Origin of the sequence: Gardnerella vaginalis ATCC 14018 = JCM 11026, assembly GCF_001042655.1 — a bacterium.
Lineage (GTDB): Bacteria > Actinomycetota > Actinomycetes > Actinomycetales > Bifidobacteriaceae > Bifidobacterium > Bifidobacterium vaginale.
The window spans coordinates 230,687-346,029 of record NZ_AP012332.1; the positions used below are offsets into that span (position 1 = coordinate 230,687).

Here is a 115,343-nt window from a genome sequence, read left to right on the forward strand (position 1 = left end):
GAATCTGAAGACAACGAAGATGAAGATGGTGAAGATTCTTCCACTTCGATTGTCATAAACGGAAACAACAACAGAGTTTACGTAACCCCATGGCCTGGTGCCAAGCCAAATGGCGGACTAGCTAACCAAAGTTCCGACGAGGAAGATGGCAATGGGAAAAGTGAAGGCGGTAACGGATCTGAAGGCGAATCTGGATCTGAAGCCGAATCTAAAGGCAAAAACAAAAAGCAAAAAACCGTCAAAAAATGCTCAAAATTTAAGGATTTACAAGGCGATAAGCTAGTTATTAAACATGGCCACGTTGATTTAGCAACCTATTCAACTGGTAACGGAATAGGATTTGCTGTACAAGAAGACGTGACTGGAAGCCACGTAAAGCGTGACCCGAGCAAAGTTGTGTTTTATGCTGGAAAATCAGCTAAAGACGGTAGCGTGTGGCGACTTCCACAAACGCAAAAAAATAGCGTACCGTGGGTTGGCTGGAGTAACCAGAATTTAAGCCCACACAAGCCGAGCAAGATCAGCCTTAAATCCGTAAAAGGACCAGGAAGTGTGCGAATTTGGTTGCAAGGCGGACTTGGTGTAAAAGCTAAAACACTCATGTCTAGCAGTGGAAACAGTACGTATACAATCCCAGCAAACACGCATATGCATTTAAACTGGGACTTCTCAAAGTCTGGATATTATACGATTACTTTTGCTGTAAGCGCAAATGGAAAAACAGTTACAAAAGACTTCCACTTTGCAATTGGTGTAGACCCAATGGAAAAGCCAATGAGCTGCTCTATGACAAAGGTTGATGATGAAGACGGAGATTCAGACGATAAGTCAAATGAAACTGATGAAAATGGTGATGACTCTGAGAATAACTCCGACGACGAAGACAAACAAAACAACAATAAAAATAACAAAGATAACAATAATAACAGCGACAATTCTGGCAATAATAGTGGCGTTACTCCATTAGCAGCTGCAGCTAGAGGAAACTCTGGTTCAGGAGCGTCATTCTTTGGTGGTGGAATTGTAGCATCGAAAAGCGCTAATCGAGGCAAAACTGGCAGGTCTGTAAGTCTTTCTGGCGGAATTGGAAATCATGCAAACAAAGGCATCCAATCAAAATACAATTCCAAACGAGTTAAAGGTCTAAGAAAAAGTTTGCAAAGCGGCGTTAAAAGCGAAGAGCCTAGAGGAATAGTAGGATTGTTCAAACACAAGCCAGTAGTTGCATACACGGCTTTAAGCCTTGGTATTACAGCAATTTCTGGAACTTGCGCAGCTGGATTGTTTATTCTACGCAAACGTGGACTAATACCTGCAGGAGGCTTATTTAGAGCACTTATGAATTTGAAATAAAGCGTAGAAAACGTTGGTAAAATTAATGAAAATCGTTGATTTACTAGGTAAAAAAAGTGTGAAGCGCGCGGTTTCTGCTGCTCTAGCAGTTTTAACCGCGCTGCCGCTGGGCGCGTGCGGTGCGCCTAACAACGCGCTTCGTGCAAATAGCGCGAATAACGCAAAATCTGGGAAAATTAACGTTGTAACAACAACGGGCGTTTTGCGAGACATGGTGGCGAATGTTGCAGGAGACGCAGCAAATGTAAGTGCGATTGTGCCAGATAACGCGGATCCGCATTCGTACGAGCCGCGTTTGCGTTCAATTCGAGATGTTGTGTACGCGGATGTAGCTTTTAGCAACTACATGATGCTGGAAGAGCACGGCGTAATTACAGCTTTGGACGCGAATTTGCGAAAAGGCGTGCCAAATGTGCAACTTGCAGAAGAAAGTGTGAAGCACGCTGCAGATATTATTCCGATGGTAGAAGACGTGTCTTTAGACACGATTTGGCTAGGTCTTGCTACAGAACGCATGGCTGCGCAACCGAGCGAGGAAGCGCATAGTGCGCAAGACGGTGCAAGCACAAATACGCAAAAGCGTGCGGAAGAATCGCCCTCGGCGGCGGCTGGTGAGTTAGCATCGCTAAACAATCTCAATAAAACAAAAACAAATTCACAGCATGCTAGCCAACTAGAAAAGTCAGGTCAATCTTTGCAATCAAATGCGCCTTCAACTGCAACAAAAGAAGGCCGCGCAACTGTAATAAAGCCGAACGCATACGACATGAAGCGCTCCGATAGAATACGCTTAACGGCAACGAAAGTAAGCGGACCAGGTGCGCTATTCGCATACTTGACTGGCACTTTTGGAAGCGTAGAAACATACTTTAACAGCGCAAACGGCATAAGCGCAGAAGACCACGTAGACTTGCCAGCAGACGCGCACACGCATTTAAGCTGGGCGTTTAGCAAGCCAGGCGAATACACGCTTGAATTGCACGCCGACATGCTAAACGCGCAAAACGAGGTAGTGTCTAGCCTTGGAAACACCAAAATGCGATTTGCTGTAGGCGTAAATGCCCAAAAAATAGCCAAAAAGCGTGGAGCTAGCGTAGTGCTGAACAAAGGTCATGCAGATTTAGCTTACGACTTAGCAAAACGTGGATTTGTGTACCGCGTAGATACTTTGCAAGAAAAACGCTTCACTACGCCAAAACGCGTGTATTATGCGCCTCGCGATGTGGTTGTAGAAGTTCCAACTAACGCGCTAAAAGAGATACCAGCCGAACAAGGATACAGGTTTTTGGGAGCTGCAAGGCAAAAGATTTATCAGCTGCCGCAAGCAGTTTTAGGAAAGCACGTTCACGGAGATATTGACCCGCATTTGTGGCAATCCGTAAAAAATGGCATAGCATACGTGCGCACAATCGCAGATCGCCTTTGCGAAGTGGACCCTAAAAATGCTCGTAAATATCGCGAAAATGCGGATCGATACATTAACAAGTTGTTAGACGTAGATGCGTATATGCGCAAAAAAGTGGCGTCAATACCAAAAGAGAAGCGCAATTTAGTTACAACGCACGACGCTTTTGCGTACTTAGGTAAAACTTACGGCGTGAATATTGCAGGATTTGTAACGATTAATCCTTCGAGCGAGCCGAGCGTGCAAGATAGGCGTAGATTGCAGCAGATTTTGCGCGATTTAGAGATTCCAGCTGTGTTTTTGGAGCCAAATTTAATATCGCGTTCGTCTGTGCTTAAAGAGCTTGCGGCGCAAGCACACGTAAAAGTGTGCCAGATTTATGGAGATGCTTTCGATTCTAAAGTGCGAACTTATGCGGATATGATGCGAGCGAACGCAGATTCTTTAGCGAAGTGCTTGAAGTGAGATTTATGTGAGATTGATGTTGGATTAAGTGAGATTTAAGCGATGAGGATTGACGAGGGAAATATGGATACAATTATGGACGCGAATACTGTTATAAGCGCGCAAAACTTAAGAGTAAGTTACGGCAGTCGCACTGTTGTAAAAGACGTTTCGTTTACGATTAAAAGCGGCGAATTTGTGGGACTTCTTGGTGCAAATGGAGCGGGTAAAACAACGCTTTTTCGTGCGATTATGGGGCTAATACCGCATTCTGGAAAGCTTGAAGTACACGCTAATAAAAGCGGTGAGTCTTCGATTAATACGCGAGTAAGTAACGTTGGATACGTGCCACAACGCCACGATATTGCGTGGGATTTCCCACTTTCCGTATTAGACGTAGTAATGATGGGCCGCATTCGTCACATTGGCTACGTGCGTCGCGCAAAAAAAGAAGACTACGAGATAGCGCTCGCTTCTCTTGAGCGCACAGGAATGGCGGATTTTAGAGATCGCACAATCGGAGAGCTTTCAGGAGGACAAAGGCAGCGCGTACTCGTTGCGCGCGCTCTCGCAGGACAGCCGCGATTGATGCTTTTAGACGAGCCATTTACAGGCTTAGATATGCCTACTCAAGAGCTACTCACGAGTCTTTTTTTGGACTTAGCAAAGTCGGGAGAAGCAATTTTGATGAGCTCGCACGACATAATCGGATCCATAAACTCGTGTTCTAGAATCATGCTTTTTGACGGAAGCATAGTAGGAGACGGCGTTCCAGAATCGTTAAACGCAAATCAATGGGTGCAAACTTTCCATGTGGATGCGCAAAATCCACTAATCAAAGCAGTAGAGCGCGTCATGGCGCATGAAAGTGTGGTAGAAAAATAATGCTATCTCCAATCGACTTTATACAAGACCTTACAAACCCAGACCTTTGGTTCTTACTAAAAGCGCTTATAGTAGCGTGCCTTTCTAGCGTAATATGCGGAGTTGTAGGATGCTACGTAGTGCTGCGCGGAATGGCGTTTATTGGAGATGCAGTAGCTCACTCCGTTTTTCCAGGACTCGCAATCGCATTTGTGTTGCAAGGAAACTTGCTATTTGGTGGCGCGCTAGCAGGAGTTGCAACCGCACTAATCGTATCAATCTTTAGCCAAAATCGAAGACTTCGCGAAGACTCATTTATCGGCGTATTTTTTGTGTCTGCATTTGCGCTCGGAATCGTAGTAATATCAAAAGCTTCAGGCTATGCGGGATCCCTGGAATCGTTCCTATTCGGCTCCATTACAGGAATCCCAGACTCCGACATTGCTGTAGTAGCAATAACAGGGCTAATAATCGTAACGCTTCTAATGATGTTCCACAAAGAGCTAGTATGCGTTTCAATGGATCGAGAAACAAGCCGCGCAATGGGATTGCCAGTAGCGTGGTTAGATGGAATGCTATACGTTTTAGTTGCGATTGCTGTAGTAGTATCTGTGCAAATAATCGGAAACGTGCTTGTTTTAGCGCTTTTGATCACGCCTGCAGCGACTGCGCGATTGCTCACCGACCGACTTGGAAAGATGATGATTTTAGCGCCTGCTATTGGGTGCGCTTCTTCGATTCTTGGAATGTACCTGTCTTGGAGTTTAGACACTGCCACTGGCGGAACAATCGTTTTGGTTGCGACTTTTATGTTTGTTCTAGCGTGGGTGTGCTCGCCTAAACACGGGTTGGTAGCGAGGATTGTGCCAAAACTGCGATCAGTCGTTGCGTAAAATCGCGGTTTATAGTTTGCGGCACAATAGACGTATGGTATCTAAAGGAAAACCTTCGCCTAGAAGCGCAGTTAAGCCGCTCAGCGATGAGCAAGTAGAACGCTTAGCGCGTGCACACAAATTAGTTGACCCTACTTATTACTATCCAACGGGCGCGCGCACGCCAAACACCGCAGAAATCAACGCGCAAAATCCAAAGGCAACTGAACGCCTCCTCGAAGGAACGTCTAGAGTTCTTAGATCTCGGTGCAAAGTGCGCGCTTGGGGATTAGAAAATGTGCCAGAAGAAGGCGTGTTTATAACCGCTTGCACGCACGTTACAATGTTCGACGTTTTTGTGCCAATGACGTCGCTATTCCACCAAGGCCGCAGGCCGCGATACATGGCAAAAGCAGAACTCGCGCATTGGCCAATCATGGGAAAATGGTTCCAGCTTGTTGGAATGCAACCAGTACCTCGTAGAAGCGGAAAAGCGCGTGAAATCGAGGAAGAATCGATTAAAATCCTAACAAATGGTAGACCTCTTAGCGTATGGCCAGAAGGAACGGTTACGCGAGACCCACAAAAATGGCCTATGAGTATGAAGCCAGGAGTGGGTGTGATTGCACTAGAAGCATCGCGTAGGCTGGGGCATCAAATTCCGCTATTTTGCGCCGTTGTCTGGGGTGCTGCAAGTATCAATCATTGGTGGCCATGGCCAAAGAAGAATGTAGTAATGTGCTACGATGCGCGTCTTGATTATTCGGATCTTCTTAAAGATATGGAAAATTGGGGTGATTTGCCTCCTATGGACTCTGCTGCTGAATTAGCTCGTCGTATTCGCGTGCGAATGACGGAAATTATGGAAGAGATTCGCGGCGAAAAAGCACCAGAAGGATATTTTGACTATAGACTTATGAAGAGAGTCAAAGAATAGAGTCAAAGAATAGTGGCTGTAAATTTGCGGTTCATTAAGCCGTAAAACTTTTGTGAATCATCCGTAAAGCGCACTGTGTAGAATTATGTAATAGTGTGATTAAAAGTTGACTAAGTTGACTATAACTTGACTAGATGTAAATCGCTACAAATGGCTTACGACCAAAGTAATTTACAAACTCATAAATCGAAAGGCAAGGCGTAAACATGAATGTTACGGTGTTGGGTGCTGGAGCTTGGGGTACTGCGTTTGGGCAAGTGCTTGCAGATGCAGGAAATCAAGTGACAATGTGGGCAATAGAGCCACAGATTGTTGAAGGCATTCGAGATAATCACCGCAACGAAGTGAGGCTGCCAATCGTAGAGCGATTGCCAGAAAACATGACAGCTACTGGGGATCGCGAAGAAGCCGTAGCAAACGCGGATATTGTAGTCGTGGCGATTGCAGCACAATTTGCGCGCGTTGCGCTCGAAGAATTTGCTGGCAAAATTCCGCAAAATGCGATTGTTGTTTCGCTTATGAAAGGCATTGAGCGCACAACAGGAAAGCGTATGGACGAAGTTGTGTGCGAAGCTTTAAGCTTACCTCGAAGCCGCTTCGCAGCACTATCGGGTCCAAACTTAAGCAAAGAAGTGGCATTAAGGCAGCATGCGGCGGCGGTTGTTGCGTGTGAAAATCGCGCAAATGCCGAAGTCGTTGCAAAAGCATGCTCAAACAGCTACTTTAAGGCGTTTGTTTCAACCGACGTAATCGGTGTAGAAATGTGCGGATCGCTTAAAAACGTGGTTGCGCTCGCAGTCGGCATGGCTCGAGGCGCAGGATACGGAGAAAACACGGCTGCGATGATTGAAACGCGCGGTCTTGCAGAGTTGACGGCATTGGGCGTTGCGGAAGGCGCAGATTCTCGCACTTTTGCAGGTCTTGCAGGCTTTGGTGATTTAGTCGCAACTTGCGGATCTCCTCTAAGCCGCAACTACACTTTCGGATCAAATCTTGGAAAAGGCATGAGCGTTGAGGAAGCAACTGCCGTAAGCAATGGTGTGGCTGAAGGTGTGCCAACAACTGGCGCGGTTGTAGCGATGGGTAAGCGTTTAGGCGTTGAAACTCCGCTTGCAAGCGCAATGGCTCGCGTGCTTGAAGAAGGAATCTCTTGCCAAGAAATGCTTGCAATGCTTTTTAAGGAAGATGTTTGCGAAGAATAGTGAAGCGCCTGATAAGCAGTGCGCGTAGATAATTCAAGATAACTAAAATAACTAAATAACTAAGATAATTAAAATAATTTTCAAAGGAAAAAAATGACTAAAAAGCGTGTAGTGTTCTTGTATGGCGGTAAAGCAGACGAACATTCGATTTCTTGCATATCTGCTGCTGGAGTGCTCAGTGCTGTAGACGAAAGTCGATTTGAAATCGTGCGCATTGCAATCACAAAGCAAGGCGAGTGGATTGTTGGCGGCGAAGATCCGCGAAACTTCCGCATGGAAGAAGGAGAGCTTCCGGTAATAACAAAAACCGCGGAAACGCGCGATGTTGTACTAGACCCTGCAAAGGGAGCAGATGGATTTTTGGTGCGAGAGGCGGATGGCACGCTTACAAGCTTAGGTCATATTGACGCAGTTTTCCCAGTTCTTCACGGTCCAAACGGCGAAGATGGCACTTTGCAAGGCTTGCTAGAAATGATGCAAGTTCCATACGTTGGTTGCGGAGTTTTGGCATCCGCCGCGTGCATGGATAAGTATTACGCTAAGCAACTTTTTAAGGCAGCAGGAATTGATGTTGCTCCAGGAATCGCGCTGGATGTGCGAAAGTTCGCTAGCGACGCGGCAAATCACTTTGATGCGTACGCAAACGAAATTCTTGAGCAAGTTGAAGAAGCAAAACTCGAGTATCCGCTTTTTGTAAAGCCAAGCCGAGCAGGATCTAGCTTTGGCGTAACAAAAGTTGAATCGCGCGATGCTAAAGCTTTAGCAGATGCCGTTTATGAGGCTTCAAAGCACGATTGGCGAGTATTGGTAGAGCAGGGAATTGACGCGCGCGAAATCGAGTGCGCTGTTCTTGCGGCGCGCGACGGCGACGAGCCTCAGGCAAGCTGGCCTGGAGAAGTTGTGCTTGACAAGCGCGAGGCTGGAGAAGACCAGTTCTACGATTTTGACAGCAAATACATGGATTCTGCAGCTTCACACGTGGAAGTTCCAGCAAATCTGCCAGAAGAAACTTTGCAGCGCGTTCGCAATACTGCGCTCGCAGCGTTCAAAGCGGCAGATGGCAGAGGACTTAGTCGCGTGGATTCATTCGTTACTCCAGAAGGACATGTAATGATTAACGAAATCAACACAATGCCTGGATTTACGCCAATCTCCATGTATCCAAAAGCTTGGGAAGCAACCGGAATAAGCTACAGTGATTTAATCACAAAGCTTATTGAAGGCGTGATTTTAGACTGAAACAATCTTAGAAATCATAGTTTTTTAAGGATTAGTCGCCAGCAACCGAAGAATTTGTGCAATTCGCGCAAATATCAAATCTTAAAGTCTGTATAAAATCAGATTTAAAAGAAAACTTAAAACACAAACGAAGAGGTAAAAATGCGGAAAACTCAGCATAACGACATGTACCATCTAGCGCGAAAACGTCAAGGAGATGTTGGTATATCGCTATGCTTATTCCTATTTGTTTGGATTATTGCAACTATTTTAATAGGTGAACTTATAGGCTTGTTCGTTCCAAAAGGTGTTCTAAGTCCTTCGCTAAGCTCCTTCGTTTCGTCAGACATTGCGCAATACTTAATAGCGTTGCCGATAGCGATGCTTGTTTTAAGACGAGTGCCAGCGGTAGAAACACGCAAATTCACAATGACGTTCAGACAGTTTGGTGGATTTTTCGCAGTGAGCGTACCGATAATGTACGCAGGAAGCTACCTAGGTTTGGCGATTTCTGCGCTTATATCTGGCGGCAAAGCTGAAAACAGGATTGCAGACATAGTGGCAGGCGGAAACGTATGGGAAACCATAATTTTCGTTGTTTTCCTTGCTCCAGTTGTGGAAGAATGGCTGTTTAGAAAGCAGATTATAGACAGACTGCGAGTGTATGGCGAAAAGCGCGCAATTGTGTTCTCGGCGTTGGCGTTTGCGCTGTTCCATATGAACATGTTCCAGTTCTTCTACGCTTTTGGGCTGGGGCTTGTGTTCGGCTACATGTATGCGCGCACATCGCAGCTTAGATACAGCGTATTTTTGCACATGATTGTGAATTTCCAAGGAAGCGTTATAGCGATGTGGATTTCCGACAATATGATGGATTCAAACGGGAACTTAATTAAAGTGGAGAATCTTACACCGCAAGAAATAGCGGATCTGGCTCCTGGATTCATGTTCATCGGTCTTTACGCGATGTTCATTATTGTTATGTTTGTGTTTGGAATTGTGTTGTTAGCAAGGAGCAAAAAATATCTTGAATTCTACGAATCGCCGCTTGAAATTCGCGGAAGTACTGGAATAAAGGCGCTTTACGGAACAGTAGGCATTATGGGTTTCCTTGTGGTTTCAGTGCTTATGAATATGATAATGCTTTTTGTGTGAGCGAGAACGCGTTTAGTGTGATTTCGGATTACGGGATTATTTGGGATTGATTCTGGATTTATTCCAGATTAATTTGGGATCGTTTGGGGTATTGGAGGCGATTTTATGGTTACGGTAAATGCAGAAAATGCAGAAAATAGTGATGGATTGGTTGCTGGCGACTTTTCTGCTGAGCCAATCCGCGTGGGTCTTTTAGGAGCCGGAACAGTAGGATCGCAAACAGCGCGTCTAATAGTGGAAGAAAACTCTGACTTATCGTCGAGAATCGGCGCCCCGCTAGAGCTTGCAGGAGTAGCATGCTTGCATCCAGAAGATGTGGATGCTCCATGGATTGCCAAAAATCTTCTAAGCGCAGACGCTCTAGCATTATGTGAACGCGAAGATATAGACATAATCGTTGAGCTAATTGGCGGTTTGGAACCAGCGCACACATTTGTAAAAACCGCTCTAGAATGCGGAAAGTCGGTTGTAACAGCAAACAAAGCATTACTTGCAAAGTTTGGTCCAGAACTCTACGATTGCGCGCAAAAAAACGGAGTGGATTTAAGTTTCGAGGCGTCTGTTGCAGGTGCAATCCCAATTTTGCGTCCGCTTAGAGAGTCGCTTGTAGGCGACAAAATCACGCAAATTTTTGGAATCGTAAACGGAACTACAAACTATATTCTTGACGAGATGACGGTTCGCGGTCTTGATTTTGATTCGGCTTTACGCGCGGCTCAAGAAAAGGGGTACGCGGAGGCGGATCCTACAGGAGACGTTGAAGGATTTGATGCAGCAAACAAGGCTGCTATTCTTGCAACACTTGCATTCCAAATGCCAATAAGCATTGATGACGTCAGCGTTGAAGGAATTAGCGCGATTACGGCTGAAGACATTGCTGCGGCAAGTGCAGAAAATCGCGTGATTAAGCTGCTTGCAGCGGTTGCTTGCGATTCGAATGGATTGGTGAGCGCAAGCGTTTACCCAGCGTTGGTTAGCAAAGAGCATCCGCTGGCTTCCGTTCATGGCAGCTTTAACGCCGTTTTTGTTAAAGCGCAAGCGGCGGATGATCTTATGTTCTACGGCCGCGGCGCTGGTGGTGCGCCAACAGCCAGCGCGGTTGTTGGAGATATTGTTGGAGCTGCTAGAAATATAGCGCGCGGTTTCAGCGATGCCAGCGTGCCAATGTATAACGCAAAATCTTTGGCTTCCACGCGCTCGATTCGTGCGGATTTTGTTGTGCGATGCAGCATGGAGGATACTTCACTTGCTCTTTGCAGCGAAGTGATGGATGTGTTTGATGCGCATGGAGCTAACGCGGAACGATTGCCTATGCTTTGCCAAACTCAATATGAGGGCGAGGGTGATTGCCCAGCTTGCGGAATCGGCGGTCCTGGTGATTTGCGTGTGCTTGTAAAAGATTGCACAGAGGCTGATTTGCGCGCAATTCTTGCTGATTTGCAAAAAGTGGATGTTGTGTGTGCAAAGCCTCTTGCTTTGCGAATTATTGAGTAATCGCGTAATTGAGTAATTAAGTAATTGAGTATTAAGTAGGCTGCTCGAACGGAAAAGGTGCGAAATGAAACCAGTATGCAACAGTGTGTCAGTTTGCGTGCCAGCAACCAGCGCAAATCTTGGGTCGGGATTTGACGTTGCAGGAATTGCGCTTGATTATGCGGATTCGCTAGTTTTTACGCTTAATGATACGCTTGACGATTCACAAGATGTTCGCGTGATTATTCATGGCGAAGGCGAAGATACGTTGCCCAAAGACGAGACTCATCTTGTTGTTCGCGCATTTCGCAAAGCGTGCGAAGCGTTTGGCTTGCCGCATTTGCGCTTTACTCTAGAAGCGCATAATCGCATTCCGCAAGCGCGAGGAATGGGATCTTCCGCCAGTGCGATTGTTTCGGGCGTGGCTGCAGCTTGGGCTTTTGCGCATAATGGAAATCTTAATAAGCAGGCGATTTTTGAGCTTGCAGCTGCGATTGAAGGACACCCAGATAATGTTGCTCCAGCGGTTTTTGGCGGATTAACAACCAGTTGGAAGAATGGCGATGAGTTCCACACAGTTCGATACGGCGTTTCTAAGCAAATTCGTGCAACGATTTTTGTGCCAAACTTTACTCTTTCAACGCAAATGGCTCGTAAAGCTCTTCCAGAAAAAGTGCCATATGCAGATGCCGTATTTAACGTTTCGCGCGCTTGCTTATTGCCGATTGCGTTTGGCGATTTTGGTGATTTTGGTGATTCTCGCGATTCTGCCAACTCTTGCGATTTTTGCGTAAAAACAACTCTTTCAAGAAACGATTTGCTTTTTACAGCTACTCAAGACGCTATTCACCAGCCATACCGAGCAAGTCTTATGCAACCAACTTGGTATTTAGTAAAAGCTTTGCGAGATAAGGGGTTTGCAGCTGCTATTTCTGGAGCTGGATCTTGCGCGGCGGTGTTCTATGAGGAAAAGTCGCAAGCAACCGTAGATGAAAATAACGCTACTAATATAAGCGAAAAAATAGAAAAAATTGCAGAACCGCTTTTAAATGGCTGCGATTGGAAAGTTTTGCACGTGCATGTTGATTCTATTGGCGTTGCAATAACTCGCGAATAATTTGTGCGAAGTTGTAAAAAGGAAGAGTAAGGTATGACAGTTTCGTTGATTTTGGCTTCTCAATCGCCATCGCGTAGAGCAGTGCTGGCTGCTGCAGGCGTGATTCCTGTGATTCATGTGAGCGAGGTGGATGAGCCAGCGGCGTTGCGTAATGCTGCAAATGCGCAAGGTGTTAGCGTGGAGCAGATGAGCGCCGAGGAGCGCGTTTCGATTTTGGCGCAAGCAAAGGCTCAAGCTGTGTACAATGCGTGGAAACTGGTGGCAGATACGGCGGCGAGCGCTAGTGGCGATTTAGTTGTGGGGTATCCGCTGGAGGCTGAGGCTGAGTCTGCAGAATCTGAATCTTCTGAAACTGCTAGTAGCGCTTTAGCAAGTGATTCGCAATCGCATATAACGCATAACGTAGATACTGCACAGACTCGCGATTTTTCGGGCGTAAAAGTTCCTACTAAGACTTTTGATATTCACGATTTTGCGTACGTGAATAAGTCTTCCGCTGATTCCAATAGTGTGCTTATTGTTGGCTGCGACTCCATGTTTTTGCTAGACGGCGAATGCTACGGCAAGTCGCATACTCCTGAAGTGGCATTTGAGCGGATTAAGCGAATGAGCGGAAAAACTGGAGAATTGTTTACTGGCCATTGCTTAATCGACACGAAAAGTGGCAAAACAGTGTGCAAAGTGAGCCGCGCAAGCGTGACTTTTGCGCATATGAGCGATGAGGAGATCCGCGCATACGTAGAAACTGGCGAGCCATTGGAAGTTGCAGGATCCTTTACGCTAGAAGGCTTTGGCGGGGCATTTATTGAGGGAATTCAGGGCGATCCGCATGGAGTTCTTGGGATTAGCTTGCCGCTACTAAGGCAGATGGTTTGCGATTTTGGGTACGCTTGGCCAGATTTGTGGAATAGTCGCAAGTTAGAGGGAGAGGCGATTAAGGACGATCCTGCTTCCGCGCAAGTGCCTAAAGAAAACGTGCACCAGCCTGGAGACGGATGGGTTATGTGCGATTGCGGGCGCAAGCATTGGGGCCATAATGGCGCGGCTGGCGTGTTGCTCGCTAGGCGAGATGAGACCACTGGGCGCGTGACTCATGTTGTTATGCAACATCGCGCGCTTTGGAGCGCGGAAGGTGGAACGTGGGGGATTCCTGGTGGCGCAATATCTGATGGCGAAACTGCGATTGAGGGTGCGTTGCGCGAGTCGTTTGAAGAAGCTAACATAACGTCTCAAGACATTGATGTTGTTGGAGCGTATTGCGAAAATCACGGGAATTGGCGTTATACAACGGTTTTTGCGTTTGAAAAGCCGGGGCATAGTGTGAATCCGTGCGCGCACGACGACGAGAGTATGGAAATCAAGTGGGTGCCGATTGATGATGTTCCGAAGCTAAAGCTGCTTACGGCAATGCGTACGGATTGGCCGTCTTTCCGCGCTCGCCTTGATTCTCTTGCCTCGATTCGTTAGCTGCGCGAAGGCAGTTCTCGCGCCCGTGTTTGTAGTCAGATTTGCTTAAAAGGGAACAAATGCGGGAATTTAGTTGTGTGTGATTTTTTGTAGCGTGGCATTTCGTTTGACGTTGGTGTGACGTTGGTGTGGCGCTGGTGTGGTGTTGGTTTGTGTCGGCGTGTTGCGTGTGTGGTGTGTGTGGAATGTTGATTTTTCAATGGTTTTATAGTGTTAGTGTTCTTGCTCGAGTAGTTTCCTGAGAAAAGTCTGGGAAAATTCTTTAAAAACCTTGAAATAATGTGTTTTTACGGTTTTATTAGTGTTAATCCGCAAATATTATGGTGAAAATAGTTTTTATTGTGGATTAGTTTGTGTGTAACATTATTTTTTTCTGTTTGTTTTATGTGGGTGCCTCTTGACTTTTTTAAACGGGGGGGGGGTATGTTAATAAAAGCTGCTAGCTAGATGCTCTAGATGGTGGTTATCCACAATGTTTTGAATATTGTTGGATGTTTAAGATTTTTCTTCGTGTACCTGCACGGAGGAGAAGAAGAAAGGAAATTAAAATGATGAATAAGAAGGCTATCGCTGCTTTCGCTGCTGGCGCTACTTTGCTTGCCGGCTTCGCAATGGCAACCCCAGCAATGGCTGCAAAAGTTCCTGCTACTGATACTGAGCGTACTCAGTTAGCTCAAGAGGCAGAACAGCGTGGACTTGGTTTTGTAGCAAATAGTATTCGCACCTCTAAAACAAGCTCTTACCAAGAGCTTAAAGCCATGTTGCAAAAAGCTGAGGATGAACAAGACGCTGCAGAATCTCACCGTCTTCTTGATTATCCAAACGGTACATTGAATAATTCTTCTGCTGAGGGCGTTGCTGCTGAAGCTCGTAAGCGTGGTATTGCGAATCCTACGGTAGATGAGTTCCAGCCTGATTTGCTTGCTCAGTATGCTGGTACTCGTGCTGAGAAGCTTGGTAAGGCATACAATGATTTGCTTGATGGCAAGATTACTGAGGCTCAGTATCAGGCTGTGAAGAAGGCTGTGTTTGGTAGCAGCGAGTACACTGAGGATTCATTGGATTCAAAGCAGGACGACAAGCAGGCTCCTAAGAAGGATGACAAGAAGGACGATACTACCACTCCTGATCAGAAGATCAAGGATCTTGGTAAGTTGAACTTGTCTGATGCTGCTAAGAAGAAGCTTGCTGTTCATTACGTGTATAAGGCTAAGCTTGCTTTGGATGAGGCTGATAATAATCTTGCTGAGAAGAAGGCTGATTATGCTGCTAAGAGGAAGACTCTTGTTGAGACTATGACTGAGCTTGCTGCTCGTAAGGCTGCTGCTGAGAAGGCTAACCAGGATTTGACTGATTTCTTGGCTTCTGGTGAGAATAATTCTGCTAAGGAAACTGCTCTTCGTGATGCTTTGAACCGTGCTCATGCTCATGAGCAGCGTGCGTTTGATGCTGAGCAGAAGGCTGAAGCTGAGTTTAATGCTGCTCGTGATGCTGCTTTCGCTGCTGTTGCTGCTTATAACAAGGCTTTGGCTGAGTATAAGGATGCTTATAACGATGCAGTTCGTTTGGGTGTGAATCCTGCTGCTCTTCCTCCTGTTGTGACTTCTGATCCTTTGGCTGCTGATTTCCCAGCTGTTCCTGGTACGAAGCAGATTTATGCTGATGCTTTGAATGGTAAGTTTGGTCCTGCTGCTCAGGCTTCTGCTAAGAAGACTGAGGCTGCTAAGGCTCAGGCTACTGCTCCAGCCGCTGCTGGTAAGGCTGCTGCTAAGGGTGAGCTTGCTGCTAAGGGTGCTAAGGGTCATGGTAAGGCTGGCGAGAAGCTTGGTAATGCTGGTGTTGGTGTTGCTTTGACTGCTTTGGCTGCTTCTATGCTTGCTGGTATGGGTGCTGCTGTTCGCAAGATGCGTCACTAAGCATTATTTACCACCTTATTTAGGGTTTGCGCTCAACGACTGGTGTGGTGTTTTGTAGGGAAGCATCACACTGGTTTATTCCCAGTCCTCTTTGGTTTTATTGTTTTAACATTGGTTTGCTATTGTTTTTCTTTTCTTCCCAGTGTTGATTCGTTTAGCTTGTTGGGTTTTGGGTGTTGAGTGTTGTTGCTTTCGGTTTTGTTTGCTACTAGGGGCTTGCAAAACCGGAAGCATTTTTGTGTTTGAGGGCTTATTGTGTTGTTTTGTGGATATTGTGTTTGGTGTAGAGTGCGCTCACGTTTTTGCCCGTGTTTGTTTCCAAAATCTCCAAATACGTAAACAATCTCGGGAAAATCGCTCGCGCGTTACAGCGCGCTCACGTTTTCGCCGCGCGTAAAGTCCACTGGACTTTACGTTTGAGCGGCTCAGCGCTCCGAATTGCCTTCGCGCGCTACGCTTTGAGCGCGAAGGCAGGTCTCGCGCTCATGTTTGTAGTCAGATTTGCTTAAATATGGAACAAATGCGGGAGGATTAGTCACCCTAAAACTGCTGCGATTAACGCAATACAAATCGGACTCGTAACCGTAGAAAACAGGATTCCATCGCGCGCAAAACTCAAGCCAACATTGTATCTTGCAGCGTAATTGTACACGTTTTGGCCAGTCGGAAGAGCTGCCAGCACAACACACGCGTAAAGAGTGGCACCTCGGAAACCCATAACAAAATAAGCCAATAAAAACGCAATAATTGGCATAATCAAGTTTTTCAGAATAGCAACAGTCGCAATAGCAGCACGATTAGAATCTTTTTGTAGCGGCTTGCTGCCGTAAAGTGACATTCCAAAAGCCATTAAAATCATAGGAACCGCTGAATCGCCAATCATTTTAATCGGGTCATAAAGAAAATTCGGAACAGGAAAATAGCCAATTTTTGCGGAAATTGCCGAAATAATAATTCCTCCAAGTGAACCAATTAAAAGTGGTTGTTTAAGCGGCTGTTGAGCAATGCGTTTAAGCGAGCACTTTCCAGTAGTTGTAACGTCTAAAACCGTTAGTCCAACAGGCGTAAAAACAGCTTGCTGCATAACTAAAATCGGTGCAACAAGTGCAGGGTTTCCAAGAATATAAGTTGCAACAGGCAAGCCAATGTTGTTTGAGTTTAAGTAAAGCGAGTTAAGCGCGCCAATTGTGCAATCTGCCGCAGGAAGGTGGAAAAACAGGCGATTAAGCAGAATAAATGCAACGCCAACAATCATTGCGGAGAAAAACGCAACAAAAATTGACGAGTGGAAAATCTCAAAAATTGGCTCTTTTGCAAGTATTGCAAACATTAAACAAGGACTTGAAACAAAAAAGCTTACGCGATTAAGCACCATTTGTGCTTGCGATCCGCCGATGCGAAGACGCGCGGTTACGTACCCTGCGGCAATGACGATGCCGATTACGCAAAAGCCCTGCATAGCGCTGATTAAACCCATGAAAACGATTTTAGCGCTGATTTTTGGATTGTGGGTAATGCGCAATCGACTTTTATTGGCGTATGTTACTTTTATTGGCGCATGTTATTTGACGTTGCAATATGGCATACTAGAAAACGGTGGCGCTGCAAGCCGCCAGAGCATTCGACGGCGTCGATCCCCTCACGTGATTTTCACGCATGATTTTGGGCGAGGCTGGTGTCCGCTGTCGTGCAGCTAGACTTTATTGATAGCCTTAGGGGTGGCTCGCATAAGCGTGTGCATTCTTCAGGCTAAGAGCGCGAAACTATTGCAGAGTTTCGCTAGGAGCATAGTGCCCAGAGTAACACGAGAAGGCTTCACCGTGCCCGAAGCCAATAATGATAAAAATGAAGATAAAAATCTTTCATTCGTAGCAGCAAATTCAAGCGCGAACGAATCTACTAACGCAGCTGACGAGCAAAGATCAGCAGCTGCTTCAACTGTTACATCACCCGTTACAGCAGGTGTTGTCAATGTGGTTTCAGGTTCGCAAGACGCAGCGTCAAGCACAAGACGCAGGCGTGCTGGAAGACGCGTTGTAAGAGTTGCAGGAGCAGCTGGCGAATCGATGAAACTACACGTACAAGGCGGAAACGATTACGATACACGCTCTGAGGAAACTGAATCTGAAAGTGTTGTTGAGCACCAAACTCCTGTAAGGCCGATAACATCGCTACTTTTTCAGGAGCCTGTTTTACCTCATCGTTTGCCTGAAAACAATAGTCGTATGCGCGATTTAGATTACGACGATGATGCAAATGAAAGCGATAGAGAAAACAGTCGAGATGATTTAGACAAAGACAATAGTCGCAGTTCACGAAAGTTGCGTAAAACGCGTTCTGGCAGGAATGACAGGAAGAATCGCAATGAAGACGAGGATTTAAGTAGAGTACGTAGTCGCAAAAATCGCAATAATCGTAACAATTTTGACGATAACTATGATTCTGAATCTGACGATGATACACGTGTTATTCGTGTGCGTTCCAGAGTAAATCGTGCAGATCGTACAGATCGATCCAATCGTGCAAATCCTGAAGATTTAAACGAAATTGATAATAGAAGCGATAGCAGAATAAGTAGAAATAATCGAGATTATCTAGATAAGGATAGCTTGGATAAGTCTAATTTTGATAAAGCTAACCTTGACAAAGATAATGGTGACAAATATAGCGAGAATAACAATAATGGTCGTAAGAATCGTGACAATCAGGATAATTACGATGATCAAAATCATAGAAAGTCACGCAAGAATCGCAGACTAAACGCTGCCGAAAGACGCGCCGCCGCAGAAGTCGAGCAAATAGAAGAAGACCTTGAATACGACGACATAGTTTATTCTCCAATCGATGATGTAATTGACGAAAGAATTGAAAATAGTGTTGAGTCAGATAATGATGTAGATTCTGAATCAACCCGCAAGTATACAAAAACTTCTGATTTAGAAAATAATGATGATGAAGACGGAGAAATGATAACCCGTCGTCGCCGTCGTCGCAGACCGTCTCGCGCAGATAAGGAAGATAGGACAGATAAGTCTGATAGATCAAGCCGTAGAACAACATCCGACCTATCTTCGGATGATTCTTCATACGCCGACGATTATGACATAAACGAAATAGAAGTTTCTCAAGAAGACCGCGATTTAATTCCAGATCCAGACGAGTTGCGATCTCAAGATGACGAGGAAGTGTACACTCGTCGTCGCCGTCGTCGCAGGTCGAAATCTTCTGACGATTCGTCTCAAAGTTCCTCAAGTTCGCAAAGTTCGCAAAATTCACAAAGCACACAATCGCGTTTTGTGTCAATAGACTCCGATTCATCTAGTCGAAGATCTAGAAAACAGCAGTATATTGATGAGATTACGGATATTGAAGGTTCTACGCGACTTGAAGCCAAAAAGCAGCGTCGTCGTGACAATCGCAGGGAGCGTAATCGCCAAAACTTGCTTATGGAGCAAGACTTTTTGGCAAGGCGTGAAAACGTTGACCGACTTATGGTTGTGCGTGAACGCGATCGTCACACGCAAATTTCTGTAATCGAAGACAATATTCTTGTAGAACACTATGTTTCTGATATTCAAGAAGTTGCAACAGTAGGAAATATTTACCTTGGTCGTGTACAAAATGTGCTGCCAAGCATGGAGGCTGCATTCGTAGACATTGGTCAAGCCCGAAACGGCGTGCTTTACGCTGGCGAAGTCAACTGGGATACAACACGATTAGAAGGACAGCCGCGAAGAATGGAGCTTGCGTTTAAGGCAGGAGACCCTGTTTTAGTGCAGGTTACTAAGGACCCTATAGGCCATAAGGGTGCGCGACTAACATCTCAAGTAACGCTTGCTGGTAGGTTCCTTGTGCTTGTTCCGTCTGGAGCTATGACGGGCGTAAGTCGCAAGCTATCCGACCGTGAACGCAGCCGACTTCGCGCAATCGTAAGCAAAATCGCGCCTAAAGACATGGGCATAATCATTAGAACCGCCGCAGATGGTGCTAGTGAAGATGCGATTGAAAAAGACCTTGAATCGCTTGTAAAACAGTGGGAACGAATCGAAGCGAAGCGAGAAGAGTTCTTGCATGGCAAGCGGCCAAAGCTTTTGCAAGGCGAGCCAGATGTGGCAATTCGTGTTGTTCGAGACATATTTAACGATGACTTCCAAAAGATGATTGTGGAAGGCAAGGGCGCGTATGACCGCATCTGTGAATACTTGGAGATGATGGCTCCTGATTTGCGCAGCAAGATTGAGTATTGGGATCCTGCTGAGCATGAAGGCAAAGACGTATTCGATAAGTGGCAAATCGACAGCCAGCTTAGAAAGGGCATGGAGCGCCAGGTTTATCTTCCTGCAGGCGGTTCGATTGTTATTGACCGCACGGAGGCAATGACAACGATTGACGTAAATACGGGTCGTTTTATTGGTCGCGGTAAGTCTTTGGAAGAGACTGTGACTCGCTGCAATTTGGAAGCTTCCGAGGAGATTGCGCGTCAGCTGCGACTTCGCGATATTGGCGGCATGGTTATGATTGATTACGTTGACATGGTTATGCCAGCGAACCGCGATCTTGTTTTGCGCCGTCTTGTTGAGTGTCTTGCGCGCGACCGCACAAAGCATCAGGTTGCAGAGGTTACATCTCTTGGCCTTGTCCAAATGACTCGTAAGCGCGTTGGACAGGGTTTGGTCGAGGCGTTTTCGGAGGAGTGCCCGACTTGCAAGGGTCGTGGGTTTATTCTTCACGACGAGCCGACTGTGTCTTCGGAGTATGCGGATCCTTACGCGCTTAAGGGCGGTGATCCGTTTATTAAAACCAATAAGCACGGTCATGGAAGTATTGCGGACCCTATGCCTGTGGTTAAGCAGGAGTCCAGTGCGGATGTTCGCGCCAAATTAGCGCGTATTGCTGCCGCTGCAGCGTCGTCGGCTTTCTTGGAGGAGTCTTTGCGCAAAAGTGACGAAAAAGACTATAACGATAATAAAGACGATAACAATAATGATGTGAATGCTGTATCTGCAGATGACGTTAATAATGGAGACGATGCAGACGATAGTGTTGTTGACGGTGTTGACGGTGTTGACAGTGTTGACAGTGTTGACAGTGTTGACAGTGTTGATGAATCTTCGGTTGCTGGCGACTTTTCTGCAGTAGATGCGAGTAGTGAATCTGCAGAAAGCAGTGAAGAATCGCAAGTAGTCGGGAAAATTGAGGAATCTGAGGATTCGCAAGAATCTCAAGAATCTACAGAAAGCTCTCAAGAATCTAGTGAAAACTAAAAAATAGACGCAAAGTATACGGCTCGAGTACAATAATGTCTATTGCTTATTTCGACTTTATGAATTAAGACTTGACGTTAGTACAGGGGTCGGTGTAATTTTGATAGTCGGTGTCTTGCCGCAGGTTCAACGCTGCGCGTGAGGCAATAGTAAAGCTTTCAATTTAGCTAAGGAACGAATTATGTACGCGATTGTGAAGGCCGGTGGCCATCAAGAGAAGGTTGAGGTTGGAGACGCCATCCTCGTAAACCGTCTCGATGCAAAGAAGGGCGATACCGTGGAATTCCCGGTCGCGCTCGTTGTTGACGGTGCTAAGGTGACCTTAAGCGCTAAGGATCTTGCAAAGATCACAGTTAAGGCAGAAGTTCTTAACGACGAAGCTAAGGGTCCAAAGATTAGCATTATGAAGTATAAGAACAAGACTGGCGTGGCTCGCCGCAAGGGTCATCGTCAGAAGTTGACTCTCGTCAAGATCACGGCCATCGCCTGATTGACGGTGTTATAAACCTGAAAGGACAGCAAGATGGCACATAAGAAGGGTGCGTCTAGCTCGCGCAACGGTCGCGACTCACAGGCGCAATATCTTGGCGTTAAGAAGTTCGGTGGAGAAGCTGTTGTGGCTGGAAACATTATTGTTCGCCAGCGCGGCACCAAGTTCCATGCAGGACAGAACGTTGCTTTGGGTAAGGATCACACGCTGTACGCTTTGGTGGACGGCAATGTGAAGTTCGGCATTCGTCGTGATCGCAAGGTTGTAGACGTAGTTACCGCCTGAGTAACCCATTAATCTTCTAGCCGCACCCCGTTCGGTGCGGCTTTTTTGTTTGTTTGCGCGACGACCTGCCTTTTCGCTTAAAGCGTAGCGCGAAAAGGCAATTCGGAGCGCTGAGCCGCTCAAACGTAAAGTCCAGTGGACTTTACGTGCGGCGAAGACGTTCGCGCGCTGTAACGCGCGAACGACACGACCTGCCTGAGTTTTATCCCGCGTTTGTTTCCCAAATCGGTCAAAACGTAAACAAATGTGGGGAAATGTGCCCGAGTTTGTTTCCCAAATCGGGCAAAACGTAAACAAATGCGGGAAAAAAGAAACAAACGCAGGCAAATCTGGCGAGTATTGAGCATCAAGTAAGGTAAAAGTTATGAGCGATTTTGTAGATCGAGTAACGGTACATGTTAAAGGCGGCGACGGCGGCAATGGATCCGCAGGCGTGCGCAGAGAAAAATACAAGCCACTTGCAGGTCCAAATGGCGGCAATGGTGGAAACGGCGGAAGCGTTATATTCGTAGCCGATCGCAACGCGAACAGCCTACTCGACTACCGATTCATGCCACATCGTGTAGCGCAGAGTGGCACAATGGGTCTAGGTGATACAAAGGACGGCTCCAAAGGAGAAGACCTTATGTTGCCAGTGCCAGTCGGAACCGTAGTTTTTGAGGCGAAGGGCGCTGCAGGAGCGCAGAAAAAACCAGGCAACGTTTTGGCGGATTTGCAACACGTAGGCGATACATTCGTAGTCGCAGTAGGAGGCGCAGGTGGACTTGGAAACGCTGCTCTTGCCAATAAAACTCGCCGCGCTCCAGGTTTTGCACTACTAGGCGAACCTGGTGAAGAAAGAGACGTAATCCTAGAACTAAAGTCGATAGCAGACGTGGCGCTAGTGGGCTTCCCGTCTGCAGGAAAGTCAAGTCTTGTAGCATCAATTAGCGCTGCAAAACCAAAAATAGCGGACTATCCATTTACAACACTTGTGCCAAACCTTGGTGTAGTCAGCTTTGGTGAATATCGCTACACAATCGCAGACGTGCCAGGATTAATCCCAGGAGCTTCCGAAGGAAAAGGGCTTGGTCTAGAATTTTTGCGCCACATTGAGCGCACGGAAATAATCGCCCACGTAATCGACTGTGCAACGCTTGGACCAAATCGCGACCCAATCAGCGATTATAAGGCTTTGGAACATGAGCTTTCACAATACGCAGACAAGCTGGATTTGCCGCTTGGAGCGATTCCGATTCCAGAGCGTCCGCGAATTATCGTGCTAAACAAGATTGATGTGCCAGAAGCAAAAGAGTTGGCAGAATTTGTGCGAAGCGACTTTGAAAAAATGGGCTTTCCAGTTTTTGAGATTTCTACTGCGTCTCACGAAGGCTTGAAAGAGCTTGGTTTTGCGCTTGGAAAAATGGTGGCTAGTATGCGAGAAAAGCTTGCTGAGCAAGAGGCAGCGCGTGAAGAAGAGCGCGTTGTTATTCAGCCGCTTGAACAGCCAGCATTGAGACGACGCAGAGATGATGGTCGCGGAAGTGCTAGCGACTTTACAATCGAGCGCGAAGAAGACAAAAATGGCGACTTCTGGTTTACCGTTACGGGCGCTAAGCCAGAGCGTTGGGTTGTGCAAACAAACTTCGACAACGACGAGGCAGTTGGCTATTTGGCGGATCGCTTAGCAAAACTTGGTGTAGAAGACGAGTTGCGCAAGAAGGGTGCGCGACCAGGAGACGAGATTAGGATTGGTCGCGGAAACCGCATGGTTTGCTTCGACTGGGATCCAAGCATTGCAGCAGGTGCGGAAGGCTTGGACGGTGCTAGCCTGGGTGCGCGTGGAAAAGACTTGCGACTTGAAGCAAATGACCCTAGAGGTGCAAGACGCACAAACGCTGAACGCAGACGCGATTATCACATGATGATGGATGCAAAGAGCGCTGTGCGAGATGCGATGATGGCGGAGCGAAAGCAAGGGCATTGGGCAGATCCATCGGTAGATGACGATAAACACGATGAGCAGAGTTTATTTGGACGTGGTGAGTAAATGATTAATAAGGCAGTTGAGCCTACCGAAGATGAGATTCGGCGTTCAATTAGCAATGCGAACACAATAGTCGTAAAAGTTGGCTCTAGCTCGCTTACAGACTTATCTGGTCATTTAGACGTGCAAAAATTACGTGCTCTTGTTACGGCTATTAGCCGTGCTCAAATGTCTGGAGCTAATGTAGTTTTAGTATCTTCTGGTGCTATCGCAGCGGGATTTGGACTACTTGGTTTTAATGAACGTCCTAAAGATGTGCCTACTCAGCAAGCAACAGCATCAGTTGGACAAGGCTTGCTCATGTACCAATATGAGTCAGCATTTGCGGAATTCGGCATAAGAGTAGGGCAAATGCTACTAACGGCAGACGTTACTATAAGTCCTTCGCGTTACCGTAATGCCCAACGCACAATGCTTAGGCTGCTGGAATTAGGCGTTGTGCCAATCGTAAACGAAAACGACGCTCTGTCTAGCAACGAAATACGTTTTGGTGATAACGATAGGCTTGCGGCGCTTGTGGCGAACATTGTGCGAGCAGATGCGCTGGTTCTTTTAACAGATGTTGACGCGCTTTACACGGCTCCGCCTAGCGAACCAGATGCTAAGCGGATTAGTTTTGTTCCCGATGTTACGCGCGCGCTAGACGATGTTAAAGTTGGCTCCAGCATTTCGGGTGTAGGCACAGGCGGAATGATAACCAAAATGGATGCGGCGCACGTTGCTGCTGTTTCTGGAATCCCAACGCTTTTGACATGTGCTAGTAACGCGGAGGGCGCACTATCGGGGAAAGCAGTTGGAACCGTGTTCGCGCCACTAAATTCGCGCGCGTCTTCCAGAAGACTTTGGATTGGTTTTGCGTCTAATCCGCATGGCTCGATTATTGTAGATTCTGGTGCAGCTGCAGCCGTTCGAGGAGGGAAAGCAAGCCTGCTGGCTGCTGGAATAGTAGGAGTTGCTGGCGACTTTTCTGCAAGCGATCCAGTGTGGATTGATGACGAGCATGGCAATCATTTAGCCAAAGGGCTAGTTGCATTTGATTCAGATGAGATACCGCAGGTAATGGGTCTTACTACGGACGATTTAGAGGCGACTTTGGGGCGGCAATACGCACATCCTGTGGTGCATCGCGATAATCTTGTGCTTTTATAATCTTCTACTTGCTAATCGATTTGCATGTGCGCTTAAAGCTTCGCCAAGCGAGGTGGAGATTCGAGATTTTTCGCAGCGAAAGAGGCGAGCCTCAGCGCCGAAAGGTGGTGACTCGCCGAGAGAGCAAGAAAAATCGAGAATCTCGGCGATGAAAATCACGCAAAAGTCCTAGATATTCAGAAGGTTTGATGTATTTCTATACGAGCAATAAAAGAGGAGCGTAGCGACGGGACTTGCGAGGAGAGAAATACTCAAACTTCGCGCAATACCAAGTAAGGAGCACACAACTTCAAATAGGAAGCAGTTCTGGTCGAAAAAGAAACAAAATCGGGAAATAACGTGTAATGGTTAAACTGTAAGTATGGCAGAAAATATCGCAGCAAATATGGCAGAAAACGAGTTGCAAATCGCAGCAAACGTATCAAACTCTCAATGGCGCTCTATGAGCAATCGCATTAACAAAGTGGCACCGAGTGCAACGCTTGCTGTAGATGGCAAAGCAAAAGCAATGAAAGCCGCAGGAATCGACGTTATTAGCTTCGGCGCAGGCGAACCTGATTTTCCAACGCCGCTCTACATTGTTGAAGCCGCAGCCGCCGCATGCAAAGACCCAAAAAACTACAAGTACACGGCTACAGCTGGTCTTCCAGAGCTTCGCGAGGCGATTGCGCGCAAAGTCAAGCGCGATTCTGGCTACGATGTTTCCCCAAATCAAGTTGTTGTAACGAATGGCGGCAAACAAGCTGTTTACGAAGCATGCCAGATTTTGTTAAACGATGGCGATGAAGTTATAATCCCAGCGCCATATTGGACAAGCTACCCAGAGGCAGTAAAACTTGCAGGTGGCGTGCCTGTGCCTGTTATGTCTGGCGCGGATCGCGGTTTTGAGCCAGATATTGAGGCGATTGAGGCGGCTCGTACCCCACGCACGTGTGCGATTATTGTAACTTCGCCTTCTAATCCAACAGGCGCTATTTGGAGCGCACAAACGATTCGCGCGATTGGCGAATGGGCTGTAAAACACCATATTTGGGTGCTTTCCGACGAGATTTACGAGCACTTGCATTACGATGGCGTAAAAACGTCGTATATTGGCGTAGAAGTGCCAGAAGTGCGCGACCAGCTGCTTGTTTTGAACGGTGTTGCTAAAACGTACGCAATGCCAGGTTGGCGTGTTGGCTGGATGGTTGCGCCGCTTGATGTCGCAAAAGCTGCGATTAAGCTTCAAAGCCACATGACGTCTAACGTTTCCAATATTTCACAGCGAGCAGCTCTTGCAGCGGTTGGTGGGCCCTTAGATGAAGTTGCAAAAATGCGTGATTCCTTCGATGCTCGTCGCAAGGCTATTGTGCAGGCGTTAAACGATATTGATGGCGTGACTTGCCCTCTTTCGCACGGAGCTTTCTACGCGTTTGCAAACGTTGAGGCACTACTTGATCGCCCGATGGGCAAGGATTCTAAGATTCCAGGCACGTCGTCTGTGCTTGCGCAAATGCTTCTTGATGAAGCGCATGTTGCCGCTGTTCCTGGAGAGGCTTTTGGTGCGCCTGGCCACTTGCGATTCTCGTGTGCTTTAGCAGACAGTCAGCTTGCCGAAGGTATGAGGCGTATGAAGCAGTGGATTGAAGGCGGCAGCGCGTTTTAAAGGCGCCAGCGCGTTGTTTACGCGCGCAAAAGTCGCCAGCAACCGCGCGTTTAGCGACACTCGCTAATCATAATAAAACCCTTAAATCTTGCCCTTCCGCTAACATATCTATTTGGCGGTTTTGCCAAGTCAATCTTTTTAAGGTATGATTAGCAAGTTCACCTAGGGATGTGGCGCAATTGGTAGCGCAACGGTCTCCAAAACCGTAGGTTGTGGGTTCGAGTCCCGCCGTCCCTGCCAGTTTTATTGTTAACAATTTTCAAACGAAGGATTCAAGCATGGCCAAGGCAAAAGAGAAGAAGCCGAATTTGTTCATGCGTATTGGCATGTTCATTAAGCAAACTATTGATGAGACTCGCAAAGTCGTTGCTCCTCACGGCAAGGAATTGTTTGCTTGGTCAGCTTCCGTGTTTATTTTTGTTATTTTCTTGATGGTTTTCGTCACTGTTATGGACTTCGGTTTGGGTAAGTCTGTTATGTGGCTGTTTGGCTGATTTCAACGAATTTTGAGGGTGTGCGAATATGACTGACGAGTTGAATCTCGAAAATGTTGATTCTGTGAATGATCTTGCGGATTTTGACGCAGCTGATATTTCGGTTGATGCTGCAAATGTTGAGAACGCAGATGCTGCAGATACTGTTGTCGTAGAAGATGCTTCTGAAAATAGTGAAAACGTAGCTGGTGAGACCGAGTCTCCTGCTGAGCCTGCTGAAACGGTTGCTGGCGATTCTTCCGCTGCGCAAGAAGTTGATCCTACAGATGCTGGTGCTGCCGCTGTTGCGGAATTCTCTAAGACTTTGCGCACTCTTGAAGGCAAGTGGTACGTTCTCCACACCTATTCTGGCTACGAGAAGCGCGTTAAAACTAACGTTGAATCTCGTGTACAAAGCTTTGGTTTGGAAGACAAGATTTTCCAGATTGAAGTGCCAATGGAAGAGGTTGAAAAGCACACCGACAAGGGTAAGAAGGTTATTACCCGCGTTCGCGTCCCGGGATATGTGCTTATTCGTATGTGGCCAGATGAGAATGCTCGTCGTATTGTGCGCGAAACTGAAGGCGTTACTGGTTTTGTTGGCCCATCTAAGGAGCCTGCTCCTCTTAGCCGTAAGGAAGTTATCGATATGATGGCTCCTATGATTGCGTCTGAGGCTTTGAAGAAGGCTGGAGATAAGCCTGCTGCGGCTCGTAAGCGTACCGTTGAGGTGGCTTACAAGGTTGGCGATCAGGTTACAGTTACCGATGGTCCATTTGCGACTATGGCTGCCGTGGTGTCGGATGTGGATCCTACAACGCAGAAGCTTACGGTTCTTGTTTCTATCTTCGGTCGCGAAACTCCTGTGGAGCTTGGATTTAACCAGGTAGAGCCTATTGTTTGATTTTTAATGCGCGTTTTGTGATTGTTGCGCGTATCTGATTTTATCAGTGCATAAGTCGGGGTGTGGTGTTTGCTGCATCCCGACTTTTGTTTTGTTTTTTTTTGGGGGGGGGGGAAATAATCCGTAATTTTGTAATGTAATTTTTTATAATGTAATCAAAAACCCCGAGCTATTAACCCGGGGTTATGAAAGAGAAGAGAAGAAGAGAGGTTCAGTTATTGGTTCTTGCAAATCATTCGTTATGTTGATTTGCTTTTTCCTTGATGTCTCTATAATAGGCATCCTTTACTTAAGACAAAGATGTTATCGCCTGTGAATTACCTGAAAATCTTGTAAAAAATCCCTACGTTTCGCCATTTTTGTGTATATTTCTTTATTTTTCTGTAGTTCGAGTGCAGTCTTAATAATTTAGCGTTAAATTCTTTGAATTTTGTTAAATCTTTTGTTGATACTGTTCTCTGATGTGCCGTATGCTTGAATCATGTCAGAAATTGCAGAATCTACGAATAGCGATGAGTCTAAAGTTTTACCCACTTCTGAATCGGCTAATTCTTCTGAATCGGCTAATTTGCCGATGTCTATTTCTGCACGATTAGGTAAATTGCAATTCCATCTTTCTGGCAAATTTCGTGTTTTGCAGTTTGCAGATGTTCAGGATGCTCCAAAAATTAGCAAAGATACAATTAGGCTTATAGAGTCCGCTTGTGATGCTGTTAAGCCAGATATTGTGATTTTTACGGGTAATCAAATTGCTGGATATGTTAAAGATTTTGCGGATACATTTGTACGCAGACGCTGGTCTTCGGAGGCTTTCGACTCTTCCTCAGGACGATTTTCTGATAATTACTCGCCTAAGGATGAGTCGTATGCAGAAAAACTAGATGCAACGCGAAAAAAAGTTATTGAGCACATTAAGCGTATGGTGCAGCCTTTGGAAGATCGTTCAATTCCATGGGCGCTGACTTACGGAAACCATGATTTTCAATGTGGGTTAAGCAATGAAGAATTGGATTCTTTGTATCAAGAGTTTAAGGGTTGCATGAACCGTTCTTCGCAAAACAAGTCGAATAATTATGATTCTTCTAGTTGCAATGTTGCAGCTTTGCAATCCACTAAATGCATATTGCCAAATCAAATCATTTTTCCTTGTGAAGCTGGTACGTTTGCGCTTCCAGTTATGGATGTGAATCAGGAAAATGTTGTATTTTCATTAGTTTTGGTTAATTCTGGAGACTATGAGAAGAGTGGAGGTTATGGGAAACCTTCGGATAAGGCACTTGATTTTTTGAGAAATTTGCCAAAGTTATCGCCTCCAAAATTCTGTGTTTTCCAGCATTTTCCTCTTCCTCAATACTATGGTTTAATGCGTGAAGTTTCTAAAGATTATGCGTCTCAGGAACATGCGATCGAGGGGTACAGGCGTTTTGCTGGGAGATATTATGCTTTAGACGATAATCGCGTTTTGCCAGATGGTTATCTTGGAGAAGGTGTGAGTTGCCCAGATAAAGACAGTGGGGAATATGATATTTTGCAAAAGATTGGCACTTTCGCTTTCTGCGCAGGGCATGATCACAGAAACGCGTTTGCTGGACGTTGTAAAGATTCGGATATGCTACTTATGTCTACTGCAACGTGTGGTTTTGGATCTTATGGGCCAGCTGCATCTAAATGTGGTGCAAGACTTATCGAATTTGACATACGTCACCCATACGAGCCTAGAACGCAAATGCTTGAATTTGGTGATTTAGTTGGAAAACCTTCGTCTAAAAAGGCGTATACTTATGGTCTAAACGCGGATTGCGATCACGATTTGCCAGAAGTAGATTTATTGCAAAAACCTTCGCTTTTTGCAAGGCTATTGAGAAGATGGCGGTCTCGCGCAGCAAAGTAGCTTGGTTAATGCTCGAATTGGTATGTGTTATTGGCACGCATGTCGGTATTATAGTGATTAGTTTTAGTTGCAAACGAAAGAGGTAAATGTGTCTGCGCATAATACGGCTGAACAGAACGAAAGTGGCATTGACGCTGCAGACGTTTTGCATGTAGAAGGTGGCAAGCCGCTTAACGGAGCTATTAAAGTTCGTGGTGCAAAAAACTTTGTTAGTAAAGCAATGGTTGCAGCTTTGCTTGCTCCTGGGAAATCCGTGTTAAAGAATGTTCCAGAAATCAGAGATGTTCACGTTGTTTCTGATTTGCTGCGTTTGCATGGAGTAAACGTAGATGTTGATGGCGCTGCAGGCGTTGTTAGTATTGACGCAAGCAACGTTCAGCTTGCTGATGTTGCAGACGTAGATACATTATCAGGATCTTCGAGAATACCTATTCTCTTCTCTGGTCCGCTTCTTCACAGACTTGGTGAGGCTTTTATCCCAGCTTTAGGTGGGTGCAATATTGGAGGGCGTCCAATAGATTTCCATCTTGAAACTTTGCGTAAACTTGGTGCGAATGTAGATAAAGATCATGAGGATGGTATTCATATTACTGCTCCTAACGGCTTGCATGGCACTAAAATTCATCTACCTTATCCATCGGTTGGTGCCACTGAGCAAACTCTTCTTGCAGCCGTGCTTGCAGAAGGTAAAACAGAGCTTTCGGGTGCTGCAATTGAGCCAGAAATTATGGATTTGGTGGCTGTTTTGCAAAAAATGGGCGCTATTATTTCTGTAGACGTTGATCGAACATTTAGGATTGAGGGCGTTGATAAGCTTCAAGGCTACAATCATACGGCTTTAACAGATAGGATTGAGGCAGCATCTTGGGCTTCTGCTGCGCTCGCAACTCATGGTGACGTGTTTATTAAAGGGGCTACTCAGCCAGAGATGATGACCTTCTTAAACGTGTTCCGTAAAGTTGGTGGTCAGTTTGACGTTACTGATAACGGTATTCGATTCTGGCATCCGGGTGGTGATTTGCATCCTGTTGCTATTGAAACCGATGTCCATCCTGGTTTTATGACTGATTGGCAGCAGCCTCTTGTTGTTGCTTTAACTCAAGCTAAAGGTTTGAGTATTGTTCACGAAACTGTTTATGAGAATCGTTTTGGGTTTACAAAACCACTTGTTCAAATGGGCGCTATGATTCAGTTGTACCGCGAGTGCTTAGGTTCTCTTCCTTGCCGATTCCAGCAGCGAAATTACAAGCATTCTGCTGTGATTTTTGGTCCAACACCTCTTACTGGTCAAGATATTGATGTTCCTGATTTGCGAGGCGGTTTTAGTCATCTTATTGCGGCTCTTGCAGCTAAAGGTCCATCTAACGTTAAGGGTATTTCGCTTATTGACCGCGGTTATGCAGATTTCCGTGGTAAGTTGACTGCTCTTGGCGCGGATATTGATTGAGTTATTTGAGTAATTTGTGCAATTTGAGCAATGTGGATAACTTTTCCCTTATTTTTCTAGGGTTTTGATGGCTTTGGTACACATTGTTCTGTAAGTATTTTCAATACGCAAATTAGTCTATAAAGTTTGCAGCACAGGATTATTGTCATTTTGATTTTATGAAAGTGCGGCAAATATGGTTTGTGTGGGTGGAAGATATCAGATTCTCGGAAAACTGGGAGCTGGAGGAACATCTACTGTTTATCTTGCGGTAGATAATGTTCTTCATAAGCAGTGGGCTGTAAAAGAAACTGCTACTGATTCTGATGACGATAAAAAAGCCTTGATTTTGCAATCTTTGCGTGCAGAAGTTGAGGTTTTAAATCATTGCAATCATCCTTCTATACCTAGAATTGTTGATTTTTTTGAGGAGAATGGCAGAGCATACGCTGTTCGCGACTATGTTGACGGATTTTCTTTAAAATCAATGATTTTACAAGAAGGTGTTATGAATCCTGCCGAAGTGTGTAATTTAGGCATACGATTATGCGGCTTGTTGCAATATCTTCATTCACTTAATCCTTCTATTGTTTATTGTGATTTAAAACCATCTAACATTATGCTTGGTGCAGATTCAAAGGTTTATTTAATTGATTTCGGATCTGCATTAGAAATTAAAAATAAAGATGGTGTATTGGTGCAACCAAGCAGATTTAAACAAGATGCGCGTTTTGCCACTCGTGGATTTGCTGCTCCAGAACTTTTTAAGACTGAATCTAAAATAGGCGTTTTTACTGATGTTTATTCTCTTGGTGCTACATTGTGGTTTGCTCTTACGGGTAAATGTTTTTCTGATAATAACGAGACTATAAACTCAGGAAACTCAGAAAACTCAGGGCATTATGATGCTACAAAGCACTTTACTAACTTCGACTTAGCAGATGGTGGTTTTGCTAACAATCTTCAAGCTGTTTTAATGCGCGCCATGTTAGAAAATCCTTTGGAGCGTTATGCGGATTGTAAAGAATTTGCTCAGTCGTTAGAGGATTGCTTAGAAAATTATTTAGGTGACAATTTAGATTCCGACGTAGAGGGTATAGAAAATATCAGGTCGCGTGTAAATCATTATAAGAATAATCGTCGCGATAGGCGTAAGAGTAGCCGTAGGAGTATCCGTAAAAATAGTCATAAAAAGAGTAGTGGAAATACTCATCGAAATATTGTAATCAAAATTATTTGCTGCATACTAATGGTGATTATTGGCTGCTTTTTGATAGGAACATCGTTGCATTCTTTAACATCAAATAGTCAAATAAATAGTCGAAAAAATGATTATGCGCGAGTGGCTCGTGACAATCGTGAAAAAAGAAACAAGAATGCTATAGAGAAAATAAGTGATGTTGAAAAATATAAAAACTACATGAGAACAGCGGCAAAATCAATGGATTCTAAGCAGGTGATTCAAAATGTTAAGCAAGCCATGCGATTGCAAATAAAACTTTTTAATGCCAATATTCAGCCGCTTTCCATTCAACCAATACTCAGACTTTTAGTGCATCAAATTGAAGATTTTCGGTGGACTCTTGATGAAAGAGAAGATTTTACAGCATTGATCAATGAGTATAAAAACATGCTTAAAAAATCTGAAGATTGGTATGAGTTGTGCTTATCCGTGGGCAAAGCATATTGGTACTATAGCGTTGAAAACGGGGAAGAAGTTAGTGATTCAAATAGAAAAACTCGCATAACAGCAGCGTCTGAATGGTTTAAAGAAGCGTTAAAAGGTGTTAAATCAAAAGACTATGAGTTGGCATCAATGTATTATTCGATTGGAAGTGAGTATTTAAGCTTTGCATCTTATGCGGAAGGAAAATCCAAGCCGCAAAATGTTGATTATATTACGAAGTTGCATAATTTTATTGAAAATGCTAAGAAAAATCAGAACGAGATTGTAAAAATAGATGCGTGTGAACTTGTTTTTAATTCGCTAAAATCGTGGATTAGTTTATTTAAGTCTTATGCTGTTAGTCAAGATAGTATTGAAAATATTTTTGACGACGCGTTAGATTTAGCGCGATCTATAAAGTCGCAAAATAAAAACGTTGACAATAGAGTTAAGCAGATAATGAGCCAAGCAGATCCGTTAATTGATTCAATTGAAAATATATTTGACAATGGCGATATTTGATGTTTAAGGATTCACTAGGTGCGGTGGAGATTCGAGATTTTTTGCAGCGGATGAAGCGAACCTCAGCATGAAATGGTGATTCGCTGAAGAAGCAAGAAAAATCGAGAATCTCGGTGATGAAAGATACGCAAAAGTTTTAGATATTCAGAAGGTTTGATGTATTTCTATACGAGCAATAAAAGAGGAGCGTAGCGACGGGACTTGCGAGGAGAGAAATACTCAAACTTCGCGCAACAGCAAACAAGGAATCGCGCAATAGTAAGTAAGAAAAGAAAAAGCCCACTGCGGTGGAATGAATGCAGTGGGCTTCGTGGAGCTAATGGTAATCGAAACCACGACCTCTTCGATGCGAACGAAGCGCTCTACCAACTGAGCTATAGCCCCATTGTTCTACAACAACTCTGCACACTGTACTACAAGGTGCGTAAAAGTACAATGCTAAACCGGTATGGAGTGTTGCAAAAAACGTTTAAATATCAATAATAATGCGCCTAATACTTATTTGTATTTTCATATAGTGCACACATTTAGTATGCATATGTGGAAGCTACATTGCTGTCATAAATCCGCCAAAAATCACCACAAGAATCGCTAAGACTTCAATAGTATAGAACATTATAAATGATGCCCAGCTGCAAGTCAGCACATTTAAGCGTGATGTTTTAGGCACTATTACAAGTAGTCCTACGAATAAAACAGCGTATACAGCAACGCCAAATCCTGCAGATATTATTCCAAGGTTTGCTGCATTAGCTAGTCCAGCTGCAGACCCATAAACGACGTATGTTGAGTACCAAAAGCTTAGTCTTAGCAAGCATAAGCCGCTTATAAATTGTTCAATCGTTAGAAAAATAACGAATAAAAATCTCCACAGCCATTTTTTAGACTCTATTAATGCCATTGCTAGTGTTGTAGCTGTTGCAACGGTTGTAACCCATGCTATAAACACAACGCCTTGTGGTGTTAAACCAGAATAATGTTGAACAACCCATGAAGTGTGTTGTACTGCTAATGTTCTACCTATCCAATATGGAATGACTATTGCTGCTAGAAGCACTGCAAAGTAGAGTATCCAGCGTTTAGGATTAGAGTGACGTTTGGAAATATCTGCTATCGATAGCTCAGATTCCAATTCGTTAGGTGATTCAAGTGTTTTATCTGCGTTAGCATCAGTGTTTGCTTTACGCTGATCCATCTTTTGCCACTCTCCTTTAAACGCGTTAAACACTTTAAAGCTAGATCAAATTTGTAATATCAAATTCTCAATGACTACATTACCAGCAAAATAAAATATACGCGAAAAACGCCTGATTGTCTGTAAAAAATCTCGAATCGTTAGCTTGTTAATCATCTTGTTAATCAGCATGTTTAATCGTTAGTCTGTGTTGCGTGTGCACGGTAAGTGCGCTAGCGTTCTTGGTTTTGTAGTCAAATATCGGTTTTAAGGAAACAAATTCAGGATTCAAATCATAATCTCATAATCTAAAGCGTGCAATATAATTGTTAATCCGCGCAAAATGCGTGCATAAAAAGTGCAACACGGCACTACAAAACAGGATTTTAGGTATTCTTATGGGATTTATTCATTTTATTCTTAATCTTCTTAAAGACCCGCGTTCAGCTATAGCTGGTTGGATTGCTATAGGTACAGCTCCTGCTTTGGGATTGATATTCTTAATCGTTTTTATTGAAACAGGCGTTGTGTTTTTCCCATTTTTGCCTGGAGATTCTTTGCTTTTTGCAGCAGGATTCTTTGCTGCTCCAGATTCGCAAACTGGTAAAAGTTCTCTTCCGCTTATGCTTTTGCTCGCGGTTGTGTGGATAGCACCTATTGTTGGCGACCAGTGCAATTATTTCATCGGACACTTTTTCGGCAGAAGAATTGTTGAATCTGGTAAAGTTAAGGCATTGACTCCAGAACGCGTTGCTAAAACAGAGAAGATGATTGATAAATGGGGTCCTCTTGCTGTGTTTTTAGGTAGGTTTTTCCCGTTTATACGAACTTTTATGCCTTTTATTTCGGGTATTTCTGGAATGCGTTGGACTCGTTTTACTCCTTTCTCGATTCTTGGTGGAGTGGTATGGTCGTCGCTTTTTACAATGCTCGGATATTTCTTCGGCAATATTCCTTTTGTTCAGAAGAATTTTGAGCTTGTTATAGTGGCGATTCTGCTGATTTCTCTTGTACCAACGTTTATTGGACTTTATAAAGCTCATGCTGCTAACAAAGCTAAGAAATGTTTGGAGAAGTAGGGTATTAGTAGAATTACGAGTATTCAATCGAATTAATCTTGTTAACACGTTGTTGTAGAATCAACACTTGGCGTGTAACGCCCGCGGATTGAGAGCGCTGCATCATAAGGTTGCAGCACCGCGCAGTGATATTAAGGAGGACGCCGTGGCATTGACGGCTGAAGATAAGAAGAGCATCATCAACGAATACGCGACACATGAGGGTGACACGGGTTCCCCAGAGGTCCAGGTTGCTTTGTTGAGCAAGCGTATTGCTGACCTTACTGATCACTTGAAGGAGCATAAGCATGATCACCACTCTCGTCGTGGTATGATGCTCATGATTGGTGATCGTCGTCGTCTTCTTGATTATTTGAAGCGTGTAGACATCAACCGTTATCGTTCTTTGATCGATCGACTCGGATTGCGTCGATAAGTCTTTTTTGCCCGGGCATAAGCTCGGGCTTTTATATTTTCATGATGAATATTTTCATTATGTATTTATCGGGTTTATCGGTTTTAGTGGGTTTGAAGTAGAATAGAAAAGCTTGAATTAAATCTATTAGTTTTAAACAGACTTATAGTGTCTAATTTGTAGAGTTATGGAAAAACTATAGAAAATATTGTAGAGACTTATATTTTTGGATTTTAGAATTTAGGATTCATAAGATTTATAACTGAAGATTTAGAAGCATAATTGAATATGGATGATTGAAGTAGCCGAAACAAAAAACACTACGAAAAGAAACATTGGCATATGCAAATTTGCAAATTCGCGTGGATGTTAGAGGTAAACAAATAACAAAAGCGAAGTTGTCAATGTTATTACGCATGTTGGTTGATTAGGTAAGTTAAGAAAAGGAGGAACCCGTGGAGGGTCCCGAAATTAAGGCTGTAGAAGCCGTTATTGATAATGGTTCATTTGGAAAGCGTACGCTACGCTTTGAAACTGGTCGCCTTGCTCAGCAAGCAGACGGTGCTGTTGCCGCATATTTGGATGATGATTCCATGATTTTGTCGACGACGACTGCAGGATCTAGCCCAAAGGAAAATTACGATTTCTTCCCATTAACTGTTGATGTGGAAGAAAAAATGTATGCTGCTGGAAAGATTCCAGGATCTTTCTTCCGCAGAGAAGGACGCCCGTCAAATGAGGCAACACTTGCGTGCCGTATTATTGACCGCCCATTACGCCCATTGTTCCCACACACTTTGCGTAACGAAGTGCAAGTTGTTGAAACAATTTTGGCAATTAATCCAGATGATGCATACGATGTTATTGCTTTGAATGCTGCATCTGCATCTACTATGATTTCTGGATTGCCATTTGAAGGCCCAGTTTCTGGTGTGCGTTTGGCTTTGATTGATGGTCAGTGGGTTGCTTTCCCACGTTGGAGTGAGCGCGAGCGTGCAGTATTTGAGATTGTTGTTGCTGGTCGTGTTATTGAAAATGGCGATGTTGCTATTGCAATGATCGAAGCTGGCGCTGGCAAGAACGCTTGGAATTTGATCTATAACGAGGGTCAAATCAAGCCAGATGAGGAAGTTGTAGCTGGTGGTTTGGAAGCTGCAAAGCCTTTTATTAAGGTTATTTGCGACGCTCAGAATGAGTTGAAGCGTATTGCAGCTAAAGAAACCAAGGAATTCCAGCTGTTCCCAGAATACACTGACGAACTTTATGCAAGAATCGATGAGATTGCTCATGCTGATTTGAACGAGGCTCTTTCTATTGCTGAAAAGCTTCCACGCCAAGACCGTATTGCTGAAATTAAGGAAGGCGTGCGTGCTGCAATCGCAGAAGAGTTTACTGATATGGACGATGAGGAGAAGGAAAAGGAACTTGGTAACGCCTTCAAGGAGTTGCAGCGCCAGATTGTTCGTCGTCGTATTTTAACGGAAGATTACAGAATTGATGGTCGCGGTTTGCGCGATATTCGTACGCTTAGTGCCGAAGTAGATATTGTTCCTCGCGTTCACGGTTCTGCGCTATTCCAGCGTGGTGAAACCCAGATTTTGGGCGTAACTACTTTGAACATGCTTAAGATGGAGCAGCAAGTGGATGCGCTTTCTGGTCCGCAGACTAAGCGCTATATGCACAATTACGAAATGCCTCCATATTCCACTGGTGAAACTGGTCGCGTTGGATCTCCAAAGCGTCGCGAGATTGGTCATGGTGCTTTGGCTGAGAAGGCTTTGGTGCCAGTTTTGCCAAGTCGTGAAGAGTTCCCATACGCTATTCGTCAGGTGTCTGAAGCTATTGGTTCTAACGGTTCCACTTCTATGGGATCTGTTTGCGCGTCTACGCTTTCTTTGCTTGCAGCTGGTGTGCCTTTGAAGGCTCCAGTTGCTGGTATTGCTATGGGCTTGGTTTCGGGAGATGTTGATGGAAAGCATATCTTCAAGACTTTGACCGATATTCTCGGTGCAGAAGATGCTTTCGGAGATATGGACTTCAAGGTTGCTGGTACTTCCGAGTTCATCACTGCTTTGCAGCTTGACACTAAGCTTGATGGCATTCCAGCTGATATTTTGGCTGCCGCTTTGCAGCAGGCTCACGAAGCTCGTGCAACGATTCTTGAAGTTATCAACGAGTGCATTGATTGCCCAGCTGAGATGAGCCCATTTGCTCCACGCATTATCACAACTACGATTCCTGTAGATAAGATTGGTGAAGTAATCGGACCTAAGGGCAAGATGATTAACCAGATTCAAGAAGAAACTGGTGCCGAGATTGCCATTGAAGATGACGGTACTGTTTATATTTCTTCTGAAGGCGGCGAAGCTGCTCAGAAGGCGAAGGAAATCATCGACTCTATTGCAAATCCTCGTATTCCAAAAGCTGGTGAAACTTTCACTGGTAAGGTTGTTAAGACAACAAGCTTTGGTGCTTTCGTAAACTTGACTCCTGGAAGTGACAGATTGCTGCACATTTCTCAGATTCGTAACCTTGCTAATGGCGAGCGCATTGATACTGTTGAAGATGTGCTTAAGGAAGGCGATAACGTAGAAGTAATCGTACAAAGCGTGGATGAGCGCGGTAAGATTTCTTTGGCCATTCCAGGTTTTGAGAATCAGGAATCTTCTGCTCCAGCGCCTCGCGAAAACCGTGGTCGCGCTCCTCGCGAAGATCGTGATGATAGGGATGATCGCAGAAGCGATCGCCGACGCGCTCCACGTGACGATAGGGATGATAGGGGCGATAGGGATGAGCGCCCTCGCCGCCGTAATGTTCGTGATGATCGTGATTCGCGTTATGACGATAGGAATGATCGAAACGATAGAAGCGATCGTTCTGACCGTTATGAGGATCGTTCTTCCAGAAGGGATGATCGCAGGGATAATCGTTACGATAACAACGATTTTGAAGATCGTCCTCGCCGACGCGCTCCACGTGAAGATCGTTATGATGATAGGGATGATCGCAGGGATAATCGCGATGATCGCCATGAAGATAGGTCTGCTCATCGCAATGCCGATCGTCGTGGAAACGACCGTAATCCACGTTACGCAGCTGATGACGATCACTATGATGAGTATCGCGCATCTCGCGAAGAGCGTTCTGAGCGCCCTCGTCGTAGGATCCGTCGCGATTTTGACCCATTTGACGAGGATTAATCTTAAGTCAAATAGATGAACGCACAAAAGCGTAGTCGCATAAAATAAAAATAATTCTAAATGCCTTCAAGTAGCTTTTGCACTTGGGGGCATTTTAAAACGGCTTAAAATAAGGGAAATACTATTATGGATCGCATTTTAGGGTCATTTAAAACCACTTCTATTGGTTTTGGTGAAATGCCATTGACGATTGAAAACAATCTTGGACACGATATGGGTATCGAAACTATTCATGCAGCTCTTGATGCAGGCTGCACTCATATCGATACAGCATGGGCATACTATTGTTCTGGCGGCGAGGAACAAACTGGAGAAAAGCTTGTTCGCGAAGCTTTAGAAAGTTGGAATGGAGACAAGTCCTCTATTTTAGTTGCAACAAAAGTCGGACACTTCCGCAACTTTACTGACGGACGACCAACATGGGGTAAAGATGGTAAGCCAGAGCATTTGATTGCGCACGCTAAAGAGTCAGCAATGGCTCTTGGCGTAGATACGATTGATTTGCTTTACTTCCACAGGCCAGATCCAGAAGTTCCATACAATGAGTCGATTGAAGCAATGCAACAGCTGCTCGATGAAGGAGTTGCGCGCGAAATTGGCATTTCTAACGCATCTGTTGAGCAGATTGACATTGCGCGCGGAATTCTTGGAGAAAAGCTTGTGGCTGTGCAAAACCAGTATTCTCCAGTGCATTTAGAGAATGAAGACACGTTGCAATATTGCAAGCAGCTTGGAATTGCGTTTGTTTGCTGGAGTCCTCTTGGAGGGTTCCGTCACCCATATGACGAGCATCTTTTTGACCCATTCCGCAAAGTGGCAGATGCTCATAAAGTTAGCTATCAGCAGGTTGTTTTGGCTTGGGAGCTTGCTAAGGGAAATAACGTTTTTGTTATTCCAGGCGCGCATAGGCCAGCTACAATATTGGATAGTCTAAAAGCTGCGGATTTGCAGTTAAGCGATGAAGAATTAGCTTATTTGGGCTAACTTTTACGGCAAATAACTTGTTACAGCAAATAAAACAAAACGAAAGCGAATAATATGCAGGAAACTAGCGTAGCAGGAATGCCACTTGCTCATGAAGACGCGCACGGGTTGCCAATTCCAGTGACAATTCCAGTGCCATTGGGATCGCGCGCTCACGCCGTTTTTACAACACGATTAGGTGGCATTTCCGAAGGTGATTTTGCGTCGCTTAACCTAGGTGGCAAAGCTGGCGACGATGCTAAAGCTGTGTTTAGCAACCGTTGTGCTTTGCAAAATACTCTTAAAGCCGACTTGTGTCTTGTTAGCCAAGTGCATGGAAATAACGTATTTGATGCAGATTCAATAGTTGATTCATGGAACACTCAGTACGGTTTCGATGCAACAGGTTTTGCAGATTCAAAAGTGCGAATTGAGGCTGATGCGCAAGTTTCAACAGCATGCTCACTCGCTTTAGGAATGTTTGCTGCAGATTGCCTACCAGTTTTACTTGCCGATAGTGAATCTGGAGTAATAGCTGCAGCGCATTGCGGACGAAAAGGCTTAATGGCTGGAGTACTTGATTCTACTATTGAAGCAATGTGTGAGAAAGGAGCCGAATGCTCGAATATAACAGCTGTTCTTGGACCATGTATTTGTGGCGATTGCTATGAAGTTGGCGAAGAAATAGCTAGCGACTTTGAGCGACGCTACCCACAGACTGCAACGCAAACGCGTTTTGGTGGAGTGGGAATTGATATTGCTGAAGCTGCCCGCATTGATTTAGCGCTGGCAGGAGTTGCAAACGTTGTTGACGCTTTGCCGCGAGTTACAGCTGCAACTCAATATTTGGCAGAAGACGAAGAATTGAGTACAGTTTGCGATGTTGATTGCGAAGGTGGAACGCTGAAAAGTCGCCTTCAGGCGTTGCAAAACCCAATGTGCACGTTGGAAAATCCACTCTGGTATTCTCATAGACGCGCAGGTCTTGCTGGAAAATCACATGAAGGACGATTGCTTGCGCTTATAGTCAAAGATAAGTAAAAAGCAAAGCTATTCGTAGAAAGCTATTGTTATGAAGCAAATTAACGTAGTTATTTCAGGATTTGGACCATATGCTGATCTTAGCGTAAACCCGTCTTACGAAGTGCCATTGGCTTTAGAACAATATTCAAGTCAGGAGCTTGATCTTCCAGAAGATGTTAGAGTAAATATCAAGTCTGTAATGCTGCCGATTAGCTTTGCAAACGCATGGCCTCAGCTTTTAGAAATGATTAATGCGCAAGATGCGGATATTGTAATAGCAACAGGGGTAAAACATACTGCTCGCGGAGTGCAATTAGAACGGTGCGCCACAAATATTATGGACGCAACTAAACCAGACGTAGATAACCACACTCCACAAAGTGTACAAATTGTTGAAAATGGACCATCTGCATATTGGACTAGGTTGCCATTGCGAATGATTCTGAACGATTTTGCTCACGATGCAATAGCGTCAACACTAAGTTCGGATGCAGGAACATACGTTTGCAACTCACTGTTTTATAGGCTATTAAATTGGGCGTCCAATAATTCTAAAAAGCAGATAATCGCAGGATTTGTAAGTTTTCCTCCAGTTGTTGCAACTCATGACGCTAGGCATGGGCTGCCGTTAGATTCGCAAATAAAAGCTGGTCAAAACATAATTCGTGAAGCCGTAAAATACTATATGAAACCTTCATCTTTAAGCATATTGCTCGAGTAGTTCGCTCGACACGCCCGAGTGTTTTTGCGTCTAAAGTGATAGCGTTATTGCTGATGGAGTGTGCACGATAAGTTAGTGAATCGTGCGGGGGTTTGTGAAAGGAAAAACTATGGTGCCAGATCGTTTCCCAACTGCTTTGCGCGGATACGACAAAGATAAAGTCAACGAAGCCTTTTCTAACTACGAGCGCACAATATCGCGTCTGCGTGAACAAGTGCGATCTAGTGACGAATCTATTCTTCAATTGCAAGCACAATTGCAAGAAGAAAAAAATAATGTTAAACGTGCAAAAAGCGGGAATACTTTTGCATCTTTGGGCGCAAATGCGCAACAATTACTTGCGTCGGCAGAACAGACGAGTTCGCAGCTAATTGAACGCGCAAAGCAAGACGCTGCGTCGATTAAAAAAACTGCTCAGGCGCAGGCGGGAACCTTGCTAAACAATGCAAAATTAGACGCAGAGCATTTGCTGCAAGAGGCTCAAACAAAAGCGGATACGCTGCTTTCTACAGCAAGCAACAAGGCAAGCCAGATGACGAGTGCGGCAAAAGAAGACTCGCAGCGTTTGCGTGAAACAACAAACAAAGATGTTACTGCACAAAGAGATGCTGCAACGCTGGAAATAAACAACGCTAGAGAAGAACACACGAAGCGAATGGCATCCGAAAAATCCGAGCAGGAGCGAGCAATTGCACAGCTAAAAGCGGATGCAGCGCAGAAAATCGCGGAACAGAGGTCTGCGGCAAACGCGGAAATTGCTCATGCTAAAGCAGAGACAAATGATCAGATTGAGTCGGCTTTGGCAGAAGCAAACAAGAAACTTGCAGACATGCAGGAGCGAGCAACAAAGATGATGGCGGATGCGCAGCGCAAGGCTGGAGAAATTACAGATGCTGCTGCTGCGAAAGCCCAGGAGATTGCAGACGAAGCGCAAGTTGAGCGTACGCGCACGCTAAGCCAGGTTAGTGCAGAAGTTGAGCAAATTAGAAACGATATTGCAGCTCAGCAAGAAGAAGCAACAAAAAAGGTGAACGAACTTATATCTGGATTGAAAGAGCGAGAACACGCTGCTCAAGAAGAGGCTGATGCGCTTGTTGCTAGGGCAAAAACTATTCATCAGGATGCGGATAATTATGCTGCACAGGCGCATAAGGATGCGGATGCTCAGGCTGCACAAATCGTTCGTAAAGCTATGCAAGATGCTACGGCTCAAGTGGAAGAGCGTAGGGCAGCAGCTCAGCAGGAGCTGGATGGTATGACGGCGCGCCTAACACAATTGCAGCATAGGGAAGCGCAAATTACGCAACGTGTTACCGAGCTTAGGTCTTTGTTTGCAAACGCTTTTTCTGGATTTGATTTTGGTGATGCTGTTTCTGGGCAGGGGCATTCTGGCGATTCTGCAGATGCGGATGCTTCGGATAATAGCGATGCTGATGCCCAAAAACAGGCGAGGAAAGACGCACAAGCCCAAGTTGAAGAAGCTATTGCTCAGGAATCCTGAGTGGCGAGTTGCGAGTAGCGAATTGTGCTGTGTGGTGGATTTATAAGTGAAAACTCATAAAGAAAATCAGTAAAGAGATTCCACGGAAAAGTCGCAAGCATCCGAAGATTTGCATAAAAGGCTAAAATAAACTATAAAAAATAAAGATAAAATAAGGAAAAACAAGAAAGGTTAGACAGTGACTGAGATCTCTGAATTAAGTGCCGAGGCTTTGCAAGGTTTGCGTGACGATTTTGACGCAAATCCATTGAATCGTTTAGCAATGAACGGTGTTACTGCCGCTGGAATCGACAAGGTAGCGCGCAACTATGACCGCGCGCGTTTATTGCAGCGCCGATTCTCAACGGTTGTGGATAATGGTGACGCAAGGCATCAGGATCATTCTGGTCGCTGCTGGCTATTTAGCTCTTTGAACGTTGCGCGATTTGTGGCTAAAAAAACGCTTAAAGTTAAGGATTTTGAGTTTTCGCAAAATTACGCAATGTATTTCGATAAACTTGAGCGAATCAACTATTTCTTAAAGGATGTTGCTGCTCTTGTTCGCTCTGGTGAACCAGCTGATTCTAGACTAGTACAGCATTTGTTGCACGACGTTATGGGTGACGGCGGTCAGTGGACAATGGCTATGAACGTCTATAAGAAGTATGGTGCCGTGCCTAAAGACTTGTATCCAGAAACGGAGTCGTCTAAAGATACGGACGCTATGAACACTCAGCTTCGCCGTTTGTTGCGAACGGCTGTTGCACACATGTACGCTAATGCTGCAGATATTGACGACATAATTGCGGAAACTACTGCTGCAGGTCATAGGATTCTTACAATCCACTTGGGTGAGCCGCCAAAGAGCTTCGACTGGGAATGGACGGACGAGGACGGAAAGTTCCATCGCGATGGCGAGATTACGCCAGTTGAGTTTTGGAAGAAGTATGTTACGGCTGGGCTGGAAGATTACGTTTGCTTAGTAGACGATCCGCGTGCGGAGCATCCAAAGGGCAAGAAGATTGCGATTGAGCACTTGGGTAACGTTGCTGGTGGAGACGCTACGGAATATTTGAACGTACCAAATCAGTTTATGAAGGATTGTGTGCGTAAGATCCTCGTTGAGCAGGGCATTCCAGTTTGGTTTGGTGCGGATTGCCATCCTATGATGGATCGTGTAAACGGTGCTTGGGCTACGGATTTGTTTGAGTATGATCGCGTTTATGGCGTTGATTTTGATTTAAACAAGGAGCAGCGTGTGCGTTTTGCTGATTCGGCGATGAACCATGCGATGGCGTTTGCTGGGGTTGATGTTGCGGAAGATGGCACGACTACTCGCCGCTGGCGAGTTGAGAACTCTTGGGGCGCGGATATTGCCGACAAGGGTTACTTTACTATGAGTGACGATTGGTTTACTGAGTACGTGTATGAGGTTGCTGTGCCTAAGGCGCTTTTGCCAGAGGAGTATCGTAAGGCGCTTGAAGAGCCAGCAATTGTTTTACCGGCGTGGGACCCAATGGGCGCTTTGGCTTAACGCGAAGCTGCATAATGCGCTTCGCGTTACTCCAAAGCGCCCGAGCTTGCTCAGGTTGAAAGTCCAGTGGACTTTCAACGCAAGCGATTTCGTTCGCGCGCTTAGACCGCGCGAACGAAATCGCATAGCTTGAAATCACTAGGATTTCAAGCTATGCTAATGCGCCGCGTTCGCTATTTGCAAAAAGCACGGTGTGTTTTTTGCGCGAACGCGGCCTGCTGCGTCAATCGAGACGCAGCAGGTGTCACATTGTGTATTTATGTGGTTTTTGCGCTTCGCGTTACTCCAAAGCGCCCGAGCTGCTTAGGGCAGAAGCATTGCTTCTGCTGCAGCGAGGACATTCGCGCGCTTAGACCGCGCGAATGTTGTAGCTTAGGTTAATTTCACTAGGAAATTAGCCTACTCGAGTGCGCCCGAGCTTGCTCGAAGTTGCTAGGTTAGTGCGTTTATTGTTCAAAGATTGCAGAATCGTCAGTTGGATATCCGTTTGAATACGCGCTTATTATGTGTGAAACTACGATATCTGCAAGTACACCTATAAAATCTTGATTTTCGATACTTACAATCGCATCATTATTTATTTTTCCGTCTTTGTTTATTGGGAAAATCGTTTGATTTAACGCGTCTAGTTCTTCTCTTGCACAATCCATATAGGCTATTGCAACAATAGGTAGTTCTTTTCCTGTGGCGTTGTCTTTAGCGATTCCTGATTCCAGGTTTTGCTTAGGTATCTCATAGACTTTTTGACGCAAGTCACTTCCACTTGATGCAAAGTGCATAAGTGTGTTTGAAATTGTAGCCGTCATGTCGCTTTGTCGAAGTGAAACGTTTTTTGCATCTCTAGCAGCTAGTGTTTGCAATAGAAATGCGAGTTTGTCTTGTGCTACAGCTGCTTTTGCTAGCGGATCATGATTCCAGTATAGGTTTTTGTTATTGTCTGCAAAGTCTTGGATTTTTTTGTAAGAGTTTAATTCTAGTTGCTCAGCTAGCTTAATTGTTTCAGCATTTCCAGTTTGATTTAAATTGGCTAATTTCCAAATGTTTTGGGCACTGAACACAACGCCTTGAGCGAATCTACTGTTACATTGAACTGCGACTTTTTTCCATGTGTCAGAAGCATTCTTTAAGTCTTTAGATGTTAAGTTATTTATTTTTTTATCCACTTTTTCTTGGATTGATTTTGCTTTTTGCATAATTTTGTAGCAAGGTTCGTGGTTTTGCAAAGAATGCAGATTGTTGTTTTTTAATTCTTTTGTACTAGAACATGCACTGAAAAGCATCGTTATTGTCATTAATGCTGCAACTATTAAAAGATGATTTTGCGTATGCTTTTGATTGCGCTTTTGATTGTGTTTTGTGCGCTCTAATAGGCTTCTTAACAAAACAAACTGTGTCTGCATAATCTACTAAAATAGTCCGTGACTGTGACCAATGTTTGCTTGTTTTGCGTTTGGCATTGTATGCTTAACATTTTCAATTGCAGTCATAAGATTTTGTGCTTTACAACCGTTGTTAGATTTAGATTTTAACGCGTTTGTTGTGTGCTAATCGCGATAAAAGAAAAATAAGTTAATTTTATAAGTGAATTTATAAATGAATTTTCAACAGGAGGACATGCACGATGGAATTGGATTTGGCGGGAATGCATCAGCTTGCGGCGCAGCAGGGGATTAATGCCGAGGAGCTGGACGAGGCACTCGCCGAGGCCTTGCGTCTTGCATACATGAAGACTTCTCACCCAGCTAGGCATGCTCGCGTTGAATTAGATGAGCGTGCTGGCAGCTTTACAGTGTGGGCAAAAGACGAGATTCCTGGAGTTCCTACGGAAGATAATCCTCATCCAGCACCAACTCTTGGCGAAGAATACGATGATACACCTCGTGATTTTGGACGTCTTGCTGCTGCTACGGCACGTCAGGTTATTACTCAACTTTTCCGTAAAGTAGAAGATGACCGCGTATTTGGTGCTTTTTCTGGACAAAAAGGAAAGTTGATTAACGGCGTTGTGCAGCAGGATTCTAAAGATCCTTCTAATATTCATGTTGCTGTTGGAGATGTTGAGGCGATTTTGCCGCGTCGTGAGCAGGTTCCAGGTGAAAGATATCGTCATGGTGAGCGTATTCGTGTTTACGTTGTGAACGTTGCTCGTGGTTTGCGTGGTCCAGAAATCGTTGTTTCTAGGTCTCATCCTGATCTTGTTCGTAGACTTTTTGAGCGCGAAGTTCCAGAACTTGTTTCTGGAGCAGTTTCGATTATGGCTATTGCTCGCGAAGCTGGCGCTCGCACTAAGATTGCTGTTCGTGCCAACACGGAAGGTGTTAATCCAAAGGGTGCTTTGATCGGTCCTGGTGGTTCTCGTGTTCGTGCTGTTATGGAGAATCTTGGTCCAGAAAAAATAGATATTGTTGATTGGTCGGAAGATCCAGCGAAGTTTGTTGCCGCTGCTCTTTCTCCAGCAACAGCAACACAGGTTCATGTTGTTAGTGAAAAGAGCCAGACAGCTGTAGCGTTTATTCATGATTCTCAGCTTTCTCTTGCTATCGGTAAGGAAGGTCAAAACGCAAGGCTTGCAGCAAAACTTACTGGTTGGAAGATTGGTATTGAGTCTGCGGAAGAACATGCTAAGAAGCAGGAAGAAATGAATGCTGATTCTAAGGTTTCAGCAGAGTAACATCCCGTGGATTAGCATTAGCGACACTCCCGAGAATCCAACGTTTCGAGTATGCTGAAAGCTGCAATTTGGGCTTATGCGCAGCTTTCTGCCTAGTGGGAACGAGGTACGGAAAATCATGGTTGAAATCATGGTCGCACGATGAGATATCGCATTATGAGGTATCTCACTAAAGAGCATAAGAATAAGAATCTTATAAAAATATAAAGTGGCTGCGTTCGTTTTGCGCTGCCACAGACTGAGGAGAACACTGAGTGGTAAAAAAGCGCGTATACGAACTAGCTAAAGAGTTTGGTGTAGACAGCAAAACCGTGTTGGAGCGGTTGAAGAGCATGGGCGAATTTGTTAAGTCCGCGTCTTCAACAGTAGAGGCTCCTGTTGCACGTAGATTAAAAACAGAGTTTGCGTCCGCTGGATCATCTTCTGGATCGTCTGCTGCAAAGAATGATGCGAAACCTGCTGCAAATAAGAATGCTGATAATTCTTCGAATAAGACTAATCATTCTTCTACTAAATCGGAGTCGTTGGCTCAGAATAATGCTGAAAAACGAAATTTGGATAAGTCTTCAGAAAAAGCTTCGGAAAAACAGCATTCTTCGCAAAAGTCACATGATAATCATGATAATAGTGACAATAAAGAAAATCATTCATCTTCCACTCCAAATGGTGTAATTCCTAAGCCTTCTGCTGGTCACGTAAAGCCACATGCTATCGCTAACGCTGATTCTAAGCGTGGAGGCGATAAGCGTGGCGAAAATCGTAACGATGCACGAGGCGATAAGCGCGGGGAAAATCGTTCTTCTAAGTCAGATCGTTCTTCTCAGATGCCTCCACGCCCTCGTCCGCATCAGGGTGCTGGCTCTGGTTCTGCTCCTCGTCCAGGTAACAATCCGTTCAGCCGAAAGCAAGGTATGCGCGCTCCTACACCTGGTGATATTCCTCGTCCTCACCCAATGTCACGTCCAGGCGCTGCTGCAGAAAATTCTCGTGGAGCAAAGCCTGGTCAGGGCGGCGGTAATGGCAACGGCGGTGGTCGCGGTCGCGGTGGTCGCGGAGGCGCTCGTCAGGGCGGCGGTAATGGTTCGAACCGCTCTTCGCAGTGGTCTGGTTCACATCGTCAGGGCGGCGGTAATGGCGCAAGCTCTCGTCCGTCTGCAGAATCGCGCTTTAATGCAAATCAGGCTGCAAGCTTCCAAGCTGCGGCTGCAGGCGCTCCAAATGCTGGTCCATCTCGTGGCAGTGGTCGCGGTCGCGCAGGTGCTGCAGGCGCATTTGGTCGTCAGGGTGGAAAGTCCTCTAAGGCTCGCAAGAATCGTCTTGCAAAGCGCAGAGAATACGAAGAGCTTAAAGCACCAGTGATTGGCGGCGTGCGTATTCCTTCTGGAAATGGCGCTACGATTCGACTTCGTCAAGGTGCAACGCTTTCTGATTTGGCAGAAAAGATTGATGTAAATCCAGCTGCTTTGGTAACCGTTTTGTTCCATCTTGGAGAAATGGCTACAGCTACTCAGTCTTTGGATGAAACAACATTCCAGATTCTTGGCGAAGAAATCGGTTGGAATATCAATCTCGTTTCTGCAGAAGAAGAAGATAAAGAGCTTCTTCAACAGTTCGACATTGATTTGGATGAAGAAGAACTTCAAGAAGACGATAATCTTGTAACTCGTCCTCCAGTTGTTACTGTTATGGGTCACGTTGACCATGGTAAAACTCGTTTGCTTGATACTATTCGTAAGTCGAATGTTGTAGCTCGAGAAGCTGGTGGAATTACTCAGCGTATTGGCGCTTACCAGGTTACGGTTACTTTAGATGGAGACAAGCGCAAGATTACGTTCTTGGATACCCCAGGCCACGAAGCATTTACTGCTATGCGTGCTCGTGGTGCAGAGCTTACAGACGTTGCAATTCTTGTTGTTGCAGCAGACGACGGCGTTATGCCTCAAACTGTTGAAGCAATTAACCACGCGCAGGCTGCTCACGTGCCTATTGTTGTTGCAGTAAACAAGATTGATGTTGCTGGAGCAAACCCAGATAAGGTTCGCGGTCAGCTTACAGAGTACGGTCTTGTGCCAGAAGAATACGGCGGCGACACCATGTTTGTGAATATTTCCGCAAAGCAGGGAACCAACGTAGATAAGCTTCTTGAGGCTGTTCTTTTGACAACTGACGCTGAGCTTGACCCTAAGGCAAATCCAAACATGGATGCTCGTGGTGCAACCGTTGAAGCTCGACTTGATAAGGGTCGTGGCGCTGTTGCTACTGTTCTTGTTCAGCAAGGCACTCTTAAAGTCGGAGATTCTATTGTTGCAGGTACGTCTTATGGTCGTGTTCGCGCAATGCTCGACGAAAATGGCAACCACTTGCAAGAGGCAGGTCCTTCTACGCCAGTTCAGGTGCTTGGTTTGACTTCTGTTCCAACTGCAGGAGACTTGTTCTTAGTCACATCCGACGATCGTTCCGCTCGTCAGATTGCCGAAAAGCGCCAAGCTACAGAGCGTGCAGCTCAGCTTGCTAAGCGTCGCAAGGTTGTGTCTCTTGAAAGCCTTAAGGAACAGTTCGCTAAGTCCGAAGTTGATATGCTCAACATTGTTATTAAGGGCGATTCTTCTGGTTCTGTTGAGGCTTTGGAAGATTCCTTGATGAAGATTGAGGTTTCCGACGAAGTTGGAATTCAGGTTATTCACCGCGGTGTTGGTGCAATTACTCAGAATGATGTGAACTTGGCAACAGTTGATAAGGCTGTGATTATTGGCTTCAACGTGCGTCCAAACCGTCAGGTTGCCGATTTGGCAGACCGCGAGGGCGTGGAAGTCAAGTACTACTCGGTTATTTACAAGGCTATCGAAGATATTGAAGCTGCTTTGAAGGGTATGCTTAAGCCAGAGTTTGAAGAGGTTGTTACTTCTCACTCTGAGATTCGTGAAATCTTCCGTTCTTCCAAGTTTGGCAATATTGCTGGTGTTATGGTTCAAGACGGCGAAGTTAAGCGCGGTACAAAGTGCCGTATTTTGCGTAACGGTGTTGCTACTGTTAACGATCTTGAAATCTCCAGCTTGCGTAGATTCAAGGATGATGTTCAATCCGTTAGCGAAGGCTACGAGGCAGGCATTAACCTTGGCAGCTTTAACGACATTGAGCTTGGCGATATAATCGAAACCTTTGAAATGAAGCAGATTGAGCGCAAGTAATTATGGCAGGAACAAACCCTAGAGCCGCGCGAATTGCGGCTCTGATTCACAGAGTGATTGCGTCCAACATGGAGGCTCATTTACACGATAAGCGACTTGCTAATGTGACTATTACAGAAGTGAGAGTTACTAACGACTTGCAGATTGCTAAAGTGTATTGGACACAGCTTGGTACTGTTGGTAAAGAGCAGGGTGAGCGTCAGCGTGCAGCCCAAGCTTTGCAACAGGCTAAGGGGCGTTTGCGCACTCTAGTTGGAGCTAAGGCTGGATTGCGTTTAACTCCTCAAATCCAATTTGTTTACGATGAGGTTCCTAGTGAAGCTCATGAGATTGAAGACATTTTGGTCGCCGCGCGTAAGCGTGATGAGGAGCTAGCTAAAGCGCGAGAAAATGCTCGGTACGCTGGTGAAGAGGATCCGTATAAAAAGCCTCGTGAAGATGAGGATTTTGACGATTCCGATGATTCTGATGATTTTGATGACTCCGACGAGTATGAGGATTATGAGAACAGCGAAAACGATTTTGTAGAAGATAAGTCGCCAGCAACCGACGATTTAGATGATTCTGCTCATTTGGAATTATAGTTTTAAATCAAATAATTAATCAAATAAAATTTAGTAATGAGTAGTTCTCAAACATCATCTTCAGGCATTTTATTAGTAGATAAGCCGAAAGGCGTTACCAGCCATGACGTTGTGTCTTGTGCAAGAGGATTGTTGCACACTAAACGCGTAGGTCATGCGGGAACGCTTGACCCAATGGCTACAGGATTGCTGATTCTTGGTTTTGGTAACGCCACTCGCTTGCTTAACTATTTGCTTGGTCACGATAAGACTTACGAGGCTGTGATTCGTCTTGGCGAATCAACCAATACGGATGATGCAGATGGTGATGTCGTTTCAAGTGTTGATGATGAAAATAGCATTCTAAACTCTGCAAATACTGATGAGATTCTTAAAGAATTGCGTTGCGTAATCGCTAAGAATTTTACTGGGCACATTATGCAAACTCCAACGGCTTTTTCGGCTATTAAAATAAACGGTGTGCGTGCTTATGACTTAGCGCGTGAAGGTAAAGATGTTCATTTAGAGCCGCGAGAAGTTGTTATTCATGACTTTTCGCTACTGGATGCGCGTTTTAATGTTGGTGTAAGCGGTGCAAAAGTTGTTGATGTGCGTGCGAGTATTTCTTGTTCTAGCGGCACGTATATTCGCGCACTTGCTCGCGACTTAGGGCGTGTTCTTGGTGTAGGAGGACATTTAGTAAGTCTTAGGAGAACTCGAATTGGCGAATTTTCGGTAGAAGATGATAGGGTTCTTAAACTTGAAACTAGGATTCGTACATTTACGGACAAGAATGGCGTGACTCAGACTCGCGCAAAGGCTGTTGTAGCTGACAGACACGATAGTGTTTCTGACTATTTTTCTGACAGTGTTTCTAACAGTTCGGTTGCTTGCGACTTATCTGGAGATTCTTCTTGCAAAAAATCTGCACAAAAAAACTATGATTTACAAAATCGTGTTCTAAGTATGTTTGAATCCGCAAAATTAACCATGCAAACAGTTGAAATCAGCGAAAATCAGGCTAAAGACTTGCGTTTTGGTAGAAAAATAGTGATTCCTGCGATTAGCGAAAAAAATACTATTGCATACGTAAAAGCCGAAAAAGATGAGCAAAACGATGTTGTTGCAGTTCTGGAAACCGCTGAAAAGTCGCCAGCAACCGCAGGGGGAAGCAGAGCGTTCTCCAAGTTACAAGAAAAAAATGAAAAAAACATAAATCAAATAGAAGCTAAACCTATTGTGGTATTTGTACAAAGCTAGTTTGCTGGTAAAATAGTTAATAGTGTGAAAATAAGGGTTCGCGGCAGGAATGCTGCTTATTTCGGATAGTTGCGAATAGTAAGGATATGATGAAGGTCATCAACATTCGACCAGATGCCAACGGCATGATTAATTGGCCAACATTAAGTGCTCAGCGTAAGGCGATTGTTACGATAGGTGTGTTTGACGGCATGCACCTAGGGCATAGAAAAGTTATTGAACGCACCGTTGATCTTGCTCGCAAAAACAATGCGTTTTCTGTGGTTATAATGTTTGATCCGCGACCAAGCGTGGTTCATGAAAACCCAGATTTATTCGACGATTTTGGAGATAACGCGCAGATTCCAGTGGATTCGCAGGCGTTAACAAGTGTTCGTCAGCGTCTTAGGGTTTTGCAGCAGCTAGACGTGGATCATGTGATTATTGTTCGATACAGCCTAGCTTTTGCTGCAAAATCATACAGATTCTTCCTAGGGCAGCTTGTTGGAAAACTTGGTATGCGTGCACTTGTACTCGGGTCGGATGCAGCTCTTGGAGCGCGTAGAGCTGGGAATGTTCATGCGATTAAGGAGCTTGCGCAGGCTACGGGCGTTTTTGATTTGGTTGTGGTAGACGATTTTGGTCCAGGGGATGTTCGTGTTCCAGACCCAATTGTGCCAGAAGTTCCGTCTGAAGATGGAGAGCCAAAAGACCCTGCGGATGGTATGAACAAGGCGGAATATCGCGCTTGGAGTAAAGGTATGCCGAATAAGAAGGTTCGTGCTTGGAGCTCTACGAATGTGCGATGGATGCTCGCGAATGGTAGGGTTCGCGATGCTAGGGATGTTCTTGGCCAGCCGCATAGAGTTGAGGGTATTGTGGTTCATGGTGCCGAGCGCGGTCGTGAAATCGGTTTCCCAACAGTGAATTTGGGCGAGCGTATTGATGGGTATGTGCCTGTTGATGGAGTTTACGCTGGCTGGATTGTTGATTTAGATGCGGACGAGGCTAGTGCAGATAATTTGCATTCTTCTAACATTCCGAGTGTTGGCGTTTTGCGCAAGGATGAGTTGCATCTTGGAGTTCATTCGCCATGGCGTTGGGCTGCTGCGATTTCAATTGGAACTAAGCCAACTTTTGCTGAATCGAATGAAGGTTCTTCTGTTAAGAATGTAGTTTCTGGTGATTCTGGCGATATCTTTGAATCTGATTCTATCTCTGATTTTGGCGCAGATTCTTCTACGTATCCTAATGATAGTGAAAATCGCGTGGTTGAAGCTTATGCTTTAACGGATAAGTGGCAGGATTTGTATGGTCATCGCATTTGCATTGAATTTGCGCAATTCTTACGTCCTCAACATGCCTTCGATTCTGTTGAGACTCTTAAGGATGCTGTGAGACACGATGTTGAGAAAGTGCGAGAAATAACTGATGCTGAAAACCGATAAGCTGGTTTAGATTAGTTTAGGCTGATTTTTCTTGATCTAGCTTGATTGGAATCTGATTTAATCAGATTATTGGCTGCAGCTGCGGTGTTTTGTGCTTAAGATTGGCGGTGATTATGGAGTTGGATATTAATAGCAGCGATATTAGTGGTATTGAGCCTAGTACAAGTGATCTTAATTGTAAATCGTTTAACAGCAATGCCTTAAATCACTCGGATGCTCGTGCTGTTAAAAAAGCTGTTGAAGAAGGGAAAAATCCACTCGATTCATCTAAATTCGAGCGCTGGGAAGACCAGGTTGGAGTAGATCGTATAATTAACCGTCGCGTGTTGGAGTTGGAGCCGCTTCCCACTCCTGCACAAGTGCTTGGTGAGTTGCCACTTTCTCCGTATGCGCAAGATATTGTTGCTGAGTCACGCGATGAAATCCGCAGATGCCTTAATGGAGATGACGACCGCCTTCTTGTTATTGTTGGACCGTGTTCTGTGCATGATCCTAAGGCAGCTCTTGACTACGCGTCTCGTTTGGCTGATTTGCGCGCAAAGCTCGAAGGTGAACTTTTGATTGTTATGCGCGTTTACTTTGAAAAGCCGCGCACAACAGTTGGCTGGAAGGGCTTGATTAACGACCCCGATATTGACGGCACACACGATATTCACAAGGGTTTGCTTTTGGCGCGTCGCACGCTTCTTGGCGTTTTGGACGCTGGTTTGGCTGCAGCAACCGAGTTTTTGGAGCCGACTAGCCCGCAGTTTATTGCGGATGCTGTTAGCTGGGGGGCGATTGGCGCACGCAATACGGAATCGCAGATTCATCGCCAGCTTGCTAGCGGTCTTTCTATGCCAGTCGGATTTAAGAATGCAACGGATGGCTCTGTTACAGCCGCCGTCAATGGATGTTTGGCAGCTAGTCAGCATCACACTTTCTTTGGAATCGACCATCTTGGACGCGCTTGCGCTGTACAAACACTTGGAAACCCTGATTGTCATGTTGTTTTGCGTGGCTCTAGCAAGGGTCCAAACTACGATGCGGCTTCTGTTGCAGCTGCTGTTGCATCGGTTCGTTTGAGGCTCGGCGCGGATTGCGTGGCGTCTAATGGCGTTGTAATCGATTGCTCGCACGGAAATTCGGGCAAAGATGAGAATCGCCAGATTCAAGTCGTGCGAGATATTGCGGATCGTCTTGCACATGGCGAAAAAGGCATTAAAGGCGTTATGATGGAGAGCTTCTTGCAAGGCGGAAACCAAGATCCTGCGCCTTTGAGTGAGCTTGAGTACGGAAAGTCGATTACGGATCGATGCATTTCTTGGGAAGATACTGAGCGATTGCTTAACACGCTTGCGCAGTCTGTTTCTTCTCGCCGAATTAAGTCTTGATTTTGCCGAAAATGTTGCTTTAATCGGCGTGTCGAGCTACAAAGTCGGGAAGATTTTCCCGAAAATGTTGTGCGATTTCCTATATTTCCTTGCTTGGTGTTGTAGGAGGGCTGGCTAATTCTGCGCTCGCGCGGATTAGCCGCGCTTACGTCTTCGCCACATGTAAAGTCCACTGGACTTTACATTTAAGCGGCTCAGCGAATCGAGGTGACTTCTCGCGCGCTATGCAGCTCGAAGTCGTCGATTCGCACAACGCTCCGCCTCTTACGTGTTGTCTGTTGTTGCGGTTGTTCCGATTTGGCTTTGATTTTGTTTTTCGTTTAAGTTTGTTTGTAGGCGTGTGCCATTGGATTATTTGGTATCGGCTGCCGCTCTTATACTGTTCGACCAAGAATCACCCAGCCCTCTTGCATGCTTGAACAATTGCGTATCGCTAGTCGCCTGAGATTCTCGATTTTTCTTGCTGCTTCAGCGAATCACCATCGGAGGACTGCGAATCGACTTACATGAGCGCTTAAAGCGTAGCGCGCGAATGCACTTCGATTCGCTGAGCTTGCTCAAAGTTGAAAGCACAGTGTGCTTTCAACGCAAGCGAAGACGTGAGCGCGCTGTAACGCGCGAGCGATACGCTTCATTCGCTGCGAAAAATCTCGAATCTCTACCCAGCTTGCGCGAACGACACGACACGCCGTGTTTTTTTTTAGTTACAAACTATTACAATAAATCCTCAAATATGCAGCATTTCTGAACAAAGGTGTGCAAAATGTGCGAATCGCCAGCCCCCGATCGTAACAATCTTCACCAAGATAAAAACGTTTCAAGCCGCGCCCTGACGATCGCGCGATACGCGATTTTTGCGCTTCTGCTTGCTGGCGCATTTCTTCTGGCGTTTGCGTGGTATCGCGGCACTCACAGCAAAGGCTACACTGTTGTTACCTGTTCCGCACTATGGCTTAGCGTTATTGTTCCGTTTATTACATTGATTGTACTTTGCGTTTTTGTGCGCGGATGTCGTCTTGTTGTTGGCTCTACGATTTGCGTTTTGCTAATAGCGTCTTTCTTTGTGTTTATTGCGTTCCACGATTCAATCATGGGTTTTTTGAATGTTCCCTCCACAAATCCTTGGTTTGAATTTACGTGCAGCGCCTTGCTAAAAATTGCAACCGCATCTTTTGTTATTATGTGTTGTGTAAGCGTATTTTTGATTAAACGCAATTCAATGCACAAGATAAAAGGATGATTTGACGAATGCCTAAGTTTACAAAAATCGCCATTATTGGCGCTATGGAAGAAGAAGTTACTCACATTGCCGGTTCTCTTAGCAATGTTAAGCATAATAAGGCAGCCAGCTTAGATGTATCTTGTGGCGTGCTTGAATGCGAAGATGGCGGAAAAATCGAAGTTGCTGCAACAGTTGGCGGAATGGGACTTGTAAATGCCGCTGCAACTGCACAGTATTTAATTGATACGTACAAGCCGCAGGCCGTAATCTTTTCGGGAATTGCGGGAAATCTCAATAAAAATTTGCATACGAATGATGTTGTTCTTGGAAAAACATTAAAATATTTAGACACCGACATGCGCATGATTAATCAGTGGAAGCCGTTTACAAACGAATATCATTCAGACGATTATCTTCTTAAAACTGCAGACAGCGTTTTAACAAAGATGGGCATTAACCACATTTTGGGAACAATCGCCTCTGGCGGATATTTTGTAGACACGCCCGAAAAAGTGGCGGAAGTGATTGAGGCGACTCAAGCGGATGCTGTAGAAATGGAAGGCGCTGCGATTCTTCACGTTGCTGCAAGAAACGACGTTCCAGCGTTAGTTGTGCGCGCAATGAGCGATAATGCAGACACAAAATACGAGGAGTTCCACACTTTCGACATATCCGAATACGCGGATACAGCTGCAAAAATGACGGTAAATATTGTTAGGAATTTGTAGAATTCAACACGCCGATGTGGTCGCCGACGTGCTGCATCGCCAAACAAAAGGCGAGTAGCGCTAAATGCCGCCATTTTCTGAGTGCAATCAGATTTTGGCGGCAAGGTTTTTACCCCCCTCTTATGATTGGCATCGTTAATAGAAGAAAAAAGGTAATAAGAAATAAAAGATGCCAGTTTTAGACATTAGTTTAAATAGTTTAAGAGGAAAATTTGCGGTAGGTTATACGAGAAACGCAGATTGGCTGGCATGATGGCAATTCTTCTTGAAAGGAATGAAGAATATGCGTAAAAATGCAGTAAAAAATAATGCAGTAAAAAATAAATCAATCAAGTTGAACACAAATTTGAACATTCGCGCGATTACAGCAGGATTGCTAGCGTCCGCAACTTTAGTGAGCTTTGCAGCTTGTGGAGATAATGTTCCTGCAAGTAATTCGCAATCGTCCGCAAATACTAGCGCAAAAATCGTAGGAAACTTCCAAGGTTCGGGTGCATCTTCCCAGCAGGTTGCTGTAGAAGCGTGGATTGCAGGATTCCAATCAAAAAATCCTGGCGCAAAAATCGCATATAATCCAACTGGCTCGGGTGCAGGAGTTACAACGTTTATGACGGGAGCCACAGCGTGGGCTGGGTCCGATAAATCGCTAAGCGACGACGAGTTAGAAAAGTCAAAGTCGGTTTGCGCTAATGGCACTACGGCTTTCGACGTTCCAGTATACGTTTCTCCAATCGCAGTAATCTTTAATCTAAAAGGCATTTCGGATGCTGGAAAACACATAAATATGGATGCTTCTACAATCGCAAAAATCTTCGACGGCAAGATTACGCGTTGGAATGATGATGCGATTAAATCGCAAAATCCAAAGCTAAAGCTACCAGATAAGCCGATTACAGTTGTTCACAGGTCCGATAAGTCTGGCACAACGCAGAACTTCTTAAGCTACATAAAAGACGTTGCGCCAAGCGATTGGTCCTACAATCTTAGCGAAAATTGGCCAAATAGCGTGGGTCAGGGCGCAAAAGGCACGTCTGGCGTTGTTTCCACAATCCGCATGGCAGACGGAGCGATTGGATACGCGGACTTCTCGCAAGTTGGAAAGCTTGGAACTGTGGCAGTAAAAGTGGGAGATTCTTACAACGAGATTAGCCCAGAAGGTGGCTCTATAACCATTAACGATTCAAAGGTTGACGAAGATGCTGCAGCAAAATCAAAGCACCGCGTTGTTGTTAAAATAAACCACAAAACGGAAGAAAAAGGCGCTTATCCTATTGTGCTAGTTTCTTACGATATTGTGTGCGGCGCTTACAAAGATGCTGCAACTGCACGATTTGCAAAGTCTTGGCTTAGCTACGTTACCAGCAAAGATGGCCAGGCTGCGGCTCAAGGTGCTGCTGGAACTGCGCCTTTGCCAGAAAAGCTTATGGGCAGGATTAACAAGTCGATTCAGTCGATAGGCAAGTAAAAATAGTAATTTGCCAAGATTTTAGAGTAGTCAATATATTGCTGCTGATAGCATTTATATAATGACTACAAAAGGAGCATGAGTGAGTTCTAAACAAAGAACTGAAATCAGTAAAGATGCGCACAAAAGTGGCCATTTTGCAGGTGGTTTTGCAGGTGGTTTTGCAGACCGCTTGTTCAAAAGCGTAGCGCTTTTATGCGGATTGCTGATTTTAATGGTGCTTACAGCTGTGGCGTTGTTCTTGCTGTTTCAAGCGTTGCCGATTGTAGGCGCAAACAAAAGCCAAGTAAGTCAAGTATTTTTAGACTTTACGGGAGGCAAAGCGCACGATTTCCTAAGCTACGTAGCGCCAATGGTTTTTGGAACTGTTCTTATGTCTGCGCTCGCTCTGCTCCTTGCATTCTTTGTTTCGATTGGAATCGCGCTGTTTATAAGCCACTATGCTCCGCCAAAAATGGTGCCGCTTTTAAGTGGTGTAGTCGACTTGCTTGCTGCGATTCCGTCCGTAATCTACGGTCTTTGGGGCGGATTGGTGCTAGTTCCATCCATATACCCATTCTGGAAGTTTATCTCGCACATTTTTGGCTGGATTCCGCTTTTTGCAGGTCCTGCGGCAAGTCCTTCGCGTAGTGCTGCAACCGTTAGTGTTGTTCTTGCTGTTATGATTTTGCCGATTATAACTTCTATGGCGCGAGACATTTTCCAGCAAGCTCCGCGATTGCAGCAAGAAGGCGCGCTCGCTCTTGGTGCCACAAAGTGGGAGATGATAAAGCTAGCGGTTTTGCCGTTTGCAAAGTCGGGAATTGTTTCCGCGTCTATGCTTGGTCTTGGTCGCGCGCTTGGCGAGACAATGGCAGTTCTTATGATTTTGTCTCCAGGATTCACCTTTAAATTCAACATTTTGCAAGCTTCACAAAACCAGACGATTGCAGCAAACATAGCAGCGCAATACCCAGAAGCCAACGGATTGGGTGTTAGTGCGCTTATTGCTACAGGTTTGGTGCTGTTTGTTATTTCATTCGCTGTAAACCTTATTGCTCGCAAAATCACGGGAAAGGCGAGTGCATGATGCAAAATTCAGAATCGTTACAAGCTGGCTCTGTTAGCGCAAGCAGCGAATCTCCAAAAATCGACTTTAACAAGTTCCGTCCAACGCGTTCTAGAATCGCAAGTCGTAAGCGAAAAGACGCGTTTATGCGCGTGCTAATCTTCCTGTCTTTTGTAGTTGCTCTAATTCCGCTTCTTTCTTTGCTTTTTACGACTATTGTAAACGGCATTAAGCGACTAAACCTTGACTTTTTAACGCATAATATGACGTATGTGGTTGGTGGCGCTGCTACTGGCACAGGTGGTTACGGCGGTATTTTGCACGCCATTATTGGAACTTTGGAGATTACTTTTGGCGCAATGCTGATTTCGATTCCGATTGGAATTATGTGCTCCGTGTATTTGATTGAGTATGCGCGAGGAAGTCGCTTAGCTACGTTGATTAATCTTGTTGTAGACGTTATGAGCGGAATACCTTCGATTGTGGCTGGCTTGTTTGCGTTTTCTAGCTTTACGATTTTTGTGGGTCCTGGAACAATCAACGGTTTTGAAGGGTCGGTTGCGCTTTCGCTGCTTATGCTTCCGACTGTTGTTAAGTCGTGTCAAGAAATGCTAAAAATTGTGCCGAACGATTTAAGAGAAGCGGCGCTGGCTCTAGGCGTTACAAAGCAGCGCATGATTACAAAAATTGTGTTGCGAACCGCCTTGCCTGGCATTGTTTCTGGCTGCATTCTTGCGGTTGCACGCGTGGTTGGAGAGACGGCTCCGCTTTTAATGGCAGCTGGGTTTATTGCATCCACGAATTTCAATCTTTTTGACGGGCAAATGACCACTTTGCCAGTGTACGTTTACCAAGAGTATTCAAAGCTTTCGGCGAATTGCCCAGCTAACGCGCCATCTTCGTGCGTTACTACGATTCCAATGGAGCGAGCATGGGCAGCGGCCCTTGCCTTGATTGTGATTGTTTTGCTGCTGAATATTGTTGGGCGAGTTGTGGCGCGCGTGTTTTCAGTAAAAGCAAAGTAAGACGAAGGATTTTAGAAAGTGAGGCGCAAATGGGTCAGCGCATTGATGTTAAGCATTTGAACATTTACTATGGTGATTTTCTAGCAGTAGAAGACGTTAACATAAGCATTGAGCCAAACAAGGTTACGGCTTTTATTGGGCCTTCGGGATGTGGAAAATCAACGGTTTTGCGCACTTTAGACCGCATGCACGAGATTACTCCAGGCGCTCGCGTGGAAGGTCAGGTGTTGCTTGAAGGCCGTGATTTGTATGGCAAAGATGTGGATCCTGTGGCAGTTCGCCGAGATGTTGGAATGGTGTTTCAGCGTCCAAATCCTTTCCCAACAATGTCTATTCGAGAAAACGTTCTTGCAGGAGTTCGCTTAAATAATCGCCATATTTCAAAGCAAGATGCCGACGACCTAGTTGAGTGGGCTTTGCGCGGCGCGAATTTGTGGAACGAAGTTAAAGATAGACTAGATAAGCCAGGAATCGGGCTTTCTGGCGGCCAGCAGCAACGACTTTGTATTGCGCGAGCTGTGGCTGTGCATCCGCAAGTGCTTCTTATGGACGAGCCTTGTTCTGCTCTTGACCCGATTTCTACTCTTGCTGTAGAAGATTTGATTAACGAGCTTAAGCGCGATTACACGATTGTGATTGTAACGCACAACATGCAGCAGGCAGCGCGCGTTGCCGACTACACTGCGTTCTTTAACCTTAAGGCGGTTGGAAAACCAGGGCATCTTGAGTATTTTGCAGATACTACCACCATGTTCAACAATCCGCGCAATACGGAGGCGGAACGCTACATTTCTGGCCGCTTTGGGTGATTTTTGCATTCGTGCGATTCGCTACACGTTTTCTTTGCATGGTTCTTTACATGATTTTCTTTGGTCAGCACGTGCGCGTAAGGTCGAACCTGTTCGGTTGTTCAAAGTTCTATAAGTCGTTTCAAATTTCGTGAGTTTTCTAGCGTGTTTATTCGGCTTTTGCTTTGTGCGTCGAGCGAGTCGCAGTAACCTCTGCGTGAATGCCCAAATGTAATTGCGTCCGCGATTGCTCAAGTGCTCTCGCCGCGCTTTTTATGGTCTTTTGCGCTGTAAAACCAAGGAACAGAGAGTTTATGGAAAAGTTCTTCCATCTCAAAGAAAACGGCACGAATGTATCAACGGAGATCACTGCAGGTCTCACTACATTCTTTGCAATGTCGTATATTATCGTCGTAAACCCAATGATTTTAAGCCAAACTGGCATGCCTAAGGGTGGCGTTTTCCTCGCTACAATCATCGCAGCAATTATTGGCACGCTTGTTATGGGCTTGTTTGCCAATGTGCCTTACGCTCAAGCTGCTGGCATGGGTCTTAACGCATTCTTCACATACACAGTTTGCTTTGGCTTGCATTTTACGTGGCAAGAAGCCATGTGTATGGTGTTCTTGTGCGGTTTAATTAACATTATTATTACCGTTACTAAGATTCGTAAGATGATTATTCGCGCCATCCCAACTTCGTTGCAACACGCGATTGGTGGTGGCATTGGTTTATTCGTTGCATACGTAGGCATTATGAGCGTTGGCTTAATAACCTTTACTTCCAAGGATCCTGCTGCCGCTGCTAAGAGTAAGCCAACCGCTGCTATTCCAGGTCTTGCAGTTATTAACAATCCTGTTTTGTGGCTATTCCTTATTGGACTTGTTTTGGCTATTGTTCTTACTGTTCTTAAGGTTCGCGCAAGCTTGCTTATTACGATTATTGCAACCTCTTTGATTGGTATTCCGCTTAGCTTGACTTCGTTAAATAACGCTGTTTCTGTTACAGATGCTTTTGCTCAGCTTCCAACCACCTTTGGTGCTATTTTTGGTCCGCAAGGTTTCCCTGCTCTCTTCTCTAATCCAGCACGCATTCCGCTTGTTTTGGTAACTATTTTCGCCTTCTCTATGTCGGATACTTTCGACACTCTTGGCACGTTTATTGGTACTGGCCGCAGAACTGGCATTTTCTCTGAGGCAGATGAGAAGGCTTTGGAAAACGGATCTGGCTTTAGCTCCAAGATGGATCGCGCGCTGTTTGCTGATTCGATTGCAACTTCGGTTGGCGCAATTTGCGGTACTTCTAACACCACTACTTACGTTGAGTCTGCTGCTGGTATTGGTGCTGGTGGTCGCACTGGTTTGACTTCTGTAGTTGTTTCTGTGTGCTTTGCACTTTCGATTGTGCTTGCGCCTTTGGCTAGCGCTGTTCCTGCTGCTGCTACGGCTGGCGTGCTTGTAGTTGTAGGTTGCATGATGGCAAGCTCGTTGAAGGAGATTGCTTGGGATGATATTTCTGAAGCTATTCCTGCGTTCTTCGCCGCTGTGTTTATGGCGTTCTCTTACTCGATTTCTTACGGCATCGCCGCTGGATTTATCATGTATTGCTTAGTTATGACTTGCAAGAAGCGTGCTAAAGACGTTCATCCAATGCTTTGGATTGTTTCGCTTTTGTTCATTCTTGATTTTGTTGCTAACGCAGTTTTGTAAATCTGTTAGTTTGTATTAGTTAAGTTAGATATTAGTTAGATATTAGTTAGATATTAATTTAATTAATTATTTTAAGAGCGTATTTGGTGCGTACGGTTGCTTTCGACTTTTCCGCGTTAGTTTGGGATAAGTCGCCAGCAACCGCGCGTGTTGAGTACGCTCTTAAATAATCTTAAATAAAAATAAATTATAAAGTTTGCGAAAAATATTGACATTGTCGCGTGTGGGTATTAAACTTGCCCAACGTAAACCACAGACCGTTGGTGGAGTCGTAAGATTCCTGAAAATGATGTGTCATGCCAGCACAGGTTGAGCAGTGATTGTTGCAATTTATTTGCGATTTTTCACAAACTTTTTAACACTATGTGTTTTTTGGATGCTCTGCCGTGCGCAGGGCTTTTTTGATATGTTATTTCCATTCCGACGGCCAATTTAGGAAGGAACGCCATGAAGAGGCCCGAAAAGGAAGCGGTAGTTGCAGAGCTTACGGATTTGTTCCGTAACGCCGACGCTGTCTACCTTACCGAGTACCGCGGGCTTACAGTTCCGCAGATTTCTTCTCTGCGCGAAAAGCTAGGCCGCGATACTTCCTACTCTGTGGCTAAGAACACGCTTGCTCGCATTGCCGCTAAGGAAGCGGGCATTGAAGGTCTTGATGAGCTTCTTGCTGGCCCAACTGCAATCACCTTTGTAAAGGGCGATTTCATTGAGGCTGCTAAGACCTTGCGTGATTTTGCCAAAGAGAATAAGACCCTCGTCATCAAGGGCGGTTTCGCAGATGGAACCGTTTACGATGCCGAAGGCGCCAAGCAGCTGGCAGACCTCAAGTCTCGCCCAGAATTGCTTTCCGAGATGGCTGGCGCGCTCAAGGGCACCATGTCCAAGGCCGCCTACTTGTTCAACGCTTTGCCAACCAAGGCAGTGCGTACTATCGACGCTTTGCGCGAGAAGCAGGAAAAGGCCGCTTGATTCCCTTGCAGCTTGCTGCATGAGACCAAAAATAATAAAAATGTTATGGCTCTAAGGCACAAGGTGTGTCTGGCCAAGTAAGAAAGGAAGCCATTATGGCTAAGCTCACTAGCGAAGAGCTTCTTGAAGCTTTCGGTGAAATGACCCTCGTCGAGCTTTCTGAGTTCGTCAAGGCCTTTGAAGAGAAGTTCGATGTTGAGGCTGCTGCTCCTGTAGCTGCTGTTGCTGCTGCTCCAGCCGCTGCCGCTGGCGCTGCTGAGGAAGAGAAGGACGAGTTTGACGTTGTCCTCGCTTCTGCAGGTGCTCAGAAGGTTGCCGTCATCAAGGCTGTTAAGGCTTTGACTGGCCTCGGCTTGAAGGAAGCTAAGGACATTGTTGACAATGCTCCAAAGCCAGTCCTCGAGAAGGCTAAGAAGGAAGATGCCGACAAGGCTAAGGCTGCTCTCGAAGAAGCCGGCGCAACTGTTGAACTTAAGTAGTTCTAGGCTCTTTTGTTAACGCAGGCGGCTGGTTGCTGGTGCAATTTGCTAGTGCATTAGTCGCGGATGCGTTTTGAATGCGGCAAGGTTTTCGTGGTTTTACGGATTCCTTGCCGTTTTTGCTTTTGTTTCCAAAATCGTCGCGGCAAAGTGGCATAATAGGAAAGCTTGTGACTGGAGGAGTAATCCGCTAGCACAGCACAGCAATATAAGTTGCGGGAGGATCCTTAAAACGGCTTAAAATCAACGTTTTAGGGCGCCGAATGAACCGCTTCAAAAGAAAGAAGAACCATATTATGGCTCCAAAAAAGAAAGTCTCTGCGCTTATTAAGCTCGAGATTCAGGCTGGTAAAGCAAATCCAGCCCCACCACTGGGTCCTGCTTTAGGCTCCCACGGCGTAAACATCATGGACTTCTGCAAGGCCTATAACGACCAGACGAAGGACAAGATGGGTCAGATCGTCCCAGTAGAGATTACTGTTTACGAAGATCGTTCCTTTACATTTATTCTTAAGACTCCACCAGCTGCTGCTTTGTTGCTTAAGGCTGCTGGCATTCCTAAGGGCACCGAGAACCCATTGACCCACAAGGTTGGCTCTGTGACTAAGGCTCAGGTGCGCGAAATCGCCGAAATCAAGATGCCAGATCTTTCTGCACGAGATGTTGAAGCTGGTATGAAGATTATCGCGGGCACTGCTCGCTCGATGGGTATTACCGTTACCGACTGAAAGTGAGTGGAAAAAATGGTGAAGCGTTCTAAGAAGTATCGTGAAGCGGCTGAGAAGATTGACCGCAACAACCTTTACACCCCAGCTGAGGCTATTGCTTTGCTTAAGAGCATGCCAAAGCACGCTTTCGACGAGTCTGCTGAGGCTGTTATGCGCCTTAATGTGGATCCTCGCAAGGCGGATCAGTTGGTTCGTGGCGTTGTGAACTTGCCTAATGGCACTGGTAAAACCGCTAAGGTTTTGGTGTTTGCTCGTGGTCCAAAGGCTACTGAGGCTCAAGAAGCTGGCGCAGACATCGTTGGTGATGACGAGCTTATCGAGAAGGTTGCCGGTGGCTTCCTTGACTTTGATGCCGTTGTTGCAACCCCAGACATGATGGGCAAGGTTGGTCGCCTTGGTCGTGTGCTTGGTCCTCGTAGCTTGATGCCAAATCCTAAGACTGGCACCGTTACAATGGATGTTGCAAAGGCTGTTGCCGATATTAAGGGTGGTAAGATTGAGTTCCGCGTTGATCGTCAGGGCAATCTTTCCTTCCTCTTTGGCAAGCTTTCCTTCGACGAGAAGGCTCTTGAAGAGAACTTCAAGGCTGTTGCCGATGAGATTCGCCGCTTGAAGCCTACTACCATCAAGGGTCGTTACATTACTAAGGTAACGATTACCTCTACGATGGCTCCTGGTGTTCCAGTGGATATTGCAAGCATTGCTGCGTGATTTTAGCCAAGCATAGCTGAGTAATTTTATTAGCGCTGAAAATAGTGTGTTCTTTTATAGAATGCGTTGTTTTCGGCGCTTTTTGCTTTAGCGCGCAGAATCGCGGATGCGCCCAATCGTAATAGCAGTTTGTAAAACGTATGCTTCTCTAGGGTCGGTGGCGTCCCAGCCTGTTGTTTGTGCAACTTTGCGCAGTCGATATCGTATTGTGTTTGGGTGCACATTAAGGTTGTGTGAAGTTTGGTCTAGTGCGCCGCCAAATCGCAAGAAAGCGTCGACTGTTTGCAAAGTCGGGTCGTCTGGGTTGTATGGTGCCAAGCTCTGATACACCTTAGTATATAAGGTTTCTACGGCAGTTTCGTCGCCTATAAGCGCGCGCTCTGGCAGCACGTCGTCGCAGCGTATTATTTGTGGCAAATGTGTTACAGATGGCGCAACAGCAAGCGCTGCTAGAGTTGCTGTGATTTCTTCGCATATTTCTTGTGCGCCGACTGCAATTTCGCTTATGCAAATTGGCTTACCTGATTTTGTAAATACTTCGCAAAGTTTGTTTAGCGCGTCTTGGCTTGGGTTTTCTTTTAAAGCTAGTATGATTATGTGTGACGGGGCGGGAAATTCATCGTTTTCTTTTGCTTGAGGTTTTGCGGCTATTTTCCATGTTTTTGTTCTAGATGTAATTGCGTCTTTTTGAACGCGGTCTACTATCGCATCGTATGCTCCACATGCGCCAAGTTGCGTCCATATGGTTCGTCGTAAAGTGTCTGTGTTGTTCTGCGGCGCGTGAGTTGTTGTTTTTCGTGTTGGACTGTCTTCGTTTATATCGAGTGTTTCGTATGTACCAGCTATTGCTAGGAGCCGCGTATTTTCTTGCCATTGTAAGAGGTGCATTAGTGCGCTTACGCGGCTGTCTGCAATGCCATTCATCAGGCACGCTCCAATTATTGTGTGTAGTCGCAGGCGTGTTGCTGAGTCGAAGATTTTTCCGTCTCGATTGTCAAATATTCCACTTGTGTCTTCGTTTTTTGGCGCGCATGGCAGTGGCGTAAATTGTGGTGTTGTGCTAGTAGCTTTTTCTGTAGTTTCGTTTGATTGTTTTCTGCGCCATAAAAGATGATGTTTTTTATGTGTTTCTGTTTGGTTTTGGTCTTGAGCTTCTTCGGCTTTTTCATCGCTGGTTGCTTGCGATTTTTCCTTAGCTTCGTTTGAGTTCCTATTATAAATATTGTTTCCGTTTGGCAATATTCCTGTAAGAATTGTTAGAAAATCAACATCTTCTGTGATGTTGCTAGTAGTACTATAGTCTACGTCATAAAGCTTGCTGGTTGTGTCAGCAGTAGAGTCGCCAGCAACCGCGCTATCGTAAAGTTCGTTGTTCATTTGTCACCTCCAATCGTTTCTATATTTAATTTTGGCAACTGTGGCAACTGTGAAGTATTTTCTATTTTTGTATTTGACGTTATATCTATAATATTATCTCTGCCAAGCAATTTAGACTCTCTTAAAAATGTTAGAGCCGTAAAGAAGAATACGAACGTAATAGGGAGCATATGTCGTTCAAAATTGTTTGCAGGAGCCAGCACCATTACTCCCATTAACAGCGCAAGAGGAATATGCAAAACGAGTGTTTTCCAACGTTTAAGAACGATTTCTGCAACTCCGATAAGCAGTGTGCCAACAACATACAGGTTTCCGTGAATCAGCCAACCTAAAATCGGCGTATTACTCCACGATTCAACAGTATTTGAAACACCTGCACGCCATTCCGGTAGCCAGTAGCGTATCCACTCTGAGTTTTTTATGTTGTCAGTATTTATGTAGTATTCTGGTCCAACATAAGGGATGTCTAGAATGTCAAAATAACCGTAGGATTTGGCTAAGAATGCGTCCGTTGCAACAATTGGACTGTGTTTAACCATAAGCCACCATGCGTAGTTAAACTTTTTCATGTCGTCTTTTGTAATGTAACGCCAACGGTAGCTCACTTTTTTAGACTGTAAGCCAGAAGATTTTACAGGATCTGCGTCTTGAGGTGTGTATGCTTCAGCGGTTTGGTTGAGATTAAAAATTGGCGCAATTTCTCGTGCTGCTTTATGAGGTATACTTTTTGGATCTAGTTTTGCGATTCTGGCTATTTGCTGAAGTTGTACTCCGCGGCTTTCAATAGGATCTCCATTTATTATGGCTCCGCTAGATATGGCTATTATTATGGCTCCGTGTATAAGAATTGTTGGGAGCAGAATGCATAAAACCCATATTTTCCAACGTTTTATGCTGTAAAACATTAGAAGTACAAATTGAATTACAAGAATATACCACGCATATTTTGCTGCGATTAGCATAATGCATACGCTTATTATCAGTTCAAGAATCGTATGTTTGCGTGAAATTTTTGTGTTTTGTATTGTGCAGTGTAGTTCGTAAGATATCCCAAACCACCATACGAATGCAAATGCGAATAATGGTGATTTTGTTAGTGCGATTGTTGAAAAAACTACAAGTGGACTGAATAAAAATATGATTATTACGGCTGCGCGGAAGAAGATTGGTGTTGGCAAAGCAGCTTGCGTTCCGCTTGTTTTAGATTTAGCCCACGGTGTGTTTAAGAATCGGTTCGCTGTGGCGGCACAACACCATGCTGCAAGAATGAATTGCATAATTGCAAGTAGTATGATTCCAGCATCGTTTGATTCGGTAAAATACCGCGATACTGCTGCTACGGCACCGTAAATTAATGTTAAAACAATGTTGTGTTGGTCGCTTAAATACGTAGGTTTTGCTGGCCAAAGATAGTGTGCTGTTGGGTAGATGTCTGCTGGAACAAAGCTAAAGAATCCAATGTATGGTTGTTTTATGCCAGTTATTTGGTTCCATGTCCAGCTGTATTCTCGGATTTGTGAGCAAATATCGGCTCCATAAGCTGCTAGAAGTGTTATTGGTGCCCACAGCCAGCCGATAATCAGTGTTAGGAAAATGTTTCGTTTTCTACAAGTTGAATGGTAAAAACACCATTTTAGAGTACGTTTTATTGAAAAAATTATCTTAGGCTTTTTAGCGGCGATGCTTCTAAATGGGTGAAAAAGTGGTTTTGTGATTTTGTAAGTTGTGATTTTTAGTATTTTTAGTATTTTGTCGTTTTTGTTATTTTTCCCAAAATGAATGATGGATCTTAAAATAGCGTAATAAACGCAGAATACTGCTGCAAAAATAAGTGCGTTAACCCAATTAAAATCGGTTAAAGATCCCTGATTGCGGTAAATCACGCCTAAGCTTGTGCAAAGAGCGAGCCATATGCAAGTAAATAGTATTAGTGCTTGAGTCGCAAGCTGACTTACGAGATTAAATATTGATGTTTTTGTCAAGCTTGTTTTTGATGTGCTTGTTTTTGGATCGATTTTCATTTCAGATTTCGTATCTGGTTTTATATCGTTTTTAGTATCTGGTTTTGCATTGCAAGTATCAGTAGGTTCTGCGACTGTTTTTGCGCTCGCATAGTCATTTTTAATGAATTTCATAGTGACCCACTGATTTTTAATCCTATAAATAATGTGTGTAAAGTACTTGTGTAAATTATACCTGTTGCACAATCTTTTTAAATTATATTAAAATTTCTATAATTTCTGTATGAGTAATTTTTTTGAACGCACTAAAAATGTTGCAGACGGTTTTGTTTATTTTGACGTTATTGATTCAACACAGAATTATGCACGCAAAATTCTCGCTGATGGGTGTACTGATGATTGCAACAATATCTGTTTTATAAAAAGACAAGACGAATTGCCTGCGATTTATGTTGTTGCTGCTTGCCATCAGACAGCTGGCAAAGGAAGATTGTGTAGAAAATGGGTTAGTAAGCCATTCGAAAGTTTACTAGCTTCTTTTGCCACGATTTTGCCAAGTAGCATTGTTAAGAATCCAAGTTACAATGGTTGGCTGCCTATAATTGCTGGTCTTGCTGCGCGAGATTCGATTATTGGCGCGCTAAAAGAGTTTGGCTCTGCGCAGATTGAAAATGGGGAATTGCCAGATTATAGCAAAATCAGTCTTAAATGGCCTAATGATATTTTTATTGGTGACTGTAAAGAAGGTGGAGTTTTAACGGAGATTGTTTTGACTCCAAAAACGGTTGCTGGCGATATTGCCGATTCTAATATTGGAGTTATTTTCGGGATTGGTTTAAATCTTTTTATGGATAAGCAGTCACTTCCAATCGAGGAAGCAACTTCGCTTAAAATGCATTACGATAATCTGCCAGATTTTGCTGAGCTTGGGGATAATATAGCCGCGCGATTGGTGGAAAATCTTAGGATTAGGTTGGGGAAGTTTGTAAAGAATACGAATGAATACTCTTTGGATCTGCTTAAAGAAGCGAGCGAAGCATGTTGGACGTTGGGGCGCAAGGTGATTGTTCGCGCGCCGAATGATGACGGTTTGGGGATTGATGCTGGAGTTGACGATTCTAATCACGCTGATGCTTATGATGTTGGTGCAAAAAGTTTTACTAGTGTAGAAGGAGTTGCTCAAAATCTTATGCGTGATGCTTCTATTCAAGTGCGTAAGGATTCTGGGCAGATAATAACTGTTCGTACTGGTGATGTTTGTGCTGTGCGAATCTAGGTGCATTCGCGCGCTTAGACTGCGCGAAGGACATTTGCGCTTTTTGTAGTTTGACACGCCGTGAATCAGCTACAAACTCGGGAAAACTTTCCGCATTTTGTTGTTGATTTTGTGGTTTTAAGCAACATTTTCGGGAAAATCTTCCCGACTTTGTAGTTCGACACGCCATTTTGAGCAACATTCTCGGGAAAATGATTTTGCGTTTGTTTTCAAAATTGCCAAATACGTAAACAATCTCGGGATAAGAGATAGGCAGAGTGAAGAGTGGTGGGATGTCGGCGTGTTGCGTGTGTGGGTTGTGTGGAATGTTGATTTTTCAATGGTTTTATAGTGTTAGTGTTCTTGTCTGAGTAGTTTCCTGAGAAAAGTCTGGGAAAATTCTTTAAAAACCTTGAAATAATGTATTTTTACGGTTTTATTAGTGTTAATCCGCAAATATTATGGTGAAAATAGTTTTTATTGTGGATTAGTTTGTGTGTAACATTATTTTTTTCTGTTTGTTTTGTGTGGTTGCCTCTTGACTTTTTTAAACGGGGGGGGGGTATGTTAATAACAGCTGCTAGCTAGATGCTCTAGATGGTGGTTATCCACAATGTTTCGGAAATGTTGTTGGATGTTTAAAATTTCTCTTCGCGTGTTTTACGTGGAGGAGAAGAAGAAAGGAAATTAAAATGATGAATAAGAAGGCTATCGCCGCTTTCGCTGCTGGCGCAACTTTGCTTGCTGGCTTCGCAATGGCAACCCCAGCATTCGCTGCTGATGGCGGTGCAAATACTCAGTCTCAGGAAGTTAAGAAGTCTAAGGCTGATTTGAAGAAAGAATTAGATACCGCTCGTGCTAATTATGAGGCAGCTGTTGCAGCTGAGAAGGCTGCTGATGAAGCTGCCACTAAGGCTGCTGCTGCTTTGCAGACTGTTGGTGCTAAGCCAGCTGATGCTAATGATGGTAGCGTGAAGATTGAAGAGGATAATGGTCATCTTAAGGTAACTACTACCGATGCCGCAAAGGTAAAGGAAAAAGAAGCTGCTGAAAAGTATGTAAATGCTTACAACGCTGATGTTGATGCTAAGGCTGCTAAGACTGCTGCTGAGCAGGATAAGAATGTTAAGGCTACTGCTTATCTTGCTGCCGAGCAGGCTTATGCTAAGGCTCCAGAACCAAAGGCTGCTCCATCTGATGATCAGAAGAAGGCTGAGGCTGTTGAGGCTGTTAAGACTGCTAAGTTGCATCTTGATGATGCTTTTGCTGCTTATACTAAGGATTATGCTGAGTATGAGAAGGCTAAGGCTACTTTGGCTGGTAAGGTAGCTGCTCAGGAAGCTGCTCAGAAGGCTTTGAAGGCTGCTCAGGATGCTTTGGAAGCTTACAAGGTTTCTGCTAAGAATGATTCTGCTTTGGCTCAGCGTCTTACTGATGCTGTAGCTCGTGCTCAGGCTAAGGTTGATTTTGCTGTTGCTGAGACTGCTAAGGCTACTAAGGATTATGATGAGGCTAAGGCTAAGGCTGTTGCTTCTACTGCTAAGTATAATGCTGCTTTGACTAAGTACAAGGCTGCTTATAATGATGCAGTTCGTTTGGGAGTGAACCCTGCTGTTCTTCCTGCTGTTGTGACTTCTGATCCTTTGGCTCCTAATTTTGAGGATGTTCCAGGTGCTGCTAAGGCTATGAATGATGCTGCTAGTGGCAAGCTTGGTAAGGCTGCTCAGCAGGAGGCTGGTAAGGCTGCTGCTGGTAAGGCTGCTGCTAAGGGTGAGCTTGCTGCTAAGGGTGGTCATGGTAAGTCTGGCGAGAAGCTTGGTAATGCTGGTGTTGGTGTTGCTTTGACTGCTTTGGCTGCTTCTATGCTTGCTGGTATGGGTGCTGCTGTTCGCAAGATGCGTCACTAAGCATTATTTACCACCTTATTTAGGGTTTGCGCTCAACGACTGGTGTGGTGTTTTGTAGGGAAGCATCACACTGGTTTATTCCCGATTCTCTTTGGTTTTATTGTTTTAACATTGGTTTGCTATTGTTTTTCTTTTCTTCCCAGTGTTGATTCGTTTGGCTTGTTGGGTTTTGGGTGTTGAGTGTTGTTGCTTTCGGTTTTGTTTGCTACTAGGGGCTTTCAAAACCGGAAGCATTTTTTTGTTTTTGTTTATTCTCGCTCGTGTTTGTGCGTGTTTTGTAGTCAGATTTGGTGTTTTGGTAAACAAACGCGGGAATAGGCTCTTATGTTTTGACCTTGATAGCTTATTTTGCACTTCTACTAATAAGCGCATTTCTTTTATGACTTAGTTTTTGATTCTCATTTATGTTGTCTATTATTGATGAAGATATTGTATCGTCTTCCTCATCCTCTATTCCCGTCATTTCTCTGATTATTTGGACATAATTTGTTTCACTAACATCATGATTTCCAACGATTTTTCCTTGTCTTAGTACAACTATCCTAGTTGCCACTGCAAATACGTCTGGAAGATTATGGCATACCAATATAATTGTGCGACCCTGTGATCGTAGGCGTTTCATATAAGATAGGGTTTCAGCTGTTTGTGTTAAAGATAATGAAGCTGTAGGTTCGTCTAATAGTATGAGTTTTGGATCCGATAGTAGCATTCGTGCCAATGCGACAGTTTGACGTTGTCCACTTGATAGTAATCGTATTGGAGTATGTATTCTTATGGCACATGTTAGTTCTTGTAATGCCTTTCGGGCTTCACACGCCATTGCATCTTTATTGAGTGTATGACATGATTTATTTCGCATCTCTTTGCCTAAGAATAGATTTGATGTAACGTCCAAATTATCGCAAAATTCTTGTCCTTGAAAAACTGTTGCTATTCCAAGATCATTTGCTTCTCGTATGGAGTGCAAATTCACTTCTTTATCTTCAAAGATCATTCTTCCTTTTGTTGGTTGGATCAAACCAGATATTGTTTTAATAAGAGTGGATTTTCCGACGCCATTGTCTCCAACAATTGCCACTATTTCTTTGCTATAAATATCGAGTGTTATTGATTTAAGCGCTTCGGTAAAGCCAAAGTTTACGCTAATATCTTTTAGCTGTAGGAGTGGATTTTGTCCGTACATTACGTCTCCTTGTTGATATTGCTAATCATATTGCAATCGATATTACAACCTATTTCTATAGGTGTTGAGATGTTTTGTGATGTATTTTTTCTGCAGCATCAATTCCTTCTAGTGCTGCTCCTAGTGCAGAACAATTAGTAAGATTTGATGCAACCACAACTTGTATAGGAGTTAAAACATCAGGGAATAGTAAGCGGTGCAATGACTCTCTAAAAGCATCGACGAAAACTGATCCACTTTGCACTAGGAGTCCTCCTATAACTACAATTTCAGGGTCTACTGATGTGCATAGTTCTGCTGCTACTGTTCCTATTCGTATTGCAGTATCAGCTATGATACGTCTGCATCCTGGGTCTCCTTCATTTGCTAAACGTACAAGATCTTCTACAGTTAGATCTCCATGGGTAACTCTTAATAACGATGTGATTCGTTCTTCATTTATAAAAGTATTAAGGCATCCACGGTTTCCGCATGCGCAAATGCTTCCGAGTGGATCAACTTGAATATGCCCTATTTCGCCTGCCATTCCAGTTACGCCGCGCCATATTTTCCCATCTGCCATTATGGAGGCACCAGCTCCGTCATCGGTATTTATGTATATGAAATCTGTGGTTTTTGTAACAGATCCTGCTCTTGATTCCCATACTGCGCAACAGTTTGCATCGTTATCTCAAGTAACTGGAATATTAAAAATTGATTGTAAATACGAAATAATGTCGAAATTGTTCCAATGTGGCATAATGCCAGGTATTGCTATTGTTTTTGTACGTTTATCTATTGGTGCTGTTATAGATACGCCTATTGCTATTAGTTCTTTTGCAGATGCGTTTATGTTGGATAAAGTTTCATTTATGAGTAATGTTGCTCGCTCGAGAGTTACATCTGGAATATGTTGTTTTGGTAATAGTAATGTTCGTTCCGCGATTATGTTAAGTTCGTAGTCAATAAAAATTAGATCTAGAGAGTGTCTACTAATTTTTAGTCCTGCGCTTATTCCTTTTCTACGAGCTAAAGCTACGAGTGTTGCTCTTCTTCCGTTATGTATTGTGTTTTCTGTGTACAACCGCCCTTCTTTTACAAGTTGTCTTACAAGAGTTGATACGGTTGCAGTTGATAATCCTGTCGCTTCAGCAAGCTCTATTTGCGTAATTGCACCAAATCTGCGTATGTAAGAAAGTAATGCAGATCGATTAGCTTCTCGCAATGAAGTTTGGGATCCGAATAAATGCGACATAATATAAGCATATCTGTATTTTAAAGAATTGTCATTCGTTGATTTGATACTTTTGTTCTTTATTGGTTAAATTAACTGAATTTATATTAAATAATTGGTACAAGTAGTTGATTCATGTACGTTAAGAATTGTGTTAAATTTATATATTAAACAAAAAAATAGAAAAATTTGATTTATGTGTTTGACAACTTAACACAATAGTTTATAATAAAAAACTAGATAGCGTTGTAGCTGTCTATATCAAATAACCTTTTGATGCAAAGGAGCGTCGATGAACATAGGTAAAAAAGCAATCGCTTTATTTGTAGGTATTGCTGTAGTTGCTGGTTTATCAGCCTGTTCAGGTTCAAGAGGTGGTGCATCCAAAAACGTAAGTCAAGGAATTGAAAAAGGTGCCACCATTGGTGTCTCTATGCCAACAAAGTCGGAGGAACGTTGGAATAAAGACGGTAATAACCTAAAGAAGAAGCTAGAAGATGCTGGATATAAAGTTATATTGAACTTTGCAGACGATAAACCAGCTCAGCAAAATGCAGATATTGAAAATATGATTAACAACGGCGCTAAGGTTGTTGTTGTTGCTGCAAAGGATGGTAGTGCTGTAGGACCTGCAGTAGAGAAGGCTCATGATGCTGGAGCTAAAGTAATTGCCTACGATCGATTGATTATGAATACAAAGGCTGTTGACTATTATGCAACATTCCAGCTTGAGCAGACTGGTATTCTTGAAGCAAATTATATTATTGATAAGTTGGGTCTTAAGAATGGTGCAAAGGGACCATTCAATATTGAGCTTTTCACTGGTTCTCCAGATGATAACAATGCTAAGTACTTCTTTAAGGGTGCATGGGATTTGCTGCAACCATACTTTAAATCTGGTGCCTTAGTTTCCCCATCTAATCATGGTGGTGGCGTGAATAAAGACTTTAAGGTTCAAGATTGGCAGAAGATTTCTGTTCAAGGGTGGAAAGCTGAACAGGCTCAAAAGGATATGGAATCAATTATTGATTCTGCATATGCTAAAGGTCAGCCACTACATGCAATATTAAGCCCTTATGATGGTATTTCGACTGGTGTTATTAACGCAATTGAATCTAAGCGTCCAGATTTAAAGCCAGGTACAGATAATTGGCCAATTATAACTGGACAGGATGCTATGGAGTCAGCTGTATCTTCAATTGCACGTGGAAAGCAGAGTCAGACAGTATTTAAGAATGTCAATAAGCTTGCTGAAGCCGTTTATCAGATGGTATTGGAAATTGCTAAAGGCAAGAAGGTGTCTGGTATTAACGGAAAGTTCAATAATAACAAGATAGACGTTCCTTCTAAATTGCTAAATCCACAAGATATTACTAAGGATAATCTTACTGACTTAGTGAAAGATGGTTATATAACACAAGAACGCTTTGATAAGTTAGTACATTAAAAATTAACTATCAATTTGAACTAATATGGGGGCACGATTAGTGCCATAGTTGTGCCTCCATTAGTTGAAACTGTGCGTTGTAATGATTGGAAGTAGATGATGTCGCATAAAGACACGATATTGAGTATGCAGCACATCACAAAAACGTTTGGTTCACTAAAAGCTCTTACTGATGTTAATCTTTCGGTTGATCGCGGTGAAATTCATGCAATTTGCGGCGAAAATGGTGCTGGTAAATCTACGTTAATGAATGTGCTATCAGGTGTTTATCCTTACGGATCTTACACGGGAAAGATTATATTTAACGGAAAAGAGTGTAAATATAGTAATATTAAAAATTCAGAACGTGATGGAATTGTTATTATTCATCAGGAGCTGACTTTAAATCCATTTCTTTCAATTTCTGAAAATATTTTCATGGGAAATGAATGCTCCAAAAATGGAGTAATTGATTGGAGTGAAACTCGCGCTAAAGCTGCAGAACTTCTTGAACGTGTTGGTTTGCCAGAAGATCCAGATACAAAGATTATGGATATTGGTGTTGGTAAACAGCAGCTTGTAGAGATTGCTAAGGCTTTGTCTAAAAATGTAAAGTTGCTGATTCTTGATGAACCAACTGCAGCATTAAATGATGAGGACTCTGCGCATTTACTACAGCTTGTTCGTCAATTAAGAGATGAACATGGCGTTACAAGCATTATAATTACGCACAAGCTTAATGAAGTTGCTGTAATAGCAGATAACGTTACTATCATTCGTGACGGATCGACAGTTGGTGAAATGTATATTACACCAGAAACGCCATTAGATTACGATGAATTAATTCGTAAAATGGTAGGTAGAGAATTAACCAATCTGTATCCTAAGCACGAAACAAATCAATCTGGTGAAGAATATCTTCGTATAACCAATTGGACAGTTCATCATCCAATGGATAATAGCCGAATAATAGTCGATAATGCTAATTTGTATGTTCGTTCTGGCGAAATTATTGGATTGGCTGGATTGATGGGTGCTGGAAGAACCGAATTGGCCATGAGTGTTTTTGGACGCTCATATGGCTCCAATATAACTGGTGATCTTTATATTAAAGGTAAAAAAGTCGAATTGCGCAATGTGCAAGAAGCAATTAATGCTGGTTTGGCTTATGCTACAGAAGATCGTAAAGGTTATGGTTTAAATCTTTTGCAGAATATTCGCGAAAATTCATCTATTGCTTCATTGTCAAAAATGAGCAAATTAGGTGTTGTTGATGGAAACATTGAGCGAAAAGAAGTTGATGCATATCGAGAGAACTTTAATATAAAATGTCAAAACATTGATGTGCAAGTTTCTACGCTTTCTGGCGGAAATCAGCAAAAGGTTGTATTGGCAAAATGGGTTCTTTCTGATCCAGACATACTCATTCTCGATGAGCCAACTCGTGGTATAGATGTTGGTGCAAAGTATGAAATTTATGAAATCATCGATAAGCTTGCCGATCAAGGTAAAGCTGTTGTAGTTATTTCTTCTGAACTACCAGAATTGATTGGTATATGCGATCGTATTTATACCGTAAGTCAAGGCATTATTACTGATGATGTTAATAAGAATGGGTTTACCCAAGAATATCTGATGAAATGCATGACTAAGGAAAGGAATTAGCGTTATCATGAGCAAAAACAGATTAGCCCAAGATACGAAGGGTGAACAAAAATCAAGTATTCTTTCGACAATTACCGATAATGCAAGACAATATGGCATCGTTGGAGCTTTAATCGTTATTGTCGTTGTGTTTCAAATACTTACAAAAGGTGTTCTTTTAACTCCTAACAGTTTTGTTTCTTTAATTCAGCAGAATGCATATGTGATTATTTTGGCAATAGGCATGGTGATGGTGATTATTGCTACACACATTGATCTTTCTGTAGGATCTTTAGTTGCATTTATTGGTGGTGTTTGTGCACTGTTGATGGAACGTTATGGTGTTAATTGGGTATTAGCGATTGCTATATCAATTGTTGTTGGTTTACTTATTGGTTGCTGGCACGGTTTCTGGGTGGCTCGAATGGAGATTCCTGGATTCATCACCACTCTTGCAGGTATGCTGATCTTCCGCGGTTTATCTACGGTTATAGTTGGCGAATCTGTGCCTATCACTTCAGACGCGTTCCGTGGAATTGCTCGTAACTATCTTCCTAATATTCTCGGTTGGTGGGGTCCGTTTGATGGTCTTACGATTGTTCTTGGTCTTATGTGCATCGCTTTGTTTGCTTGGAGTCAAATTAATAAGCGTAAGCATGTAGAAAAAGTTGGATTAGTCCCAGAACCACTATCGATTACTGTATGCAAGATCGTATTTGCTGCTCTTGCAATCATATTTGTAACATATTTGTTAGCATCCTCTGGCAATTCCGAGATGGGTGGAACTCCAATTATGTTGGTGATTGTTGCGATTTTGGTAGTTGCATACAACTTTATTCTTACAAAGACAGTTTTTGGACGTCACATATATGCTGTTGGAGGTAACCGTAAAGCTGCAATACTTTCTGGTATTGATGTTAAGCGTGTAGATTTCTGCTTGTTTGTTCATATGGGATTCTTGTCTGCTATTGCTGCTGTGGCTATGCTTTCTCGTCTGGCGTCTGCTACTGCACAAGCTGGTATGGAATTTGAAATGGATGCAATTGCATCCTGCTTCATCGGTGGCACTGCTGTAACTGGTGGTGTTGGAACTATACCTGGAGCCGTTGTTGGTGCTTTTGTTATGGGAGTAATCAATCAAGGCTTGTCTATCATGGGCGTTGACACTGCAATTGTGAAGACAATTAAGGGTCTTGTGTTACTCGCTGCAGTGGCTGTTGACATAATGAGCAAGCGTCGTAAGCGCTAAAAATGCCGTATATATTGGGCGTGCGCTTCAGATATTACACAAGCGTTGTGAACGAAAAGTGTACGCCCAGTTTTGTTAGTTATTAATAGATATTAACAGGTGTTAATCAGAATAAAAGAACAATAAGGAGGAATATATGCCAAAAAAATATATTCAAAAGACTAGAATGTACGCTCTAACTACCTTTTTTATGTCGATTTGGTTATTCCAGTCTTTATATGGTTCTTATAAATCTGGTGATTTATTCGCTTGGTACACTCTTATTTTTTCATTGTGCTTATTAATTGTAATCGGCTATTGCGGTTACAACGCTTTTAAAGGATTCAGTCAAGAGCGTAAAGATAAGAGCGAGGATTCTAAAAAGTAATAAATGATTGGGTATTCAAGATTTTCTACATATTTGAATAAATGAATCTTATAAAAGCATGCAAAGGAGCATCATGTGTGATATTTCGAGCGTATCATCTAATAAAAAAGATATTATTAATGCAAACACATATCTTGGTATTGAGTTGGGTTCAACTAGAATTAAAGGTGCTTTAATTAATGGACAATATCAAGTTATTGCAGAAGGATCTTATAAGTGGGAAAACAAACTAGAAAATGGTTTGTGGACCTATGATCTATCTGATGCTTGGCATGGAATACAATCTGTTTTTTCTCAGATAAGTAATCAAATTAATAAAGATTACCAATTGCGTTTAAATAATATTGGCGGCATTGGTATTTCAGCAATGATGCATGGTTATTTAGCCTTTGATAATAGAAATAAGTTGCTTGTGCCATTTAGGACTTGGAGAAATACCAATACGCATGATGCTCACAGAATTCTTTCTAGCGAATTGAATCTTAATATACCGGAGCGCTGGTCGATAGCTCACTTGTATCAATGTGCGCTTGACAAGGAAGAGCACGTACATAATGTAGCATTCTTTACTACGCTATCTGGCTATATTCATTGGAGGCTTACTGGCAAAAAAGTATTAGGATTGTCGGATGCTTCTGGAATGTTTCCTATGGATTCAAACATTTTAAGCTGGGATGAGAATGCGCTAAATAAAATTGAGAATCTTCCTGAAATATCTAATCAGCCTTGGAATTTGAAGGATATTTTACCTACACCTCTTTCCGCTGGAGAATTTGCTGGTCGATTGACAGTTGATGGTGCTTCTCTTCTTGACCCTAGTGGCATTTTGAATCCAGGAATACCATTTGTTCCTCCTGAAGGAGATGCGGCAACCGGTATGGTTGCAACCAATACATTAAAGCCTGGTACTGGTAATGTTTCGGCTGGTACATCTATTTTTGCAACTGTTGTTTTAAAGCGCCCTTTGTCAAAAGCTCATAAAGAGTTAGATATAGTTATGACTCCAGATGGTCATTTATCTGCAATGAGTCATGCTAATAATTTCACTACAGATTTAAATGCTTGGGTTAATTTATTTGCTCAATTTGCAGATGCAATAAGAAAACCAATATCAATGGATTTGTTATATACAAGCCTGTTTAATTCTGCTGTTGATAATGGAACTGAATTTGATGCTGGAGGAAATATTAACTACTGTTTTTCTTCTGGAGAGTTTCAAGCAGGTTTGGAAGAAGGGCGATTTGTATTTGCTCGCGGTCCGCAAGCAAAACTTTCACTCGGAAACTTTATGCGTGCTCAGCTATATGGAGCATTTTGTCCAGTGACTATTGGAATGAATGTTTTAACAAAAGAAGAGCATGTTGAAATTGATTCTTTGCTTGGTCATGGTGGTATTTTTGCCACTCCTGAAGTTTCTCAGCGTATTGCTTCGGCGGCGTTTGGTGTTCCAGTAACCACTATGCCTACGGCTTCTGAAGGCGGATCGTGGGGAATGGCGATTTTAGCATCATATATTAGGCGAAAAAATATAACATTAATAGACTTTTTGCAAAATGAAGTATTTGCCCATGTGAATTCAGTTACCGTTTTCCCTCGTAAGGATGACGTGGAAGGATTCCAGAGATATTTTGAGCAATTTATGAGGTCATTGCCAATAGAACATGCAGCAATAGCGACGATGCCGTAAAAATATTGTGCAAAAGATTGCTTAAGCAAGACTAAAAATAGTGTTTTCTCATCATATTTTTAAAAAATTTATTAGAAAGAAATAGTAATTATGAAAACTTTAAAAGATTATTCAAAAGAAACTCAATCTGAGGTAAAACAGGTACGCGAATTAGTATCCAATTTGCATGATCAACTTATTAAATGGAATTTAGTTGTGTGGACTGCGGGAAATGTTTCTCAACGTTTGCATACTGCTGATTTAATGGTTATTAAGCCTTCTGGAGTACGATACGAAAGACTAACTCCTGAATCAATGATTGTTTGTGATCTAGATGGGAATGTTGTTGATGGATCCTATTCTCCAAGTTCTGACACAGCTTCGCATGCTTATATTTATAGAAATATGCCTGAAGTATTTGGAGTAGTACACACTCATTCGACTTATGCTACTGCTTGGGCTGCTATTGGAGAAAATATACCGTGTGGATTAACAATGATGGGAGATGAGTTTGGCGGTCCTGTTCCAGTTGGACCATTCAGGTTGATTGGCAGTGAGGCCATTGGGCAAGGCGTTGTTGAAACATTACGCAAATATCCTAAGTCGCCAGCGGTTTTGATGCAAAATCACGGTCCTTTCGTAATTGGAAAAGATGCAGAAAGTGCTGTGAAAGCTGCTGCTATGACAGAAGAAGTAGCCAAAACAATGTGGGCTGCTAGGCAAATAGGGAAAATAATCGATATAAAGAAAGAAGATATCAATTCTCTTAATAAACGATATCAAAATGTTTATGGACAAAACTAATAAAAAATAATCTAAAAACAATTACATATATAAGTCTTATAGGAGTAAATAATGGCTATGGAAAATCCTTTTGAGAACAAAGAAGTGTGGTTTGCTGTAGGTTCGCAAGAACTATATGGTCCAGAAACACTAGAACAAGTGGCAAAACAAGCTGGCGAAATCGTAGATTATTTAAATAATCAACATTCGATACCTGTGAAAATTGTTTTGAAACCAACCTTAAAATCATCTGACGCTGTGCGTAATTTTATGGTTGATGCGTCTTCAAAAGAATCTTGTATCGGTGTTATTGCTTGGATGCACACGTTCTCGCCAGCAAAAATGTGGATTCGCGGATTAGAACTGTTGCGTAAACCTTTGCTTCAGTTGAATACCCAGTATCATCGTGAAATACCTTGGGAAAGTATTGATATGGATTTTATGAATTTAAATCAAGCTGCTCATGGAGATAGAGAATTCGGTTATATTGTTTCTAGACTTGGTATTAGAAGAAAAATAGTTGTTGGTCATTATACGAATCCAGAAGTTTCGGATCGCATAAATACTTGGGTTCGTGCGTGTTTAGGCTGGTGGGCGTCTAACAATATGAACGTTATGCGTTGGGGAGACAATATGCGTAACGTTGCTGTTACTGAAGGAGATAAAACTGAAGCTGAGAAAATCTTTGGTGCATCTATTAATACTTGGTCTGTAAACGAATTAAATTCATATGTTAATCGTGCTACAGATAAGCAAGCTAAAGATTTGATAGAAGATTATAAAAATAAATACAATATTGATCCAGAATTATTAAATCAAAAATATGATTCTCTGTTAATTGCAGCTAAGCAGGAAGTTGGAATGGTATCCATGATGTGTGATTATGATGCTACTGCTGCAGTAGATAATTTTGAAGATCTTGGTGGTCTTTCCCAACTTCCAGGAGTTGCTGCTCAACGTTTTCCTTCCGAATATGGATGGGGTTTCTCGGCAGAAGGGGATTGGAAAACCGCAATATTGGTTCGTTTGGGATTAGTTATGGGGTATGGTCTTGAAGGTGGAGCTTCTCTTATGGAAGATTACTCGTATCATTTTGAGCCAGATAACGAAATGATATTAGGATCACATATGTTAGAAGTTTCGCCTTCTATTGGAAGTATTCAAAAACCTCGTCTTGCTATATATCCATTGGGTATTGGAGGAAAATCAGATCCTGTTAGACTCGTGTTTACTGCTGCTCCTAAAAAGGATGCTGTTGTGGTTTCTCTTGCGGATATGTGCAGTAGATTTAGACTTTTAATGAATATTGTCGATGTTGTAGAGCCGTCTGGAAGCCTAAAGAATTTGCCTTGCGCTCGCGCCATGTGGAAACCGCAGCCAAGTCTATCTTTGTCTGCGCAATGCTGGTTATTAGCTGGTGGATCCCATCATACTTGTATGACAACGTCAATTGGTAGAGAAGTTTGGGAAGATTTTGCGCGTATCTCTGGTGTCGAACTAGCTGTGATTGATAAAAACACTAATACCCAAGATTTTGAGCGCAATCTACAGATTTCTCAAATGTATTACAAGCTTAATGTTAAGTAATATTGGCATTATTACGTCTCTAGTGATGAGTGTTTGTTGTGTTATTATTTCCTTTGAAAATAATGGTCAATTTTATAGCGAAGGGGTGCTTTAATGAATGAAAATATGCACATTGTGCCTAACATTTTATTATCGGATGGCAATTCTATACCACAAGTTGGTTTAGGTGTACTTCGAGTTGATAAAGTAAGTATGCATGATGTTGTAGAAAGCGCTCTTTCGTTAGGATACAGACATATTGATGCTGCAGCTGGATATAACAATGAGAATGAGCTAGGTGAAGTATTGCGCGAAACTGGTTTTAATACTGGCGAATTGCGAGAAAACCTATGGGTGACTACAAAAGTTAGAGATTCACAGCAGGGGTATGACAGTACTTTGAAGGCTTTTGATTCTCAACTTGCGGATCTTTGCTTGAACTATGTGGATATGTATATGATTCATTGGCCTACACCATTTGATTGGCGTTCTACAGAAACATGGAAAGCATTTGTTAAGTTGAAAGAGGAAGGTAGGGTACGTTCGCTTGGTGTGTGTAACTTTATGCCTTCTGATTTGCAGCGTTTATATGATGAAGTTGGTCAGTGGCCTCAAGTGAATCAGATTGAATTGCATCCGAGCTGGCAGCAGTCTAATGTAGTTGATTTTTGCAAGAAGCATAATATTGCTATTGAAGCGTATTCTCCATTGGCGCGCGGACGTGATTTGAATATCGGCGATGGTGTTTTGGAAACTATTGCTAAGAATCATGATGTTACTTGTGCGCAGGTGATTTTGCGCTGGCATATTGAGCATGGATACATTATCATACCTAAATCTGTTTCAGAAAATAGGCAACGTGAAAATATTAATGTTTTTGGATTTAGTCTTAAGGATGATGAAATACGTGCAATAGATGATTTGAACACTAATGAGCGAATGGGGCATGACCCTGCAACGTTTAGTTATGCATAATTGTGTGGCGTTTGTTTTATTTGTATTTGTGAAGGGGTTATATATGTGACTTATTGATTCCTTGTCATCGAGGCTACGAGTGATTAATGGTGGACAGTATAAGTGAACAAAAAATTTTCGTAGCTTTCTCCTATAGAGCGGCATGAAGTTTGTGTTTTACATGATCTTCATGCCGCTTTGCCCGTGTTTGTAGTCAGATTTGCTTAAAAAGGGAACAAACGCGGGAATGGGGTTACGCTTATGTGAGCGCAATTACTGCGTAGTTCACAAAAAATCAATGTCGGAAAGACTTAAAGAAGTTTTGCGTTTCTGGGTCACTGCAAGCATCCATAACTTCGTATGGTGTGCCATTCTCTGCAACAACGCCGTTTCGCAGCAAAACCACTCTATCGGCAGCTTCGTGCGCAAAATGCATCTCGTGAGTAGCCATTAAAATCGTGGTTCCTTGCTCTTTTAGTTCCGCAACCATGTCTAGAACTTCGCCAACAAGCATTGGGTCTAGCGCGGAAGTAATCTCGTCTAAAAGCAAAAGTTGTGGGCTTGTCATAAGCGCGCGTGCAATCGCCACTCGTTGCTGCTGTCCGCCCGAAAGCTGATCCGGATAAGACTTTGCTTTATTTTCTAGCTTAATCCTAGATAGAAGCTCCATTGCGCGGCTTTCTGCGCGGTCTTTGCTCCAATGATGAACTTTTCGCGCAGCAAGAGTCACATTATCTAAAACGCTCATATGCGTAAAAAGATTGAATTGCTGGAACACAACTCCGATTTGAGACCTAATTTGATCCTGATTTATACGAGGATCTGTAATATCTGTGTTTCCAAGCCAAACTTGGCCGTCGTCTACTCGCTCAAGCAGATTAATGCACTTCATAAGAGTGGATTTTCCGCTTCCAGAAGGTCCTAAAAGAGCCACCACTTCGTGAGGTGCAATATCAAAAGAAATGCCTTTAAGAACAGGTGTTGAGTTATACGATTTTCGAATATTGCTTAAGCGCAAAACTGGGGTTGAATCCGTGTAATCACTTGTATTCGTTTGATCACTTGTGTTTGTGTAATCGCTCATTTGCTGACTTACCTTCTGGTTTGTTAAGTTATTCATCACACGGTTCCTCCGTTTAGCTCGCGTTTGCGCAGCCTTGCCGTATACCAATCGTTTAGAACAATAAACGGAATGCTCAGCGCTATAAACACAACGCTTGCTACAACGTATGGAGTGAAGTTATAAGAAGTTGCAACAGATATTTGCGCGGCTCGAACAGCGTCTACAGCGCCCAAAACCGATATAAGTCCTGCATCTTTTTGCATAGATATAAAGTCGTTCATTAAAGCAGGAGCCACTTTTCTTAAGCCAAGAGGAATTACCACTAATCGCACAGTTTGACCAGATGTTAAGCCAAGTGATCTTGCGGACGCTCGCATAGACGGATGCACGTCTTCAAATCCTGCGCGCAATACCTCTCCAACGTATGCGGAGTAGCTCATAACAATGGCAATTGTACCGAGTATTGCTGGTGGAATTCGCCCAAAAAGCTGTAATCCTGGTATGCCAAAGCCGATTAAGTAAAGCACAACAAGCATTGGTATGCCGCGCATAATAGTTGTGTAGAATTGCGCTATAGCTCGCAAAGGGAAAAGCATTGGGCTTACGCTTGTACGAATAACTGCGATTAAAGTTCCAAGTATTGCTACTCCAATAACAGCGAAAACAAGCACCTGCAGATTAAGCATTAAGCCTTGCAAAACGGATGGCAAAGATAACATAAAGTACTTGCCAGAAAAGAACGTTTCGCGCACTCTTGGCCAACCAGGGCTCATTGCAAGTGCCGCAACGCACACGCCAAGTAATACTAAAGTGCTTATTATGCTTGTTAAAACTGATTTAAGATTTTGCTTTTTGCGGATTGACCTACGCTCAAGCTCGATATTGCTTAAAGCGTATTCTCCAGCGTTGTTTGATTCACTGTTTAATGCATTGCCGTTAAGTACTGTCATTGGCGGCACTCAAGCCTTTCGACATAATGAATGATACGCACTATTGTAAGCACTTTTATGTGACGATTGGGTTACAAGTTGCTTACAATAATGCGTATTGGTAATGACGTTAGTACGATTTTTATTTATTTTTATTTATTTTTGGTTTAGTTTTTACTTAAGAACTGGCAGATTAGTCGTGTACTCTGCAAGCCACTTTTCTTGGAGCTTCTTCAAAGTACCATCTTTTTCTAGCGCATTCACAGCCTTAGTGACGTCTGCAGTAAGCTTAGAGCCTTTTGGAAGTACCAATCCAGTTCCTTCCTTATCTTCCGATCCTGCAATCTGTCCAAGAACAACACCTTCTTTAACCTGCTTGCTGCGCACAATGTTTACGGAAGATGGAGTATCTATAACAAGTGCGTCAATCTGCTTAGAATCAAGAGCCTGAACCAAAGCGTCATTATCGTTAAAGGTTTGAATATCGCTCTTAATCTTGTCTTTAGCAAAGCTGTAGCTTGTTGTTCCAACCATTGCGCCAATTGTAGCGGTTTTAAGGTCTGCTAAGGTCTTTGCGTTAGCAAACTTGCTATCTTTTTTGACCACAACACCCTGAGTTGCGTTGTAGTAACTTGGCGAAAAGTCTACTGCCTTCTTGCGTTCCTCCGTAATAGAGAACTGCTGAAGGTTAAAATCAAAGTCTTTTGGTCCTGGGGTTACTGCGGAGTCGAAGGTTGTGCGAACCCACTTTACTTTGTCTTTATCGTATCCGAGTTTCTTTGCAACAGCGTATGCTACTGCAGATTCGTAGCCCTTGCCGTTTTCTGGCTTGTTATCGTACATCCAAGGTGTGTAAGTTGGCTGAGCTGTGCCGATTGTCAAAACGCCTGGAGTAATCGTCTTTTGGTTTGTATCTTGTGCGTTTTGGCTGCCGCATGCTGCTGTGCTAACCATTGCTGCCATTGCTAATGCTGCTGCTGCAATTTTTGCAGCAGCGATTGCTACGCGGTTGGTGTGCAAGTTGTTGTGTACGAAAATAGCCATTTTTTCTCCTTGTTTTTGCTAAAACCTTAAGATTTTTCGCTTATTCGTTTTTTTAAGCGATTTAAGTAGGTTTTGCGGCCGTACATTTGATAGTTTATAAGATGCTGAAAGCATTTAAGGCTTAATTGTTACAGAATTGTTATCGCGATTGTTTATAACGCGCTATATTTTGTTGATTTAATACGTGGTTTTGTGGTGATTAGACTTAAGTCGTAGTATGTTAAGTGTCAGTTACATACGGTGTGTTGCTTTTTGAGGAGTATTTTATGTTAAATAATTTTGAACATAGCGCGGCTGACGATTTTTCTGAAAGTTCTAAAGATTTTAGTCATCTTTCAAAACTTGCTGTTATAGTTGCACTTCAAAAAGAAGCTCAGCCTATTCTTCAAGCATTTTGTGGGGATTATAAAACTTGGGATTCGTATGGGGTTACTTTTATTCAGGGCAAAATCGCTTCGAATGGCAAAGGTGAAAATCCTACTCTTACAATATGTGTTGCTGGAATGGGAAAGTGTGCTGCCGCAGCTGCAGCTCAAGCGTTGATAATCGAATCCAATCCACAAGTGTTGATTTTTAGCGGAATCGCAGGTGCTTTAAATCCGCGTCTTAATGTTGGAGATATTGTTATAGGCAAGAAACTTCACTATTTAGAAACAAATACGCAGATTATCGCAGAGTGTGCTCCGTACAAATCTGTTTTTGAATCAGATTCAAAATTATGCGATTTAGCTGCTAAAGAGGCGCAATTATTAGGATTTAGGCTTGAGAAGTCTTTGGAAGAATCCTCTTCGGTTGCTGGCGACTTATCCTCGGACTTTAAGCAAAGCGCGTCTAATGAAAATAGCGTGTCTAACGAAAATTCAAACAACGTTGCTTATGTGTGTGGAAACATAGCAACAAGCGACCAATTTAACACAGATCCTAATATTTTAGACGCTGTGCGAGTAACGGTTTTTGGTGATTGCGAAGAGATGGAAGGCGCTGCTGCTGCACATATTGCGGCTAAAAACGGTGTTCCATTCCTTGCGATTCGCTCAATGAGCAACCGTTGTGGAGAATCATACGAATCTGTGGACTCGCATAAGGATGATTTAGTTCTTGCAGCTAATCAAGCAGGATCGTTAACTTTGCGTGTTTTGAAGGCGCTTGTTAAATAACTGCAGACTAGTTTACTTATTTGAATCGTTTTGTTCTGCTAAATCAAATCCGCTGAAAGTAAACCCAGGGCTTACTACGCAAGAAACAAGAACATCGCCATCGCTTGGTATTGTTCTCTGCCATGTCCCAGCAGGAATTACAAGATGTCCGCGCGTGGATAAGCCATTGCATTCCTTAGTGTTTCCAAGAGTAAAACGCTGCAAATCTGCCTCATCACAAGGGGTTTGACCACATCCACCAAGTTCAATCGTAAGATTTGACGGTCCATGCCATAGCCAAATCTCGTCTGCATCAACTTTATGCCATGCGCTTGAATCGCCAGAAGGCAAAAGGAAGTAAATAAGAGAGGCCAATGGTCTTGGTGCGTCTGCGCCAGCGTTTTCGTCAATTTTCGTATCGTTTGTGCTCGCGTTTGAAGTATTTTCATTGTTGGTTGCGCTATATAGTTGCGCTGCTTGCCAGTCGCGGGTGTACCATCCGCCTTCTGGATGAGCTTCTAGCTGTAATTCTTTAACAAGATTTTTGGCGTAATCACTCATATTTTCTAAACTGACACTCATAATGCATGCTCCTTTTATTTTTCATATTTGCGTTAAATATTTGCGTTAAATGTGTTCTTATCTGTGCTTGCATCAGATTATTGAGCAAAAGCACCATTATTGTATACAAGATTTCCAGAAATAACTGTTGCTTTTGCACTACCTGCACCGTGACGCACAAAATTGTGCAAAGTCTCTTCAACTCCTTGTGGCGAGCTTGTGTCTGTTGGAATATCAAATAATGCAAGGTCGGCTGTTGCTCCAGCATTAATTTGACCAATTCTGTGCGGTCCTACGTGTAAGCCCATAACGCTTGCGCCGCCTAAAGTAAGCATGCGAATAATTCGATGTGTTAAATCATCTTTTCTATACCCTTGCGCTGTTGCTAAATCATAGACTTTTGCAGCGTCGTCTAAAACGTCTAAAGATGGGGAAGAAGATAGTGAATCCGTACCAATCGCAAGCAAGTTTCCTTCTTCCATGTAGTCGCGAATTGGCGCGTCTCTTTCCGTAACAGTAATGCGGTTGGATCTTGGGCACAATGCCACTCCCACTCCGCGTTGACGCAAAATTCTTCGGTCTTCGCCATCTGCCCAAACTCCGTGCGCAATATGTACGTCTGGTCCAAGGGATCCGAGCTGATCCAAAAACTGAATTGCGGAAGCTGTCATTCCATGTGCTTTAAGTTCGCTGTAGCTCGCCCAAACGTTAGCATTCCAATCTGGTGCGGAATACGTGGTGAGTGTATCGGCGTGATTTCCAGCCTCCATAGGTGTTTCTGCTAAGTGTATGTGCAAGCGCATGTTTAGCTGTCTTGCAATGTCTGGCAAATCCACAAAAGGTTCGGTTTCTAGACTGTAAGGTGCGTGTGGGCTAATTCCTATACTCGGCACTCTGCCGTTGTCCATCATGTGCCCAAGCATCTCGAGCAGCTTAGCGTAGCCTTCTTCCTTCCAGTCAACGTTTTTCCAGCCCATTACCTCCCAATAGGATATCCCGTGCATGCCTTGGCTTGCAAGCGCTCCAACTGCTTCGATATCAGTTACAATGTCGGCAGCTGCAGTAGTGCCAGCTTCCACCATCATTCTTGCGCCTTCGTATGCAGAAGTTTTCCAAGTCATCAATGATGGGTTATGCTGTTTTTCTTCTTGTGATTTGTCATAAACAACATTGAATCCTTCTTCCCAATCTCTAAAATTGCGGTATTCGCCGCGGCCTACGCTTGCCATATTAGTGTATTGCAAATGCGTGTGTGCGTTTATAAGACCTGGTGTCATAAGACCATGCCAATGTCGTTCGTTGTTAAACATTTTCCTATAGGAATCGTTTGACATTTCATCTTTTAGAATGTCTAGTACCCACTGTCTTGTTCCAACGTGTACAACGCGTCTATTTGATACTGCTACGGCTCCTTCGGGAATAATAGGACCTGTTACTGGAATAACCATTGCTGCACTGTATAAGGTGACTTCGCTAAGCGGCGTTGGGTGTGCAAGTGCGCGTATTGGATCTGTAAACATTGCTTTCCTTATGGAATTATCGTTTAACTAATTTTGTTTCTGTTACTCTATTATTGCTTAGATTTGTTATGATTTGGTTAATTGGATTTCATCTAAATATTTTCGTCTTCGGCAAATCTTGTTAAATCCCATCTATAACCATTATCTTTATTGGATTCGCTAGCACTATATCCGCGTTCTGCTAATGCAATACTTGCTATTTGATTATCGGAGCTTTCTGGCAATTGGTAAATTCCAGAATCAAGCCGATTTTTGTCGCTATTTTTCTTGTTTTTCCCATTGTGCTCTAGCAAATACGCTACTGCGCTTACTTGAACAGCAAAACTAAAGTCCATAATCTCAATAGGATTTCCACCGCCAGTAGTGTAATTTGTGCCGTCTCCTTCACTTATTAGTGTGATTTGCGGACCGCACGGAACTTGGATTTTTCTTTGTGAAGTTCCAACAAATGGCTTAAAATCAGGGATTTCGTCTAGTGCAATCTCGTTTGCAATTCCGCCAATAACAGCCAAAATCGCGTTTTCTTGCATGTTTTGCATGTGTTGCAATGTAATCGTGTGTCTAACGCCTGTTGCAGAAACAATCATATTGCTTTTTTTAACAACGCATTCAAGATTATGAGCTTCAAATCCATCGAAAACTGCGCGTAAGGATTGGACAGGATTTGTATCGCAAATCGTAACTTTTGCACCCAATGCGCGTATTCTTAATGCGAATCCGCGACCAACTGGACCGTATCCAACAACAGTTACTTTAGCGTTTTTAAAGCATTCGCTTCCAAGAATTTGCTGCATAGTAGTAACGCATGTTTCGCCAGTTCCATGACGATTGTCAAAATCGGTTTTTAGAGCGCTGTTATTTACTGCAATCACAGGGTAGTGCAAGTGTCCAGCTTTTTGCATTGCTTCAAAAGCGCGCACTCCACTAGTTGTTTCTTCTGCAACTCCTATTAGATTAGCTGCGATTTGCGGGCGTTCCAGGCTTGCTAGGCGCGCAAAACTTGCACCATCGTCGATTATTATGTCTGGCTGTATTTCGTCTAAGAGTTTTAGCGCACCTTCATGAGTTTGTTCAGGTGTCCAATCTCGGTTTGCTTGTACTAAAATGCCTTCTTTTTTAAGCTGATCTGCTACTCTCTGGTCAGTTTCGTCTGGACCACAAAAAACGCCAACAATCGCTCCGTGCGCGTGCAATTCTCTAAGCAATACAGCTGTTTTTGGTTCCAACACAAGACAAACAGCTATTCTAACGCCTTCTAAATTAAGACCACTTTCTTGTAAATTGTTAAGTAGCGTGCGCATTACTGGCATATGTTTTTGCGCGTAATCTATTGCGTCTTTTCCGCTTAAATTAGGCGCATTAACCATAGTGTTTTCTATATTTTCGTAAGATTTAGTGGCATCAAAATCTGCGTATTGTTTACAAGTCGTAGGAATTATTCCCCAAGATTGCGCGCTCTGTAAGAATTTTTCCACATCACTATTTTGGTCACTATTTTTAGCATTCTCATTTTGAATATTGTTATCTCCAATAAACACGCGTGCCCCAGCAAGAGATTGGTTAGTTCTCTGCGAAGTAATAGCAACCCATTCGCTAAAATCAATCATATTAAACTCCTAAAAGCTCTTATATTTATTATCCCTATAATCCAAGTGCGTTCAAAGCTTCTTTTAAATTCTCTACTTCGATTATGTCAATACCGGGAATGCTAATTTTCTTTCGCATATTACACACGATCGCACGCTTATAGCCGATCCTAGCTGCTTCTCTAATTCTAGGTTCCATTCTAGAAGCTGGACGAATTTGACCAGTAAGACTAATCTCACCAATTGCGCAAGTTAAAGGTAAGACTGCCTTATTTTTGGCTGCGCTCGCCAAACTTGCCACTATTGCTAAATCGCAAGCAGGTTCTTTCGCCTTAGCTCCAGCAATCGTAGAAACGTAAATGTCTTTAGATAAAAGATTTAATCCACCATGTCTATATAAAACAGCGGTAAGCATGGCAATTCTGTTTGTGTCTACTCCAGAAACTGCGCGTCTAGGGGCTGGCAGAACCGAATCTGTAACAAGAGCCTGAATTTCAATAGGTATGCTTCTGTGTCCTTCTAAAGTAAAAGTTACGCACGTTCCTTCATTTTTACAATCTCCATTAGAAGACAGGAAAAGCCCAGAAGGATCTGGAACCTCTTCAATACCATCGCCACTCATGTCGAAGCAGCCAACTTCGTCTGTAGGCCCAAAACGATTTTTAACAACGCGAAGCATGCGTAATGCGGTTTGACTATCTCCTTCAAATTGGCAAACAGTGTCTACAAGATGTTCAAGCGTGCGAGGACCTGCAATCGAGCCGTCTTTTGTAACGTGTCCAACAAGAAGAATTGGAATATCGCAAGTTTTAGCAACGTCTATAAGCGCGCTAGCTACTTCTCGAACTTGAGTGGAGCCTCCTGTAATTCCTTCAACATCGCTAGAAACAATAGTTTGTGCCGAATCTACAATTGCAAGAGTTGGCTTATATTTTTCGATTAGCGCTAAAGCTGTGTTTAAGTCTGTTGTAGACGCAAGAAGAAGATTTTGACTTATGGCATTTATGCGTGATGCGCGCAATTTTACTTGCGACTTTGATTCTTCGCCAGAAATGTACAGGACTAAATTTTTTGTGTATTCGGCATTGTTTTTCGCAGATCCGTTGCAATTCTTGGCAATTTTTCCTGCTGTTTCTAAAAGTAGAGTAGATTTTCCGATTCCTGGTTCGCCTGCTATAAGCGTGACTGATCCTGGAACAAGCCCTCCTCCTAAAACGCGGTCAAATTCGCTAAATCCTGTGTGGATTCGCATGCCATTATCTGCTGTAATTTCACTGATTGGCTGAGCATCTACGCTAGAATCAAGATTTGTTATTGTAGAAATGTTATTTTTTGCATTTCTAGATCTTGTGGAGGCTCGTGAAACTCCGCTTGTAGCTTTAGACTCGTGAAACTCGTTTAATGTTCCCCATTCGCCGCATTCTGGACAGCGACCATACCATTTTGAACCACTCCAACCGCATTCGGAGCATAAGTAGTAAGTAGTAGATTTTGCAGCCATGATTTGACGCTAGCTGCATTTGTAGACATTTTACCGTCATACTTTTGTGAGATAATCCAAGTATGTTGAACAGTGTTATGTGGGGTAAAAAATATGAATTCTTATGCGAATAATCCTTCTAACTCGACTTCATCTGTATCTGCTTCTCATAACAACTTACGAAAAGTTCTTATAGTTGCCGTAATAGTGGTCGTTTTAGCTATAGTTTCCGCATTCATATGGCCTGGCTGGGCGTTAAATCGCCAGCAACCGCAGTCTGCTAAAACTCAGGTGTCTTCTGCAAAAACTCCGTCAATTAAGTCTAAAGATTTGCCTAGTACATCTACTGCACTGTTAAGATCTATGCCAGATAGTGTTCTTGATTTTGCGCGTGTTGATGCTTCTCCTAGTGCTAAATGGTCTTCCGCATCTCCTTTGGAAGAATACACTGTTAGATATTCTACGGGAGAATCTGGCAGTGATGTTTCAGTCGTTGTTGCTCAATGGAGTAGTCGTGATTTAGCAAATAAGCAATATGAGCTTTTGACTGATGCATTAGCTGGAAGTGATATTGCTTCTGGAAAGATTCAGGTTGCTGGTAAGGCTACTGGAAGCTATGTTTTGAAGGTAGATGATAATAGTAAGACTAAAGCTAGTGCCATCTGGCAAAATGACACTGTTGTATTTGAAGTGACTGGTTTAAAACAGTCTGTTGAAAGATTCTATAAGCAATTCCCAATGTAACTTTCGTAGTGATATAGGCTGTTTTGTACGTGTTTTTGTAAAATTTTGTTTTAAAATTTTCCAAAGTCGTCAAAACGGTGTAACATTAGGCAAGTTGCACACTTTACATATGAATGGAGGCTTCAGATGGGTTCTGTCATCAAGAAGCGCCGCAAGCGGATGAGCAAGAAGAAGCACCGCAAACTGCTGCGTAAGACTCGTCATCAGCGTAAGTAGTAGCTGTTTGGCGCGCCTGCCCGTTTGGGCACGTAACACTTTTGAAAGCGTTGGATTTTTCCAGCGCTTTTTTTTTTATTGCGATTGAAGACTGCAATGATTGAAGAATGTAAAAAATTTCCCGAAAATGTACGTAAAACAGTGGATTTTACGTACATTCTCGGGAAATGATTGGTTAAATTTAGATATGCAGTTTACTTATTTGGGTTTGTAAGAGTGCGCGGACCGTTTGGATCACCAACAATCACAGTGTCAACCATATTCAAGAACAATCCGTGTTCTACAACGCCAACAGTCTCAATCAAATCCTTAGCAAGCTCTTGCGGGTGCTCAATGCGCTCCAAGTGCAAGTCAACAACAAAGTTATTTTCGTCTGTACGCACTTCCTTGCCATCTGCATCAAGACGCAAAACTGGCTTGTATCCGCGCTTTTCAAACTTGCGAATCACTTGTGCAGATCCGAATGGAATTACCTCAACAGGAAGTGGGAACTTGCCGATTGTATCAACTACCTTGCTGGCGTCCACAATCCACACAATGCGGTCGGAGTTAATTGCAACAATCTTCTCCCAGAGCAATGCTGCACCGCCGCCCTTAATACCGTCAAAGTTTTTATCGACTTCATCTGAACCATCAATAGTAACGTCAATATGGTCAACATCGTTAATGTCAAGAATCTTAATGCCGTAGCCCTCTGCCTGCTCTTGCGTGCGTCGAGAAGTTGTGACACCAGTGAAGCTCAAGCCTTCTTCTTTTACTCTGCGACCGAGTTCGTCTACAAGAAAACGAACAGTAGAGCCGGTTCCAAGTCCAACCATCATGCCATTTTGTACGATTTTTGCGGCCTCAATGCCAGCTGCCTTCTTAAGAGCATCTTGCTGTGCTTTATCCATTTGTGCCTACTTTCTTATCTTTCTTGTTGGCGTGGCTAAAATAACAGCGCGTTTATAGCGTTTTTACCAACCGCCACTTATTTCATACATACTACATATTAGTCTGCGTTCAGATTTTATTCTGTTTGGTTTGCAGCTTTTGTTTGAATATAAAACTCGGTTGGATCTAGTTTAAGAGTGCCGTCTGGCTGAACATATCCGCTTACTTGTATGTTTCCTAATACGTATCGTGGTTGACCATTAAAGCTTTGGCTCGTATTTGGAGCAGGTGTGAATTGTAATGTTCCAGATACGCATAATCCTGGCACTACTTGATATTTTTGTTCTGATTTATTTTGAGATTGTTTATTTTTACGCGACTCGTCGGATGCTTTCGATTCATCCTGTGTATTACTGTTACGCGTAGTTGAATCGTTAGCAACGCTGTTATCGGCGTATTTAATGGCATCATCATCGGATGTTTCACGTTTTGTTTCACGATGAAAATCGCCTTTAAAATCAGGATTAATATCCTTACCAACGCATCTTCCTATGTGATATTCTGCATTAGAAATCTTGCCGTCTAACAGCATTTTTGCATCTTTTGGTACATCAACACCGTCTGCATATGTAGAAGAAATCAACGATTTCCATCCTTCTAGTGGCAGGTATCCATCCTTCAATCTGCTGCGGCAATCTTCAGCATAAGTTCTAGCCAGCTCATCAACTTTTTCGTTTCCAGCGTTTCCAGCGTGTCCCTTAACCCAGACGAACTTAACGGAGCCTTCGCGTTTAGTAATCTCCGAATCGATTGCGCGAATCAAATCTGCGTTTTTTACAGGCTCTTTTTTGGAGTTCTTCCAACCGTTCTTCTTCCACCCGTGAATCCACGTGGTTGAGCAGTTTATAGCGTATTGCGAATCAGTTTCGATTGTAAGATCCTCGCTTCCAGGGTGTGCTCTCAACGCTTCGAGTACTGCGCATAACTCACCGATTTGATTCGTGCCATTTGTGGCTCCGCCTGCATCCGCGTTTCCTGCATGTTGATGCTCGTTCGTGCTTCCTGCTTCATCAGTGTGGTCTGCCCAAGCCCAACCCATTGATCCATTTGGATTTCCAAGTGCTGAACCATCGGTAGAAACAACAATCATCACAAAACCTTTCAAAAATGCGCCGGTTGCAGATTGCAACCAGCGCAATTAGTAGATTCTTTACTTACGAAAGATTATTACGTTACGCTAAAGCCTTGTCTACTACAGCAGTAGCTTCCTCAAGCACCTTGTCAAGTGCCTCTGGAGAAACGAAGGACTCGGCATAAACCTTGTAAATATTCTCGGTACCAGATGGACGAGCGGCGAACCAATTGTTCTTGGTCGTAACCTTCAAGCCGCCAATCTTTGCGCCGTTTCCAGGAGCTTCCGTAAGCTTTGCGGTAATATCTTCGCCAGCGAGCTTAGTTGCTTCAACATCGTTGCCACTTAGAGCCGCAAACTTCTGCTTCTGTTCAAGAGTTGTTGGAGTATCTACGCGCTTGTACCAGCTTTCTCCAAAGCGAGCAACCTGATCTTGGTGAAGCTGAGCTGGGTTCTTACCAGTCTTTGCAGTAATTTCTGCAGCGAGCAAATCAGGAATCAAACCATCCTTATCGGTGGTCCACACGCGTCCGTCTTTGCGCAAGAAGCTCATGCCAGAGCTTTCCTCACCGCCGAAAGCAACTTCGCCGCTAAAGAGTGGGTCAACGAACCACTTGAAGCCAACAGGAACTTCCACAAGCTTAGCGTTAATCGAAGCAGCTACGCGGTCAATCAAGGAAGAAGACACAAGCGTCTTGCCGATAGCAGTATTCTTTGGCCAATCCGGACGAGCGCCGCCGAACAAGTACTCCACGCACACTGCAATGTAGTGGTTAGGGTTCATAACGCCCCAATTCGGGCACACGATACCATGGCGATCGGCATCTGGATCAGTGCCTCCAACCAAATCGTACTTATCCCAAGCGCCAGCGTTAAGCTGATCAACTAAGCCCTTCATTGCGTAAGGGGAGCTTGGATCCATACGAATCTTGCCATCGTGGTCAATAGTCATGAATCGCCAAGTTGGGTCAACTTCTGGACGCACAACGCCAATGTTTAAACCGTACTTTTCGTTCATAAGTGGCCAGTAGTTTACGCTTGCGCCGCCGAGTGGGTCAATTCCCAAACGCACGCCGCTAGAGCGAATCACATCGAAATCGATTACGTTAGCCAAATCGTTAACGTAGTGCTCGCGGTAATCGAAGCCTTCAACCAAATCAGACTTGATTGCTTCCTCGAAAGGCACGCGCTTAACGGACTTGTAGTTGTCGAGCAATTCGTTTGCGCGAGCTGCGATTGCGTTAGTTACGTCTGCTGGGGCAGGGCCGCCTGTTACAGGGTCGTACTTAAAACCTCCGTCGGTTGGAGGATTGTGCGATGGAGTGACGACAATGCCATCTGCCAAGCCGTCTCCGCTAAAGCGTTGAGTGCCGTCGGCTGCGCGATTATGCGTCAAAATAGCCTGAGAAACAACAGGAGTTGGCACGAAATCGCCGCGAGAATCCACGCGAACGTGAACTCCGTTAGCAACCAAAACCTCGATAGCGGTTTTTTGAGCAGGCTCAGAAAGAGCGTGCGTATCGCGACCAATATAAAGAGGACCAGTTACGCCAGCCTTCTTGCGATATTCAGCAATAGCTTGAGTAATAGCCACAATATGAGCTTCGTTAAACGAAGTTTTTAAAGCAGAACCACGGTGACCGGACGTACCGAAAATCACGCGCTGTTCTGGAATATTGGAATTTGGAACTTCATCATAGTAAGCGCCAACCAAAGCGTCGACATCTACTAGATCTTCTGGGGTGGCGGGCATTCCCGCATTTTTTGCTACCATAATTTTTTATTTTGCCACGGCGACGGTATTTTAACGTAAGTTAGCATTATTTTGAGTCAAAGAAGATTGTAAACTCTCTGGTATGCGCACGCATAAAGCCTGTTTGTCTACGCTAAAACGCAAGTGTTTTGTGTAGCCTAAAATATCTCCATCAACTTGCACAGGAGCAGGTCGTTCTATCTTGACTTCTGCTTCAACACCTTGCGATTGGTCGATTTTAGAGTTTGTAGAAAGCGGACTTTGCTTTGCTTTTCCTGTAACGGTTTGGTGTACAACGTCTCCAAATAGGTTAGCCCATCCAATTAATCCGCCAGATGTGTCAATAATTTCGAAGTCTAATATGCCATCATCGTAAACGGCTTCTGGCATTAAAGAAAGCATTGGTATTTGTCCACAATTACCAGCCATAAGTGTGCGGAATGATATTCCTCTTGCTGTGTGATTTGTACCGTTTTCTCTAATAAAAGTAACGTCTCCGCGATATTTTGGCGCAAATAAGTGTTTAACGCCAGCAACAAAGTATGCAAGCCAGCTTATGTTCTTTTTAAGCGCAGGATTAGTGTCGTCTATCATAAGAGCGTCGAATCCAATTCCTGCAATAATCAAAAATGCGTGACCATGGTCTTCATACGGCTTGTCGAGTATAAAAACACGCCCAACGTCAACTTTTTTAGATCCGTGGCTTGTTGCAACTCTTAGTGCTGCTTGAACATCATCTACTGGAATGCCCATGTTGCGCGCAAACAAGTTCCCTGTGCCAATTGGAATTATTCCCATCGCGTGGTTCGTGCTAGAAACCGCGCTTGCAACCGTTCTAACAGTGCCATCTCCACCAACTGCCACAACAACATTTGCCCCGTTTTCTAAGGCTTCGAGTGCGCATTCTCGCCCATCTTTATTTAATTGAGTGTCTATTATTTCGTATGTGAAATTGTGTGATTTGCAATATTCTTTAATGTCAAGTCTATATTGTTCTGCTTGAGGTTTAGACGGGTTTAGTATGAAAGCGTAATGTACACTATCTCCGTGTCGCTCTGCGAGTTTTTCTGCTAAATGATGCTTTTTCAAGGCGCGCGTAACTATCATAATGATGAATGGTGCAAGTACTAGCGCAAAAACAATCACCATTAACGCAATCGTCGCTTGAATTGGCATATCTGGCATATTTATTATTCTTGCACATATCTTTAATATATGGTGATTATTTTTAGAATATTTGCGAATATTTGATTACTTTTCACATTTTCATCACGTATTGAGCATATTTTTTATTTTTGGCTCGCATTTCTATTATTTATTTCTATTATTTCTATTTATATGTTTTACATTCCTTATGTGAGTTATATGCTAAGCAAGTGCTAAACTTGCCACATGCGATTTTTGTGCCATTAATCGAGCAGGGGTTTAAGAGTATGTCCGAGTTAGAACATAATAATCTAGACGCTTTTGAGTCTGAAAATATTGATAATATTGCTAATAATATAGACGTAAACAGTGTAGATAATTACAATATTGACAATAACAATATAAATCAGACTGCTGTTTTAAAGAACCGCCATAAGTCGAACAAGTCTGCACTGGTCCTTTTATATTCTTTGGTCATATTTGTTATACTCTTAGTCTGCGCTTTTCTTGGCACACAAGCGTATTTCCATGATCGTGTTGCCCCTGGTGTACATTTTGCTGGAAGTAGTCAAATTGTTGGCGCTCAGTTGGCAGCGGTTTCTAAAAATGTAGATAATGCTGTTGATAGCACCAAAATAGAAATTAAAGATGATCGTGGTAAAACAATCAACGCGAATTTTGAAGACTTGTACGTCAAAGTAGATAAGAGCGCAACGGTTAAAAATATAATGCGATCTAAGCATGATAACGCGTTTACAATGCTTATGCCTTGGGTTCAGAAGACTGTCGCTTTGCAAGCAACTCGAAACGACATGGATATGGATGCGTATATCATCAAGAAATTTGTTAACGATAAAGATCGTGCAATGCCTTATACGGCAAAATACGATTCTGGTTCTGAATCTTATGTGGTGGAAGATGGTGTTCCAGGTCGTACAGTAATAACATTGCCTGTTCGTGAGGCTGTTAAAAAATCGCTTGAAAATCCTGGTAAAACAGTAAAAGTTACTATTGAGTCTCGTAGAATTGAAGCACCGATTAAGCGTGATGTTGCTAAGAAAACTGTGGATCAGCTTAATAATATTCTTACTAAGAAAATCACTTTAAGTAATGGCGATTCAAAAGATTTTACGATACCTAAATCTGCAATCGCTTCTTGGATTAAGGTTAATGCTGATGAACAGAGAAAGCAGATTTCGTTTACTGTAGATAGGGAAGCAGTAAATACTTGGCTTTCAAAAGAGCTTGCTAAGAATCTGAACCAGCAGAAAATAGATCAGGAAGACACTTATAATAAGAAGGGTCAGTTCATAATGACCACTCTTAAAGGTGTTAATGGCGTAGAGGTTCGCTATTCAAAGGATGTAGCAAACAAGGTTGTGGATACTATCGAAAAGGGTACAGACGCAAAGATTACGGTTCCAACAAATGTAGTAAAGTTTGCTGTTGAAAAGAAGATTGTTGAAATGCGTATTGTGGTTGATAAAACCACGCAGACAGTAAGCGTTTACAAAGATGATCAATTAATACGAACAATGCCAGTTTGCACGGGCTCCAATGGATATTACGAGACGCCAAATGGAACATTCCACATTTACTTACGTTATGACGTTCAAGCTATGCAAGGATTTAATAGAGACGGTTCTAGATACTATTTGCCTGGAATTACTTGGGTTAGCTACTTTAACGGTGGAATTTCATTCCATACAGCAAGGTGGAATGATGTTGGTATAGCACAAGGATACCCAGCAAAGCATGGTTCTCACGGCTGCATTAATATGTACGAGCAGGATTCTAAGTGGGTGTACGACAATTGCCCGCGTGGAACAATCGTACAAGTGGTTGGCGAGCAGCCAGATGGTCCAGTTCGTCAATAATTCATTGTAATAGTGAGTTATAGGCTTTATAAAAGTTATAAAATTCATAAAAGCGAGTAACAATTTGGCTAAATTGGATGACAATAACGCTGCAAAAGGCGGCGAACAAGCCAAGCAAGAATGTGATTCTCCAGCTGTAGCTAGAAGAATAAGCAGTACGCCTATTCAAGTGCGAGTTACAGCCACGCTTTTTGATGCTCCTTCGGATGAAGAGCGTATAGATAAAAAGCCGCCTCTTATTCGATTGGTCAGAAAACTTGTTACATCAAGCGTTGGATTTTGGATGCGTGTAAGCGGTAAGATTATGCGCCGTTTGGGTTGGTTCCCAAGCGTTGAGCCTTATATTGGTTATGGAACTGATAATTATGCTCGTCTGATTTGCCGTACGGTTCTTGCTCCTAAAGCTGGGCATCATTCTGTTTTGAAGCGCGGAATATATGCGATGCTTGTTGTCCCTGCTGTTAGGATTCGTGTTTCTTTAAGCATTGATGGTGTTCCTGTTGAATCTGCGCAAGTTGGTGATTCGTCTGTGTACGATAAGCCAGATGCTAGTTTCAACAGTGGTGCTGAATATTGTGTTTCAGACTGTTCTGGTTATCTTGATTTGATTACCGAAAGATCACTTAATGTTGGTGAACATAAAGTGTCTTACAAAGTAGATAATCGTGAGCCTGTTGATGCAAGCATGTTTGTTATTTCTGAAAAATCTACTTTAGGAATAATTTCCGACGTTGATGACACTATTATGGTCACTCAGGCTCCTTCTCCGCTAAGAGCAGCTTACAATCTGCTTATTATGAATCCAGAGCACAGGCATGCTGTTAAGGGTATGAATCATTTCTTTAATAAGATTCGTGATTTTGTTCCTAACGCCCCGTTTTTCTATCTTTCAACTTCTCCTTGGAATGTGGAAGCTTCTATACGACACTTCATTTTGCGTGAAGGTTTTCCATCTGGACCGCTTCTTCTTAGAGATTTAGATCCTAGACCTAAGACTTTTGTGCCGACTGGTCCTCAGCATAAGCTTGAGTTTGCTCAGCAGCTTATGGATGATTTTCCAGGTATGAGATTTGTGCTTATTGGTGATGATGGTCAGAAGGATCCAGCTACTTATGCGAGTATTATAAAAAAATTCCCTAATCGAGTTTTAGCGGTAGGCATAAGACAGCTTAAGGTCAATTCAACTATGACCGATTTTAGGAGAGCAATGTCTAAGGATTTTGGGGTTACTCTTGCGTCTTCTAGAATTGCAAGCGTTGGTGATGGTAATTTTGTTAATGCTAAGGGTGCTGCTGGAACTTTTGAAGGTGTCCCATTTTTTGCAGCTCCAGATGGTGAATCTTTGAAAGATATTATGATTCCATTTATTATGGATGCTGTTTAATGTTGTGTAGTTGATATTGTGTAATTGTGCAGAATTTTTATGTTTTCTATGTGTTGTAAAGGTTATAAATGCAAGATAGTTCGCTAAAAGTCGGTGAGTTTGATTCTTTAAATAAGGCTGCTGGTTGTAAGCCTATGACCGCTACAAAAATTGATTATGTTCGTGAGTTTCACAATGATGTGTTTGTAGATGAATATGCTTGGATGAAAGACAAAGAGAGCAAAAGACTTCGTGAATATATTGATTCTCAAAACAAGTACACTGAACAACGCGTTTCTAGGTTAGATTCTTTACGTAAACAACTGTTTAATGAGATGAAATCGCGTATTCAAGAAACGGATATGTCTGTTCCAACGAGAATGGACGGATATTGGTATTATGTGCGTACCGTAGAAGGTAAACAGTACGGGATTCAATGCCGAATGCCTGTTAAAAACGAGAATGATTGGGATCCGCCAGTTATAGATGAACGCGCAAATCCTGGAGAAACAGAAGGCGAAGAAGTTATTTTTGACGCCAACAAAGAGGCATCGGAATTTGGTGGAGATTTCTTCCAACTCGGAGGAATGGATATTAGTTTAGACGGCACGAGAATGTTGTTTGGTGTCGATACTAAGGGTGATGAAAGATTCGATTTTTATATTCGTGATTTTTGCAAAAGTAGCAATGATTTTATAACGCTTCGAGATTGCATAAAAGGCATATCTTCTGCGCTTTTAACACCAGACGGAAAATGGGTTTTTTATGTGACTTTAGACAGCGCATGGCGACCATACCAAGTGTTTAGACATAAAATTGGAACTTCTGTAGAAGATGATGTAAAAGTTTTTGAAGAATTGGATGCGAGATTTTTTGTTAGCGTTTACGAAAGTTTCGACGAACGTAGCATTATGATAAACAGCAGCTCCAAAACGACTTCGCGCGTATTAATGCTTCCATTAAGCACTCCAGAAGCAGATTTTAAGATGGTGTTAAAGCCTATAAAAAACGTGGAATACGATGTTTCTTTCGCATGCTTTGAGAATGCTGGAGATGATGGTAAAGATATTCCACTCATGTTTGTAAGCCACAATCTTAAAAATCCTAATTTTCAGATTGATGTTATAGATTTGCGAAAGCGATCTATGGAATCAATGCCATTTAACATTGGCGAAGGCGATTGTGTTGTTCAGGGATCTCCTTACGGCTGCAAAAATGGTGATTTATTAGAACCAGGAGCCAGCAAAAAAGCAGTTAGTGAACCGTATTATAACAGCAAGAATCCTAAGATTTTACAGGGAACTTGCGGATTGAGTATTGATGGTTTAAGCGTTTATAAGAATTATGTGGCTCTTTCTTTCCGAGCGAATGGCTTGCCTCAGCTTGCTGTTATGCCTAAAAGCAATGCTGTTGAAGATTTTAATGCTGGGCGACCTTGGCGTTTTATTAGGGTTGGGGCAGAAGGTTTTATAAAAGAAACAGCGGAAGAGTGGCAACCAACCGATGTTGTAAAAGATAATTTGTCTGATTTATCTAATTTATCTATCCAAAATCAAAATCAAAACACTGCTCGAATTGAACTATCTAAAATAACCAATGAACAAGCTAAAAATAGTCGTGTTTACCTTATTGGAGCAACTGGTAATCCTTCTTACGAAGCTCCAAGAATGCGTTATTCTTGTTCAAGCTATGCGACACTAGGGTCTTTGCGTGAAATAGATCCTATTACAGGCAAAAACGTTTTGCTTAAGCGTGGGAAAATTCTAGGCGATTTTAACGAAAATGACTACGCAGAAAAACGAGTGTGGATTACTGTCCGAGATGGAGAGTGCGTACCCGTATCCCTAGTGTGGCGTAAAAACACTGTGGCTAAATCACAAGCAATGTTCATCACCGCTTACGGAGCTTATGAAATAAGCAGCGATCCGTATTTTTCTGTGGCGCGCCTAAGCATGCTGGATAGAGGAGTGCTGTTCGTACAAGTGCATGTGCGAGGCGGTGGAGAAATGGGTCGTGCGTGGTATGAGAATGGTAGGCGTCGCAACAAAAAACACACGTTTGAAGATTTTGTAGACGTTACGCGCGCTTTGCAACAAGCGGGTTATGCTTCGGCAAATCAGACTGTTGCAAATGGCGGTTCTGCAGGCGGTCTTCTTATGGGAGCTGTAGCAAATATGGCTCCGCAATACTACGCGGGAATCGAAGCGGATGTTCCGTTTGTTGATGCGCTTACGTCTATGCTAGACGACTCGCTGCCGCTTACTGTTACAGAGTGGGACGAATGGGGAGACCCATTGCATGATGCGCAAGATTACGCGTATCTAAAGTCGTACACGCCTTACGAGAATGTGCCTGAACATGTTGAGCCAGGTGAGTTTCCAAAGATTCTTATAACTTCTTCGATTAACGACACTCGCGTTCTTGTTACGGAGCCTCTTAAGTGGCTTGCTCGCTTGCAGGCTGCAGGCGCGGACGCGATTGCGCGCATTGAAACAGATGGCGGTCACGGTGGAAGCTCTGGCAGGTATAAAAAGTGGGAGGAAGTTTGCTATGAAAACGCATGGTGTTTAGATGCCATGGGTATTTCGTAGAATATTTTTAAAACACATTGGAGGCTGATTGTGGTAAGAATTAAGCCAGATAAGCCCTACACGGAAGACCTTCCTTTAACGCATACAGCGTTATTTAAGCAAGTGCCACTCGATCAAGCGAGGGAGCTTCTCGAGCATTTGCATGAGTCGGTTTTTTCTAAGGGGCAGGCGATTTTTAACGAAGGAGATACTGATCGCCGCATGTATCTGCTTGAGCGTGGACGGGTTAAGCTTGTACGCCATTCAAGGGATAATCGTGTGCAATTGCTTAGTATCCACACGCACGGTGAGATTCTTGGAGAGATTCCTGTTTTTGACCCGTTCGGCGGTCCGCGTACAGCTTCTGCAATAGCAATTACAGATAGAACTCGCGTATTATGGCTAGAAAACGAAGTTCTTTTTAAGTGGCTTGGCCATCATCCTAGGGTTGCTGTAGACATGCTTCAGGTTTTAGCTGCACGTTTAAGAGCAAATAATGAACATATTTCTGATCTTGTTTTTATGGACGTTCCAGCTAGATTGGCTAAAACGCTTTTAAACCTTGCTTCTAGGTTTGGAGAACCTGTTAGGGAAGGTGTGCTTGTTCCTCACGATTTAACACAAGAAGAACTTGCTCAACTTGTTGGGTCTTCTAGAGAAACAGTTAATAAAGCGTTGATGGATTTTGCTCAGAGGGGTTGGATTAAAAGGCACGGTAGGTCAATTATTATTTACCAACCTGGAATGTTGATTCGCAGAGCAGAAAGATAAATCGCGATTTTTGCGTGCCGCAACGTAGAGGCAAACCTCTAGAATAGTTCGCATGCCTAAGAAGAAATCCCTCACAACTCGTCGCGTGTTAGCACTGTTCCTTACGTACATCACATTGTGTGTTGCAGGTGGTGTAGTATCAAGTATTTTATTTGTGCCAGGAGTGATGAGCGTAAACAGCGTGGTCAAGTCTGTTGTGCCTTCTCTTAGAGTTGATGGCATTGATTTTGACGTTACGGCTTTACCTCAAAAGTCGCGTTTATACGCTTCTGATGGCAAAACAGTTATAGCAACATTTTATGCTCAAAATCGCACTGTTGTGCCATTAAGACGCATATCGCAATACATGCAGCAGGCAATGGTTGCGCGTGAGGATCGTAGGTTCTTTGAACATTCAGGCGTTGATGTGCAAGGCGTTATGCGTGCGTTTGTGCAAACGTTTATTAAAAAGTCTGATATGCAAGGTGGATCGTCTTTAACACAGCAATACGTTAAGAATGTTCTTATGATCAAAGCTAGAGAAGACAATGATCCTATTTCGGAATATCATGCTGCAGAAAGTACTGTTGCTAGAAAATTGCGAGAAATGTTAATCGCAATACAAATGGAGAAAAAATACTCTAAGCTAGAGATTTTACAGGGATATTTAAACGTTGCACAGTTTGGTAGTAATAATCTTTACGGTGTAGAAACTGCTGCAAAACGCTATTTTAATACCACTGCAGCCAATCTTAATCTTGTTCAAGCTGCGACTATTGCATCAATCACAAAGAATCCTTCTAGGTACGATCCTTCTATTGAAGAAAATCAGCCTGAATCGCAGAAGCAAAGAAATATAGTTCTTGATTTAATGCTTCGACAAAACTTTATAAGTCAAAAAGAACATGATGATGCGGTTACAACACCAATTAAAAGCACTCTTAATATTCAGCATGAAGTTGCTAACGTCGGTTGCCAGGCTGCTGGAGATGCAGCATTCTTCTGTGATTATGTTACTAAGAAAATCTTGAATTCTAGAGAATTTGGCAAAACAACTGTAGCAAGGCAGAAGCTGCTTAATGAAGGTGGCTTGGATATTTACACTACAATGGATATAACAGCTAACACAACCGCCATGAATACAGCTAGGGCCACTATCCCTGTTAATGATCCTAGTGGTTTTGAAGTCTCTATAGCTGCTATAAAGCCTGGTACTGGTGAAGTTCTTGGTTTTGGAAGCAATCGTATTTATGATGCGACCGATGCGGCGAGGTCTGACCCTACTCACACAGCTATTAACTACGCTGTAGATGAACAAGACGGTGGTGGCTTAGGCTGGCAGATTGGTTCTACTTGGAAGCCAATCAATCTTGTTGCATGGATGCTTGCTGGAAAATCAATTAATCAGCCTGTACGAACAAACACGTTCTATAACAATACTGAATTTTCGTGCGCAAGATATAAAGGTATAGGGCGTTGGTCTGTGAGAAATTCAGATGGTGGAACTGTTAATCCAGAAACACCGTTAATGGGTTTGGTGCATTCTCACAACACGATTCAGGCTGCTATGGGTGCTCAGCTTAAGCTGTGTGCAGTGGCAGAGGCTGCGAAAACACTTGGATATCACAATTCTCCAATAGGCCAGGAAGACGTATTTTCTAAGAATTCTCTAAATCCTCCTATGGTGATTGGTGCAGTTCAGGCTTCTCCACTAACAATGGCAAATATTTACGCAACATTGGGTGCTAATGGTGTTCAATGTGACCCTATTGCAATCAAGCGTGTTATTGATAAAAACGGTAGACGTTTGCGAGTACCAAGCGCTAATTGTCATCAGGCTATACCGAAAAAAATTGCTCAAACTGTAGCCTATGCTATAAATCAAGGTGTTGCTCAACCTAGTGGTGTTGCGCATGCTGCTCAATTAGCTGGTGGTCGTAAAACTTTTGCAAAAACTGGTACTAACGAACAGTATTACATGACTACTGCAGGATTCGTGCCAAATAAGATTAGTGCTTTTGTTGCAATTGGAAACGCTGAAGTGCAAAAGAGCTTCAACAACATGAGAATTAATGGTGTTTATCGAAGCGCTTGGTACGGTGTTTACATTGCAACTCCAGCTTGGAAAAAGTTTATGGACGATTATCTAAAAGCGGCAAACGTTCCTATCGACAATGAATATGGTAAGCCAGATTCAAAGTATATGGCTGGTGGAAAGATGCCGTCATTAACTCCGCAAATGCGTCAGGAAGATTCTGCAGAGCAACAGCGTAAGCGCGATGAGGATGCTCGTAGACAGGCGGCTCAAGATCAGGCTCAGGCTCAGGCAAATCAGGGTGCGGCTTCGACAGATCCTGCGACTGGTGGATCGTCGGTTACTGGCGATGGAAGAACGAGTACATCTTCTGGTTCTACGTACGGTAATACGGATGGAACAGGAGACGCATCTTCTGACGATAATTAAGCTTCATCTGGTTAGTTGAAAATATTATTAAAAAATCAGCTGGCATTGAGGTATTGTGCGAATACTTCGATACCAGCTGATTTATTGTAATTTATTGTTATCTATTCTGGTTTTTTTTTTAATCTACATCAGCTGAAACTGCATCTTTAACTGTTTCAAACCCATCTTTTCTGAGTAAATCAGCAAGTCCGCGCTTTAGAACAGTTATTTGTTGAGGACCTCTATACATAAGAGAAGAAACGAACATCACTAGGTCAGCTCCACTTCTAATCTTTTCATAAGCTTGTTTTGCAGTAAATACGCCACCTATTCCAGCAATAGCAAACCTGTTGCCAAACTCTTTACGAGTATTTTTAATAAGATCATTACTCGCGGCGAATGTAGGCGCACCAGAAATTCCACCCTTCCAATCTGCTGGAATATTCAATCCTTCGCGGTTCTTTCGCAGATTTGCAATGCTCACGCCATCAACCTTATGTGCGCTTAAAACGTCTAACAAAGACTTAAATTGAGGCCATCCGCCTTTTAGATTCAAAGGCATTTTTACAAGAGTTGGCTGAGGACGATCAACTTTATCTAAAACATTAAAAAGCTTATCTAAAGCTTCTGGCTCGCTAAAAGGCTCGCCAGCCATAGTGTTTGGACAAGAAATGTTAACCTCAATCATGGAGTTTTTGCCACTTGCTCGCTCCATAGATATGCGATAATCTTCAATACCTTCGTCTAAGTCACCAACAAGATTATCATTGGTGCGCGCAATGCTCACAGAAACGCGCATGCTTTTAGCATTAGTCCACGCTTTTTCCACTCTAGGAATCACAAACTCGCTGCCATCGTTAGCAAGACCCGCATGAACAAGAAGAGAATCATATTGCGGAAGCCTATGATACCAAGGTTTAGCGTTTCCTTCGCATGGGCGGGCAGTTGTGGAGCCAACTGTTTCAAAACCAAAGCCAGCGTTGTCTAGAACTGTGCACAAATCGCAGTTTTTATCGAGTCCTGCGCTTAATCCAAATGGATTCGCAAAATCCACTCCCATAACTCGCGTTTCTAAAACTGGATCCGTGTAATTGAGCATTTGCCGCAAAAGCCACATTAATCCAGGAATGCGCTCACTCGTCTTGCAGAAAGCAATCATGCGATCGTGAGCTTCGTCTGGTGGAATGTTAAACACTAAGTGCGGCTTAATTACATGCTTATAGCTAAAGGTGAATAAGTCTGTTGCAGCTTTGTTCACAGCATTGTGTAAAGAATTTTCAGATACATAACCCATAACTCAATATTATACGACATTCAATATTATGCGACTTTCCGCTTTTTGTTGTTGATTTTGGTGTGTTGAGCTACAAAATGCGGAGTTGTTTTTCCGAGTTTGTACCAAATTTGATCTAAATCACGTACAATCTCGGGCAGGTCCTGTCGTTCGCGCGGTCTAAGCGCTTTACCGCGCGTAGTATAGTAGCACAGCTATATTTGTGAGTTATGCCTACTTATGATTTGGGACTAGAACGCGTATCGCTTGAATTTGCAACAAAAACTATTTTTAGAAATGTGACTCAAGGCGTTTTTGAGGGAGACCGTATAGGAATTGTTGGAAAAAACGGAGACGGAAAATCCACGCTTCTTAAGCTTCTTGAGGGTAGTATGGACCCAGATTCTGGCAGAGTTACGCGTAGAAGCGGCTTGACATTTGGCATTTTAAGCCAGCGAGATCCACTGGACGATAATGCTACAGTTCGCCAAGCTGCATTGGAGAATCGCCAGGATTATGAGTGGGCTGCTGATTCAAAGTCTCGCGAAATTGTTGAGGCTCTTTTGGGCGGAATCAATCTTGAAGCTAAAGTTGGTACGCTTTCTGGAGGTCAGCGTAGGCGTGCGGATTTGGCTAGGTTGCTGTTGCATGATTGGGATATTTTGGCTTTGGATGAGCCTACGAATCATCTTGATGTGCTTACAATTCATTGGCTCGCAGAGCATCTTTTGCACAGGTGGCAAGACGGGCAGGGCGCGCTTTTGCTCGTTACGCACGACAGGTGGTTTTTAGACGAAGTTTGCTCTTCTATGTGGGAAGTTCACGATGGAGCAATCGACCCGTTTGAAGGCGGATACAGTGCGTACATGATGCAGCGCGTTGAGCGCGAACGTCAGGCGGATGTTCGCGAGGAGCGCAGGCGGAATTTGGCGCGTAAAGAGCTTGCGTGGCTTTCTAGGGGTGCTCGCGCGCGTTCTACTAAGCAAAAGTTTCACGTTAAGCAGGCTCGCGAGCTTATAGCAGACGTTCCGCCAATGCGAGATACTCTTGAGTTGAAGAGAATGGCAACTTCTCGTCTTGGTAAGCAAGTTGTTGATTTGATTGATGTTACGCAAATTTTTGAAGATTCGTCAAATCCTGCTGGAGCCGATGCAGATATTGTAAAATCACCATTTTCTCAGCCTACACATGTTGGTAGCGTTACGATTTCTGTAGACGAATCGCAAGCAGCCGCACAGTCGCAAGAATCGCAACTATCGCAAGAAGAATCGTCATTAAAAGAAACGTGTGCAGCATTACAAAAAACGATTAGCGGCCGCATGATTTTAGACAATCAAACGTGGCTAATAGGACCTGGAGACCGATTCGGCATAGTAGGAGCTAATGGCGCTGGAAAATCAACACTTTTAAGCATAATCGACGGCTCTTTGCGTCCAACTAAAGGGCACGTAAACATTGGTAAAACTGTAAAATTTGCTGTGCTTTCTCAACGATTAGAAGAGCTGGAAAAGCTTGGAAAATATAAAGTCAAAGAGGTTTTGAGTAGATATAAGCCAAGTTACATAATCGACGGCAAAGAAGTGACTCCTGGTCAACTTATGGAGAGGCTTGGTTTTAAGCCAGAGCAGCTTATGACACCAATTGCAGATCTTTCAGGCGGCCAGAAACGCCGCATGCAATTGCTTTTGATTCTTCTAAACGAGCCAAATGTGTTGATAATGGACGAGCCTGGAAACGATCTAGACACCGACATGCTTGCAGTTATGGAAGATTTACTAGACACATGGCCAGGCACTTTGATTGTTGTATCTCACGACAGATACTTGCTTGAGCGAGTGACTGATCAGCAATTTGCATTGATTGACGGCAAGATTCGCCATCTTCCAGGCGGAGTTGACGAGTATTTAAAGATTATGGAAGACTATGAGCGCGCAAATATGCAAGAATCTAAGGCAGATTTTGAGGCGAGTTCTAGGGCGGTTGCTGGCGATTCGTCAGATGCGGATTCTGCGGAAAAATCCAATCAAAAATATGAAGCAAAATTAAGCGGAAAAGCTTACTACGATGCTACTAGAAGAGTTTCAGCAATAGAGCGAAAACTAGAAAAGCTTGAGGAAGAAAAAAGCGAGATTGAGCAAAAAATGGCTAGCCATGATCCTAGCGATTTTGTTGGCTTGCAAGAGCTTAACGAGAAGTTACAGGCGAATCAAAGTGAGTCGAGCGCGTTAGAAGAAGAGTGGCTTGCGCTTAGTGAGCAAATTTGATGCAAAAGTCTACAGTTTTTGCATTGCGATTTTGCTCAAGATTAATGCTGCATGCTAGTTAATGCCGCGTGCTAGATTGTTGAATTATGGCTCAAATTAAGGATATGTTGGAATCTGTAAAACCTATTCGCTTTGATGGCAGAGATGTAGACGAGTTGCGACCAGTAAAAATCACGCGCAATTTTACAAACGTGCCAGAAGGCTCCGTTTTAATCGAGTGTGGTAACACGCGCGTTATGTGCACTGCCACTTTTACTATTGGAGTTCCGCGTTGGAGACGAGACACTGGTTTAGGTTGGGTTACAGCCGAATACTCAATGCTTCCAAGAGCCACTGCCGAGCGCACTGATCGCGAGTCTGTTAAGGGCAAAATCGGCGGCCGCACGCACGAGATTAGTCGCCTTATTGGTCGCTGCCTTAGAGGTGTTATAGATATGAAGGCAATGGGCGAATGTTTGATTCAAATTGATTGCGATGTTCTTCAAGCAGATGGCGGCACGCGTACAGCTTCGATTACGGGCGCATATGTTGCTCTTGTAGATGCGCTAAATTGGGCAGAAAAGCACAAGCATATTCGTAGTGCTAAAAACGTTCTTAAAGACTCTGTTTCTGCTGTTTCTGTAGGCGTGATTAATGGCACTCCAATGCTTGATTTGCCGTATGTAGAAGATAGTCAAGCAATGACAGATATGAATGTTGCTATGACTGGTTCTGGCAATTTTATTGAGATTCAAGGCACTGCGGAACATCGCCCGTTTAATCGCGATGAGCTTAATGTTTTGCTTGATTTGGCAGCTAAAGGTAATCGTGAGCTTCAGGCTGCTCAGCGCGCTGCTTTAAGTCAAAATTAAATAAAGTTTATATCTATATCTGTTTATTCGATAAATTACTAAGGAGTGGCGAGCGTGAAACTTGTTGTGGCAACGCATAATGAGGGTAAACTCGTTGAAATTAAGCGGATTCTTAACGAAGAGTTTGTGGAAATGTCGGAGCATATTGAGCTTGTTACTGCTGGCTCTTTGGGGCTTCCAGATCCAGTAGAAACAGGCGTGACTTTTGAGCAAAATGCGTTAATCAAAGCTAGAGATGTTTCTTTAAGAACTGGTTTGCCTGCAATAGCAGATGATTCAGGTTTGATTGTGGATGTTCTCGGAGCTGCTCCAGGAATATTGTCTGCGCGTTGGAGCGGTGTTCATGGAGATGACAAGGCGAATAATGAGCTTTTGCTTAAACAGCTTGAAGACATTCCAGATCAGTGTAGAACAGCACGATTCCGCTGTGCTGCAGCTTTAGCTATTCCTAAGGGTTGTGGTGAAACAGAACTTGAAAACACTCTGTGGAAAACAAATGGTTTTGAAACTGTTCGCGTTGGAGAAATGGTTGGTAGACTGATTAGAGTTCCACGCGGAGAGAATGGTTTTGGTTACGATCCGCTTTTTGTACCAGATAATCAGCCTGTTAGAAATGGCATTCAAATGCAGGATTTGACAAGTGCTCAGCTTAGTCAAGAAGAAAAGAACGCCATTTCACACAGGGGTAGTGCGTTACGAGCGCTTTTACCAGAGTTAAAAGCTATGTTCCTTGGGCAAACTAAGTAAATAAACTAAGTAAACCAGAAGTAAACTAGTTGATTTGTAAAATTGGATTTGCGATTTTTAATCCGTGAACAAATCTTTAGATATGATAATGCGATTTTCAGCAACCTGCTTTAAGTGCTTGCCATAATTGCTTTTACCATATTTTTCTGCCGACTCAAGTAAACGCTCGCGACTAATCCACTGGTTTTCGTATGCAATCTCCTCAAGCACTGCGATTGGAAGCCCTTGTGCTCGCTCTATTGTGCGCACAAATTCGCCAGCTTCGTAAAGCGAGTCCATTGTGCCAGTGTCTAGCCACGCGTATCCGCGACCAAGAGTCATAACGTTTAGTGAGCCATTTTCTAAGTACATTTTGTTAAGGTCCGTAATCTCAAGCTCGCCGCGTGCGCTCGGCTTAACTTGTTTTGCAAACTCTGTAACTCTGGAATCGTAGAAGTATAATCCTGTAACAGCATAGTTCGATGCTGGGTGTTCTGGTTTTTCTACTATGCTAACGGCTTTGTGATTTTCATCAAATTCCACAACGCCGTATCTTTCTGGGTCGTCTACGTAGTAGCCGAATACTGTAGCACCGTGTTCTACGCGTGCAGCGTGCTTTAAAATAGCTCCTAGGCCATTTCCGTAGAATATATTGTCTCCAAGCACGAGCGCGCAAGAATCGCCATTTATAAACTCTTCTCCGAGTATAAATGCTTGAGCAAGACCGTCTGGCGATGGCTGAACTTTGTAAGATAAGTTGATTCCAAATTGTTCTCCGCTTCCAAGTAGCCTTTCAAAATTCGGCAAGTCTTGAGGAGTAGAAATCACAAGAATATCTCGGATTCCAGCCATCATAAGCACGCTAAGAGGGTAATACACCATTGGCTTATCGTAAACTGGCAAAAGCTGCTTAGACGTTACTGTAGTAAGTGGGTATAGGCGTGTGCCAGAACCGCCAGCAAGAATAATGCCTTTCATCTTTGAAACATCCTTTACTTGTTGTTTTGTTCAATTCTATTTACGTAAGATTCAAGCAAATCTTCCCAATCGCATGGCGTAAATCCAGCGGATTCGATTTTTTGTAAGTCAAGTGCGCACTTGTGTGGTCTAGGAGAGCCATTAGATATGCGCGTGTAATCGTCTACGCGATTTGCTTCGATTTTGCTTGTGTCTACATTAAGTTGTGTAAACACTTTTTGAGCAATATCGTGCCAAGACGCGATTTTTCCTGAACCTGTAAGATTGTATGTTCCGTATTGTGCTTGAGTGTTTAGAAGATGGAACATGCCTTTTACTAAGTCGCTTGCAAAAGTGAGTCTGCCAGTTTGATCTATTGGCGCTTGAACACTAACAGATTCGCCATTTTTTAAACGGTTTGCAAAGTCAATCATGCGCGTTACAAAGTT

At 43.5% G+C, this 115,343-nt stretch carries 89 protein-coding genes, 2 tRNA genes and 1 pseudogene (2 of these 92 running past the window's edge); 70 read left to right on the forward strand and 22 right to left on the reverse strand.

All coding sequences use genetic code 11. The annotated features are described in order from the left end of the window. From GAVG_RS00850 to GAVG_RS00905, 12 genes are all read left to right on the forward strand, one after another. Nucleotides 1-1,353, forward strand: the 3' portion of a protein-coding gene (locus tag GAVG_RS00850; RefSeq protein WP_009993981.1) for a choice-of-anchor M domain-containing protein. It extends 1,095 nt beyond the left edge of the window; 1,353 of the gene's 2,448 nt are visible here — the last part of the coding sequence; the start codon falls outside the window, past its left edge; it ends in the stop codon at nt 1,351-1,353. A gap of 25 nt (nt 1,354-1,378) precedes the next feature. After that, a complete protein-coding gene (locus GAVG_RS00855) occupies nt 1,379-3,223 on the forward strand; it encodes an anchored repeat ABC transporter, substrate-binding protein (RefSeq protein WP_009993979.1) in 1,845 nt (614 codons plus the stop codon). Between the two features lie 42 nt (nt 3,224-3,265). Beyond that, entirely contained in the window at nt 3,266-4,087 is an 822-nt protein-coding gene (locus GAVG_RS00860; RefSeq protein ID WP_013399434.1) for an anchored repeat-type ABC transporter ATP-binding subunit, read from the forward strand. Then, complete coding sequence (locus GAVG_RS00865) at nt 4,087-4,959, forward strand: anchored repeat-type ABC transporter permease subunit (RefSeq protein WP_004115980.1); 873 nt, start codon at nt 4,087-4,089, stop codon at nt 4,957-4,959. The genes GAVG_RS00860 and GAVG_RS00865 overlap by 1 nt, the downstream gene beginning before the upstream one ends. A 34-nt stretch (nt 4,960-4,993) precedes the next feature. Continuing rightward, nucleotides 4,994-5,875 carry a lysophospholipid acyltransferase family protein gene (locus GAVG_RS00870; protein ID WP_009993977.1) on the forward strand — a complete coding sequence of 294 codons (882 nt, stop codon included), beginning with the start codon at nt 4,994-4,996 and terminating at the stop codon, nt 5,873-5,875. A gap of 206 nt (nt 5,876-6,081) precedes the next feature. Further along, entirely contained in the window at nt 6,082-7,077 is a 996-nt protein-coding gene (locus tag GAVG_RS00875; RefSeq protein WP_009993976.1) for an NAD(P)H-dependent glycerol-3-phosphate dehydrogenase, read from the forward strand. Nucleotides 7,078-7,170: 93 nt separating this feature from the next. After that, nucleotides 7,171-8,316 carry a D-alanine--D-alanine ligase family protein gene (locus GAVG_RS00880; protein WP_009993975.1) on the forward strand — a complete coding sequence of 382 codons (1,146 nt, stop codon included), beginning with the start codon at nt 7,171-7,173 and terminating at the stop codon, nt 8,314-8,316. A 141-nt stretch (nt 8,317-8,457) separates the two neighbouring features. Continuing rightward, on the forward strand, nt 8,458-9,450 hold the full coding sequence (locus GAVG_RS00885) for a CPBP family intramembrane glutamic endopeptidase (protein ID WP_009993974.1): 993 nt from the start codon (nt 8,458-8,460) through the stop codon (nt 9,448-9,450). Between the two features lie 105 nt (nt 9,451-9,555). Continuing rightward, nucleotides 9,556-10,944 carry a homoserine dehydrogenase gene (locus GAVG_RS00890; protein ID WP_013399435.1) on the forward strand — a complete coding sequence of 463 codons (1,389 nt, stop codon included), beginning with the start codon at nt 9,556-9,558 and terminating at the stop codon, nt 10,942-10,944. A 64-nt stretch (nt 10,945-11,008) separates the two neighbouring features. Continuing rightward, nucleotides 11,009-12,040 carry a homoserine kinase gene (gene thrB / locus GAVG_RS00895; protein ID WP_009993883.1) on the forward strand — a complete coding sequence of 344 codons (1,032 nt, stop codon included), beginning with the start codon at nt 11,009-11,011 and terminating at the stop codon, nt 12,038-12,040. Nucleotides 12,041-12,073: 33 nt separating this feature from the next. Then, the gene (locus GAVG_RS00900) at nt 12,074-13,507 is read left to right on the forward strand and encodes a Maf family nucleotide pyrophosphatase (RefSeq protein ID WP_009993881.1); all 1,434 of its coding nucleotides are present in this window, start codon (nt 12,074-12,076) and stop codon (nt 13,505-13,507) included. 548 nt (nt 13,508-14,055) lie between these two features. Then, entirely contained in the window at nt 14,056-15,423 is a 1,368-nt protein-coding gene (locus GAVG_RS00905; RefSeq protein WP_009993879.1) for a hypothetical protein, read from the forward strand. A 535-nt stretch (nt 15,424-15,958) separates the two neighbouring features. Here the strand turns inward: GAVG_RS00905 and GAVG_RS00910 are convergent. Beyond that, nucleotides 15,959-16,900, reverse strand: coding sequence for an AEC family transporter (locus GAVG_RS00910; protein WP_009993877.1), 942 nt, complete (start codon nt 16,898-16,900; stop codon nt 15,959-15,961). Between the two features lie 343 nt (nt 16,901-17,243). On the opposite strand from GAVG_RS00910, the gene GAVG_RS00915 reads away from it, so the two are divergent. From GAVG_RS00915 to GAVG_RS00970, 12 genes are all read left to right on the forward strand, one after another. Next, nucleotides 17,244-20,687 carry an Rne/Rng family ribonuclease gene (locus GAVG_RS00915; protein ID WP_048653115.1) on the forward strand — a complete coding sequence of 1,148 codons (3,444 nt, stop codon included), beginning with the start codon at nt 17,244-17,246 and terminating at the stop codon, nt 20,685-20,687. A gap of 181 nt (nt 20,688-20,868) precedes the next feature. Then, nucleotides 20,869-21,177: a 50S ribosomal protein L21 gene (gene rplU, locus GAVG_RS00920; protein WP_004111933.1), complete on the forward strand. Its 309-nt coding sequence runs from the start codon at nt 20,869-20,871 to the stop codon at nt 21,175-21,177. Between the two features lie 33 nt (nt 21,178-21,210). Then, nucleotides 21,211-21,462 (forward strand): 50S ribosomal protein L27, encoded by a 252-nt coding sequence (gene rpmA / locus GAVG_RS00925; RefSeq protein ID WP_004106248.1) that lies wholly within the window; start codon nt 21,211-21,213, stop codon nt 21,460-21,462. A 364-nt stretch (nt 21,463-21,826) separates the two neighbouring features. After that, nucleotides 21,827-23,491 (forward strand): GTPase ObgE, encoded by a 1,665-nt coding sequence (gene obgE / locus GAVG_RS00930; protein ID WP_009993651.1) that lies wholly within the window; start codon nt 21,827-21,829, stop codon nt 23,489-23,491. Next, nucleotides 23,492-24,637, forward strand: a complete 1,146-nt coding sequence (gene proB / locus GAVG_RS00935; protein ID WP_004118343.1) for a glutamate 5-kinase — start codon at nt 23,492-23,494, stop codon at nt 24,635-24,637. It begins immediately after the preceding gene. Nucleotides 24,638-25,022: 385 nt separating this feature from the next. Continuing rightward, the gene (locus tag GAVG_RS00940) at nt 25,023-26,282 is read left to right on the forward strand and encodes a pyridoxal phosphate-dependent aminotransferase (RefSeq protein ID WP_048653141.1); all 1,260 of its coding nucleotides are present in this window, start codon (nt 25,023-25,025) and stop codon (nt 26,280-26,282) included. 164 nt (nt 26,283-26,446) lie between these two features. Then, nucleotides 26,447-26,522: transfer RNA gene (locus GAVG_RS00945), tRNA-Trp, on the forward strand. Between the two features lie 38 nt (nt 26,523-26,560). Further along, the gene (gene secE / locus GAVG_RS00950) at nt 26,561-26,776 is read left to right on the forward strand and encodes a preprotein translocase subunit SecE (protein WP_004111941.1); all 216 of its coding nucleotides are present in this window, start codon (nt 26,561-26,563) and stop codon (nt 26,774-26,776) included. 28 nt (nt 26,777-26,804) lie between these two features. After that, nucleotides 26,805-27,659, forward strand: coding sequence for a transcription termination/antitermination protein NusG (gene nusG / locus GAVG_RS00955; protein WP_004118345.1), 855 nt, complete (start codon nt 26,805-26,807; stop codon nt 27,657-27,659). A gap of 481 nt (nt 27,660-28,140) precedes the next feature. Then, the gene (locus GAVG_RS00960) at nt 28,141-29,550 is read left to right on the forward strand and encodes a metallophosphoesterase (protein ID WP_009994437.1); all 1,410 of its coding nucleotides are present in this window, start codon (nt 28,141-28,143) and stop codon (nt 29,548-29,550) included. Nucleotides 29,551-29,638: 88 nt separating this feature from the next. Further along, a complete protein-coding gene (gene murA / locus GAVG_RS00965) occupies nt 29,639-30,997 on the forward strand; it encodes a UDP-N-acetylglucosamine 1-carboxyvinyltransferase (protein WP_004111949.1) in 1,359 nt (452 codons plus the stop codon). A 175-nt stretch (nt 30,998-31,172) separates the two neighbouring features. Beyond that, the gene (locus tag GAVG_RS00970; protein WP_009994438.1) at nt 31,173-33,164 is read left to right on the forward strand and encodes a serine/threonine protein kinase; all 1,992 of its coding nucleotides are present in this window, start codon (nt 31,173-31,175) and stop codon (nt 33,162-33,164) included. A gap of 311 nt (nt 33,165-33,475) precedes the next feature. On the opposite strand, the gene GAVG_RS00975 is transcribed toward GAVG_RS00970, so the two are convergent. Continuing rightward, nucleotides 33,476-33,548, reverse strand: a tRNA-Ala gene (locus tag GAVG_RS00975). Between the two features lie 163 nt (nt 33,549-33,711). Next, nucleotides 33,712-34,359, reverse strand: coding sequence for a hypothetical protein (locus GAVG_RS00980; protein WP_004111953.1), 648 nt, complete (start codon nt 34,357-34,359; stop codon nt 33,712-33,714). Nucleotides 34,360-34,736: 377 nt separating this feature from the next. Between GAVG_RS00980 and GAVG_RS00985 the strand changes: the two genes are divergently transcribed. The 8 genes from GAVG_RS00985 (at nt 34,737) to GAVG_RS01020 (ending at nt 44,732) form a co-directional block, all read left to right on the forward strand. Next, nucleotides 34,737-35,417: a DedA family protein gene (locus GAVG_RS00985; protein WP_009994439.1), complete on the forward strand. Its 681-nt coding sequence runs from the start codon at nt 34,737-34,739 to the stop codon at nt 35,415-35,417. Nucleotides 35,418-35,562: 145 nt separating this feature from the next. Continuing rightward, complete coding sequence (rpsO, locus tag GAVG_RS00990; protein ID WP_004111957.1) at nt 35,563-35,832, forward strand: 30S ribosomal protein S15; 270 nt, start codon at nt 35,563-35,565, stop codon at nt 35,830-35,832. A gap of 434 nt (nt 35,833-36,266) precedes the next feature. After that, nucleotides 36,267-39,011: a polyribonucleotide nucleotidyltransferase gene (locus GAVG_RS00995; protein ID WP_048653116.1), complete on the forward strand. Its 2,745-nt coding sequence runs from the start codon at nt 36,267-36,269 to the stop codon at nt 39,009-39,011. 126 nt (nt 39,012-39,137) lie between these two features. Continuing rightward, nucleotides 39,138-39,995: an aldo/keto reductase gene (locus GAVG_RS01000; protein ID WP_004115945.1), complete on the forward strand. Its 858-nt coding sequence runs from the start codon at nt 39,138-39,140 to the stop codon at nt 39,993-39,995. Nucleotides 39,996-40,049: 54 nt separating this feature from the next. Further along, the gene (locus tag GAVG_RS01005; RefSeq protein WP_004575086.1) at nt 40,050-41,015 is read left to right on the forward strand and encodes a polyphenol oxidase family protein; all 966 of its coding nucleotides are present in this window, start codon (nt 40,050-40,052) and stop codon (nt 41,013-41,015) included. A 31-nt stretch (nt 41,016-41,046) separates the two neighbouring features. Next, on the forward strand, nt 41,047-41,718 hold the full coding sequence (locus tag GAVG_RS01010; protein WP_004115940.1) for a pyroglutamyl-peptidase I: 672 nt from the start codon (nt 41,047-41,049) through the stop codon (nt 41,716-41,718). Between the two features lie 109 nt (nt 41,719-41,827). Beyond that, on the forward strand, nt 41,828-43,219 hold the full coding sequence (locus GAVG_RS01015) for a coiled-coil domain-containing protein (protein WP_004111967.1): 1,392 nt from the start codon (nt 41,828-41,830) through the stop codon (nt 43,217-43,219). Between the two features lie 178 nt (nt 43,220-43,397). Further along, complete coding sequence (locus GAVG_RS01020) at nt 43,398-44,732, forward strand: C1 family peptidase (RefSeq protein ID WP_004118354.1); 1,335 nt, start codon at nt 43,398-43,400, stop codon at nt 44,730-44,732. A gap of 446 nt (nt 44,733-45,178) precedes the next feature. On the opposite strand, the gene GAVG_RS01025 is transcribed toward GAVG_RS01020, so the two are convergent. Next, nucleotides 45,179-46,132, reverse strand: a complete 954-nt coding sequence (locus GAVG_RS01025; RefSeq protein ID WP_009994443.1) for a hypothetical protein — start codon at nt 46,130-46,132, stop codon at nt 45,179-45,181. Nucleotides 46,133-46,353: 221 nt separating this feature from the next. Between GAVG_RS01025 and nusA the strand changes: the two genes are divergently transcribed. From nusA to rplA, 17 genes are all read left to right on the forward strand, one after another. Further along, nucleotides 46,354-47,403 (forward strand): transcription termination factor NusA, encoded by a 1,050-nt coding sequence (gene nusA, locus GAVG_RS01030; RefSeq protein ID WP_004111973.1) that lies wholly within the window; start codon nt 46,354-46,356, stop codon nt 47,401-47,403. 254 nt (nt 47,404-47,657) lie between these two features. Continuing rightward, nucleotides 47,658-50,591 carry a translation initiation factor IF-2 gene (infB, locus tag GAVG_RS07595; protein ID WP_409337743.1) on the forward strand — a complete coding sequence of 978 codons (2,934 nt, stop codon included), beginning with the start codon at nt 47,658-47,660 and terminating at the stop codon, nt 50,589-50,591. 2 nt (nt 50,592-50,593) lie between these two features. Then, on the forward strand, nt 50,594-51,175 hold the full coding sequence (gene rbfA / locus GAVG_RS01040) for a 30S ribosome-binding factor RbfA (RefSeq protein WP_004111977.1): 582 nt from the start codon (nt 50,594-50,596) through the stop codon (nt 51,173-51,175). Between the two features lie 36 nt (nt 51,176-51,211). Further along, nucleotides 51,212-52,414: a tRNA pseudouridine(55) synthase TruB gene (gene truB / locus GAVG_RS01045; protein WP_013399447.1), complete on the forward strand. Its 1,203-nt coding sequence runs from the start codon at nt 51,212-51,214 to the stop codon at nt 52,412-52,414. Nucleotides 52,415-52,503: 89 nt separating this feature from the next. Continuing rightward, complete coding sequence (locus GAVG_RS01050; protein WP_009993790.1) at nt 52,504-53,841, forward strand: riboflavin kinase; 1,338 nt, start codon at nt 52,504-52,506, stop codon at nt 53,839-53,841. A 113-nt stretch (nt 53,842-53,954) separates the two neighbouring features. Then, nucleotides 53,955-55,214: a 3-deoxy-7-phosphoheptulonate synthase gene (locus GAVG_RS01055; protein ID WP_009993789.1), complete on the forward strand. Its 1,260-nt coding sequence runs from the start codon at nt 53,955-53,957 to the stop codon at nt 55,212-55,214. 763 nt (nt 55,215-55,977) lie between these two features. Further along, nucleotides 55,978-56,454: a hypothetical protein gene (locus tag GAVG_RS01060; protein WP_009993787.1), complete on the forward strand. Its 477-nt coding sequence runs from the start codon at nt 55,978-55,980 to the stop codon at nt 56,452-56,454. Between the two features lie 8 nt (nt 56,455-56,462). After that, entirely contained in the window at nt 56,463-57,164 is a 702-nt protein-coding gene (mtnN, locus tag GAVG_RS01065; RefSeq protein ID WP_004111987.1) for a 5'-methylthioadenosine/S-adenosylhomocysteine nucleosidase, read from the forward strand. Nucleotides 57,165-57,447: 283 nt separating this feature from the next. Then, nucleotides 57,448-58,629 carry a phosphate ABC transporter substrate-binding protein PstS gene (pstS, locus tag GAVG_RS01070; protein WP_009993784.1) on the forward strand — a complete coding sequence of 394 codons (1,182 nt, stop codon included), beginning with the start codon at nt 57,448-57,450 and terminating at the stop codon, nt 58,627-58,629. Nucleotides 58,630-58,711: 82 nt separating this feature from the next. Then, nucleotides 58,712-59,698: a phosphate ABC transporter permease subunit PstC gene (pstC, locus tag GAVG_RS01075; protein WP_004115907.1), complete on the forward strand. Its 987-nt coding sequence runs from the start codon at nt 58,712-58,714 to the stop codon at nt 59,696-59,698. Further along, nucleotides 59,695-60,702: a phosphate ABC transporter permease PstA gene (gene pstA / locus GAVG_RS01080; RefSeq protein WP_004111993.1), complete on the forward strand. Its 1,008-nt coding sequence runs from the start codon at nt 59,695-59,697 to the stop codon at nt 60,700-60,702. Before pstC ends, pstA begins: the two co-directional genes overlap by 4 nt. Nucleotides 60,703-60,731: 29 nt before the next feature. After that, nucleotides 60,732-61,511, forward strand: coding sequence for a phosphate ABC transporter ATP-binding protein PstB (gene pstB / locus GAVG_RS01085; protein WP_004111995.1), 780 nt, complete (start codon nt 60,732-60,734; stop codon nt 61,509-61,511). A 293-nt stretch (nt 61,512-61,804) separates the two neighbouring features. Next, nucleotides 61,805-63,199, forward strand: a complete 1,395-nt coding sequence (locus GAVG_RS01090) for an NCS2 family permease (RefSeq protein WP_004118365.1) — start codon at nt 61,805-61,807, stop codon at nt 63,197-63,199. A 447-nt stretch (nt 63,200-63,646) separates the two neighbouring features. Further along, entirely contained in the window at nt 63,647-64,168 is a 522-nt protein-coding gene (gene rplJ / locus GAVG_RS01095; protein WP_004112001.1) for a 50S ribosomal protein L10, read from the forward strand. Between the two features lie 95 nt (nt 64,169-64,263). Next, on the forward strand, nt 64,264-64,647 hold the full coding sequence (rplL, locus tag GAVG_RS01100; protein ID WP_004112006.1) for a 50S ribosomal protein L7/L12: 384 nt from the start codon (nt 64,264-64,266) through the stop codon (nt 64,645-64,647). 296 nt (nt 64,648-64,943) lie between these two features. Continuing rightward, nucleotides 64,944-65,375 carry a 50S ribosomal protein L11 gene (gene rplK / locus GAVG_RS01105; protein ID WP_004112010.1) on the forward strand — a complete coding sequence of 144 codons (432 nt, stop codon included), beginning with the start codon at nt 64,944-64,946 and terminating at the stop codon, nt 65,373-65,375. A 15-nt stretch (nt 65,376-65,390) separates the two neighbouring features. Continuing rightward, entirely contained in the window at nt 65,391-66,086 is a 696-nt protein-coding gene (rplA, locus tag GAVG_RS01110; protein ID WP_004112012.1) for a 50S ribosomal protein L1, read from the forward strand. Between the two features lie 87 nt (nt 66,087-66,173). On the opposite strand, the gene GAVG_RS07245 is transcribed toward rplA, so the two are convergent. After that, nucleotides 66,174-67,463 (reverse strand): helix-turn-helix domain-containing protein, encoded by a 1,290-nt coding sequence (locus GAVG_RS07245; protein ID WP_009993943.1) that lies wholly within the window; start codon nt 67,461-67,463, stop codon nt 66,174-66,176. Beyond that, a complete protein-coding gene (locus tag GAVG_RS01120; protein ID WP_029600566.1) occupies nt 67,460-69,598 on the reverse strand; it encodes a DUF6020 family protein in 2,139 nt (712 codons plus the stop codon). Before GAVG_RS01120 ends, GAVG_RS07245 begins: the two co-directional genes overlap by 4 nt. A 109-nt stretch (nt 69,599-69,707) precedes the next feature. Here GAVG_RS01120 and GAVG_RS01125 point away from each other — a divergent pair, with 109 nt between their 5' ends. Both GAVG_RS01125 and GAVG_RS01130 read left to right on the forward strand, forming a co-directional pair. Beyond that, a complete protein-coding gene (locus GAVG_RS01125; protein ID WP_009993942.1) occupies nt 69,708-70,700 on the forward strand; it encodes a biotin--[acetyl-CoA-carboxylase] ligase in 993 nt (330 codons plus the stop codon). A 671-nt stretch (nt 70,701-71,371) separates the two neighbouring features. Then, the gene (locus GAVG_RS01130; RefSeq protein WP_009993941.1) at nt 71,372-72,586 is read left to right on the forward strand and encodes a hypothetical protein; all 1,215 of its coding nucleotides are present in this window, start codon (nt 71,372-71,374) and stop codon (nt 72,584-72,586) included. Nucleotides 72,587-72,929: 343 nt separating this feature from the next. Here the strand turns inward: GAVG_RS01130 and GAVG_RS01135 are convergent, their stop codons facing one another. Together GAVG_RS01135 and GAVG_RS01140 are read right to left on the reverse strand one after the other, a co-directional pair. Beyond that, nucleotides 72,930-73,769, reverse strand: a complete 840-nt coding sequence (locus GAVG_RS01135) for an ATP-binding cassette domain-containing protein (protein ID WP_004112032.1) — start codon at nt 73,767-73,769, stop codon at nt 72,930-72,932. A 55-nt stretch (nt 73,770-73,824) separates the two neighbouring features. Then, nucleotides 73,825-75,003 (reverse strand): annotated as a pseudogene (locus tag GAVG_RS01140) (ROK family protein). A gap of 271 nt (nt 75,004-75,274) precedes the next feature. Here GAVG_RS01140 and GAVG_RS01145 point away from each other — a divergent pair. The 8 genes from GAVG_RS01145 (at nt 75,275) to GAVG_RS01180 (ending at nt 84,658) form a co-directional block, all read left to right on the forward strand. After that, the gene (locus tag GAVG_RS01145) at nt 75,275-76,429 is read left to right on the forward strand and encodes a substrate-binding domain-containing protein (protein ID WP_004117014.1); all 1,155 of its coding nucleotides are present in this window, start codon (nt 75,275-75,277) and stop codon (nt 76,427-76,429) included. 99 nt (nt 76,430-76,528) lie between these two features. Continuing rightward, entirely contained in the window at nt 76,529-78,073 is a 1,545-nt protein-coding gene (locus tag GAVG_RS01150; RefSeq protein WP_004112038.1) for a sugar ABC transporter ATP-binding protein, read from the forward strand. Nucleotides 78,074-78,080: 7 nt separating this feature from the next. Then, entirely contained in the window at nt 78,081-79,301 is a 1,221-nt protein-coding gene (gene mmsB, locus GAVG_RS01155; RefSeq protein ID WP_004112039.1) for a multiple monosaccharide ABC transporter permease, read from the forward strand. Nucleotides 79,302-79,437: 136 nt separating this feature from the next. Continuing rightward, on the forward strand, nt 79,438-79,668 hold the full coding sequence (locus GAVG_RS01160) for a CDP-diacylglycerol--glycerol-3-phosphate 3-phosphatidyltransferase (protein ID WP_004115879.1): 231 nt from the start codon (nt 79,438-79,440) through the stop codon (nt 79,666-79,668). Between the two features lie 73 nt (nt 79,669-79,741). After that, entirely contained in the window at nt 79,742-81,355 is a 1,614-nt protein-coding gene (locus GAVG_RS01165; RefSeq protein ID WP_009993917.1) for a xylulokinase, read from the forward strand. A 90-nt stretch (nt 81,356-81,445) separates the two neighbouring features. After that, on the forward strand, nt 81,446-82,138 hold the full coding sequence (locus tag GAVG_RS01170; protein ID WP_004117006.1) for an L-ribulose-5-phosphate 4-epimerase: 693 nt from the start codon (nt 81,446-81,448) through the stop codon (nt 82,136-82,138). A 51-nt stretch (nt 82,139-82,189) separates the two neighbouring features. Next, nucleotides 82,190-83,704, forward strand: a complete 1,515-nt coding sequence (gene araA / locus GAVG_RS01175; protein WP_004117004.1) for an L-arabinose isomerase — start codon at nt 82,190-82,192, stop codon at nt 83,702-83,704. A gap of 93 nt (nt 83,705-83,797) precedes the next feature. After that, nucleotides 83,798-84,658 (forward strand): aldo/keto reductase, encoded by an 861-nt coding sequence (locus GAVG_RS01180; RefSeq protein WP_009993919.1) that lies wholly within the window; start codon nt 83,798-83,800, stop codon nt 84,656-84,658. Nucleotides 84,659-84,932: 274 nt separating this feature from the next. Here GAVG_RS01180 and GAVG_RS01185 read toward each other — a convergent pair whose 3' ends face one another. The 3 genes from GAVG_RS01185 to GAVG_RS01195 form a co-directional block, all read right to left on the reverse strand. Beyond that, nucleotides 84,933-85,757 (reverse strand): amino acid ABC transporter ATP-binding protein, encoded by an 825-nt coding sequence (locus GAVG_RS01185; RefSeq protein ID WP_004117001.1) that lies wholly within the window; start codon nt 85,755-85,757, stop codon nt 84,933-84,935. Beyond that, nucleotides 85,757-86,650: an amino acid ABC transporter permease gene (locus tag GAVG_RS01190; protein ID WP_004112052.1), complete on the reverse strand. Its 894-nt coding sequence runs from the start codon at nt 86,648-86,650 to the stop codon at nt 85,757-85,759. Before GAVG_RS01190 ends, GAVG_RS01185 begins: the two co-directional genes overlap by 1 nt. A 153-nt stretch (nt 86,651-86,803) precedes the next feature. Next, nucleotides 86,804-87,673, reverse strand: a complete 870-nt coding sequence (locus GAVG_RS01195) for an ABC transporter substrate-binding protein (protein WP_004116998.1) — start codon at nt 87,671-87,673, stop codon at nt 86,804-86,806. Between the two features lie 266 nt (nt 87,674-87,939). Between GAVG_RS01195 and GAVG_RS01200 the strand changes: the two genes are divergently transcribed. Then, on the forward strand, nt 87,940-88,830 hold the full coding sequence (locus GAVG_RS01200) for a 5'-methylthioadenosine/S-adenosylhomocysteine nucleosidase family protein (RefSeq protein WP_009993921.1): 891 nt from the start codon (nt 87,940-87,942) through the stop codon (nt 88,828-88,830). Nucleotides 88,831-88,842: 12 nt separating this feature from the next. Here the strand turns inward: GAVG_RS01200 and GAVG_RS01205 are convergent, their stop codons facing one another. From GAVG_RS01205 to radA, 4 genes are all read right to left on the reverse strand, one after another. Next, entirely contained in the window at nt 88,843-89,391 is a 549-nt protein-coding gene (locus GAVG_RS01205) for a cupin domain-containing protein (protein ID WP_004115858.1), read from the reverse strand. Nucleotides 89,392-89,468: 77 nt separating this feature from the next. Continuing rightward, nucleotides 89,469-90,890, reverse strand: a complete 1,422-nt coding sequence (locus GAVG_RS01210) for an amidohydrolase family protein (protein ID WP_009994664.1) — start codon at nt 90,888-90,890, stop codon at nt 89,469-89,471. Nucleotides 90,891-90,982: 92 nt separating this feature from the next. Continuing rightward, nucleotides 90,983-92,497, reverse strand: coding sequence for an adenosylhomocysteinase (locus GAVG_RS01215; protein WP_004112062.1), 1,515 nt, complete (start codon nt 92,495-92,497; stop codon nt 90,983-90,985). 34 nt (nt 92,498-92,531) lie between these two features. Continuing rightward, nucleotides 92,532-93,977, reverse strand: coding sequence for a DNA repair protein RadA (gene radA, locus GAVG_RS01220; protein WP_009994665.1), 1,446 nt, complete (start codon nt 93,975-93,977; stop codon nt 92,532-92,534). A gap of 93 nt (nt 93,978-94,070) precedes the next feature. Between radA and GAVG_RS01225 the strand changes: the two genes are divergently transcribed. Further along, a complete protein-coding gene (locus GAVG_RS01225) occupies nt 94,071-94,700 on the forward strand; it encodes a lipase chaperone (protein ID WP_009994666.1) in 630 nt (209 codons plus the stop codon). A 126-nt stretch (nt 94,701-94,826) separates the two neighbouring features. After that, nucleotides 94,827-94,916: a 30S ribosomal protein bS22 gene (locus GAVG_RS06725; RefSeq protein WP_004268639.1), complete on the forward strand. Its 90-nt coding sequence runs from the start codon at nt 94,827-94,829 to the stop codon at nt 94,914-94,916. A 194-nt stretch (nt 94,917-95,110) separates the two neighbouring features. Here the strand turns inward: GAVG_RS06725 and rpiA are convergent, their stop codons facing one another. The 4 genes from rpiA to GAVG_RS01245 all read right to left on the reverse strand — a co-directional run bounded on the left by rpiA (nt 95,111) and on the right by GAVG_RS01245 (nt 99,859). Further along, a complete protein-coding gene (rpiA, locus tag GAVG_RS01230) occupies nt 95,111-95,809 on the reverse strand; it encodes a ribose-5-phosphate isomerase RpiA (protein WP_004116983.1) in 699 nt (232 codons plus the stop codon). Between the two features lie 116 nt (nt 95,810-95,925). Then, entirely contained in the window at nt 95,926-96,987 is a 1,062-nt protein-coding gene (locus GAVG_RS01235; RefSeq protein ID WP_009994667.1) for a ribonuclease H family protein, read from the reverse strand. Nucleotides 96,988-97,021: 34 nt separating this feature from the next. Next, entirely contained in the window at nt 97,022-98,695 is a 1,674-nt protein-coding gene (gene pgm / locus GAVG_RS01240; protein WP_009994669.1) for a phosphoglucomutase (alpha-D-glucose-1,6-bisphosphate-dependent), read from the reverse strand. A gap of 30 nt (nt 98,696-98,725) precedes the next feature. Further along, a complete protein-coding gene (locus tag GAVG_RS01245; RefSeq protein WP_009994671.1) occupies nt 98,726-99,859 on the reverse strand; it encodes a diacylglycerol/lipid kinase family protein in 1,134 nt (377 codons plus the stop codon). A 248-nt stretch (nt 99,860-100,107) separates the two neighbouring features. Here GAVG_RS01245 and GAVG_RS01250 point away from each other — a divergent pair, with 248 nt between their 5' ends. The 5 genes from GAVG_RS01250 to GAVG_RS01270 all read left to right on the forward strand — a co-directional run bounded on the left by GAVG_RS01250 (nt 100,108) and on the right by GAVG_RS01270 (nt 108,844). Then, nucleotides 100,108-101,697 carry a L,D-transpeptidase gene (locus GAVG_RS01250; protein WP_009994674.1) on the forward strand — a complete coding sequence of 530 codons (1,590 nt, stop codon included), beginning with the start codon at nt 100,108-100,110 and terminating at the stop codon, nt 101,695-101,697. A 64-nt stretch (nt 101,698-101,761) separates the two neighbouring features. After that, nucleotides 101,762-103,081 carry a phosphatase domain-containing protein gene (locus tag GAVG_RS01255; RefSeq protein WP_009994675.1) on the forward strand — a complete coding sequence of 440 codons (1,320 nt, stop codon included), beginning with the start codon at nt 101,762-101,764 and terminating at the stop codon, nt 103,079-103,081. Between the two features lie 68 nt (nt 103,082-103,149). Continuing rightward, a complete protein-coding gene (locus GAVG_RS01260; RefSeq protein ID WP_009994676.1) occupies nt 103,150-105,651 on the forward strand; it encodes a S9 family peptidase in 2,502 nt (833 codons plus the stop codon). Nucleotides 105,652-105,681: 30 nt separating this feature from the next. Next, nucleotides 105,682-106,401: a Crp/Fnr family transcriptional regulator gene (locus GAVG_RS01265; protein WP_004112109.1), complete on the forward strand. Its 720-nt coding sequence runs from the start codon at nt 105,682-105,684 to the stop codon at nt 106,399-106,401. A gap of 52 nt (nt 106,402-106,453) precedes the next feature. Continuing rightward, nucleotides 106,454-108,844, forward strand: coding sequence for a transglycosylase domain-containing protein (locus GAVG_RS01270; RefSeq protein ID WP_013399464.1), 2,391 nt, complete (start codon nt 106,454-106,456; stop codon nt 108,842-108,844). Nucleotides 108,845-108,962: 118 nt separating this feature from the next. Here the strand turns inward: GAVG_RS01270 and GAVG_RS01275 are convergent, their stop codons facing one another. Further along, nucleotides 108,963-110,117: a quinone-dependent dihydroorotate dehydrogenase gene (locus GAVG_RS01275; protein ID WP_009994680.1), complete on the reverse strand. Its 1,155-nt coding sequence runs from the start codon at nt 110,115-110,117 to the stop codon at nt 108,963-108,965. Between the two features lie 209 nt (nt 110,118-110,326). Here GAVG_RS01275 and GAVG_RS01280 point away from each other — a divergent pair, with 209 nt between their 5' ends. The 3 genes from GAVG_RS01280 (at nt 110,327) to GAVG_RS01290 (ending at nt 113,958) form a co-directional block, all read left to right on the forward strand. Beyond that, nucleotides 110,327-112,360 carry an ABC-F family ATP-binding cassette domain-containing protein gene (locus GAVG_RS01280; RefSeq protein ID WP_009994682.1) on the forward strand — a complete coding sequence of 678 codons (2,034 nt, stop codon included), beginning with the start codon at nt 110,327-110,329 and terminating at the stop codon, nt 112,358-112,360. A gap of 86 nt (nt 112,361-112,446) precedes the next feature. Then, nucleotides 112,447-113,211: a ribonuclease PH gene (rph, locus tag GAVG_RS01285; protein WP_004112121.1), complete on the forward strand. Its 765-nt coding sequence runs from the start codon at nt 112,447-112,449 to the stop codon at nt 113,209-113,211. Nucleotides 113,212-113,265: 54 nt separating this feature from the next. Then, nucleotides 113,266-113,958 (forward strand): non-canonical purine NTP pyrophosphatase, encoded by a 693-nt coding sequence (locus GAVG_RS01290; RefSeq protein ID WP_009994683.1) that lies wholly within the window; start codon nt 113,266-113,268, stop codon nt 113,956-113,958. Nucleotides 113,959-114,015: 57 nt separating this feature from the next. Here the strand turns inward: GAVG_RS01290 and rfbA are convergent, their stop codons facing one another. Together rfbA and GAVG_RS01300 are read right to left on the reverse strand one after the other, a co-directional pair. Next, entirely contained in the window at nt 114,016-114,915 is a 900-nt protein-coding gene (gene rfbA / locus GAVG_RS01295; protein WP_004112125.1) for a glucose-1-phosphate thymidylyltransferase RfbA, read from the reverse strand. A 14-nt stretch (nt 114,916-114,929) separates the two neighbouring features. After that, nucleotides 114,930-115,343, reverse strand: the 3' end of a protein-coding gene (locus GAVG_RS01300; protein ID WP_004112126.1) for a sugar nucleotide-binding protein. The gene runs 1,029 nt beyond the window's last position; 414 of the gene's 1,443 nt are visible here — the last part of the coding sequence; its start codon lies off the right edge, out of view; it ends in the stop codon at nt 114,930-114,932.

Excerpts from the sequence above, each read along its gene's own strand:
- GAVG_RS00855 (WP_009993979.1), top strand. The coding sequence starts at position 1,379 with ATGAAAATCGTTGATTTACTAGGTAAAAAAAGTGTGAAGCGCGCGGTT.
- GAVG_RS00860 (WP_013399434.1), top strand. The coding sequence starts at position 3,266 with ATGAGGATTGACGAGGGAAATATGGATACAATTATGGACGCGAATACT.
- GAVG_RS00865 (WP_004115980.1), top strand. The coding sequence starts at position 4,087 with ATGCTATCTCCAATCGACTTTATACAAGACCTTACAAACCCAGACCTT.
- GAVG_RS00870 (WP_009993977.1), top strand. The coding sequence starts at position 4,994 with ATGGTATCTAAAGGAAAACCTTCGCCTAGAAGCGCAGTTAAGCCGCTC.
- GAVG_RS00875 (WP_009993976.1), top strand. The coding sequence starts at position 6,082 with ATGAATGTTACGGTGTTGGGTGCTGGAGCTTGGGGTACTGCGTTTGGG.
- GAVG_RS00880 (WP_009993975.1), top strand. The coding sequence starts at position 7,171 with ATGACTAAAAAGCGTGTAGTGTTCTTGTATGGCGGTAAAGCAGACGAA.
- GAVG_RS00885 (WP_009993974.1), top strand. The coding sequence starts at position 8,458 with ATGCGGAAAACTCAGCATAACGACATGTACCATCTAGCGCGAAAACGT.
- GAVG_RS00890 (WP_013399435.1), top strand. The coding sequence starts at position 9,556 with ATGGTTACGGTAAATGCAGAAAATGCAGAAAATAGTGATGGATTGGTT.
- thrB (WP_009993883.1), top strand. The coding sequence starts at position 11,009 with ATGAAACCAGTATGCAACAGTGTGTCAGTTTGCGTGCCAGCAACCAGC.
- GAVG_RS00900 (WP_009993881.1), top strand. The coding sequence starts at position 12,074 with ATGACAGTTTCGTTGATTTTGGCTTCTCAATCGCCATCGCGTAGAGCA.
- GAVG_RS00905 (WP_009993879.1), top strand. The coding sequence starts at position 14,056 with ATGATGAATAAGAAGGCTATCGCTGCTTTCGCTGCTGGCGCTACTTTG.
- GAVG_RS00910 (WP_009993877.1), bottom strand. The coding sequence starts at position 16,900 with ATGGGTTTAATCAGCGCTATGCAGGGCTTTTGCGTAATCGGCATCGTC.
- rplU (WP_004111933.1), top strand. The coding sequence starts at position 20,869 with ATGTACGCGATTGTGAAGGCCGGTGGCCATCAAGAGAAGGTTGAGGTT.
- rpmA (WP_004106248.1), top strand. The coding sequence starts at position 21,211 with ATGGCACATAAGAAGGGTGCGTCTAGCTCGCGCAACGGTCGCGACTCA.
- obgE (WP_009993651.1), top strand. The coding sequence starts at position 21,827 with ATGAGCGATTTTGTAGATCGAGTAACGGTACATGTTAAAGGCGGCGAC.
- proB (WP_004118343.1), top strand. The coding sequence starts at position 23,492 with ATGATTAATAAGGCAGTTGAGCCTACCGAAGATGAGATTCGGCGTTCA.
- GAVG_RS00940 (WP_048653141.1), top strand. The coding sequence starts at position 25,023 with ATGGCAGAAAACGAGTTGCAAATCGCAGCAAACGTATCAAACTCTCAA.
- secE (WP_004111941.1), top strand. The coding sequence starts at position 26,561 with ATGGCCAAGGCAAAAGAGAAGAAGCCGAATTTGTTCATGCGTATTGGC.
- nusG (WP_004118345.1), top strand. The coding sequence starts at position 26,805 with ATGACTGACGAGTTGAATCTCGAAAATGTTGATTCTGTGAATGATCTT.
- GAVG_RS00960 (WP_009994437.1), top strand. The coding sequence starts at position 28,141 with ATGTCAGAAATTGCAGAATCTACGAATAGCGATGAGTCTAAAGTTTTA.
- GAVG_RS00970 (WP_009994438.1), top strand. The coding sequence starts at position 31,173 with ATGGTTTGTGTGGGTGGAAGATATCAGATTCTCGGAAAACTGGGAGCT.
- GAVG_RS00980 (WP_004111953.1), bottom strand. The coding sequence starts at position 34,359 with ATGGATCAGCGTAAAGCAAACACTGATGCTAACGCAGATAAAACACTT.
- GAVG_RS00985 (WP_009994439.1), top strand. The coding sequence starts at position 34,737 with ATGGGATTTATTCATTTTATTCTTAATCTTCTTAAAGACCCGCGTTCA.
- GAVG_RS01000 (WP_004115945.1), top strand. The coding sequence starts at position 39,138 with ATGGATCGCATTTTAGGGTCATTTAAAACCACTTCTATTGGTTTTGGT.
- GAVG_RS01005 (WP_004575086.1), top strand. The coding sequence starts at position 40,050 with ATGCAGGAAACTAGCGTAGCAGGAATGCCACTTGCTCATGAAGACGCG.
- GAVG_RS01010 (WP_004115940.1), top strand. The coding sequence starts at position 41,047 with ATGAAGCAAATTAACGTAGTTATTTCAGGATTTGGACCATATGCTGAT.
- GAVG_RS01015 (WP_004111967.1), top strand. The coding sequence starts at position 41,828 with ATGGTGCCAGATCGTTTCCCAACTGCTTTGCGCGGATACGACAAAGAT.
- GAVG_RS01025 (WP_009994443.1), bottom strand. The coding sequence starts at position 46,132 with ATGCAGACACAGTTTGTTTTGTTAAGAAGCCTATTAGAGCGCACAAAA.
- nusA (WP_004111973.1), top strand. The coding sequence starts at position 46,354 with ATGGAATTGGATTTGGCGGGAATGCATCAGCTTGCGGCGCAGCAGGGG.
- rbfA (WP_004111977.1), top strand. The coding sequence starts at position 50,594 with ATGGCAGGAACAAACCCTAGAGCCGCGCGAATTGCGGCTCTGATTCAC.
- truB (WP_013399447.1), top strand. The coding sequence starts at position 51,212 with ATGAGTAGTTCTCAAACATCATCTTCAGGCATTTTATTAGTAGATAAG.
- GAVG_RS01050 (WP_009993790.1), top strand. The coding sequence starts at position 52,504 with ATGAAGGTCATCAACATTCGACCAGATGCCAACGGCATGATTAATTGG.
- GAVG_RS01055 (WP_009993789.1), top strand. The coding sequence starts at position 53,955 with ATGGAGTTGGATATTAATAGCAGCGATATTAGTGGTATTGAGCCTAGT.
- GAVG_RS01060 (WP_009993787.1), top strand. The coding sequence starts at position 55,978 with ATGTGCGAATCGCCAGCCCCCGATCGTAACAATCTTCACCAAGATAAA.
- mtnN (WP_004111987.1), top strand. The coding sequence starts at position 56,463 with ATGCCTAAGTTTACAAAAATCGCCATTATTGGCGCTATGGAAGAAGAA.
- pstS (WP_009993784.1), top strand. The coding sequence starts at position 57,448 with ATGCGTAAAAATGCAGTAAAAAATAATGCAGTAAAAAATAAATCAATC.
- pstA (WP_004111993.1), top strand. The coding sequence starts at position 59,695 with ATGATGCAAAATTCAGAATCGTTACAAGCTGGCTCTGTTAGCGCAAGC.
- pstB (WP_004111995.1), top strand. The coding sequence starts at position 60,732 with ATGGGTCAGCGCATTGATGTTAAGCATTTGAACATTTACTATGGTGAT.
- GAVG_RS01090 (WP_004118365.1), top strand. The coding sequence starts at position 61,805 with ATGGAAAAGTTCTTCCATCTCAAAGAAAACGGCACGAATGTATCAACG.
- rplJ (WP_004112001.1), top strand. The coding sequence starts at position 63,647 with ATGAAGAGGCCCGAAAAGGAAGCGGTAGTTGCAGAGCTTACGGATTTG.
- rplL (WP_004112006.1), top strand. The coding sequence starts at position 64,264 with ATGGCTAAGCTCACTAGCGAAGAGCTTCTTGAAGCTTTCGGTGAAATG.
- rplK (WP_004112010.1), top strand. The coding sequence starts at position 64,944 with ATGGCTCCAAAAAAGAAAGTCTCTGCGCTTATTAAGCTCGAGATTCAG.
- rplA (WP_004112012.1), top strand. The coding sequence starts at position 65,391 with ATGGTGAAGCGTTCTAAGAAGTATCGTGAAGCGGCTGAGAAGATTGAC.
- GAVG_RS07245 (WP_009993943.1), bottom strand. The coding sequence starts at position 67,463 with ATGAACAACGAACTTTACGATAGCGCGGTTGCTGGCGACTCTACTGCT.
- GAVG_RS01120 (WP_029600566.1), bottom strand. The coding sequence starts at position 69,598 with ATGAAATTCATTAAAAATGACTATGCGAGCGCAAAAACAGTCGCAGAA.
- GAVG_RS01125 (WP_009993942.1), top strand. The coding sequence starts at position 69,708 with ATGAGTAATTTTTTTGAACGCACTAAAAATGTTGCAGACGGTTTTGTT.
- GAVG_RS01130 (WP_009993941.1), top strand. The coding sequence starts at position 71,372 with ATGATGAATAAGAAGGCTATCGCCGCTTTCGCTGCTGGCGCAACTTTG.
- GAVG_RS01135 (WP_004112032.1), bottom strand. The coding sequence starts at position 73,769 with ATGTACGGACAAAATCCACTCCTACAGCTAAAAGATATTAGCGTAAAC.
- GAVG_RS01145 (WP_004117014.1), top strand. The coding sequence starts at position 75,275 with ATGAACATAGGTAAAAAAGCAATCGCTTTATTTGTAGGTATTGCTGTA.
- GAVG_RS01150 (WP_004112038.1), top strand. The coding sequence starts at position 76,529 with ATGTCGCATAAAGACACGATATTGAGTATGCAGCACATCACAAAAACG.
- mmsB (WP_004112039.1), top strand. The coding sequence starts at position 78,081 with ATGAGCAAAAACAGATTAGCCCAAGATACGAAGGGTGAACAAAAATCA.
- GAVG_RS01160 (WP_004115879.1), top strand. The coding sequence starts at position 79,438 with ATGCCAAAAAAATATATTCAAAAGACTAGAATGTACGCTCTAACTACC.
- GAVG_RS01165 (WP_009993917.1), top strand. The coding sequence starts at position 79,742 with ATGTGTGATATTTCGAGCGTATCATCTAATAAAAAAGATATTATTAAT.
- GAVG_RS01170 (WP_004117006.1), top strand. The coding sequence starts at position 81,446 with ATGAAAACTTTAAAAGATTATTCAAAAGAAACTCAATCTGAGGTAAAA.
- araA (WP_004117004.1), top strand. The coding sequence starts at position 82,190 with ATGGCTATGGAAAATCCTTTTGAGAACAAAGAAGTGTGGTTTGCTGTA.
- GAVG_RS01180 (WP_009993919.1), top strand. The coding sequence starts at position 83,798 with ATGAATGAAAATATGCACATTGTGCCTAACATTTTATTATCGGATGGC.
- GAVG_RS01185 (WP_004117001.1), bottom strand. The coding sequence starts at position 85,757 with ATGAATAACTTAACAAACCAGAAGGTAAGTCAGCAAATGAGCGATTAC.
- GAVG_RS01190 (WP_004112052.1), bottom strand. The coding sequence starts at position 86,650 with ATGACAGTACTTAACGGCAATGCATTAAACAGTGAATCAAACAACGCT.
- GAVG_RS01195 (WP_004116998.1), bottom strand. The coding sequence starts at position 87,673 with ATGGCTATTTTCGTACACAACAACTTGCACACCAACCGCGTAGCAATC.
- GAVG_RS01200 (WP_009993921.1), top strand. The coding sequence starts at position 87,940 with ATGTTAAATAATTTTGAACATAGCGCGGCTGACGATTTTTCTGAAAGT.
- GAVG_RS01205 (WP_004115858.1), bottom strand. The coding sequence starts at position 89,391 with ATGAGTGTCAGTTTAGAAAATATGAGTGATTACGCCAAAAATCTTGTT.
- GAVG_RS01210 (WP_009994664.1), bottom strand. The coding sequence starts at position 90,890 with ATGTTTACAGATCCAATACGCGCACTTGCACACCCAACGCCGCTTAGC.
- GAVG_RS01215 (WP_004112062.1), bottom strand. The coding sequence starts at position 92,497 with ATGATTGATTTTAGCGAATGGGTTGCTATTACTTCGCAGAGAACTAAC.
- radA (WP_009994665.1), bottom strand. The coding sequence starts at position 93,977 with ATGGCTGCAAAATCTACTACTTACTACTTATGCTCCGAATGCGGTTGG.
- GAVG_RS01225 (WP_009994666.1), top strand. The coding sequence starts at position 94,071 with ATGAATTCTTATGCGAATAATCCTTCTAACTCGACTTCATCTGTATCT.
- GAVG_RS06725 (WP_004268639.1), top strand. The coding sequence starts at position 94,827 with ATGGGTTCTGTCATCAAGAAGCGCCGCAAGCGGATGAGCAAGAAGAAG.
- rpiA (WP_004116983.1), bottom strand. The coding sequence starts at position 95,809 with ATGGATAAAGCACAGCAAGATGCTCTTAAGAAGGCAGCTGGCATTGAG.
- pgm (WP_009994669.1), bottom strand. The coding sequence starts at position 98,695 with ATGGTAGCAAAAAATGCGGGAATGCCCGCCACCCCAGAAGATCTAGTA.
- GAVG_RS01245 (WP_009994671.1), bottom strand. The coding sequence starts at position 99,859 with ATGCCAGATATGCCAATTCAAGCGACGATTGCGTTAATGGTGATTGTT.
- GAVG_RS01250 (WP_009994674.1), top strand. The coding sequence starts at position 100,108 with ATGTCCGAGTTAGAACATAATAATCTAGACGCTTTTGAGTCTGAAAAT.
- GAVG_RS01260 (WP_009994676.1), top strand. The coding sequence starts at position 103,150 with ATGCAAGATAGTTCGCTAAAAGTCGGTGAGTTTGATTCTTTAAATAAG.
- GAVG_RS01270 (WP_013399464.1), top strand. The coding sequence starts at position 106,454 with ATGCCTAAGAAGAAATCCCTCACAACTCGTCGCGTGTTAGCACTGTTC.
- GAVG_RS01275 (WP_009994680.1), bottom strand. The coding sequence starts at position 110,117 with ATGGGTTATGTATCTGAAAATTCTTTACACAATGCTGTGAACAAAGCT.
- GAVG_RS01280 (WP_009994682.1), top strand. The coding sequence starts at position 110,327 with ATGCCTACTTATGATTTGGGACTAGAACGCGTATCGCTTGAATTTGCA.
- rph (WP_004112121.1), top strand. The coding sequence starts at position 112,447 with ATGGCTCAAATTAAGGATATGTTGGAATCTGTAAAACCTATTCGCTTT.
- rfbA (WP_004112125.1), bottom strand. The coding sequence starts at position 114,915 with ATGAAAGGCATTATTCTTGCTGGCGGTTCTGGCACACGCCTATACCCA.